This window comes from Enterobacter wuhouensis (assembly GCF_035835995.1).
Lineage (GTDB): Bacteria > Pseudomonadota > Gammaproteobacteria > Enterobacterales > Enterobacteriaceae > Enterobacter > Enterobacter wuhouensis.
In genome coordinates this window covers 2,518,986-2,633,355 of the sequence record NZ_CP142124.1, presented here as the reverse complement: position 1 = coordinate 2,633,355, position 114,370 = coordinate 2,518,986, and the positions used below count along the sequence as shown (strand labels likewise).

Here is a 114,370-nt window from a genome sequence, read left to right as displayed (position 1 = left end):
CTGCGCTTCATCATAAGCGTCGATGCGGGAAGCCAGCTGCTGCGAGGCCAGCGCCTTTTGCAGCACGGCGTCAAACTCACGATTGCACCAGTGGGCATAGTTCGTCTGGGAATTTATCGCCGCACAGCTCAGCAGCGGGCGGAAGAAGCTGTCGGGATCGTTACTGTCCGTGGCCCAGCCGGTCAGGGTTAAATCATGATTCATGTCCATCAGGCGCGCCTCCTGGAAACGTCCCTCGACCGGTACGATGATCACTTTAACGCCCACCTGCGCCATATCTGCCTGCAGCAGTTCGGCGGTTTTCAGCGGGCTTGGGTTCCATGCCTGAGAGCTTGTCGGAACCCAGAGCTGAAGCGTCAGGTTTTCAGCCCCCAGCGCTTTGAGCTGTTCGCGCGCCTTCGCGGGATTATATTCCGTAATTTTAGCCTCGCCGTCATACGCCCACGAGGCGCGCGGTAAAATAGAGGCCGCGGTTTCTGCCGTACCGTAATAGATCGACTGCATCAGACGCTGGTTGTTAATGGCCAGCGCCAGCGCATGGCGGACGGCTGGGTTATTCAGCGGCGGCTTGTCGGTGTTGAAGGCCAGGTAGGCGATGTTCATGCCCGGACGCAGCGTCAGGCGCAGGCGCGGATCGTCACGCAAAATCGTCAGCTGGCTCGCGGCAGGCCAGGCAAGCACGTCGCATTCACCGGTCAGCAGCTTTGACAGTCGGCCTGTACCGCCCGAACCCAGATCGACGACAACCTGCGGCATCAGAGGCTTGCCGCGCCAGAATTTCTCATGGCGCTGCAGGCGGATATATTGCCCGGCGCGGTATTCGGCCATCTGGAAGGGACCCGTACCGACCGGCTGGCGGTCAAGCAGCTCCTGACGATCCTGTTTGGTTAACTGCGCCGCATATTCGGCAGACATGACGGACGCGTAATGCGTTGCCAGATGCCAGAGGAAAGAAGCATCCGGCCGCTTCAGGCTGAACTCAACCGTCCGGTTATCCAGCTTACGGACGCTTTTAACGGTGTCGGCAAACTGCAGGCTGTCGAAATAGGGAAAGTTCCCCCCGTTTACGTTATGCCACGGGTGGTTACGGTTAAAGATGCGCTGGAAGGTAAAAACGACGTCATCCGCGTTCAGCCTGCGCGTAGGGGTGAACCACGGCGTGTGCTGGAAGGCAACGTCGTCACGCAGGCGAAAACGGTAGGTAGCGCCGTTATCCAGCACTTCCCAGCTCTCCGCAAGCTCGGGCACCAGGCGATAGGTATAGGGATCAACATCCAGCAGGCGATCGTAAAGCTGGGCGGCGAGGGTATCAACAATCAGGCCGCTGCCTGCTTTTTGAGGGTTAAAGGTATCAACCTGGCCGCTAACGCAATAGACGAAGCCGCTGTCGCGAATATCCGGGAGCGCAGCACGCTCGGGCGCAGCAGAGGCCATGCCGCTGAACAGACCGAGAGCAAAAAGGGACGATAAAACCAGACGCATAATTTTTAAGGTTTTTAGGTTCGATCTGCAAAGTGTATCGCACTTACGCCTGCTTCGTAAAAATGTCTGCGGGTAAGTGCTGATAATGTCAGCGCATTTGATGCTTTTTGAGCAATGCCCTTAATTGATGGTAGGTCAGACCCAGCAGTTCGGCCGCCTGCTTCTGGTTATATTTCGCCTGCTTCAGGCTCTGTTCCAGCAGCCGGTGCTCCTGATCGTGCTGGAACTGACGTAAATCGAGAGGAAGTGCAGGGGCATCTGCAGAGGCAGGCGGCAGGGCTCCCGGCTGCGTCTCGCGCTGGAAGGGGTCGATAATGATGTTGTCCAGCTCGGTTTCACTGCTGCCGTGCCGGTACACGGAACGCTCGACGACGTTTTTCAGTTCGCGAATATTTCCGGGCCACGGATAAGCCAGCAGCGTTTGCTGCGCATAGTCGCTGAAACCGGGAAACAGCGGCAGGCCCAGCTCCCGACACATCTGAATAGCAAACTGTTCCGCCAGCAGCATGATGTCGCTGCGGCGCTCGCGAAGCGGGGGAAGATTCACCACGTCGAAAGCCAGACGGTCCAGCAGGTCAGCACGGAATTTATCCTGCGCCACCATTTCCGGCAGGTTGGCATTGGTAGCGCAAACCAGACGCACGTTAACCTGCAGAGGCTGGCTTCCACCGACGCGCTCCAGCTCGCCATATTCGATCACGCGGAGCAATTTTTCCTGTACCAGCATGGGGGCTGTCGCCAGTTCATCGAGGAAAAGCGTACCGCCGTCGGCACGCTCGAAACGGCCGGGATGACGTTTTTGCGCGCCGGTAAAGGCCCCGGCTTCATGGCCAAAGAGTTCGGTATCGAGCAGGTTTTCATTTAACGCCGCGCAGTTTAGGGAGATGAAGGGGCCGTCCCAGCGGCCGGATAAATAGTGCAGGCGGTTGGCAATCAGCTCTTTGCCTGTACCGCGCTCGCCGATGATCAGCACCGGTTTATTCAGCGGCGCAAGGCGCGAAACCTGCTCGAGCACTTCCAGAAAGCTGTTTGCTTCACCTAATAAGTTATCTTTGTATCCAGCCATGATGAAATTAACCACTCCTTAGTGATATTCACCAGGTGAGAATAGTCTCAAGATGCACATTAATCAATCTCATCCAGTAAAATCAACGACATAAAAACTTGGCATGGGATTTGTATTATCGATACAGCAGGGCATCGCCCGATAACAGAAATGTGAGGATTGAATTATGGGTATTTTTTCTCGTTTTGCCGACATCGTGAACGCCAACATTAACTCGCTGCTTGAGAAAGCGGAAGATCCGCAGAAGCTGGTGCGTTTGATGATTCAGGAAATGGAAGATACGCTGGTTGAAGTTCGTTCCACCTCTGCACGCGCGCTGGCTGAGAAAAAGCAGTTAACGCGCCGAATTGAGCAGGCGACAGGCCAGCTCAACGAGTGGCAGGAAAAGGCGGAGCTGGCGCTGCGTAAAGATAAAGAAGATCTGGCGCGCGCCGCGCTGATTGAAAAGCAGAAGCTTGCCGATATGGTCACCGCGCTGGAACACGAAGTGACGCTGGTGGACGATACGCTTACGCGCATGAAGAAAGAGATTGGCGAGCTGGAAAACAAACTCAGTGAGACCCGCGCGCGCCAGCAGGCGCTGACGCTGCGTCACCAGGCCGCAAGCTCTTCTCGCGATGTTCGCCGTCAGCTCGACAGCGGCAAGCTGGATGAAGCAATGGCGCGTTTCGAATCGTTTGAACGCCGCATCGATCAGATGGAAGCGGAAGCGGAAAGCCACAGCATTGGAAAACAGAAATCGCTCGATCAGCAGTTTGCCGATCTGAAAGCTGACGACGACATCAGCGAGCAGCTGGCGGCGCTGAAAGCCAAAATGAAGCAAGACAACCAATAATAATTAGCGCGGCACCTTGGCGTGCCGCTATACAAGGAGTACACATGAGCGCGCTTTTTCTGGCTATTCCTCTGACCATTTTCGTGCTGTTCGTTCTGCCGATTTGGTTATGGCTGCATTACAGCAACCGCTCCTCGCGCGGCGATCTGTCCCAGAGTGAGCAACAACGTCTGGTGCAGCTGTCCGATCAGGCGAACAAAATGCGCGACCGTATTCAGGCGCTGGAAGCTATCCTGGATGCGGAACACCCGAACTGGAGGGACCGTTAATGTCTGGACTGAACCTGAACAAAAAATTGTGGCGCATTCCGCAGCAGGGCATGGTTCGTGGCGTTTGTGCGGGGCTTGCACACTACCTGGACGTACCGGTAAAGCTGGTGCGGGTGGTGACCGTGTTATCCCTGTTCTTCGGCCTCGCGTTTATTACCCTCGTGGCCTATATCATTCTGTCGTTTGTGCTTGATCCCATGCCGGATGGTGAACTGGCAGCGGAAGGCGCGCCAACCAGTCACGATATCCTCAATCGCGTGGATGATGAACTGGCAGCGGGCGAGAAGCGGCTGCGGGAAATGGAACGTTATGTCACGTCTGATACCTTTACGCTGAGAAGTCGTTTTCGTCAGCTTTAAGAGAGATTATTCATGAATCGAAACTGGCAACAGGCCGGTCAGAAGGTAAAACCCGGCCTGAAAATCGCAGGTAAACTGGTCCTGCTGACGGCGTTACGTTATGGCCCGGCGGGTGTCGCCGGCTGGGCGGTAAAAGCTGTTGCCCGCAAACCGGTGCGAATGCTGCTGGCCGTGGCGCTGGAGCCCCTTTTACAAAAACTGGCCAAACGGCTTTCTCGCCGCTACCTGCCCTGATCATTCCGCATTGCGCGCGCCCTGTCTCAAACGAGAGCAGGGCGCGCGGCATTTTTGACTATTTTCCTTTCTTTTCATCCTTTCTTTGCAGCAGCTCACATTAATGCCTTTCCCTCATTTCAGATCGTGATTTTCTCCTTCCTGGTGCGTTGACAGATATTTTTCATGGGAGTAGATTGCTTTCCGTGGGACCGCTACCATGGAAAATAATGTGAACGCAAAAATTAAGAATTTAATCGATCTTGTTTACGGGGATTCGTTTACCGAAGGCCATCTAAAGATGCTTTCGGAAAAAATGGAAAGTGCTCGTGAGGTTATTACCGATAAACGTAAGCAGAATTGGGATGAAAAAGATGTGGTTCTGATTACCTACGCCGATCAGTTTACTGCGCAAGGGGAGGATGCCCTGCCGGTGTTTACCCGGTTTTATAATAAGTGGCTTCGCCGTTCCTTTTCTCATGTCCATTTATTGCCGTTTTATCCCTGGTCCTCAGATGACGGTTTTTCGGTTAAAGATTATCACCAGGTTTCACCGGGAACGGGAACCTGGCAGGACGTTAAGGCATTAAATAAGTCTGCCTACCTGATGTTCGACTTTGTTTGCAACCATATGTCGGCAAAGAGTCAGTGGTTTGCTAATTACCTCGCTCAAAAACCGGGCTATGACGATTTCTTTATTTCTGTCGATCCCAATACCGACCTGTCCGCTGTTACGCGTCCGAGAGCATTGCCGCTTTTAACGCCGTTCAGGCTACCGGATGGACGCCTTCGTCACCTGTGGACAACCTTTAGTGAAGATCAGGTCGACCTCAATTTTGCCTCACCTCAGGTCCTCATCGCGATGGTGGAGGTGCTGCTTCATTATCTGGCCGAAGGGGCAAGTTACATCCGTCTGGATGCCGTGGGCTTTATGTGGAAGACACCCGGCACAAACTGTATTCATCTTGAAAATACGCATCGGCTCATTCAGCTTTTCCGCGCGATTACGGACGCAGTTGCACCGGGTACGGTCATCATCACTGAGACGAATGTTCCCCATAATGACAACATTTCTTACTTCGGCAATGGCGAAAATGAAGCGCACATGGTCTATCAGTTCTCCTTGCCTCCGCTGGTGCTGTATGCCGTGCATCATCAGAACGTACAGGCACTTTGTCAGTGGGCGGCATCGTTAACGCTGCCATCCACGAAAACCACCTGGTTTAACTTTTTAGCCTCGCACGACGGCATTGGTTTAAATCCACTGCGCGGTATTCTACCTGAGTCTGAGATCCTCTCCCTGGTGGAAAAACTTCAGCAGGAAGGGGCGCTGGTTAACTGGAAAAATAACCCTGATGGAACGCGTAGCCCTTACGAGATTAACGTAACGTATCTTGATGCCTTAAGCTCGCGGGACAGCGACGATAATAGCCGTATTGCCCGATTTATTCTGGCGCACGCGGTGTTATTGAGCTTTCCTGGCGTACCTGCCGTCTATATCCAAAGTATCCTGGGTTCACGTAATGATTATGACGGCGTAGAACGTTTGGGATATAACCGTGCGATAAACAGGCGAAAATACCTTGCCGGAGAAATCGACCGAGATTTCGACGATAATAAGAGTCTTCGCCATAACATTTATCATGCATTGAGCAAATTAATTGACGTGCGTCGCGGAGAGAAAGCATTTCACCCTGACAGTCAGGCTATTTTTTCTACGTCAGGCAAGCATGTGTTTAAAATAGTTCGCACAGCAGAGTGCGGTGAGCAAATTACCGGTTTGTTTAATTTCAGTAATCATATTCAGAATATTGATTCGGATATTCACTCAGGCAGGGAATTGATTGCCGGAGATGATATTAGCGGTACGACTCTGACCCTAAATCCATGGCAGGTTATGTGGATTAAAGAAAACTAAAAAAGGACCTTAAAAATGAAAGTGCCAAGAATTGTGCTGTTATCAGCACTGGTTTCGTGCGCCCTGATATCAGGCTGTAAGGACGACAAGCAATCTGCTGTCACCATCGAGTTTATGCACTCATCGGTTGAGCAGGAGCGTCAGGCCGTTATCACGCAGCTGATTGAAAAGTTTGAGAAAGAAAACCCCACTATTACGGTGAAACAGGTGCCCGTGGAAGAGGACGCCTATAACACCAAAGTGATTACGCTGGCCAGAACCGGTGCGCTGCCGGAAGTGATTGAAGTCAGCCACGATTACGCAAAAGTCATGGATAAAGAGCAGCTGCTGGATCGCGCTGCGATCGCTGCAGCTATCAGCGCCGTGGGCGAAAAGACCTTCTACGACGGCATCCTGCGCGTTGTGCGTACGGAAGATGGCGAAGCCTGGACCGGCGTGCCGATCAGCGCCTGGCTTTCCGGCGTCTGGTATCACAAAGACGTGCTTGCGGCGGCAGGAATTGCCGAACCCAAGAACTGGGAACAGCTGCTGAAAGCCAGCCAGACGCTGAATGACCCGGCCAAAAAACATTACGGTATTGCGCTGCCAACTGCCGAGAGCGTTATGACCGAACAGGCTTTCTCCCAGTTTGCGCTTTCCGGCGGCGCGAACGTCTTTGATGCCAATGGCAACGTAGAAATCGATACGCCAGAAATGTCGAAAGCGCTGGCGTTCTATAAAGGGCTCGCGGCAACTACCATGCCGGGGTCAAACGATGTCATGGAGATTAAAGACGCCTTTATGAACGGCTCGGCACCGATGGCCGTTTATTCCACCTACATCCTTCCGGCGGTCTACAAGGACGGCAATCCTGCCAATCTGGGCTTTGTGGTTCCGACTGAAAAATCCTCCGCCGTCTACGGCATGGTGACATCCCTGACGATCACCACGGGTCAAACGGAAGAGGAAACGCAGGCGGCGGAGAAATTTGTCACCTGGATGGAGCAGGCTCAAAACGCAACGGACTGGGTCATGATGTCGCCTGGCGCAGCGCTGCCCGTGAATAAGCTCGTGGTTGATACCGCAACATGGAAAGAGAACGACGTCATCAAAGCCTTCGGCCAGCTGCCTTATGAGTTGATTGCCCAGTTCCCAAATGTGCAGGTGTTTGGTGCGGTGGGCGACAAAAACTTTACCCGCATGGGTGATGTCACCGGCTCGGGCATTATCAGTTCCATGGTGCATAACGTCACGGTGGGTCAACAGGATCTCAGTGCAACGCTAAGCAACAGCCAGAAGCGACTGACCGACTTGATTTCACAACGATAGGAGCGCACTGCGAAGGGAATTATGAAGACGTTGTTTTCTGGTCGTTCAGATATGCCTTTCGCCATGCTGCTGTTGGCCCCCAGCCTGCTTTTGCTGGGGGGCCTCGTGGCCTGGCCAATGATTTCCAACATTGAAATCAGTTTCTTACGCTTGCCGCTTAACCCGCGCATAGACGCTGTTTTTGTCGGACTTGATAACTACATTCGTATTCTGAGTGATGCCGCGTTCTGGCATTCACTGTGGATGACATTCTGGTACACGGCGCTGGTGGTTATCGGCAGTACCGGGCTCGGGCTGGCGGTTGCCATCTTCTTTAACCGGGAGTTCCGTCTGCGGAAAACGGCGCGTTCGCTGGTCATTCTCTCTTACGTCACGCCCTCTATTTCGCTGGTATTTGCCTGGAAATACATGTTCAACAACGGCTACGGCATCGTGAACTATCTGGGCGTCGACCTGCTGCACCTGTACGACCAGGCCCCGCTGTGGTTCGACAATCCCGGCAGCAGCTTTGTGCTGGTGGTGCTGTTCGCCATCTGGCGCTACTTCCCCTACGCGTTTATCTCGTTTCTCGCGATTTTGCAGACGATCGATAAATCGCTGTACGAAGCGGCAGAAATGGATGGCGCCAATGCCTGGCAGCGTTTTCGCATCGTGACGCTACCCGCAATTATGCCGGTACTGGCCACGGTCATTACGCTGCGCACCATCTGGATGTTCTACATGTTTGCGGATGTTTATCTGCTGACGACGAAGGTCGATATTTTGGGCGTTTACCTCTACAAAACTGCGTTTGCGTTCAACGACCTGGGCAAAGCTGCGGCTATCTCCGTGGTGCTGTTTGTCATCATCTTTGCCGTCATTCTGCTGACCAGAAAAAGGGTGAACCTCAATGGCAACAAATAAACGCGTAATGGGCCGTATCGGTTTTTATGTGGGGCTGGCGGTATTTCTGATCGTCACGCTGTTCCCGTTCTTCGTGATGCTGATGACCTCGTTCAAGAGTGCGAAAGAGGCGATATCTCTGCATCCGACCATTCTGCCGCAGGCATGGACGTTGCAGCACTACATCGACATTTTTAACCCGCTGATCTTCCCGTTCGTGGACTATTTCAGGAACAGCATGGTGGTGTCGTTGACCTCCTCGGTGATCGCCGTGTTCCTCGGTACGCTGGGGGCTTACGCCTTGTCCAAGCTGCGCTTTAAGGGGCGAGCGACGATCAACGCAAGCTTTTACACCGTCTACATGTTCTCCGGGATTTTGCTGGTCGTACCGCTCTTCAAAATCATTACCGCGCTTGGGATCTATGACACCGAGCTGGCACTGATCGTCACCATGGTGACGCAGACGCTGCCGACGGCGGTATTCATGCTGCGCAGCTATTTCGACACCATCCCGGATGAAATTGAAGAGGCAGCGATGATGGACGGGCTTAACCGCCTGCAAATCATCTTCCGTATTACCGTGCCGCTGGCTATCTCAGGGCTCGTATCGGTCTTTGTCTACTGCTTCATGGTGGCATGGAACGACTACCTGTTCGCCTCTATTTTCCTGTCCAGCGCCAGCAATTTCACCTTGCCGGTGGGGCTGAATACGCTCTTTAGCACGCCAGACTACATCTGGGGTCGCATGATGGCGGCATCGCTGGTGACCGCGCTTCCGGTTGTCATCATGTACGCGCTGTCAGAACGTTTTATTAAAAGTGGTTTGACCGCCGGCGGCGTTAAGGGCTGAGGCGGCCAATTTTACAAGGAGTGAGTCATGAAAAAGTTAGTTGCGACAGCGCCTCGCGTAGCGGCGCTGGTGGAATATGAAGATCGTCCTGTTGCCGGGCATGAAGTAAAGATCCGCGCGCGTTTTGGTGCGCCGAAACACGGCACCGAAGTGGTCGACTTCAGAGCCGCGAGCCCGTTTATTGATGAGGAATTTAATGCGGAGTGGCAGCTGTTCACCCCGCGGGAAGAGGGGGCGGCGCGCGGTATTGAGTTCGGTAAATTCCAGTTGGGCAACATGATCGTCGGCGACATTATTGAATGCGGTGCCGACGTGACGGAATACCAGACGGGCGATCGCGTGTGCTGCTACGGCCCGCTGCAGGAAACCGTCATTGTCAATGCCGTTAATAACTACAAGCTGCGCAAAATGCCGCAGGGTGCCTCCTGGAAAAACGCGGTCTGCTATGACCCGGCGCAGTTCGCGATGAGCGGCGTGCGTGATGCCAACGTTCGGGTAGGGGATTTTGTGGTGGTTGTCGGGCTGGGGGCAATTGGGCAGATTGCGATTCAGCTGGCGAAAAAGGCCGGAGCGTCCGTTGTGATTGGCGTAGATCCTATCGAACACCGCTGTGAAATTGCCCGTCGTCATGGTGCGGACGCCTGCCTTAATCCGATCGGTACGGATGTTGGCCTGGAAATTAAAAAGCTGACCGGCAAGCAGGGCGCGGACGTGATTATTGAAACCAGCGGCTTTGCCGACGCGCTGCAGTCCGCGCTGCGCGGGCTCGCGTACGGCGGCACCATCTCCTACGTTGCCTTCGCTAAACCTTTTGCGGAGGGCTTCAACCTCGGGCGGGAAGCACATTTCAATAACGCGAAGATAGTCTTTTCCCGCGCCTGCAGTGAGCCAAACCCGGATTACCCGCGCTGGAGCCGCAAGCGTATCGAAGAAACCTGTTGGGAATTGCTGATGAACGGCTATCTCAACTGCGAGGATCTTATCGATCCGGTGGTTACCTTTACCACCAGCGCGGAGAGCTACATGAAGTATGTCGACCAGCACCCGGAACTGAGTATCAAAATGGGCGTCACTTTTTAAGCTAAGGAGAGCAACAATGAAAATCGCAACGCAAAACCAGGCCTTTTTCCCCGCCCCAATTCTGGAAAAATTCGAGTACATCAAAGCGATGGGGTTCGACGGCTATGAGATTGACGGCAAACTGCTGGTGGAGAATCTCGACGAGGTAAAAGCCGCCATCAAAGCAACGGGCCTGCCGGTTACCACCGCCTGCGGTGGCTACGACGGCTGGATTGGCGACTTCATCGAAGAGCGTCGCCTGAACGGATTGCAGCAGATTGAACGCATTCTTGAAGCGCTTGCTGAGGTGGGGGGAAAAGGGATTATCGTCCCCGCGGCATGGGGCATGTTCACCTTCCGCCTGCCGCCGATGACCTCGCCGCGCAGCCTGGACGGCGATCGCAAAGCGGTGAGCGCATCATTGCGCTGGCTGGATGAGGTTGCGGCACGCACTGGTACTACCGTTTATCTGGAGCCACTAAATCGCTATCAGGATCACATGATCAACACTTTGGCGGACGCGCGGCGTTACATCGAAGAAAACGCGCTCAGGCACGTGCAGATCATCGGCGACTTTTACCACATGAACATCGAAGAAGATTCGCTGACGGACGCGCTGCACAACAACCGCGATCTGCTTGGACACGTCCATATTGCCGACAATCATCGCTACCAGCCGGGCAGCGGCTGCCTTGATTTCGCCGCTTTGTTCGACCAGTTGCGTGCAGACAATTACCAGGGCTACGTGGTCTATGAATGTCGTGTGCGCGCAGGCGATCCGGCTCAGGCTTATCAGGATTCACTTACCTATTTGCGTGAATGCTAAGGATGACCTGCGTGATGAGTGCTTCAACATCTTTGCCTCTGCGCGTCGCCATTATTGGCGCCGGGCAGGTCGCAGACAAAGTGCATGCCTCGTATTACGCCACACGCAGTGATGTTCAAATGGTGGCCGTCATGGACAGCCGCCTTGAACAGGCTCAGACGTTTGCCGAACGCCATGCTATTCGCTCTGCATGGCACGACATACACGAGATGCTGCGGGTGGTTAAGCCGGATGTGGTGAGCGTCTGTTCACCAAACCGGTTCCATTTTGAACATGTCATGGCGGCACTGGAAGCCGGGTGTCATGTGATGTGTGAAAAGCCGCCAGCCATGACGCCACAGCAGGCTGATGAAATGCGGGTAGCGGCCCGCAGGGCGGGGAAAGTGCTGGCGTATGATTTTCATCATCGCTTTGCCCTCGACACGCAGCTGCTGCGTGAGGCCGTGCAGAACGGCACGCTGGGCGAAATCTACGTGACGACGGCGCAAGCCCTGCGTCGCTGCGGTGTGCCGGGCTGGGGCGTCTTTACCAATAAGTCGTTACAGGGTGGTGGGCCGCTGATTGATATCGGTATTCATATGCTGGATGCCGCGATGTACGTCTTAGGATTCCCGGCGGTGAAACGCGTGACGGCACACAGCTTCCAGAAGATCGGTAATCATAAAAACAACGGTCAGTTCGGCGAGTGGGACCCCGCTCAGTTTACCGTTGAAGATGCGCTCTTTGGCACGATTGAATTCTGTAACGGCGGCATTCTGCGTCTGGATACGTCGTTTGCGCTTAATATCCGCGAGCAGTCCATCATGAATGTTTCATTCTGCGGTGAGAAAGCGGGGGCCACGCTGTTCCCGATGCATGTCTACACGGATGAGGCAGGGGTTTTGCAGACCCTTATGCAGCGTGAAGAGGCGGATGACCAGCGCCATTTACGCAGCATGGAGGCTTTTGTTCGTCACGTTATGGGAGAGCCGGTGATGATCGCCGACGCAGAGCAAGGGCTGGTGATCCAGCAGCTGGTCGCCGCCTTGTATGAGGCGGCGGAAACAGGGGAAAGCGTAACGTTATGCTGAACCTGTCTTCTTTAACCGATCCGGGTTTTTGCCCGCATAGCCTGAATAAATATGCCTCCATTATGGCCTGCGGCAACGGCTACATGGGCATCCGCGCGACCCATGAGGAAGCCTATACCCAGCAAACGCGCGGGATGTACCTCGCGGGCCTTTATCATCAGGCTGGGCGCAACGAGACTAACGAACTGGTCAACCTTCCCGATGTCATTGGAACTGAAATCGAACTGGATGGGGTGAATTTTACTCTCTTGTCCGGTGAGACGGTGACCTGGCAGCGAGAACTGAATTTCGCCAATGGCGAGCTGCGCCGCAGCGTTCTGTGGTGTTCGCCGGAAGGGAAGCACTACCGTCTGGAGAGCCGACGATTTGTATCGCTGGATCAGCTGCCGCTAATGGCGATGCAGCTGTCGATCACACCGCTCGATGCGCCTGCGCAGGTTGTGTTGAAGACCGGTATTGACGCGACGCAGACGAACAGCGGCAGACAGCACCTGGACGAAGCTTCCGTAAGAGTCTTCGACCAGCACGTTATGCAGGGCGTGTATGAAACGCAGGATCGCGCAGCTGACGTGGCGATCTCCGCATTTTGTCGTCTCTCGGCTGACAGCGATAGCTGCTTCACCGCAAAGAATCGACGCGTATCGGTGCATCACTCCCTGACCGTACCGCAGGGTGACACTGTCACGCTTGAAAAACTGGTTTGGATCGTTCATCGCAGCGACAAAGCGCTTTCACAGGAAACGTTCGCGCGCGGTGCGCTGGCCGACCTCAAGGCTTGCGCGGCAAGAGGCTATGCGGCTTTGCTCGACAGCACCGCACGCGCCTGGGAAACCGTCTGGCAAGACTGCCGGGTATGGATTGACTCCCCGCATGCGCAGGATCAGTTGGCGCTGGACTATGCTGTCTGGCATCTGACGGCCATGACGCCCGCCCATGATGAGCGAAGCAGCATTGCGGCGAAGGGGTTGACCGGGGAAGGCTACAAGGGTCACGTATTCTGGGATACCGAAATCTTTATGCTGCCTTTCCACCTGTTCACGCGTCCGCAGGTCGCCCGCAACCTGCTGCGCTATCGCTGGCATAACCTGCCTGGCGCGCGTGAAAAAGCCCGCCGCAACGGCTGGCCGGGGGCGTTATTCCCGTGGGAAAGTGCCGCCAGCGGTCAGGAAGAGACGCCGGAATTTGCGGCGATCAATATCCGGACGGGCTTGCGCCAGAAGGTGGCCTCGGCGCTCGCTGAACACCACATTGTGGCGGACATCGCCTGGGCCGTCGTCGCCTACTGGCAGGCGACGCATGACGATGAATTTATGCGCAATGAAGGGCTGTCGTTACTCATGGAAACCGCATCGTTCTGGATGGGGCGGGCGACGGAAGTGAATGGGCGGCTGGAAATTCATGATGCGATCGGGCCGGATGAATACACGGAGCACGTTAATAACAACGCCTACACCAACTATATGGCCTGGGAAAACGTGGCCAGCGCATGCCAGTTCATGTCGCGGTTTGAGCGCAATGACGCGCGCTTTACGGAAAATGCTAACCGCTTCCTGACGCGTTTATGGCTCCCCGAAGCTAATGCAGATGGCGTAGTGCCGCAGGATGACAGCTTCATGGCTAAACCGGCCATCGATTTGAGTCGCTATAAAGCGCAAGCCGGGAAACAGACCATTTTGCTGGACTACTCGCGTGCGGAGGTCAATGAGATGCAGATCCTCAAGCAGGCTGATGTCGTGATGCTCAACTACCTGCTGCCGGAGCGTTTTACGCCAGAGCAATGTGCCGCCAGCCTCGCGTTCTACGAGCCGCGAACCATTCACGATTCTTCCCTGAGCAAAGCCATCCATGGGATTGTCTCCGCTCGTTGCGGAGAGATTGAAAGCGCATATGCCTTCTGGCGGGAGGGTATCGCGATCGATTTGGGCGACGATCCGCACAGCAGCGATGACGGCATTCACGCTGCCGCGACGGGGGCGATTTGGTCCGGCGTGATACAGGGATTTGCCGGTTTACAGATAATCGACGGGGCGTTACATCTTGCTCCTGCGATGCCGCTGCACTGGAAAAAATTCGCATTCCCCCTGCGCTGGCGGGATGCGCGCATGCTATTTACCTTTGAAAACAAGGCGCTAACGATCGAAACCACGTCGCCCGTCAGCTTAACGCTGTGGGGAAAAGCGGTAATGACATCGGGGCGGCAGGTCTGGTCAATGAAGGATTTTCTTACGCCTGTTAATGGGACCGCTACCACGGAGGTGAGTGACGATGCTTAAAGCGGTTATTTTCGATCTGGATGGCGTCATCACCGATACCGCGCACCTGCATTTTTTGGCATGGCGTTCTGTGGCGCAGGAGATGGGTATCACCTTTGATGAGGCCTTTAACGAGCAGCTCAAGGGGATAAGCCGTATGGACTCTCTGCTGCGCATCCTTCGTCACGGCGGGAAAGAGGGCATGTTCAGCGATAAGCAGTGTCTGGCTCTCGCCAGTAAAAAGAACGAACGCTATGTCCAGTCGCTGGCTTCGCTAACCCAGCAATCCGTTCTTCCTGGCATCGGCAAGGTGCTGGCGGAGATTAGGGCGGCGAACGTCAAGATTGGGCTGGCGTCTGTTTCTCTGAACGCCCCTAAGATTTTGCACGCGCTGGGTATCCATCAGGCTTTTGATTATTGCGTCGATGCATCGCGCATTGTCTGCTCAAAACCGGATCCAGAAATATTTCTGACTGCCTGCGCTGGTTTGCATGTTCATCCCGAGCAGGCCATCGGTATTGAAGATGCCGTAGCGGGCGTTGAGGCTATCAACGCGGCAGGGATGTTGTCGGTGGGAATTGGGGCGGACCTGAAGCACGCGGGACTACAACTTCATTCAACGCGGGAACTGACCTGGAAATGCCTGACGGATTTTTGGGCGTCTCGATCAGAACTGAAAAGGAACTAACAATGGCTCAACTCTCCCTGAAGCACATTCAGAAAATCTACGATAACCAGGTCCACGTGGTTAAGGATTTCAATCTCGAGATTGAGGATAAGGAATTCATTGTTTTCGTGGGGCCATCAGGCTGCGGCAAATCGACAACGTTGCGCATGATCGCCGGGCTGGAGGAGATCAGCGGCGGCGAGCTGATCATTGACGGCGTCTGCATGAACGACGTGCCCGCAAAGTCACGCGACATCGCTATGGTTTTCCAGAACTACGCGCTCTATCCGCACATGACGGTCTACGACAACATGGCGTTTGGCCTCAGGATGCAAAAAATAGCGCCGGCAATTATTGAAGAGCGCGTGAGCTGGGCGGCACAGATCCTCGGTCTGCGCGAGTACCTCAAGCGCAAGCCTGGCGCCCTGTCCGGCGGCCAGCGCCAGCGCGTGGCTTTAGGGAGGGCGATCGTCCGTGAAGCCGGTGTGTTCCTGATGGATGAACCGCTCTCCAACCTTGACGCCAAACTGCGCGTACAGATGCGGGCAGAAATCAGCAAGCTTCATCACAAGCTTAATACCACGATGATTTACGTCACCCACGATCAGACGGAGGCCATGACGATGGCAACCCGCATCGTGATCCTCAAAGATGGCTTCATTCAGCAGGTTGGGGCGCCTAAGCAGGTTTATAACGAGCCCGCAAACATGTTTGTGGCAGGTTTTATCGGCTCGCCGTCCATGAACTTTATCCGTGGGGCAATCGACGATCGCTTCTTCGTGACGGAAACGCTGCGTCTGGAGATCCCCGAGGGTATGCTCGCTGTGCTGAACGCCAGAGGATACCAGCGTAAAGCCGTAGTGTTCGGGGTCCGTCCGGAGGATATTTTAACCCCACAAGCTGAAGGCGAGAATATTGCGGCAAAAGTCAGCGTCGCGGAGCTGACGGGGGCCGAATTTATGCTCTATGCCACCGTTGGAGGACATGAAGTGGTCGTACGCGCCGGGGCAGCGAATGACTATGCGGCAGGCGATACTATTACGATCCAGTTCGATATGAATAAGTGCCATTTCTTCGACGCGGAAACTGAAGCGGCTATTAGATAAGAAAGGTGTTCGCCGGAAATATCTATTTCCGGTTTTTTTGTTTGTTAATTATAAAGGGAATATTTTAATGAGTACTCTACTAAAAAGTGCTGCGCTCGTGCTGTGCGCAGGGGTTAGCTGCGCGCAAGCATCAGAAACAGCAAAACACTGGGACTTTAATATTGGTGCCATGTATGAAATTGAAAACGTCGAAGGTCAGGGCGACGATAAAGATGGATTATATGAACCTTCCGTCTGGTTCAATGCGACATGGGATGCCTGGACAATCTCAATGGCTATGTATCAGGAGGGGCCGGTTGACTACAGCAGTATGACCCGAGGGACCTATTTTGATCGCCCTGAATTAGAATTACGCTATCGCTTTATTGGCACCGACGACTTTACGTTTGGGCTGACCGGAGGCTTCCGCAACTATGGTTATCATTTTAAAGATGAGCAGGGTGCCAAAGACGGAAGTGCAAATATGCAGCGCTACAAAGTACAGCCTGACTGGGATATTAAATTAACCGACGACTGGCGTTTTGGCGGCTGGTTTGCGATGTATCAGTTTGCAAACGATCTGGAAAAAACCGGCTATTCCGACAGCCGCGTCGAAACGGAAACCGGCTTTACGTGGACCATTAACGAAACCTTCGCGGCTAAAGTGAATTACTATTTAGAGCGTGGATTCAATATGGACAGTTCCCGTAATAACGGTGAGTTTTCCACGCAGGAAATTCGCGCATACCTGCCTGTGTCATTAGGCCAGACGACGCTTACGCCTTATACCCGCCTTGGGCTTGACCGCTGGTCAAACTGGGACTGGCAGGACGATCCGGAGCGTGAAGGCCACGACTTCAACCGCCTTGGGCTTCTTTATGCGTATGATTTCAACAATGGTTTATCCATGACGCTGGAATACGCCTACGAGTGGGAAAACCACGATGAAGGCGACAACGACCGCTTCCACTATGCGGGCGTTGGCGTGAACTACGCGTTCTGATAAGCAGTTAGCCGGGGGCGAGGGCCCCCGGGTTTAGCGAAGAGCGTCGGCAAACGTAAAATGGGTCTCAACCAGCACCTTATGCTGAGCGGGTTTACCCGCAATGCGCTTGAAGAGCAGGTCACAACTCTCTTCGCCCAACCTGCGCGTTGGGATATCAAACCCACCCGGCGCGGGCGTCAGGATGAGAGACAGCATCGGATCGCTGTACCCTGCAATAGCAACGTGTTCAGGGATCATCAGATTTAGCTCGTCCGCAGCACGATAGAGGCTGAGTAACTTCATACTGTCGGTGGCAAAGACCGCATCGGGCGGTGTCGCCGAGGAGAGCAGCTGAATCGCCGCCGTCAGCGCGCTCTCGTGGGTATATCCACCGTCAATGATCCAGTCGTCGTTAATGGCAATATTGTGCTTTTGCAGGCTGTATTTATAGCCCGCCAGGCGGTCAATAGAAACGTGGTAATCCAGCGGGGCATGCATGCAGGCAATTTTGCAGCGTCCGTTGGCAATGAAGTTATCGGTCAGCGTGGCGCTGTCATGGAAATTATCGGTATCTACCGAGTAAATATTCTGAAATTCGCCTTCAACTTTACCGATGACAACGACCGGTACGCCGTAAGCGTCGAGTCGCGAGAAAAAGGATTCATTCGCCGGTGAGCTCAGCATGATGATCCCTTTGATCATTTTCTGTTTTATTTTACTTTCACACTTCAGTAAATCGTCTTCACTGCTTTTCGACGTTTGTAAAATAACGTCAAAACCTTCCTCTTCTGCTTTTGCCGTAATGGCATGAAGCACGTCAGAGAAAAAAGGATTACCTGCCGTGGTTTTCGTGGAGCGGGTCGAAATAACCATAATGGCATCGAAGCCAGAAGAGGTCAGGGCGCGGGCCAGCTTATTTGGTTGATAATTTAATTCTTCAATCGCCTTCAACACTTTTTCACGCGCTTCAGGGGAAATATTGGTTTGCTTATTCAGAACGCGTGACACGGTTGATTTTGAAACGCCAGCAACACGTGCAATATCATAGATGGTGGGTGACATACACCTTACTCACTCCAGACGGACAGCAATGGCGTTCATCTTACTGGAGAGAAAACGGCAATAGCAATAATTAAGAATTGATAATCAACGATCTGCCCCAATTTACTGTATTCTGAAGCGAGTCATTCCAGGCTTCGAGACAATGAAGGACGGCGATGAAGCGACTTAAAAACGAACTTAATTCTCTGGTGAACCGTGGCGTCGATCGTCATCTGCGTCTGGCGGTAACGGGACTGAGCCGCAGCGGTAAGACGGCGTTTATCACGGCAATGGTCAACCAGCTGCTCAATCTGCATTCCGGGGCGCGTTTGCCGCTGTTGAGCGCAGTGCGGGAAGAGCGCCTTCTGGGCGTTAAGCGCGTGCCGCAACGCGACTTTGGTATTCCGCGCTTTACCTACGATGAAGGTCTGGCACAGCTTTACGGCGATCCGCCCGCCTGGCCGACGCCTACCCGTGGCGTAAGCGAAATTCGCCTCGCGCTGCGCTTCCGCTCAAATGAATCCCTGGTGCGCCACTTCAAAGATACCTCCACGCTTTATCTTGAAATTGTGGATTATCCCGGAGAGTGGCTGCTTGATTTGCCTATGCTGGCGCAGGACTATCTTACCTGGTCACGGCAGATGACCGGCCTGTTGCAGGGGCAACGTGCAGAGTGGTCGATGAAATGGCGGCAGCTTTGTGAAGGCCTGGATCCGCTTGCGCCTGCGGATGAAAACCGGCTGGCGGCCATTGCGGAGGCATGGACGGCGTATCTTCACCAATGTAAACAGGAAGGGCTGCATTTCATCCAGCCGGGGCGGTTTGTCCTGCCAGGGGATCTGGCGGGTGCGCCAGCGCTGCAGTTTTTCCCGTGGCCGGATGTCGACGGTATCGGCGAGTCAAAGCTGGCGCAGGCAGATAAACATACCAACGCGGGAATGCTGCGCGAGCGCTATCACTATTACTGCGAAAAAGTGGTGAAGGGCTTCTACAAAAACCACTTCTTACGCTTTGACCGACAGATTGTTCTGGTGGATTGCCTGCAGCCGCTCAACAGCGGGCCGCAGGCATTCAACGACATGCGCCTCGCGCTCACGCAGCTGATGCAGAGCTTTCACTACGGGCAGCGCACCTTATTCCGTCGGCTTTTCTCACCGGTGATAGACAAGCTGCTGTTCGCTGCCACCAAGGCCGACCACGTGACGGTCGATCAGCATGCCAATATGGTATCGCTGCTCCAGCAGCTGGTGCAGGACGCCTGGCAGAATGCCGCGTTTGAAGGCATCAGTATGGATTGCCTTGGGCTGGCATCCGTGCAGGCAACGCAGAGCGGCCTGATTGACGTTAACGGCGAGAAAATCCCGGCACTGCGCGGCCATCGTCTCAGCGACGGTGAGCCGCTGACGGTCTATCCGGGAGAAGTGCCGGCGCGCCTGCCGGGGCAGGCGTTCTGGCAGAATCAGGGCTTCCAGTTTGAAGCCTTCCGCCCGCAAACGATGAATGTGGATCAGCCTTTACCGCATATTCGTCTGGATGCGGCGCTGGAGTTTTTAATAGGAGATAAACTGCGATGACGGAACCGTTAAAACCGCGCATTGACTTTACCGGGACGCTTGAGAAAGAGCGGCAGGAGGCGTTTAAAACGGCTCAGACCTTCAGCGGCCCGCAGGCGGAAAACTTCTCTCCCGCAGTGGCCGACGAGCTGATTGTTGAGGATGGCCCGGCAGAAGCGGTTGTCGACGCCGCCCTGCGTCCGAAGCGCAGCCTGTGGCGCAAAATGGTCAGCGCCGGGCTGGTGCTGTTTGGCGTCAGCGTGGTGGGACAGGGCGTGCAGTGGGCGGTCAATGCCTGGCAAACGCAGGATTGGGTTGCCATGGGCGGTTGTGCTGCAGGTGCGCTGATCGTTGGGGCTGGCGTAGGGTCGGTAGCAACAGAGTGGCGGCGCCTGTGGCGGCTTCGACAGCGCGCGCATGAGCGTGACGAAGCGCGGGATCTGTTACACAGCCACGCCACCGGCAAGGGGCGGGCATTTTGTGAAAAGCTTGCCGCTCAGGCAGGGCTGGACCAGTCGCATCCTGCGCTTCAGCGCTGGTATGCCGCTATTCATGAAACGCAGAATGACCGGGAAGTGGTGACGCTCTATTCTCATATCGTCCAGCCGGTACTGGATACGCAGGCGCGTCGGGAAATCAGCCGCTCCGCCGCTGAATCCACGTTAATGATTGCCATCAGCCCGCTGGCGCTGGTGGACATGGCCTTTATCGCCTGGCGCAACCTGCGCCTGATCAATCGTATCGCAAACCTGTATGGCATTGAGCTTGGCTACTACAGCCGCCTGCGCCTGTTCAAGCTGGTTTTGCTGAATATCGCGTTTGCCGGGGCCAGCGAGCTGGTGCGTGAAGTCGGCATGGACTGGATGTCGCAGGATATCGCTGCGCGTCTGTCCGCTCGCGCGGCCCAGGGGATTGGTGCCGGATTACTCACCGCGCGGTTGGGCATCAAGGCGATGGAGGTGTGCCGTCCTCTGCCGTGGATTGACGGCGATAAGCCACGGCTGGGCGATTTCCGCCGCGAGTTAATCGGCCAGCTCAAAGAGACGCTCAATAAAAAACCGACTCAGTAAACGATTTGTTTACTATTCGTGCTGGCTGTCAATATTTGTTGACAGCCACCTTCCCGAACACCGTGATCTGACATATCATTTTAGCGTTAATGGCTTAAACGGTGAATTTCCCATGCGTCTGGAAGTCTTTTGTGAAGACCGTCTCGGTCTGACCCGCGAGTTACTCGATCTTCTTGTTTTACGTAGCATTGATTTACGTGGCATCGAGATTGACCCTGTCGGGCGAATTTACCTCAATTTTGCCGAAATTGAATTTAATACCTTCAGCAGCCTGATGGCGGAAATCCGCCGTATCGCTGGCGTTACGGATGTACGCACCATTCCCTGGATGCCGTCCGAGCGCGAGCACCTGGCGCTAAGCGCACTGCTGGAAGCCATGCCGGAGCCTTTCCTGTCTCTGGATCTGAAAAGCAAAGTCGAGCGCGTTAACCAGGCGAGCTGCCAGCTTTTTGCGCAAAGCCAGGAAAAGCTCAGTCATCACCACGCGACGCAGCTCATCCCCGGCTTTAACTTCCAGCGCTGGCTGGACAGCAATCCGCAGAATACCCTTAGCGAACATGTCGTGATTAACGGGCAAAATTTCCTGATGGAAATTACGCCGGTGTACCTGAAAGGCGAGAATGACGCCCGGGTGCTGACCGGGGCCGTGATCATGCTGCGCTCGACCGTACGCATGGGTCGTCAGCTGCAGAATCTCTCCAGCCAGGACGTTGGGGCATTCAGCCAGATTATTGCCGTCAGCCCGAAAATGCGCCACGTGGTCGATCAGGCCCGCAAGCTTGCCAACTTAACCGCGCCGCTGCTGATCACCGGCGATACGGGCACGGGCAAAGATCTGCTGGCTCACGCGGTGCACCTGGCAAGCCCGCGTGCCGCAAAACCGTATCTGGCATTGAACTGCGCCTCCATCCCTGAAGATGCCGTTGAAAGCGAACTCTTTGGCCATGCGCCGGAAGGTAAGAAGGGCTTCTTCGAACAGGCGACGGGCGGGTCTGTACTGCTTGACGAGATCGGTGAGATGTCGCCGCGTATGCAGGCCAAGCTGCTGCGTTTCCTCAACGACGGTACCTTCCGTCGGGTTGGCGAGGATCATGAAGTCCACGTTGATGTACGCGTCATCTGCGCCACCCAGAAAAACCTGGTCGAGCTGGTGCAGAAAGGCGAATTCCGCGAGGATCTTTATTACCGCCTGAACGTGTTGACGCTTAACATTCCGCCGCTGCGCGATTGCCCTCAGGACATCATGCCGCTGACGGAGCTGTTTGTGGCGCGTTTCGCCGATGAACAGGGCGTGCCGCGTCCGAAACTCTCCGCCGATCTCGGTACGGTGCTCACGCGCTACGGCTGGCCGGGGAATATCCGTCAGCTCAAGAATGCCGTGTACCGTGCGTTGACGCAGCTGGAAGGGTACGAACTGCGACCGCAGGATATTCTGCTGCCGGACTACGATGCCGGAACGGTGTCGGTGGGTGAGGAAGCGATGGAAGGGTCGCTGGATGATATCACCAGCCGTTTTGAGCGCTCCGTGCTGACTCAGCTTTATCGTAGCTATCCCAGCACCCGCAAGCTGGCTAAACGCCTTGGCGTATCGCACACCGCGATTGCGAATAAGCTGCGCGAATATGGGCTGAACCAGAAGAAGGGTGAAGACTAAATAAAAAAAGCCTCTTTGCAGAGGCTTTTTTTATGCGATTACGCTTTCAGCGCATCCAGCGCGGCGGTGTAATCCGGCTCGGTGGTGATTTCGTTCACCAGCTCGCTGAACACCACGCTGTCGTTTTCGTCGATAACCAGAACGGCACGCGCGGCCAGGCCCTTCAGGGCCCCTTCAGAAATGCCAACGCCGTACTTCTCCAGGAAATCAGCGTTGCGCAGGGTAGACAGGGTGATGACGTTGCTCAGGCCTTCGGCACCGCAGAAGCGAGACTGGGCAAACGGCAGGTCAGCAGAAATGCACAGCACCACGGTGTTGTCCATTTCAGTTGCCAGCTGGTTGAATTTACGCACGGAAGCGGCGCAGACGCCGGTGTCGATGCTTGGGAAAATGTTCAGGACTTTGCGTTTGCCAGCAAACTGGCCCAATGTGACGTCAGACAGATCTTTAGCCACCAGAGTAAAAGCCTGTGCCTTGCTACCAGCCTGAGGAATGGAACCTGCAACAGCAACCGGGTTGCCCTGGAAATGAACGAGTTGTGACATAGATATCTTCCTGTTTACATATAGTTAACGTCGGGGCTAGTGTATGCCATCCGCAGTTAGCACGGCAAACCAATTTTTATGCCTTACCGGGCCGCAAGGAGTCAGTGATGAGAAGCGTTAAGGTCTATGAAGAAGCCTGGCCATTACATACCCCGTTCGTCATCTCGCGCGGCAGCCGGAGCGAGGCAGGCGTGGTCGTGGTGGAAATCGAAGAAGACGGCGTAAAAGGCGTGGGGGAATGTACGCCGTATCCCCGTTACGGTGAAAGTCTGGCTTCCGTAATGGCCCAAATCATGACTCTGGTTCCAGCCCTGCAAACGGGGCTTTCACGCGAGGCGCTGCAGCAGCGCTTACCGGCAGGAGCGGCTCGTAACGCAATTGACTCTGCGCTCTGGAGCCTGGAGGCGGCCGCGCGGCAAACATCCTTACCTGTGGTGGTCGGCGTAACCTTGCCCGCCTCGGTAGTCACTGCGCAAACGGTGGTGATCGGTGAGCCAGAGCAGATGGCAGCCAGTGCCAAAGCCCTGTATGAAGCAGGTGCCAGGTTGTTGAAGGTTAAGCTCGACGACCACTTAATCACTGAACGTATGGTTGCCATTCGCTCGGCCGTTCCCGCGGCCACGCTGATTGTGGATGCAAACGAGTCGTGGCATCCCGAAGGGCTGGCGGCGCGTTGCCAGCTTTTAGCGGATCTGGGCGTGGCCATGCTGGAGCAACCGTTACCCGCAGACGATGATGCGGCGCTGAAAAACTTTATCCATCCGCTGCCGATATGCGCAGATGAAAGCTGCCATACCCGCGAGAGCCTGGCTGGTTTAGCAGGCAGCTACGATATGGTTAATATCAAGCTCGACAAAACCGGCGGCCTGACGGAGGCGCTGGCCCTGGCGGAAGACGCGCGGGCGCAGGGGTTTTCACTGATGCTGGGATGCATGCTCTGTACATCCCGGGCGATCAATGCGGCATTGCCGCTGGTTAATCAGGTGAGTTTTGCCGATCTGGACGGCCCGACCTGGCTGGCCGTGGATGTTTCACCCGCGCTGAACTTTACCAGCGGTACGCTTCATCTCTGAGGCTGCCAGCGCAGCAGTTCCACCATCGCCTCGAGGTATTTTTCGCTCGCCTCATCGGAGGAAATAGGGGGGAATTCTGCCGTGATGCAGTGCAGATCCAGATCGGCGCACCAGCTTCCAAACGAACCGGGGGTCTCATACCCGACGCTGGTCACGAGCGGCAGGGCGAAAGCATCCGCCAGCCACTGTCCCAGCGCGGTGCGGCGCGGATCTTCAATACAGGCCAGCGGATCGTGGAAGGAGACAACCCAGGCGGGATGGATCTTATGGATAAGCTGGCAAAGCGCCTGCGTTTCTGGCTCTGAGCCTGGCTTTTCTCCGGTCAGCAGGACGACGTCTCGTTCTTCAGCCGAGCTGTTCCAGCGATACACGGTTTCCCCCGCGCGCCAGTTTGCCGCCGGAAAATTACGGTTTAAGTCGATCCCCCTCGCATTTGCCCGCAGCCCAAGCTGACAGCCGTCCGGGTTTACGGTCAAAATCACATGATGTCGACGCAGTGCCGGGGCGAGCGTTCGCAGCGCGCAGGAGAGGGTGACAACGGATGAATTTTCATCGCCGTGGGTGCCGGCAATAATCAGGCCGCTGTCTCTGTCGGCGTCAGGGGCCGGAAACCAAATCAGGGGCGCGCCCAAAAATGACTTTCCGTAGTGTTCGGTGCCTGGCGGAAATGCGCCACGTTCCGTTCTTGGTCGGGTGAGAGCCATAGGAAATCCTGATAAAGAAGTGTCTACTGGCAGTGTTGTGCAAAACTCGCGGTTAATCAAATAGTTTCATTAAGGGCGGAGAGTTGTCAGATATCAACTTTACGGACTAAGGTATTTGCATTTCGCCTTTTCAAAACAAATAATTACGCATCTGCGTTTTACCGACTTCTTAAGGGGATCTCATGAAGCATCCTGTTTCGCTACTTTTCTCTGCGCTCTGCCTGTGCGGGCTATCTTCCCTCTCTTTTGCTGCTGATGTTCCACAAGGCACCGTGCTGGCGCAAAAGCAGGAGCTGGTCAGGCACATTAAAGATGAACCGGCTACGCTCGATCCGGCAAAAGCCGTGGGGCTTCCGGAGATTCAGGTGATCCGCGATCTCTTTGAAGGGCTGGTTAATCAGAACGAGAAAGGGGAAATCGTGCCGGGCGTGGCGACGCGCTGGCAGAGTAACGATAACCGTGCCTGGACCTTCACGCTGCGCGACAACGCGAAATGGTCCGACGGTACGCCCGTCACCGCACTAGATTTTGTCTACAGCTGGCAGCGTCTGGTTGACCCTAAAACGACGTCTCCCTTTGCCTGGTTTGCGGCGCTAGCGGGTATCAGCAACGCGCAGGCGATTATTGACGGGAAAGCGACGCCCGAGACGCTGGGCGTTACGGCGGTTGATGCCAAAACCTTGCGCGTTCAGCTGGATAAACCGCTGCCGTGGTTTAGTAACCTGACGGCCAACTTTGCGTTTTATCCGGTGCAGAAAGCTAACGTTGAGAGCGGCAAAGAGTGGACTCGCCCGGGGGCGCTGGTTGGAAATGGCGCTTACGTACTCAAGGATCGCGTGGTGAATGAAAAGCTGGTCGTAGAGCCGAACGCTCACTACTGGGACAACGCAAAAACCGTTCTGAAAAAAGTGACGTTTATACCGATCAACCAGGAATCTTCAGCAACCAAACGCTACCTGGCGGGTGATATTGATATCACCGAATCGTTCCCGAAAAATATGTATCAAAAATTACTCAAAGATATTCCAGGCCAGGTCTATACGCCGCCGCAGCTGGGAACCTACTACTATGCCTTTAACACGCAAAAAGGCCCAACGGCAGATGCGCGAGTCCGTCTGGCGCTGAGTATGACCATCGATCGCCGTATTATGGCGGATAAAGTGTTAGGTACTGGGGAGAAGCCTGCATGGCACTTTACCCCTGACGTGACGGCAGGCTTTACCCCAGAGCCGTCACCGTTTGAGCAAATGTCGCAGCAGGAGCTGAACGCGCAGGCGAAAACCTTGCTGCTGGCGGCGGGCTACGGTCCCCAGCGTCCGCTTAAGCTGACGTTGCTGTATAACACATCGGAAAACCATCAGAAGATCGCAATCGCCGTTGCATCGATGTGGAAGAAGAACCTGGGTGTCGACGTCAAGCTGCAGAATCAGGAGTGGAAAACCTACATCGATAGCCGTAACACCGGTAATTTTGATGTGATTCGCGCCTCATGGGTTGGCGATTACAATGAGCCGTCGACGTTCCTGTCGTTGCTGACCTCAACCCACAGCGGCAACATCTCCCGCTTCAACGATCCCGCCTACGACAAGATTATTCACCAGGCGACGCTCGAAACGACGGAAAAAGCGCGCAATACAGATTACAACATGGCCGAGAAGATCCTCGCCGAAAAAGCGCCAATCGCGCCAATCTATCAGTACACCAATGGCCGACTGATTAAACCCTGGGTAAAAGGGTATCCAATTAATAACCCGGAAGACGTGGCGTACAGCCGCACGATGTATATCGAAAGGCACTAAATACTCTGGCTGGCGCGATCCCGCGCCAGCTTCTTCCCCTCGTTATCAAATATCACCGTCCAATATAGGACGGTGACAAGCCAGATTTACTATCTATAATTTCTATAGCACTCCCTTAGCCTGACTCTTATTTATTCATATCTACTTCCACTCTCCGGCCGACGCTGTCAATACCAGGGCTGACGGTGTTGTTTAAATTTTGTCGTTTATTACTTGCTAACTTTTTGTTGCCTAAGGGAAAGGCCTGCCTTATTTCATTGCTTTTTTGACGAGGGGTTTATGTATTTTATCAATCGAATATTAAAATATAGTCCGATGTGTTTGTCGGTCGTGGCTGCTCACGCCTGGGCAGCTAATTGCTCGGGGGCGGATAATATTATCTGCACTGAGAAAGATTATGAGTCAGCAGCCAGTTACTATAAATATAATTATGATGGCGATCTTTCGCTGTCGTTTACTGACAGCGCGATAAGCGCACCGGGCGTTGCCATAAACGAAGGGGCAAGTACGTCCGGTGAAGCATCGCTGCAGGCGGATAATCTGACGACCTCTGCCGGTGGAATAGCGATAAGCGGCGGGGGCGTGGACGTCCAGCTCAATAACAGCACTATTGGCGGCGGCGCGGCGTCAGGTACGGCGCTCTCTGTCTCGCAGACGGCGCTGAATATGAACACGACCATCGCTATCACTGACTCAGCGTTAAATGGCGCCACCTTTGTGAATGAAGCTGACGGTAATGTGGTATTTTCCGCAGAGGATAGTGTTTTTTACGGAGAAATTCATATTCATGAAACCAACACCGCCTCGGGAGCTGACAATGATAAAACGACAAACGTGTCCCTGACTAACAGTACAATAGACACCTCCGGCGTTATTTCATCCTCGGAAAATTACCCTGTGTATGTCGAATCCGAAAAAGGCACGGTGAACGTGTTAATGGAGGAGGATACTATCATCCAGACGGGATCGCATAATGATGTGACGATTACGTCCGGAGCAGGAAATAATTCAGGAAGCGCCGTCAATGCCGAGATTGATAATTCGTCCCTAACCAATGGAATTAGCGCCAGCACCAGCAACCCCTACAGCAGTAGCACCGTGACGGTCAGGAACAGCTCTATTGCACAAAATACGCCTTCATGGGGAACCGCTATTGTGGCCTCCGCAGGCGAGACGGACAGTAAGTATTCCGGTAGCGGCAATGCCACCATTAATATTGAAAATAGCCAGATTAATGGCAATGTGGCCGCCGAAACGTTCGGCGGCGGAAGTTCTACGGTGTCGCTTAGCGATAATGCCGCCGTGAACGGTGACGTGTTGGCTATCGGGACGGAAAATAGCGTCAATATTGACGGCGCGATATTGAATGGCGATATCCAGTTTAGCACCAGCCATGACGATTCCTCCGCTACTACCAGCAGTACCGTCAACCTGGCGAATGCGCGTTATGACGGCAATATCGCCACCAATGACGGGAGCGCGGAAGATAATCTGACAATCAATATTAACAGCAACGCGGTCATTGGCGGAGACAGCGTCAATGACGCCATGCAAATCACCGGATTTGACACCGTTGGCGTCAATATTAACTATCTGGCCCCCTCGCTGGTGAACAGCGATGAGGCGAAATACTTCTATTTCAACAGCGGCGAAACGGTTGCCGTTCAGAATGGAACCTCCGGGACGCTTTCCCCGGTGCGCAGCGGATCTTACATTTACGACAACGTTAAATACGTTGCCACAGATGAAAGTGCTTCCCAGGCGGCAGGGCTGGACGGTTCAACATGGGCGGTGTCGTTTATTGACGATACGCCGGTGCCGGATGACAAGAGCAACGTCGTGAGTGATATTCAGGCAGCGCAGGCCGGGCTGGTCGCCAGCGACGATATGATCCATCGGGTGGCAGACGATATTACCGGCCATCTGGATATGCGCACCGGAGGAAGCAACGTCTGGCTGTCCGGACTGTACGCTGGCAGTAACCGCGAGGCGGGACAGACGAAGTATCAGAACGACATCAGCGGCGCTCAGTTCGGCGGGTATTTGAGCGTCGATTTAGCGAGCGGCGACTCTCTGACCGTCGGGGTGGCTAACGCCTGGCTGCATAACGCCCTGGATTTACAGAACAAGGACGGCCATAACAGTATCAACGGCACCTACTATAGCCTGTATGGCCGCTGGGAGCAGCCGAAAACCCGCGATATCCGCTGGTTCTCTGACGCCGTTGTCGCATGGGGAAATATGTCCTATAGCGCCTCAGGAAATGACGACTGGATCCGGGGACACGGAGACTATGATGGCAACACCTGGCTGTTGCAGGGGCGAGTGGGGGCAACGTTCGTTGCGAATCGTATTGAATTCCAGCCCTATACCACCCTGGGTTATGTAAACGTTAAGACAGACGGCTATAGCGACGGATACAGCGATATTGGCGACGGGAAGCAGACGAACTATTTTGCGGGCGGTGGCGTACGCATGATGACCCACGTAGCCGTGCCCGCTGTGCAGGACGTGAAGCCCTATCTGACGCTGGGGTACAACGCGCAGTTCGGCGGTTCTACCGAACTGAATACGGATGACTACTCATTCAGCGGAGAGGATCTCAACGGAGGAACCGCAGCGGCGGGCGTGATGGTGGACTTTACGCCGCGCTGGGCCGGAAAGGTGCAGGTCGCCACTGAATTTGGTCATGCGATTGACGCCGCTGTCGCGGGGGACGTGATGTTAAGCTATCGCTTCTAAGACTGAATATATGAAAAGCAGCCCGGTAATATTACCGGGCTTTTTTTATGTTTGCAGCCTAATTATATTGCGCTGAATATTTTGATGATTTTTTAAAATTAGCTATCCAATCCTGGATAGCTAATGTAGTGGCGTAAAGAACTGTAAGTGCTCATACTTAATTGCGGCGGTAGTTAAAGGTGATATTCCACCTGGTTTAATTCAGATGAATGCGAATTTATTCATCGCGGGCTCGTGCGTCTGAATTTTATGAAGCGAATAAAATGGAACTGAAATATTAACTTGAGGTATTTATGAAAAAGCAATTAGCAATAATGGTAGCAACGATGTTCACCGTTGGGATGGGGGCAGCACATGCGGTAGACGGTACGATTAATTTTACCGGTACGGTGACCGCGGATACCTGCACGATTGATATTAACGATCAGACTAATCCAACCCTGAATCTGGGTACGGTCAATACGGTCGATCTGGCAAAATCTGGCGATACGGGGCCTGCGACGAACTTCACGCTGAACCTGACGTCTTGCCCGACTACGGTCACGGCGGCCAGCGTCACCTTTAGCGGTAACCAGGATTCTACGATGAACACCGCGTTCACTAACGAAGCCATCGAGGGCGCGGCAACCAACGTTGGCGTACAGCTCTATGATGGGGCGAATACCGAGGTTTCACCGGATGAGGTTATCGACGTCACGTCAGCACTGACGCCAAACTCCGATGCCACCGCTTCCGAAGCGCATATTCCTTTTACCGCCCGCATGATCGCCGTGGGTGATGCGGCTTCGGCGGGTTCGCTGGTTTCTCACGCAGACTACACCATCAGCTATCAGTAATAAATCTGCTCAGGGAATACGTAAGAGCATGGATGCTCTGCTTTGGTGTCTGGAATAACAAGGGAAAACCCGATCCATGAGAAAGTCAGTTATTCATTGCCTGTTGGCGACATGCCTGGGTGTCGCGACATCTGCGCACGCCGGCGTCATTATTAGCGGTACGCGTCTTATTTACCATGGCGATAGCAATGAAGCCTCAATTCAGGTTAAAAGCGAAAATGAGGATAAATATCCCTATCTGATCCAGAGTTTTGTTGATGATAACGGGCCAAAAGGCGACCAGCCCAGCACAACGGGGAAATTACCTTTTACCGTTACGCCACCTTTATTTCGTCTGGAGCCCGGCACTGAAAATGGTATTCGCGTCATTAAGACCAGCGGCAATTTCCCGGCCGATCGCGAATCTGTTTATTGGCTGGATGTTAAAGCCATTCCGGCAAATAATCCTGCGGATAAAGGGAAGAATGTCCTGCGATTTTCGTTAAAGAACCGCATTAAGATTTTCTATCGTCCGGCAGGGCTCGGCGACCCAACGCAAAAAGAGTTCCAAAAAATCACGTTCAGGCGTAACGGCAATACGATCGCGGTCACCAACCCGACGCCCTGGTATTTGACCTTTTTCAACATGAGCGTGGGGGGAGTCAAGGTGAATACGGCCTTTACCATGGTTGCGCCGCATGGAAGTAAGGAATACTCCCTCCCGGCGGGCGCAATGGGCAAAGTCACCTGGCAGTATATCAATGATTATGGCTCTGCATCGCCAGTGATGGACGGGGGGGTGTAAATGCGTGAACCCTCAGCAAGCCCGCCGGGCAATAAAAGGAGGAGAGCATTTCGCCTGACGCCTCTCGCATGTGCATTACTGTTTATGCTGCAGGGGGTTGATAGGGTTCGGGCCGAAGACGAGTTCGATATGGCAGCCCTTGAAACCAGCGGGCCAAAACTCAACGTCGACCTCAGCAAATTTGCCAACACCGGGTCCGAACTGCCGGGCCGCTACCTTGTTGAGGTGTACATTAACCATCAGCTGATCGACTCGCGGGTGCTGGAGTTCGTACAGAACAAAAAGGGCCAGCTTACGCCGCTGCTTTCCGCCACGCTGCTGGAACAGTGGGGGGTAAAGGTCAGCGACATTCCCGGCCTGGCGGGAAAAACCAAAATAGATAACCTTGTCGACTATATTCCGGAAAGTCAGGTTACGCTGGATTTCAGCCAGATGCGGCTCAACCTGACGATTCCGCAGGCGAATGTTGATAGCGCCGCGCAGGGCTCCGTTAGCCCCTCGCTGTGGGACGAAGGCGTCCCGGCCCTGATCGTTGGCTACGATTTTAACGGCTCTAATACCTGGCGGGATGACGACGACAGCGGCGGCCATGAGGACAGCTATTTCTTAAATTTACACAGTGGTCTGAATCTGGGGGCATGGCGACTGCGAAACTACAGTACCTGGACCTACAGCAAAGCGCCGTCCGGAGACACCGGCGACGACCCGCAGAGCGCCGGCGATCGCGGGGACAGCAGTGAGAATCACTGGAACTCTATTAACACCTTTTTGCAGCGCGATATTCAGCGGCTGGACGGGGCGCTTACGATGGGGGACGCCACCACGCCCTCGGATGTCTACGATGGCTTTACGTTTCGCGGTATTCAGCTGGCCTCCGATGACAACATGCTGCCGGACAGCTTGCGCAATTTTGCCCCTACGGTCCGCGGTATTGCATCAAGCAATTCCACCGTCACCATTCGCCAGAATAACAGCGTGATCTACCAGAAGCAGGTGCCCCCCGGACCGTTTGAGATAAACGATCTTTATCCGAACTCAACCAACGGCGATCTGGTGGTTACGATAAAGGAGTCTGACGGGCGCGAGCGTACGTTCGTGCAGCCCTTTTCCAGCGTGGCGATTATGCAGCGCGAAGGGCATCTGAAATACGATGTCACCGGTGGAAAATACCGTAGCAACAGCGACGGTGAAGAACCCAAATTCGCCCAGATGACGATGATATACGGCCTGCCGCACGACCTCACGGCCTATGGCGGCTCGCAGCTGTCGGATGATTATCAGAATTGCCTGGCGGGGATGGGTTTTACCCTCGGGGAGCTGGGGTCAATCTCGCTGGATATGTCCTTGTCCTCGGCGGATCTCAGCACGGGTGAGCATAAGGACGGCCAGTCCTATCGCGCCCAGTATTCCAAAAGCATGTTGAGCACAGGCTCGACGCTCACGCTGGCGGCCTATCGTTACTCAACGAAAGGCTATTACAGCTTTCAGGATGCCGCCGATCTGCACGTCGATGATGACAACGACGACGGCGAAAACGATCGGGACGAGTTCGATCTCAGCCATAACAAACGTTCACGCTGGCAGGTGTCGTTGAGTCAGTCACTGAGTGAAGGCTGGGGCTCGGTCTATGTGAACGGCTATCAACAGGATTATTGGGATGATGAAGGGTACGAACGAAGCCTCTCCGTAGGCTACAACACCTCGATTCTGGGGATCACCTACAGCATTAACTATAACTTCACCAGCACGCCGGGCAGCGAGAACGATCATCAGGCGGCGATGAACGTCAGCATCCCGCTGGATAAATGGCTGCATAACGCCTACGCCGGCTATAACGTCAACACCAACAGGCATGGCGACACGACGCAGCAGGTCAGCCTGTACGGCACGGCGCTGGCACACGATAACCTGAGCTACAGCGTGATGGAAGGCTACAGCAACCACGATGACGCCGGCAGTAACGGAACGATGACCCTCGACTATACCGGCAGCCAGGGAGAAGTCAGCGCTGGCTACAACTACGATCCGGACAGTCGTCAGGTGAACTACGGCCTTCAGGGCGGGATCGTGGTGCATCCCCATGGGGTGACCTTCTCTCAGGCGTTAAATCAGGACATTCAGTCCATTGCGATTGTGCGGTCCCCAGGCGTTAGCGATGCCATTGTGGAAAACGGCACCGGGGTGGCGACCGACTGGCGCGGCTACGCGGTGGTTCCCTATCTGACGCCTTACCGACAAACCACCGTGCGGCTGGATACGAAATCCCTGGCGGGTGATGCAGAGGTAGAGACGAACTCGAAGGATGTAGTACCGACCGAGGGCGCGGTGGTGATGGCAGGCTTTAAGACCCACATAGGTGCCCGGCTGCTCGTCCATCTACAGCACCCGGGGACGGGCATTCCTTTCGGCACGACGGCGAGCCTGGTCGACGCTGACGACATTACCGGGATCGTGGATGACAAGAGTGACGTCTATCTGAGCGGGATGCCGCAGCAGGGAGAGATACTTGCGCTGTGGGGCAAAAAGGCCAGCGAGCAGTGTCATGCCCACTATCAACTTGATGATGACGATGCGCAAAAGAGCAGCGGCGTAAAAACGCTGGATTTGGTGTGCCGGTAATGGCTCTCCGCCGGGTATCCCATTGAGCAACGACTGAACGTAGGGTTAGAAACAACATGCAAACATACAACAAAAAACGAGCGGGAATAATACGGTGGGCTTATAGCCGGGTCCTGATGTTCACGCTTATTGCCGCTGCCAGCGTCATTTCCCACGCGGTACTTGCCGCGGATTGTAAAACCACTGTCGGCTCGACGATGGTCAATATTTCCCCTGTCAACGTCTCATCCGATATCGCGGTAGGGCAATCAATCACGGGCGACCAATCTTACGACAAGGTGGCGTTTGCCACCTGCGAATCGTCGTTTACCTGGAGCAAAACGTTTTATGGGGGAATTACCGCCCAGCTCGGCTATGTCGGCAATTATAACGGGCGCCAGACCTTTAGCACCAATATACCCGGCATTGGCGTGCAGTTTGGGGCAGACATGCCCATCACCTCCAATAAAGGGCACAGCTCCAGCCACAGCGGTTGGATTACGGCGAACTCTAGCGCGCAACTCTTTTCAATGAGCGATATCGGCTGGGGGGAGGTGTTTACCATTTCGATTACGCCAAAACTGAATCTGATTAAAACGGCCACCTCCGTTGGCAGCGGCGCGCTGTCCGGAAGCGTGGGCTACGGTAGCGCCTCGGGGAATGAAGGCAACGCAAAAATCACGGTGAACTTCAGTGGAACAATTTCCGCCAGCGGGTGCACGATCGCCAATAACCAGGATATGACGATTACGCTGGCAGACGCGCACAAGGCCGATTTACCGTCGGTGGGAAGTACCTGGGGGCAAAGCGGCGAAAAAGATATTTCGCTGAGTTGTAATGCCGGAACCAACGTTTACGCCACGTTTTCCGGTACCCAGGCATCCGGAACAAGCGATACGTCTGTGTTGCAAAATAACGGTACGGCGCAGGGGATCGGCGTTCAGCTGATCGATCTGCATGATGGAAATAATAACCCCATAAACATGAACTATCGATTTAGCCCCGTCACCAATGCAGGGGCGACCGCGACGATCCCCATTGCGGCACGCTATATTCGTACCGGCGACCTGAGCGCCGGATCGGTTGATGCCAGTGCAACCTATACGCTTGATTATGACTAATAAGGGCAGGGAGGCATTATGAAAGGGCATCGGTTATTTACTCTTGTATTAACGGTTGCTGCCTGGCACGCGTCGGCGGCAAGCAATGGTTCCGTACATGTCACTGGAAACCTTTTAACATCAAGCTGCTCGGTCACCAGCGGGACCAATTTAACCTATGATTTATCGACGGCAATGACCGACGATCTGCCTTCGGTAGACTCCACCACGGGGCGGCAGGAGCAAAATATAGTGCTAAGCTGCGATACCGGCGTTGTGGTTTATATGACCATTAACGGCGACCACAGCGCTAATGATAATACCATCCTCAATAATTCCGGCACGGCGCAGGGGGTCGGCATCCAGCTATTAAATGTGAATGACAATTATACCCCCATCGTAATGGGCGATCGTTGGGTATTAATTAACAGCACGGCGACAGCAAATACCGTACCTATCGCTGCGCAGTATATTCGCACCGGAACCCTTGCCACCGGCACGGTGGAAAGTAGTGCTACCTACACCCTGGACTATGAATAATCCTGACAGTCAGCAAAGTGAATGAGAGAACATGATGAATTTCTCGCGACTATTATTTACCTTTTTCATCGTTTTAAATGAACTCGTTTTTTCCTTAGCCCAGGCCGAAACCGGAACGATTACCGTCCATGGCGCGGTGGCGAGCAGCGGGTGTTCTGTTTCTGGCGCTACGGATGTCGATATTGGGCTGGGTGATGTACACGATACCGACCTCCCCAGCGTAGGCAGTACCTGGGGACAAAGCGCCGAATACGACATTACGTTAAGCTGCTCCGCCGGCGCCAGGGTGACAATCTCGTTCGCCGGAGACAACGATCCCGACTACGGAGATAACACGGTATTGGAGAATACCGGCACGGCGTCGGGCGTGAGTACGCAGCTCATTGATTTACACGGCGGGGCGAATAGCCCCATAGCGATGGGGTCCAGTTGGACAGTCACCAGCAGCTCGGGGGCATCAGAAACGATTCCGCTGGCGGCGCGCTATATCAGAACAGGCACGGTTGGAGTGGGTACCGTGCTTTCCAGTGCGACCTATACGATGAACTATGAATAAGACGGTGCAAGGAGGGGATATGTTGCGATACTTTTGCGCAATGCTGCTTATGGGGATCAACCTTCCGCCCGTGCTGGCGGACGGGGGCCATGTCAATATTGCCGGTAATGTGACTAATGGAGGGTGTACTATTCATGACGGTACTTATTTAACCTTCAATCTGGAGCCGGTAAAAACGACCGATCTACCCAGCGTAGATTCTGTCGCTGGGCGGCAGGAAAAAAACATTTCAGTTATTTGCCCTAAGGGGATATTTCCCTATTTCCAGTTTATTTATACCCCGGCCAGCGGTGGTCAGACGGTGTTAAAAAATAAGGGAACGGCAACAGGCATAGGCGTTGAACTGCTGAATGCCAGCTATGATGATTCGCCAATACATACGCTGGCCTACAGCGTTATGCGGCCAACCTCTGCGGGCAAGTACACCCTTGCCATTCACTATATAAGAACCAGCCAGGATATGACGCCAGGCACCGTTGAATCCGATGCGGAATATGATTTGGTTTATGATTGATTGGGGGCAGGATGAACGGTACATATAAAATAAAGACGGTCGGCCTGCTGGCGCTATTGCTGATGCTCGTGCCAGGACCAAACGTTTATGCAGAAGGGTATATCGCAATCAATGGTGAACTGCAGGCCGTTGGCTGTACCGTAAACGGGGATGGAAATATTGATGTTCCTCTGGATGGCGTTAAGCTCAATACGCTTAATCAAAAGGGTGCAGTAGCGGGAAAAACGCTGTTCACCATAGGCCTGAACTGCTACAGCAATACTCAGGTTAATATCAGCTTAAGCAGCAGCCACCAGGACAGCTATGGCACGGGCGTGTTATCAAACACCACCGGCGACGGCCAGTCATCGGGCATTGGTATTCAGGTGCTCGATCAGAATAGTGCGCCAGTCACGCTTGGGAAGTCATTTACGGTAATTAATAGCGCCGCTGACGGTAGCAATAGTATTCAGCTTTATGCGCAATATATCCGGACGGGCGATTCCGCCAGCGCCGGGAGTATCAAAACGGATGCGGATTACACGCTTTCGTATAATTAGCCAAACTGCGCTGGCGCGAAATACGCGCCAGCGTTTCAGCTTATCGGCAGATGTTTAATCTCTACCAGCCGACCGTCATTCAATACGATAGCTTCGTCATTTTTCAGGGTGGAAAGGATCTTCATCACCCCGCTGCGCGATAAATGCGTCTTCTCCCTGATATAGCGCTCGGCCGTGATGCTGGTGCGAAACGCCTCAGGTTCACTCATGAGTTCATGCAGCTGGTGGCAAATCATCTCATAGGCCGTCGGTGCGCTGAGGCGCTTGCTGTAGGCAAACAGCTTCGAGTTAATCACCTGAAGATGCATAGCCAGCGTCGACCAGAGATCTTTCTCGGCGATAAGGGAATGCGCCCGATCGAGAGATAGCGTGGCCAGGCGACACGGTTGCGCAGTGACGACGTAAACATCCCGCACGCTCAAACCAATCATGGACGGAGCGTTAATCGTCGTGACGATTAAATCATCATCAAGGCGATGTACCTCCAGCGCGCCCTTTAACAACAGAATGCACTGCTGTTCATTCTGCTCCTTCAGGTATATTCGAACGCGAACAGGATATTCTTTCGTTTTTGCGTAAGGGGATAACTGCTCCACCAAAATAGTTTCGTAAGGTGAAGGCTGATTGGTCGGTAACAGTGCTTGTTTCTTAATCATTATTCAGTGTATAGGCAAAGTGTTAAAAGTAATCGACCCTGACTGCCTTTTAGATGAGGTAAGCACCCGCATTAAAATTTTTCAGGTAATCGGTGTATGGCGTTCAGCAATCCTTTTTCCATCTCAATAAACCCGCCCTCACGCAGCGTAGAAAGGATACTTAATATCCCGCTGCGGGAAATAATGCTGCGGTCAGAGATGTAATTAACCACGCTTGTTGCACGTCGGAGACTTTCAGGTTCATTGAGCAGTTCTGATAGCAATATCTTAACCACATTGTATGAGTTTTGCTGGGATACGCGCTTGCAGTGACATAAAATCCGGTGAACAACATACTGCAATAAAAACGATAATTCCTTCCATAACTTTTCTTTACGAATTATGTCTAATGCGACAGTTTTCGGGACCTCACTCACAACGGCATCTTCTGGAACAATCATCTTCACGCCAAGTCGGCCCATGGAGGGCGCACTTAAGCCAAATATAAAAGGGGCTGTTTCAGCGTTTAATGCCACGTTATCGCTTTCACGAATAACAATGACATGCCCATGGTGTAATAAATAACAGTGGTCGGAACTTTCTGTTGAGTACTTCAGGGTGATATTATTTTTGGGGATTCGCGTTGATTCTTTCGTTAGGGATTCTATAAGTCTTTCAATATCGTGCACAGGTTTGGTGTGGGTAGTCATGTGTTGGTGTGGGCTATAGCTGTGAATGAGTAAAAATTATATATCACAATAATTATGTGGGCAATCGGTGCGCGCTGTGAAGATATTCGCGATCCAAAACTAGACTCAGGGTAAATTACCCGGCAAAGGCGCCATATTGAAAATATAACGGTCTAAGAGTAGACCCCAATCCTTTTGTCAGAAAAAAATGCCCTCGCTAGTATTACATTCGAAATGACGCGCTGCAGCGAACTGCTGCTGTGAGGGTCATTTCAGAAATCTTTATCAATTAAATAATAAGGACCAAAGAATGAAACATAATATTATTGCTTGTGCATTAGCCTGCGCGACCGTTTTTTCTTCCGCCTGGGCTGCTGATGGCACGGTAAACTTTACGGGTGAAATCCTCGACGAAGCTTGCAAAGTGTATATTGGTGCAAACAACACGATGGCTGTTGACCTGGGTAAAGTGTCCAAGGGCGCTTTCAGCGGTAAAGATAGTGAAGCGTCCGTCACTAAGTTCACCATCAAGCTGAAGGATTGCCCGGCGGCGGTTACGTCTGCGAAGGTGAAGTTTGACGGTAAACCAGACGCAGTCGACACCTCTCTGCTGGCAATCGCGCCGGTGACCGGTGCGGCGACGGGCGTGGCGATCAAGCTGATGACCGCCGATAAAGCGGCGCTGGGTCTGCATCAGGTTAACGACTATGCCTATACCCTCAAAAGCCGTGAAGAAAATAAACTGGATTTCTACGCGGGCTATAAAGCAACAGCGGCTACCGTTACTGCCGGTCCGGCTAACTCCGTAGCTAACTTTACCGTTAACTACAACTAATTCTGTTGTTGTATTAAATCGAAGGGCCAGGATCTCGGCCCTTTTTATACCGAGGTATCACATGCTCTCACTGAGTAAATCCCTTATTGCCTGCCTGCTTTTTACTGCGGGTATTTCTGCTGCCAATGCAGGCGTGATCATCGGCGGGACGCGCATTATTTTTGACGGCAATAAAAGGGAATCCTCTATTAGCGTCAGTAACCCCGATACGACGCCATATTTAATTCAGTCGTGGATAGAAACACAGGCGGGCGGCAGTGAGAAAGCCCCGTTCATTATCACGCCGCCATTATATCGACTGGATAAAGATCAGAAAAACGTCGAGCGAATTATTTTAACCGGTTCGGTTCCGCAGGATAAAGAATCACTCTTCTGGCTAAATATTAAAGCTATTCCGTCAGGAGAGCGTAAAGACAACACCCTGCAAATTGCGGTGAAAACCAGAATTAAGCTTATCTATCGCCCGGCAGCGCTGAGCGGCGTCATTCCAGGAGAGCTTGCCGACAGGTTAACCTGGCAGTTCAGCGGGCGTCAGATTCAGGTGACCAACCCAACGAACGTGGTGATGAACTTCAATGAAATAAACGTCAACGGTAACAGGCTGGACGATGTTTCGTATGTATTACCTGGATCAACGGCGCGTTTTGATTTACCGAAAGGTATCACCGCGGGGACGGTGACCTTCAAAATAATTAACGACTACGGCGGCACCGGAAACGTACATAACGCCAGAATGTAATCCGCTCCAGGGTAAATGACGCCTGTTTCGTACGGATGGAGTAACGTTTTTATGATAAAAAATAAGCAGGTAATGTTTAAACCTGCACGCCTCGCTTTTTTGATTGCATTAGCGGCAGGAGCACTTTCACCTATCGCCCATGCGCGTGATTATTTTAACCCTGAACTGATTGAACTGGATAACCCGGCGATGAAGGGCGTGGATCTGTCGGCGTTTGAATCCGGCTCGCAGCTGCCAGGCAGCTATCGTGTAGACGTCATTATTGACGATCTCATTGTGGATACCCGTGAAATTGAATTTGACGCAGCAAAAGGCGCTGACGGTGAAGAGTCGCTACAGCCCTGTTTGAGCGTGTCGCAGCTGAAGCGCTGGGGGGTAAAAACCGAGCAATTCCCGGCGTTAGGCACGGACGATGGATGTGCGAAGCTGTCGGCAATCCCAAAGGCTTCTGCCGAGTTTTTGTTTACTACCCAGCGGCTGCTCCTCAGCATTCCGCAGGCCGCACTCTCGCCGCAGGTGCGCGGCTACGTGCCGCCGGAAATGTGGGATGAAGGAATAACCGCAGCCATGCTCAACTATAGTCTGAGCGGTTCAAACACCCGCGTGCAGAACGGGCGTGACAGCAATACGCAGTACGCCAACCTGCGCCCGGGGATTAACGTGGGGCCGTGGCGATTGCGCAATTACACCACCTGGAGTCGGGACGGAAACGGTAGCGACGCGTGGGATACGGTGTACACCTATGCCCAGCGGGCGATCGTCCCGCTTAAGGCGCAGCTCACCGCCGGGGACAGCTCCTCTCCGGCAGACGTGTTCGACAGCATGCCCTTTCGCGGTATGCAGCTGGCCTCTGATGACGACATGATGCCGGATTCGCTAAAAGGCTATGCGCCCGTGGTGCGCGGCATCGCCCGGAGCAACGCGCAGGTGATCATCCGCCAGAATGGCTATCAGATTTATCAACGCTACGTGGCTCCGGGCGCGTTTGAAATTACGGATCTGTTTCCTACCGGCGGAGCGGGGGATCTGGCCGTTACCGTCAAGGAGAGCGACGGCAGCGAGCAGCATTTCACCGTGGCCTTTGCGTCCCTACCGGTACTGCAGCGTGAAGGGCAGATTAAATACGCGGCGACGGGAGGCCAGTACCGCGCCTATAACAGTGAGGTAGAGAAAACCCCTTTCGGGCAGCTGACGGGAATTTACGGCCTGCCTCATGGACTGACGCTGTATGGCGGGGTACAGGGTTCCAGCAAGTATCAATCGCTGGCGCTGGGCGTAGGGAAAAATATGGGCGACCTGGGCGCATTCTCTACCGACGTTATACAGGCATGGTCAACGCCACAGAAGATGCCGAAAAGCCGCGGCCAGTCCTGGCGCATACGCTACAGCAAAAACTTTGTGGAGACGGGTACAAACTTTGCCATCGCCGGTTATCGCTATTCTACCAGCGGGTTTTACGGCATGCAGGAGGTGCTCGACTCTTACGGCGACAGCAATGCGTTACAGGATCGCCGTCGCAATCGTGCGGAGCTGACCATGAGTCAACATCTTGGCGAAAGCTACGGCACGGTGATGTTAAGCGCGATTCGTGAGAACTACTGGAATTCCGCTAAGACCCTGGCGTCTGTTAGCCTGGGATATAACAACGCCTGGAACAGCGTGAGCTACGGGATCGCTTACACCTACAGCAAAAACGGCAGTACCGACAGCAACGGCATGGTGATCCGCTATGATACCGATCGTCAGATTGCGTTAAACATCAGCGTACCGCTTGACGCCTTCTTGCCCCGCACCTGGGCCAGCTACGGCATGAACTCCAGCAGGAATGCCAGCACGACACATAGCCTGGGGCTGAATGGTACCGCGCTGGAAAACAATGCTCTGAGCTGGAGCGTACAGCAAAGCTACGGCACGGATGGCGTCGGTTATACGGGCAGCGTCAACGGCGATTACAAAGGAACCTATGGTGAGGCTTCGTTAGGGTATGGTTACGACAAGGAGAGCAACCGCCTGAACTACGGCCTTCAGGGAGCGGTTATGGCGCATGCCGACGGGGTAACACTTTCTCAGCCGCTGGGGGAAACCAACGTACTGGTAAATGCTCCCGGCGCGAAAGGGGTGAGCATTCAAAACCAGAGCGGGGCGAAAACGGACTGGCGCGGCTATACAACGGTCAGAGATCTTACGCCGTATCGGAAAAATAACGTGGCGCTGGCAACCGAAACGCTGCCGGAAGATGTTGAGCTGGAATTAACGGACAGGACCGTTATTCCCACCCGAGGCGCAATCGTGAAAGCGGATTATGTGGCGGATGTAGGGATGCGCGCATTATTAACGCTTACGCAGATGAATGGGCAGTCCGTGCCTTTCGGTGCCATTGTGACAGTAGAAAAGGGCGAAAAATCAAAAAGCTTTATTGTAGGCGATAGCGGCCAGGTGTTCATGTCAGGGTTAGAGCCGCAGGGGGCGTTATATGCGAAATGGGGCGACGAGCGTGCGCAGTCGTGTCGGGCAACGTTCACGCTTAATAAAGAAAATCTGCTGAATGGAATAGCATTATCAAAAATGGCGTGCGTATAACTTACTGGATTTGATATCCCTTTTAGCGCCTTTAAAATTCTCATTTCTTTACGGATGTTATTTTGATGATCAATAAATTTAAACTGAATAGGCTGTTAGGCTTATCGCTGATGCTGGTCGGGATTTATTCTTCAGCCTGTTTCGCAGGTTGCAGAATGTACTCATCAGTGAGGGGGGACGTTAATTTTGGAAATGTGTACGTGCAAAGGGACGTTGCGATAGGCAGCACGATAGCCTCGACAACCGTCAGGGCAACCGGATCGCGATTAGCGCACTGCGATCCTGGAGCGCAATATCTCAATATGGTGTATTTGGGCGGCGTGAAAACAGGGCTGCGGGATGTCTTTGCCACCAATATTACCGGGGTTGGTATCCGGGGCAAGGTATGGGGAAACTATCCGCTGTCCGTGCCCGCCTCAGCGCAGTACTCTGACGGTTCCACGAGCTTTTACGACAACTACACGCACCACTATGAGCTGGTAAAGGTGGGGGATATACGCTCCGGACAGTTATCTGGCGGCGAAATACTGCGAGTGACCTATGACGGCGGCGGCGTTGGCCTTGTCCATACGGTTACGCCCGCAACAGTAACGCAGCTTAGCTGCAGTATTTCAGGAAATAATATCAATTTTCCGATAGGGAATGTTCCGTTAGCGAATTTTAAAAATAGAATCGGCAGTAATCCGGAGGGATCTACAGTAATAAAAAATTTGCAGCTCAGCTGTGACCCGCAGGCCAATATCCATATCACCATGCGGGGCGCGCAAAATCCCGATGTTTACGACAGCAGCGTATTAGCGTTAACGGGACAGGGTAATAATGATGTTGCAAGTGGCGTTGGTGTGCAATTGCTCTATCACAATATACCGCTGACGTTTAATGAGCGCATTCATCTAAAACGATCCGGGGGCGGGCAGGAGATGTTACCTATTACCGCTCGTTATTATCAAACAAGAGAGTCGGTTTCTGCAGGGAAAGCTAATGCATCAGCGACCCTGGACCTGACCTACCAATAACCATAAGGAAATAAAAATGGCGAAATTATCCATTATCGCTTTGGCGACGCTCGGCTTAATGATGGCAAACAGCAAGATAGTTGCGGCTGATACGGTCAATCTGAATATTACCGGAAACGTGGTTTCCGCGCCGTGCATCGTGAACGGTGGATCGGGGAATATTAATGTCAATCTGGGCGATATTCAGGCGAGCACGCTGGCAGAGGCTTATTCTGCTTCTACGGTGGTTCCATTTGATATCAGATTATCAAATTGCCCGAATGGAATATCAAGAGTAGAAGCAACCTTTACAGGCACCAGCGATCCGGTGGCCGGAACCAGTTTTTACAAGAGCACCGGTACGGCCGGTAACGTGGCGGTAGCATTACTCACGGCGAGCACCGGCACGCTTAAGGGCAACGGAACGACAAGTATTATGCATGTACAAACCGACCGTACTGCCTCATTACCCATGCACGCCAAGGCATACTCACGCATGGGTGGGGCCAGTGCGGGCACCATCAGATCCGTGGTGACGCTGGGCTTTACCTATCAGTAAGCATTGTTCAAGGCGAGTAGGTTGATTCAAATAAAAAAAGCCCGTCAGAGAACGGGCGAAATAAGCAAATGATTTATTGATTCGTTACCTGCCATCAAGGAAGCTAACGACGCGTATTCTATGCGTCTGGCATAATTGCGGATAGCTGACAAATTCGGTAGGTGAAACAAGGCATTAAACGTGCGTTACGGGGCATCAATGGTCGGGTAAATACTGTTTTCCAGATAGGCGACCAGATACCAAATCTCACCGCTGAAGATAAACCAGAAGCCGAATATAATAAGGCTTGAAATGATTATGATGAGTATAATTTCTGTTTTTCCCATCGCAGATATTACCCACCCTGATTCTGTTTATCCAAGGTGGGCATTGTAGCGAGGGTTTTTAAGACACACCAGTTTTATGCTGCCAGCACTTTATTGCGTCCGTCATTCTTGGCGCGATACAGCGCATCATCCACCCGCTTGAACAGCTCATCGATGCTTTCCCCCTGATTGTGCCGCGCCACGCCGATACTAACCGTGAATCTGGGTAAGCCTGGAATGGTGATATGGGCGACGGCGGCGCGAAGGGTTTCGGCAATCTGCATGGCGGTTTCGAGCGAGGTTCGCGGCAACAGGATCACAAACTCTTCGCCGCCCCAGCGAAAGACAACATCGTCTTTACGACTGCAGGCTTCGAGCATACGCGCCAGAGAGATGAGCACTTCATCCCCCTTCAGATGGCCAAAGGCGTCGTTTATGTTTTTGAAGCGATCGGTATCCACCAGCAGCAGGCTAAACTGCTGCTGCGCAGGAAGGTGAGACGGGTTGGTCTGCTCCGTGATGGTATAGAACTGACGGCGGTTGAGCAGACCCGTCATCGAATCCCGCTGCGCGGCGTATTCCAGCTCTTGCTCCAGGCGCTTTTGCTCGGTGATATCGTGAATGATGCACAGCATCAGTTTGTCACCGTAAATTTCGATGGGCCCCGCATAGGTCTGCACGTGACGGGTTGAGCCATCAGCCAGGCGGTGAATGAAATTAAGAGGTTTATGCCCGCCCGGCAGCGCGGCGATTTCGGTCATCACCGGCAAAATATCCCGGCCGAGAGCGTTTATCTCCCAGGTATGCCTGGCGCACATGTCATCGTGGGAATAGCCGTAAAAGTTAAGTGCCGCCACGTTTGCATCGACAATTTGGCCGTCCCGCGCCGGGTCGATTAAGAGCATCGGCGCGCTATTGGTCAGGAAAAATCGAGCATAAAATCCCTGTTTTTTGCGCTGATAGGTTGCGGACCGGCTGGCTTTGAGACCGGACAGGGCGGGTTGAGGAAGCCCTTCAAAAACGATGACCTCGCCAAACGGTTCGTAGTGGGCCAGGGACAGGCGGCAACTCAGGGTCGAGTGCTGCTGATTGCGCCAGACGGTCCAGATCTCGATAATTTCCTGATCGGTTTTTAGCTCTGAAACATACATTGACAGCTGCTGTTGCGCGTTCGCGGAATAGATGCCTTTGCGCATCTCATCAAGCGATTTATCCTGCATAATCTCAGCGGCAGCCGCGTTGGCAAAAATAATATGTTCAGAAGCAGCTGAAATCAGCCACACGGGAGTTTTAATAAAGTTAAGCGCATCAAAACTGTATTGCGACATAGGGAATTCCTGTACATCGGCACAGCGTGCCTGACGATCGCGGTGGAACTGACTCGCGTAGACTCCTCTGAAACATACTCCACTCAATGACATCAGGCATGATTTTTTTGTGAAACAAAGGGGGTATCCGTATTTATTTTCCCGATGGGGATAATTTGTTTATCCGAATTCTTCTGCAGCAGCAGCCACGGAACCTGCTCGGCAGGCAACGGGCGAGAGAACAGAAATCCCTGCAGATAATCGCAGCCAAGGTCGGTGAGTACGGCCTGCTGCTCTTCTGTCTCGATCCCCTCGGCAACGATACTCATCTCCATCGTTCTTGCGATATGAATGATGGTTTCAACCAGCTTGCGGCTTTTTTCATTTTCCAGCATTGAGCTGACAAAGCTTTTGTCGATCTTCAGCTCTTTCGCCGGTAGCACGCTGAGCATCAGCAGGTTGGAATAGCCCGTACCAAAATCATCAATAGAAACCGTTATCCCGGCCTGATTGAACGCATTCAAAAGCTCAATGCTGCGGTCGAGGTTTTTAAGCGCAGTGCTCTCGGTGACTTCGAGGATAAGGCGGGAGGGGGAGAGATCATATTTTTGCAGCATTGACGAGACGATAGTAAAGATATCCGGCTGTTCAAACTGAATCGGGGATAGGTTAAAGGACAGCGTCCACTGGCTGAATCCTTGTTCAGTCCAGAAGTGAAGCTGCCGACAGGCTGCCTCAATCGCCCAGTTTCCAACGGGAATAATCAGCCCCGTTTGCTCCAGCGACGGAATGAACAGGTTGGGGAGTAAAACGCCTTGCTCAGGGTGCCGCCAGCGCAGAAGCGCTTCAAAGCCGTGGATAGTCTTTTGCCCGGCGTACCAGGTAGGCTGATACCACAGCTCAAACTGATCGCGCTCAAGCGCCTGAGACAGCTCCTGCAGGAAACCGGGTTTTGCCGGGACGGCGGTCGACATCTCAGGACGGTAAATCGCCCAGCCGTTGCGTCCTTCCTCTTTAACATGGTGCATGGCCGCGTCGGCCTTCAGCTTCAGCTCATGCAGCGTTTCGCCATGCTGAGGGTAGAGGCTTACCCCGGCGCTGATCGTGCTGTTTAGCGCATGCCCGCAGAGTGAAAGCGGGCGGCGCATATCTTCAAGCAATGCTGAAAGAAGGGCATTTAGCCTCTCGTCATCGCACTCGGGCACCAGCAGGATGAAGGCGTCGGCCCCCAGCCTTGCCAGCGTCATTTCGCGGGTTAATCTGGCGGTGATCCGCTGGGCAAGCGTGATTAACAGCTCGTCGCCGACGTGGTGGCCCCAGGTATCATTGACGCGTTTGAAGTGGTCGACATCGAGAAAAATGACGGCAAACTGCTTTTTGCTGAGGAGCGCGCTGTGCAGGCAGTCCTGCATGCGGATATCCATCTGGTGGCGATTGGCAAGGCCTGTAAGCGCATCGAAACGCGCCTGCAGTTCCAGCTGGCCGTTGAGCTGACGAAGATTTTCGGTTAACCGATTGGTGCGCCAATGTGAATCAACGAGTGAGATAATGAGCATAATGCCGAGCAGGCACAGCGTTGTTACCGATACCCATAAAGACAATCCAGATTCGCTGACGCCGCCGGACATTGTGTGTTCCATTTCCCCAAACTGCGCGGCGCTCATCCCCGTGTAATGCATTGCGCAAATGGCCGCGCCCATGACCAGAGACGCAATGATGCGGTTTACAAAGATGCCCTTGCGCTTATCCCGCAGATGAAATGCCAGCCACAGCGCCGCGCCGGACGCGATCGCCGCGATCGCGATAGACAACGCAACGATGCGGCGATCCCAGACGATGCTGCCATTAAGCAGTAATGCGGTCATCCCCACGTAGTGCATGGACACGACGCCGGCGCTGAGGATCAGCGTGGCAAAGAGCAGTCGAAAACGAGAAAGGGATTTACCCGATACGGCGATGTTGATGGCGAGGGTAGAGGCCAAAACGGAGATACCCAGCGAGGCGAGGGTGAGCCACAGGTCATAGCTCATCATCACAGGCATCTTCATCGACAGCATACCAATGAAATGCATCGACCAAATCCCTATCCCCAGCGTACATCCCCCGGCAATACGCCAGAATATTGCCGCTTTACGGCTGGAAAGGGGAATTTTCCCAGCGCTGTCTAATGCCACAAACGAAGCAATAAAGGCCACCAGATAGGAGAGGGCTATTAACACAGGGTCCCACGACACGTTGAGCATTATGCAATCCCACGCCAAAAAAAGGTTACGCATTTCGCCTGCCGGGCATCTCTTTCATCTGGCAAAGGACATGCACGTTCAAACAATATTAGTTATTTATCGTGAAAAACGACCAGTCATATTAAAATTTTAGCGTTAATAAAGAATATAAAATATATCATCGTTATTAACGTATTAAGTATTGCTAAACAACGGCGAAGAATTGCAGCAACACTCCTTAAATATGCGGGCGAACGGTCTTTCTCACCTGAGGCGATGGTATCGCTTAAGTCGGGGTGAGGCCAGTATCGCAGCAGTCCAGGGCTAACTTTCTTACCAATACGCGCGTTTGCTCTGACCTAAGCTAAATTGCAGATATCTAACGGCGAAACTAAAAACCAGCGCGGTTCGTGAGGACAAATAATCTGGCTGGTGCTATAAACGTTAATGCCGACTATAATATAAAGTTGTGGGAATAATCATGCTAAGAAATATTAGTGTCAGGACATTCATTATCTATTTCCTTTTATGTGTTTTTTTGGTAAATGCAGGTGTGGTGGCGTTATTATCAACCCAATCTACGCTCTTTATTTCAGTTAATATCATCAATATCATTGCCTTATTTTTGTTATGGACCTACATGACAAAATATCTTGTGACGCCGATCAATACTGTGAAAAAAAGTATTGAAGAAGTGACATCCGGCAATCTTGCGGTATCGATCCCCGAGTTTGGCAATAACTGCGCGGGGCGATTGATTCCCGGCATTAATAGCTTGTCCAGCAGCATTGCCACGCTGGTTCGGGAGATCAGAGCTTCGTCGCAGAATGCCATGACCCTGTCAGAGCAGCTTTCGGCGCGCAGCGCACAGCTCTCGGTGAAAACAGAGCAGCAATCCGCGTCGCTGATTGAAACCGCGGCCAGCATGGAACAGATGGCGGCAAGCACAAAAAATACCGCCGATAACTCGCGCCTGGCCAGCGAGCAGGCCAACGTGGCAACGCTTCAGGCGAGAAAAGGCGGGGAGCTAATGGGTCAGGTTGCGACCAATATGGAGTCAATTACTGAATGTGCTCAGCAAATGACGGAAATTATCTCGCTGATTGACGGAATTGCCTTCCAGACCAATATTCTCGCGCTGAATGCGGCCGTTGAGGCAGCCAGAGCGGGCGATCACGGCAAAGGGTTCTCGGTGGTGGCAGAAGAGGTGAGAAATCTCGCACACCGGAGTGCCGAAGCCGCAAAGAATATTAAAACATTAATTGAAGTGACCAGCAGCAACGTCACCCAGGGCGTGACCGTAGTGTCTGAAGCTGAAAAAAACATGCGTGAAATTGTGGCCGGCTCCGGCAACGTCAGCCGACTGATGGATGACATTTCCGCATCGACCTCCGAGCAGGAAAAAGGGATTTCGCAAATCACGCTGGCACTGTCCGAGCTGGAACGCGTCACTCAGAGCAACGTGGCGATGGCAGAGGAGCTGAACGGGTCCTCTGACGTTTTGCGCAATCAGGTCATTGAACTTCAGGCCCGGACGCGGAATTTCAGGCTTGAGCAAGGTTACTCATCACTGGCGGAGGAGCGTTCCTTGCCGGTCCGCCAGCGGCACGAGCACCTGGTGTGATAAGAATATTAAGCCTGGTACGCCAGGCTTTTTTATACCTCGATCCAGCGATTGCGCCCTTGCTGTTTTGCCGAGTACAGCGCTTTGTCGGCCTGGGCGATGACGGCCTGCGCGGTTTGACCAGGCTGCCAGACCGTTAACCCCTGGCTCACCGTGACGGTATCGCTCACCGGGGAAAGGGCGTGTTCAAGGGCTTTCGCCCGCAGCGCACGAGAGATGCTTTCGGCGGTGGTTTGCAGCAGATGGGCATCAGCATCAGGGAGTAATACGACAAACTCCTCGCCGCCGACACGGCCCACGGTGCCGCGGTGATCCTGAGTGGCGGATTCAAGAATTCTGGCGATCGTGACCAGACAGCTGTCACCATTCTGATGGCCGTAGCGGTCGTTATAAAGTTTAAAGTGATCGACATCCAGCATGATCAATCCAAAACCTTTGCCATCGCGCTCATGGCGGGCGATCTCCTGATCCAACCGCGCCTTGATGGTTCGGCGGTTCGCTATACCGGTTAAGGGATCTTTGCTCGCAAGCATGCTTAACTGGTTAATCAGATCGGCGTTTTCCTGCTCGCGACGTAGCGCCAAAATAAACCAGCTGTTAAGAATACGCCTGCCGGATTCGATTAATCCCGCCAGCAAAACCCACTGTAATGCGCTCAGAACGGTGAGCTGGGCCGGATGGAACAACGTTGCAACCAGAATGGTTAACCACACCGGAAGTATAAAACTCAATAGCACCTTCGGATCGAAGTAGAGAGAGATCAGCGCGGTAAACAGCAGGAGAGCGGCAAAGGGGAAAACGATGCGGATATCTTCGCTGTTGATCAGAATATAAAAGCAGGTTGCCCAGCAAAAACTCAAGCCAACGACGATGCCTTTTGCCAGCCTCCCCAGCCAGGAGGCGTTTTGTAAGGGGGCCATGCGCAGTATAAAAAGCACTGCGGCAGAGAGCATCAAAACGATAACCATCATGGTTTCCATCAGCCCTGCGGGATGAAGTGGATTGGTTAAGGTTTCGTGCGTAGCGAAAAAACGGCGGCCCAGTATGAACAGCGAAAAGAGGATGTTCACCCACAGGAACCAGCCCATGCTGGTTTTTATCGCAATGGCTCGCATTTCAGCCAGGCGTACATCGAATGCTGCACAGCTCTTTGTTAGCGTCACTCACTTACCTCAGTAAACATTTAGATCACATCGACAGCATTTCATTAACTCTATCCGATCGCCTGCGGCTGTCTACTGGAACCTGTGTGAAAACGTCTAATTCATGAGCTATTTCAGCGCGATGCGGGACAAATTTGTTGCTTAACCCAGGACGAAAGCTAGACTGACAACGAAAGAGATGAAAAGGTGGAGGCCTTGTGGAGAGCATTAAAGGATCGGAACTCAACGTTCCTGACGCTGTGTTTGCGACGGTGTTCGATGGCCGCGGCGGCGCACGGCCGCTGGAAAACAGCGATGAGATTGATAACGAGCATCCATGCTGGCTACACCTCAACTATACCCATGCGGATAGCGCTGACTGGCTGGCGTCGACGCCGCTCCTGCCGAACAACGTTCGCGACGCGCTGGCGGGGGAAAGCCTGCGCCCGCGCGTGAGCAGAATGGGCGACGGCACGCTGATCACGCTGCGCTGTATTAATGGCAGCACGGACGAGCGCCCGGATCAGCTGGTGGCGATGCGCGTGTACATGGATGAACGGCTGATTGTGTCTACGCGCCAGCGTAAGGTGCTGGCGCTGGATGACGTGGTAAACGATCTGAAAGAGGGCACCGGGCCGACCGACTGCGGAAGCTGGCTGGTGGATGTCTGTGATGCACTCACCGATCATGCGAGCGAGTTTATCGAAGAGCTGCACGATAAAATTATCGATCTTGAGGATAACCTGCTCGATCAGCAAATCCCACCGCGCGGTTTTCTCGCCTTGCTGCGCAAGCAGCTGATAGTGATGCGTCGCTATATGACGCCGCAGCGCGACGTCTACGCCCGCCTTGCCAGCGAACGTCTTAGCTGGATGAATGACGATCAGCGCCGCAGAATGCAGGATATTGCCGACCGGCTGGGACGCGGCCTGGATGAGATTGATTCCTGTATCGCCAGAACGGCGGTGATGGCAGATGAAATTGCCCAGGTGATGCAGGAGTCGCTGGCGAGACGAACCTACACGATGTCGCTAATGGCAATGGTGTTCTTACCCAGCACCTTCCTGACAGGGCTCTTTGGCGTCAACCTCGGCGGTATACCCGGCGGAGCCTATCACTACGGCTTTACCGCTTTTTGCGTAATGTTAGTTGTTTTGATTGGCGGTGTTGCGTGGTGGTTGCATCGCAGTAAATGGCTGTAAATTTACACTTTTTCGTGGTTTTACGGGGTTCAAAACGCTCTTTTAATTGAGCGAAGTCAATAAACATCTACCCCGTAAGGTGCAATATTACTCCCGCAGGTGAATGCAACGTCAAGCGATGGGCGTTGCGCTCCATATTGTCTTACTTCCTTTTTTTGAATTACTGCATAGCACAATTGATTCGTACGACGCCGACTTTATAGTCGGCTTTTTTTTGCCTCCTGTTCGTCAGCGACTACCCTAAAAGGGAGAGCGCCTAAACCTGGAGGCAAAGATGAGCATTCCACTCACTCTTCGACAGCGAAATTCAATTCCCGTTGGCCCAGAACCCAACGATCCCGTCCCGATGCCGGACCCTATCCCGCGTCCCCAGCCGATGCCCGACCCGCCGCCGGATGAAGAACCGATTAAAATGTCGCATCAAACCTCGAGATCTGCGAGGATACGCGCCATCTGACCGCAAAGATGACCACGAGAGACGATTGTGACCGCTTTTTCTACCCTGAATGTTCTGCCCGCTGCCCAGCTCGATAACCTCAACGAGTTGGGATACCTCACTATGACCCCTGTGCAGGCGGCCGCGCTGCCGGCCATCCTTGAAGGCCGGGATGTACGGGTACAGGCAAAAACGGGCAGTGGGAAAACTGCGGCATTCGGCCTCGGGCTGCTGCAGCATATTGATGCTGCGCTGTTCCAGACCCAGTCTCTGATCCTCTGTCCAACCCGCGAGCTGGCGGACCAGGTCGCAGGCGAGCTGCGTCGTCTGGCGCGTTTCCTGCCGAACACCAAAATTCTTACGCTTTGCGGTGGACAACCGTTCGGCGCACAGCGTGATTCCCTGCAGCATGCTCCGCACATTATTGTGGCAACGCCGGGCCGCCTGCTGGATCACCTGCAAAAGGGCACCGTATCGCTTGATGCCCTGCAAACGCTGGTCATGGATGAAGCAGACCGTATGCTGGATATGGGCTTTAGCGATGCGATTGATGAAGTCATTCGTTTCGCGCCTGCCGATCGCCAGACGCTGCTGTTCTCTGCGACCTGGCCAGAAGCCATCGCGGCAATCAGCGGTCGGGTGCAAAAAAATCCGCTCACCATTGAAATCGATACCGTTGACGCGCTGCCCGCCATCGAACAGCAGTTCTTTGAAACTTCGCAGCAGGGAAAAATTACGCTTCTGCAGAAGCTGCTCAGCCAGCATCAGCCGGCCTCGTGCGTGGTGTTCTGCAATACCAAAAAAGATTGTCAGGCGGTATGCGATGCGCTGAACGATGCCGGGCAGAGCGCGTTGTCTTTGCACGGCGATCTGGAACAGCGCGACCGCGATCAGACCCTGGTGCGCTTTGCCAACGGCAGCGCCCGCGTGCTGGTGGCAACCGACGTTGCCGCGCGTGGCCTGGATATCAAATCCCTGGAGCTGGTGGTGAACTACGAGCTGGCATGGGACCCGGAAGTACACGTCCACCGTATAGGCCGTACCGCGCGTGCGGGCAACAGCGGTCTTGCGATTAGCTTCTGCGCGCCGGAAGAGGCACAGCGTGCCAATATTCTGTCTGAAATGCTGCAGATAAAGCTGAACTGGATGAATGCCCCTGGCAATGTGAGCATCGTTCCGCTGGACGCCGAAATGGCGACGCTGTGCATCGACGGCGGTAAAAAGGCCAAGATGCGTCCGGGTGATGTCTTAGGTGCGCTGACCGGGGATATTGGTCTGGACGGGGCGGATATCGGCAAGATTGCGGTGCATCCTGCGCATGTCTATGTGGCGGTACGCCAGTCGGTGGCGCACAAAGCATGGAAGCAGCTGCAAAGCGGCAAGATTAAGGGTAAAACCTGCCGCGTTCGCCTGCTGAAATAATAAAAATTGCGTCTCAGAAGCCGCTTCTGAGACGCTGCTTTATCACTTCACTTCCACCACGTTCAGACGCAGTTCTTCTAGCTGATTCTCATCTTCTTCCGGCTGCCAGCCCGCCGGCTGCATCGGGATCTCTTCACGATCGAATGCCAGATCGCCGCCGTTCACCACTTCTGAATCGTGGTTAATGCCTTTGAAATCGAAAAGCTCAATGTCCGCCAGGTGGGAAGGCACCACGTTTTGCATGGCGCTGAACATGGTTTCGATGCGGCCCGGATAGCGTTTATCCCAGTCACGCAGCATATCGCCAATCACCTGACGCTGCAGGTTTGGCTGCGAACCGCACAGGTTGCATGGAATGATCGGGAACTCTTTAGCCTGGGAAAAACGTTCGATATCTTTCTCACGGCAGTAGGCGAGCGGGCGGATCACAATGTGTTTGCCGTCGTCGCTCATCAGCTTCGGAGGCATACCCTTCATTTTGCCGCCGTAGAACATGTTCAGGAACAGCGTTTGCAGAATATCGTCACGGTGGTGTCCGAGCGCAATTTTGGTCGCGCCCAGCTCCGTCGCGGTACGGTAGAGGATGCCGCGGCGCAGACGCGAGCAGAGAGAGCAGGTGGTTTTCCCCTCTGGGATCTTCTCTTTCACAATACCGTACGTATTTTCTTCGACGATCTTGTACTCTACGCCAAGCTTTTCCAGGTACTCTGGAAGAATGTGCTCCGGGAAACCCGGCTGTTTCTGGTCAAGGTTAACCGCCACCAGAGAAAAATTCACCGGTGCGCTTTGCTGAAGATTACGCAGGATCTCCAGCATGGTGTAGCTGTCCTTACCCCCTGAGAGGCAGACCATAATGCGATCGCCTTCTTCAATCATGTTGAAGTCCGCAATGGCTTCGCCGACGTTACGGCGCAGGCGCTTTTGCAGCTTGTTCAGGTTGTACTGTTCTTTTTTGTTAATCTCTTGATTTTGCGACATTTATAATTTACTCAAATCTCAAAGGGGGCACCGGTGGGGCAAAAATGGCCATCAGGGCACCAGCATCGCATTATGGTACGGATTGCGGCGGCGAATACCAGCACGTTTTACAATACTGCTGCTAATCTTTTCAGTGGCACAAGGGAGCTATGAAATGAAGAACAAAGACGAACAAACAGGGTTGGTTGGGCTGGCGATCGGTGCTGCGGTCATTGGTCTGGTTTCATCGCAGGAAACCATTAACCGCGAAAGCATTGTCGCTGAACTAAGACGGCTTGGCAGGCAGAAGGGGGATGGGGTGGAGGATGAGGTTTTTGTTAAGGCCGCTGAACTGGTAAGTAAAGGGGTGTAACCATGGCAGAGATCCGTAACGCGCAATGTCATTGCGGGGCAGTAGCCTTTACGGTTGAGCTAACCGACGGGCTCAATACGGCGCGGCGCTGCAGCTGTTCTTTTTGTCGGATGCGGGGGGCAGTGGTGGTTTCCGCGCCGTTAACGGGCATCACCGTGACCAAAGGCCAGGACAAACTGACCGAGTACCGTTTTAACACGGGAACGGCGCGGCACTTCTTCTGTTCGGTCTGCGGGATTTACACGTTCCACCAGAGGCGCTCTAACCCTGATCAGTACGGGGTTAACGTCGCCTGCTTCGAAAATGTCACTCCGTTCGATTTCCCGGAGGTGGCGGTGATGGACGGCGTTAACCACCCTGCGGATGGCGACAGCGGCGTATTTGGCTATCTGTCGTTTCGACGGAAAGACGACGATTAGTCGGCATCCAGCGCGTTTAAGAGAACGCCCAGATGATGAACAATACCGCCAAAATCAAAGATTAGTGCAATCCAGATGCAGCCTAAAAGGGCAAGCAGAGTCAGTGAAACGCGGGTAAACACGCAAATATCCTTATATGCATTCAACGTTGTATTTCACTGTACCCTGATTTCCTTAAACTTGCCCTTAACAACCCCGTCGTAGAAGCGGCCTTTTGAGACAACGCTCAAAAAATCAGTAAAAATGCGGGGCGGAACGGACTGATACCGCAGCGTGGTGCGGTTGCGAAAGCGAACTTCAAGCGTGGCGCTGGGTTCATCGTAGGCAACAGAGGCAATGCGCGATGATATGACAGGGTGATGAACCATGGTGTTAGGCCTCGTATCGCGTATAACAAGAGCCTTATCATCTATCATGACGGTTGCGGTATGCAAGCTGAAAGTAATATATGCTTTACCGTTAAATATAAAAGAGTTAGCCCGCAAAATTTTGCGGGCTATTGCGATTAGAACTGGTAAACCAGGCCTAAGGCTACGATATCATCAGTGCCGATACCGTTATTTTTGTAGAAGCTGTCATCTTCGTCCAGCAGGTTGATTTTATAATCAACATAGGTGGACATGTTTTTGTTGAAATAGTAGGTTGCGCCAACGTCAGCGTATTTAACCAGATCCTTATCACCTTCGCCGTTACCCAGATCTTTGCCTTTTGACTGCAGGTAAGAAATAGCCGGGCGCAGACCGAAGTCGAACTGGTACTGTGCGGTTACTTCGAAGTTCTGGGTTTTATTGGCAACGGCGTATTTCTTGTCACCGTATGGCGTCATGTTGCGGGTTTCGGAATACATGGTCGCCAGATAAACGTTGTTAGCATCGTATTTCAGACCTGCGGTCCACGCATCCGCTTTATCACCGCCAGCAGTGGTACGCGTCACCTGGTCGTTGGTACGGTCAGAAGAGGCGTAAGCCGCACCTGCGCTGAAGCCCATGCCAATGTCGTAAGTGGTGGAGATACCGAAGCCGTCGCCGTTTTCATGACGGGTATCGCGACCGTTGTTGGTGCCTTCCTGGTTATTGTTGCCGGACTCGTTATTGCCCTGATACTGCAGCGCAAAGTTCAGACCCTGCACCAGACCGTAGAAGTCGGTATTACGGTAGGTTGCCACGCCGTTAGCACGGCCGGTCATAAAGTTATCGGCATAGGTATAGGAGTCGCCGCCGAACTCCGGCAGCATATCGGTCCAGCCTTCTACGTCGTACAGCACGCCGTAGTTTCGACCATAGTCGAATGAACCGTAATCGCCCACTTTCACCCCTGCGAACGCCAGACGAGTCCAGGACTGGTTGTCAGAACCTTCGGTGTTGTTCGCCTGAATGTTGTATTCCCACTGCGCGTAGCCGGTCATCATGTCATTAATCTGGGTTTCGCCTTTGAAGCCCAAACGCATATAGGTCTGATCGCCATCTTTAGAGGAATCATCAGAGAAGTAATGCAGGCCATCTACTTTTCCGTACAGATCCAGTTTATTACCGTCTTTGTTATAAATTTCTGCAGCGTGTGCAGCGCCAGCCATTAAGATAGCCGGAATCATGAGAGCCAGTACTTTTCTTTGCATTATGATATTCCTTTGCGGTTGTTTTTATTTAATTACGTATTGAACTTTCCGAATGGGAAAGATGTCTCATGCTAAATCACTACCGTAAGGAGTAATAAAGTATAATTGTTACTAACTAAGTAAATTCTAAACCGAATAATGCAAAGGAAATGATGATTAGTTTGATGAATGAATTAACAGGAAATATACAAAATAAAAATTATTAATTTCTCCCTAAAGACGGTACGCTTTGCGCCGTTATATGCCTTTAAGATTTCTTCATCCATAATTCGTGTGAATATAATTCGCGTTATTAACGCTATATTCATTGATGGTTTGGATTAGCCCGATGTCAATTCATCGGGCTTTTTTTATGCAAAAAAATGCCCGGACAGGCCGGGCATGAAAATTACTCGCTGGTCGATTTTTCAGCTTTCCCGGCCATCTGGGCGAGGAAGTCATAGCGCTTTTGCAGATCCGCAGCGGCATCTTTCCACAGCTGCTCGGCCACTTCAGGCTGCTGGGCATTGAGGCGGCGGAAGCGCTGCTCCTGCATTAACGTCTCGGCAAGGGCATCTGACGGCGGGCGCGAATCAAGCGCCAGCGGTAATTTACCTTCATAGGCACGACGCGGGTCGAAGCGGTACAGCGGCCAGAAGCCGGTAGCCGTCAACTGGCGCATCTGATCGTGGCTCAGCGCGAGATCGTAACCGTGCTCTTCGCAAGGGCTGTAGGCGATGATCAGCGAAGGCCCCGGATAGGCCTCGGCCTCCTGGATCGCTTTCACCGTCTGGTTAAGCTGTGCGCCCAGCGAAATTTGTGCAACGTAAACGTGACCGTACATCATCATGCTCACGCCGAGGTCCTTACGTGCCTTGCGCTTGCCGTGTTCGCCAAACTTCGTGACGGCGCCCAGCGGCGTGGCTTTCGACGCCTGACCACCGGTATTGGAATAGCACTGGGTATCAAGCACCAGGATGTTAACGTTCTCGGTCAGGCTTAATACGTGATCCAGCCCGCCAAATCCGATGTCGTAGGCCCATCCGTCGCCACCAATCAGCCAGATCGATTTCTCGACCAGGGCATCGGCGTCGGTCAGCAGCTGTTCAGCGCCTTCCACGCCGTGCAGGGCAGCACGCAGCTCGGCGACCTGTTCGCGACGCACCTCAGGCGTGGCTTCAGCGTGCAGCGCGTCGTTCAGCGCCGCTGGGATTTTATCGGCAAACTGTTCCAGCAGGCGCATCACGCGCGCGCGGTGCTGGTCGACGGTAAGACGGAAGCCCAGACCAAACTCGGCGTTATCCTCAAACAGTGAGTTAGCCCATGCCGGACCGCGTCCGTTTGCATCCGTGGTGTACGGCGTGGACGGCAGGTTGCCCCCGTAGATTGAAGAGCAGCCGGTCGCGTTAGCAATCAGCATGCGGTCGCCGTAAAGCTGCGTCAGCAGCTTGATATACGGCGTTTCACCGCACCCAGAGCAGGCGCCAGAGTACTCAAACAGCGGCGTAATCAGCTGCGAGGTACGGATATCAATTCGCTCCAGCTTACTGCGGTCGATCTCCGGTAAGCCGAGGAAGAAGTCATAGTTCACTTTTTCTTCTTCAACGTGCTCAAGGCGAGACATCATGTTGATGGCTTTGATTTCCGGGTTCTGACGATCTTTCGCCGGGCATACCTCTACGCACAGATTACAGCCGGTGCAATCCTCAGGGGCGACCTGGAGAACGTATTTTTGCCCGCGCATATCGCGGGATTTTACGTCCAGCGAGTGCAGGCTGGCCGGTGCGGTTTCCATCTCTTCTGGCGACACCACTTTTGCACGAATGGCCGAGTGAGGACAGGCCGCCACGCAATGGTTGCACTGGGTGCACAGCTCCTCTTTCCAGATAGGGATCTCTTCGGCGATGTTGCGCTTTTCCCAGCGCGTGGTGCCCACCGGCCAGGTGCCGTCCGGCGGCAGCGCAGAGACGGGCAGGGCGTCACCCAGTCCGGCGAGCATGGCTGCCGTAACGGTCTTAACAAAATCAGGTGCAGCATCCGATACCACCGGCGGGCGGTTCGGGCTGGCGGCATTCACCTGCTGCAGCGGCACCTCGAATACTGACTCGCGCGCCAGGGCCAGCGCCTGCCAGTTACGCTCAACCAGCTCCTTACCTTTGCTGCTGTAGCTTTTGGCTATCGCACCCTGCAGTTCCATCAGCGCGCTGTCGCCGGGCAGAATATGGGTCAGGTGGAAGAAGGCCATCTGCATAACGGTATTGATACGGGCGGCAAGGCCGCATTCGCGGGCGATTTTCGCCGCGTTAATCACAAACAGACGGGCTTTTTTCTGGTTTAGCACCGCCTGCACGTCCTGCGGCAGGCGCCCCCAGACCTCGTCCGCGCCGTACGGCGTATTGATCAGGAAAATACCGCCGGGCTTCAGCCGCTCGGCCATCTGGTATTTGTCGATAAACTGCAGCTGGTGACAACCAACAAAATCGGCCTGCGAAATCAGATACGCCGAGCGAATGGGGTGTTCGCTGACGCGCAGGTGCGAGACGGTCAGGCCGCCTGCTTTTTTGGAGTCGTAGACGAAGTATCCCTGGGCATACCACGGCGTTGAATTACCGATAATCTTGATGTTGTTCTTGGTTGCCGAAACGCTGCCGTCGCTGCCCAGACCATAGAACAGCGCTTCGAGTTTGGCCGTCGACGGCAGGGTGTTCTCCGGTAGTGGCAGGGAGAGGTTGGTGACGTCATCGTAAATACCCACCGTAAAGCGCGGTTTTGGCTTCGCTGCGCTCAGCTCACTAAACACCGCCAGCACGCAGTCCGGGCCAAACTCTTTTGATGACAGGCCATAACGCCCGCCAATGACGCGCGGCAGGGTTTCGCGTTCGCCGCTGTTGAAGGCTTCTGCCAGGGCGGTCATGACGTCCAGATACAGGGGCTCCGCGTGGGCGCCCGGCTCTTTGGTGCGATCGAGCACCGCGACGGCGCGCGCGCTTTCCGGCAGTACCGAGAGCAGATGTCCGGCAGAAAACGGGCGATAAAGACGCACTTTCAGCACGCCGACTTTTTCACCGCGCATCAGCAGCTCGTCCACGACCTCTTCACAGGTGCCAATGGCCGAACCCATCAGCACAATGACGCGTTCTGCCTGCGGGTGTCCGTAGTATTCAAAGGGCTTGTACTCGCGCCCGGTCGCCGCGCCGAAATCATTCATCGCCTGCTCGACATGGTCGTAAACGGCGTTGTACCAGGGATTCGTCGCTTCGCGGGACTGGAAGTACGTATCCGGGTTGGCGGATGTTCCACGGATAACCGGATGCTCAGGGTTCAGGGCGCGCGCACGATGTGCGTCAATGTCCGCCTGCGGCAGCAGATTAAGGATCGTGTCGTCTGCCAGCGGGACGATTTTATTGATTTCGTGAGAGGTGCGGAAACCATCGAAGAAGTGAATGAACGGAACCCGGCTTTTCAGCGTCGCGATATGCGAAATAAGCGCAAAGTCCTGGGCTTCCTGAACGCTGCTGGCGCAGAGCATGGCGCAGCCTGTCTGACGGACGGCCATCACATCCGAATGATCGCCAAAAATAGAGAGGGCGTGGGTGGCAACGGTTCGGGCCGCAACGTGCAGCACGAACGGCGTGAGCTGCCCCGCCAGCTTGTACAGCGTCGGGATCATCAGCAGCAATCCCTGCGACGAGGTGAACGACGTGGAGAGGGCACCGGTCTGCAGCGCACCGTGTACTGCCGCGATCGCGCCCGCTTCGGACTGCATTTCAACCACGCGTGGGACATCACCCCAGACGTTTTTTAAGCCATTCCCGGCCCAGGCGTCCGCCTGCTCGGCCATCGTAGAACTTGGCGTAATTGGGTAGATGGCGATAACTTCGCTGGTGCGGAACGCGACTGAGGCGACTGCACCATTACCGTCAATAGTTTGCATAGGACGACACCCTTACATTGCGCAAAAAAGAGGGGGCTGAAATAGCTCAACAGACCCTGAATATTATTTCTCTATTTTAGCAAAGCTGGGGTTTAACGATTTTCGCTTTTGTGTCCTTGATATTCTCGCTATCAATGAGTAGATCAAACTATTGGCGGAAAAATTGCGAGAAATTGTTTCTGGAGCGCATAAATACGCACTTCCGCTCTCGACGGCTCGGGACATGATGCCTATTATGCATAGGTTTCGCTTTATTTATGGGGAAGAGAGTATGCGTTCAGCGTTTTGGGTAGGGTGTGCCGCGTTATTATTATCGGCATGTAGCAACGAGCCTGTTCAGCAGGCAACGGCGGCGCACGTCACGCCGGGTATGAAGGCGGCGATGTCCAATTCGGGACAGGCTAACTGCGCGATGATCGGTGGTTCACTGTCCGTTGCCCGCCAGCTTGACGGCTCCGCCATCGGCATGTGCGCCTTGCCAAACGGCAAACGCTGCAGCGAACAGTCGCTTGCCGTTGGAAGCTGCGGTAACTACTGATTACTCTGCGCGTTTAAACGTCAGCGTTTTGTCTGCCGTCGCCAGCGTCAGCTGATCTTCAGTCAGGTCGACCTGCGCGCCTTTGCGCAGCATGTCGCCGATATTGCGATCCAGCTCGTTAAGCTTTGCGTCGGTACAGAGTTTACGGGTCATCGCCAGCGTTTTGACTTTGAGCTCCCCTTCGGACAATTTCCCCTGTCCGTTGAAGCTATTACACATCGCGCCTGAAACCGTAATGTTGTTTACCAGGCTAATGTCCGGCAGGGCACTAAAGCCGATCTCGGGTTGCGCTGCCGCGCCCTTCACCGTTTTGCCATCCACGCTTTCCAGCACAAACCGGTGGTTCTGAAGCTGCTCCGGTTGTACAGACGCTTTGCCTGGATTGACGCAGCCGCTGAGGACAAAACTCATAACAGTTAACGCAACACGCTTTTTCATTTTTCTTCTCAGACTATAAATACTGTGAATCTGTTGTAAGTGTAACGATACTCTGCGATGAATTAATGGGGTTTATCTGAAAGTGCGGGGTCCTCATCCGGGCAACGTCGTCGCTGCCCGGACGCGGGCCTAGTGGGATTTAAACCCTGCCGCCGCCATGAGCATCCGAAAGAGCATACTCACGCACGCCAGCGCCAGCACGCTGCCGCCCCAGATAATGACCAGCCACATCAGGCGTTTCCAGACAGGTTGTTGCATCAGTGATAACCCTCCCCATGCTGAACTTTTCCGCGAAAAACGTAATAACTCCAGAAGGTATAGACCAGAATTACCGGAATGATTAATAACGCGCCCACCAGCATAAAGCCCTGGCTTTGCGTCGGCGCTGCAGCCTGCCACAGTGTGATTGACGGCGGGATGATATGCGGCCAGATGCTGATCCCCAGCCCGCCAAACCCGAGGAATATCAGCCCCAGCGAAAGAACGAAGGGGAGAGTGTGGCTCTCGGGATTGTTCAGGCTTCGCCACTGGCACAGGCTCAGCAACACCACCAGGACAGGAACGGGCAGCAGATAAAAGAGATTTGGCAGCGTGAACCAGCGCTCGGCGATTGCCGGTTGCGCCAGCGGCGTCCACAGGCTAATTGCCGCGATAAACAGCAGCAGGACGATCAGCAGGGTTTTCGATACCTGGCGCATCCGCACCTGCAGGCTATTTTCACTTTTCATTACCAGCCACGTGGCACCCAGGAGTGCATATGCCACAACAAGCCCCGCGCCGCAGAAAAGGTTAAATACGGTTAACCAGTCAAACGGGCCGCCGCTGTACGCGCGGCCCGTGACGGCGAAACCGTTAATCACAGCCCCCACCGTGATGCCCTGCGTGAAGGTAGCTAGGATCGACCCGCCAATGAAGGCTTTATCCCAGAAGGGACGGTGGGCCGGCGTGGCTTTAAAGCGAAACTCAAACGCTACTCCGCGGAAGATAAGCCCGATCAGCATTAACGTCAGCGGGATGGTCAGCGCGTCGACGATCACCGCGTAGGCCAGCGGAAAGGCGCCGAAGAGCGCCGCGCCGCCCAGCACCAGCCAGGTTTCATTTCCGTCCCAGACGGGGGCGACGCTGTTGACCATCACGTTGCGATCGTCGGCGTTCTGCGTTGCCGGGAACAGAATGCCAATCCCCAGATCAAAGCCGTCCATCACGATATACATCAGCGTGGCGAAGACGATAATGACAAACCAGATAATGGAAAGATCGATACCCATTATGGCTGCTCCTTATGTTCAGTTGTGACGGCAGAAAGCGGGCGCGCGGGACGTCCGTCGGACTCGGTGGCGAATGATTCATGCGGCTGCGGGCCTTTTCGGATGAGGCGAACCATATAGCTGTAGCCCACGCCGAATACCGAGGTATAGACGACGAAGAAGGCCAGTAAACTCACGCTCATGTGCAAATCGCCATGGGCGGAAACGGCATCCCTGGATCTCTGAAGCCCGTAGACGACCCAGGGCTGACGGCCTACCTCGGTGGTGATCCATCCGGCCAGGATGGCAATTAATCCGGACGGCCCCATCAGGAGGGCAAACCACAGGAACGGTCGCGAGGTATACATTCGCTTTCTGTAGCGCAGCCAGAGCGCCGCAACGCCCAGAAGCAGCATCAGCATGCCTAAGCCCGCCATGATACGGAACGACCAGAAGACGATGGTAGAGTTGGGACGATCCTCCTTCGGGAATTCCGTCAGTGCCGGGACCTGCTTATCGAGACTGTGCGTCAGGATCAGGCTACCCAGCGCCGGGATCGCCAGGCCAAAACGGGTGCGTTCCTGTTCCATATCCGGCCAGCCAAACAGCAGCAGCGGCGTAGGTTCACCCGGCGGGTTTTCCCAATGGCCTTCTATGGCGGCAATTTTTGCGGGCTGGTGCTTTAAGGTGTTCAACCCGTGCATATCGCCAACTATGGCCTGGATGGGGGCGACAATCAGGGTCATCCACAGCGCCATTGAGAACATGGCGCGAACGGCTGGCGTCGTATTGCCCCGCAGCAGATGCCAGGCGGCGGAAGCGCCGACAAACAGGGCGCTGCTCAGGAACGCCGCAATCGACATGTGCAGCAGGCGATAAGGGAAGGAAGGGTTAAAGACCACGGCAAACCAGTCCACCGGCACCACCTGACCGTTGACGATCTCATAGCCTTGCGGGGTCTGCATCCAGCTATTTGAGGAGAGGATCCAGAAGGTGGAGATGATTGTCCCCAGCGCCACCATGCAGGTCGCAAAGAAGTGCAGCCCGGGTCCGACCTTATTCCAGCCAAACAGCATGACCCCGAGGAAACCCGCCTCAAGGAAGAACGCGGTAAGCACTTCATAGGTCAACAGCGGCCCGGTGATACTGCCCGCAAACTGCGAAAATCCGCTCCAGTTGGTGCCAAACTGGTAGGCCATCACCAGGCCGGACACCACGCCCATGCCGAAGTTAACGGCGAAAATCTTCGACCAGAAATGGTACAGCGAGCGCCAGACCGGATTTTTTGTTTTCAGCCACAGACCTTCCAGCACGGCGAGATAGCTCGCCAGCCCGATGGTGATCGCGGGGAAAATAATGTGAAAGGATACGGTAAAGGCAAACTGTATCCGCGCGAGATGAAAAGCATCTAAACCAAACATGCACAGCCTCAATGTCAAACGGTGTACTGTTATGGTATAGGGCCGGAAAGGGGACTATCAGACGCAGAAAAGGATTTTTTATGTATAACAGTTATCTAAAATCCGGTTTTTCCGTCATCTGATATGCCTGCGGTGAATGCATAAAAAAGTTATTTTTATGATTTTTACGCATTAAACCTCTTGCTTTGTCGTCAGCGAAGTGCGTTAATGGTTTTCTGGTTTTAAGTCCAAATAAATATCTGACGTAGTTTTATAAAGCAGTTCTCATCACGTTGTGCCTCTCCGCAGCCTCTCTTGGGTCTTTATCTACTTTCCGATTCGTTTTTGTTTAAAACCATTATTGCCCTATCGGCCCATTAGTAATTTACGTTTTTACGTTTACAGGAGAATCTTATGACTTCTTATATCCATTTCCGCTGCCCATGCTGCCATGGCTCGCAGTACCGTACCTCCGCCTTTGACGTGTCTGAGGCAAATCCGTTCGGCGCCAAATGCATTTTTTGCAAATCGCCGATGATTACGCTCGACCACCTGGCCGCTGCGCGTTCCGCACAGAGTCACGTTACCGAGTTCCGTAAATAATAACCGCGTTTTCATAACAGTTAGCAAAATCTTCTCTTTTTCTCCTGCTGATATACACTGTCGGCAATAAGGAGAATCTGATGAAAAAATACCAGCGTCTGGCGCAACAAATAATCTCGCAGATTGAGCTTGGCGTATGGCTGCCGGGCGACAAGTTGCCTTCTCTGCGAGAGCAGGTGGCGAGCAGCGGGATGAGTTTTATGACCGTCGGCCACGCGTATCAGATGCTGGAAAGTCAGGGGCGCATCGTCGCCAGACCGCAGTCGGGCTATTACGTTGCCTCGCGCCCGACCGCGCAACAGCCTGCTCCCCCCGCGCAGGTCATGCGTGACGAAGTGGTGGACATCAACACCTATATCTTCGACGTACTGCAGGCCAGCCGCGACCCTTCCGTTGTACCCTTTGCCTCCGCGTTTCCCGATCCCCGGCTTTTCCCGCTCCAGCAGCTAAATCGCTCCCTTGCTAACGTCAGCAAAACCGCCACGGCGATGAGCGTGATTGAAAACCTGCCGCCGGGAAACGTCGACCTGCGTCACGCCATTGCCCGTCGTTATGCACAGCAGGGGATGAACATCTCTCCGGAAGAGATTGTTATCACCGCCGGTGCGCTCGAAGCATTGAACCTCAGCCTGCAGGCCGTCACGGAACCGGGCGACTGGGTGATCGTTGAAAATCCCTGCTTTTACGGCGCGCTGCAGGCGCTGGAACGCCTGAAGCTGAAAGCTTTATCTATCGCGACGGATGTTCGCGAGGGGATCGACCTGAATGCCCTTGAACAGGCCCTCAACGATTACCCGGTAAAAGCCTGCTGGCTAATGACCAACAGCCAAAATCCGCTTGGCTTTACGCTGAGCGCAGAGAAAAAAGCCCGTCTGGTTGCGCTGTTAACCCGTCATAACGTCATCCTGATAGAAGATGATGTCTACAGCGAGCTCTATTTTGGGCGCGAAAAGCCGCTCCCGGCCAAAGCCTGGGACCAGCAGGACATGACGCTGCACTGTTCGTCATTCTCTAAATGTCTGGTGGCGGGCTTTCGTATCGGCTGGGTAGCGGCGGGAAAACATGCGCGGCGCATTCAGCACCTGCAGCTGATGAGCACGTTATCCACCAGCTCTCCGATGCAGCTGGCGCTGGTGGATTACCTGGCGACCAAACGCTACGACGCGCACCTTCGCCGCCTGAGGCGCACGCTGGCCGAGCGCAAGCAGCAGGCATGGCAGGCGCTTTTACGCCATATGCCGGCGGGCGTTAAAATCCATCATAACGACAGCGGCTACTTTTTATGGCTGGAACTTCCCGCCGGGCTGGATGCAGGGCTGCTGAGCGAAAAAGCGTTGCCTCATCACATCAGCATTGCGCCCGGAAAGATGTTTTCAACATCCGATGTCTGGACGCCGTTCTTCCGGTTTAATACGTCCTGGGCGTGGGGGGAGCGTGAAGAACAGGCCGTGAACCAGCTAGGAAAATTAATTCGCGAGATGCTGGATTAATATTTCTCCCCCTCCCATGCCAATAATCATTCCTTATCTTTCAGATGGCCCCGCGACTATCCATCGGGGGGGCATCATAGGAAATCTGCATACTCCCCCTTACGGCTAACCCCTTGTCTATAATCCAGTTAACGGGGAATGCGCCCTCTGTCACACCTTGATGAAATTTCCTGAAGCCGCGCGGTGCGGCGCATTTGCGCGGTCTACGTTTAACTAGGGAGATATTTTTACGGCACGGCTGCCGCTAAATTTCATTGCGACAGGAGTAAACCTAATGAGCAAAAAATTTGCATGCAGCAGCCTGTGCGCGCTCGGCATGACGATCGTGACGGCCCAAGCCGCCGAGCCGCCAAAGGCAATCGGCAACGGAGAGGGGCGTCTTGATATCATCGCCTGGCCGGGGTATATCGAACGCGGCCAGACCGATAAAAATTACGACTGGGTCACCCAGTTTGAGAAAGAGACGGGCTGTGCGGTCAATGTGAAAACCGCCGCGACCTCGGATGAGATGGTCAGCCTGATGGCGAAGGGCGGTTACGATTTGGTTACCGCATCGGGTGATGCATCGCTGCGCCTCATTGCCGGTAAACGCGTTCAGCCGATTAACCCCGACCTGATCCCCAACTGGAAGACAATCGATCCGCGCATTGTGAAGGGGGCCTGGTTCAACGTGGGCGGTAAAGTCTACGGCACGCCGTACCAGTGGGGCCCCAATCTGCTGATGTACAACACCAAAACCTTCCCGACGCCTCCCGACAGCTGGAGCGTGGTTTTCGTTAAGCAGGATCTTCCGGACGGTAAAACCAATCAGGGCCGCGTGCAGGCGTATGACGGCCCTATCTATATCGCCGATGCGGCGCTGTTCGTTAAATCAACCCAGCCGCAGCTGGGCATCACCGATCCGTACCAGCTCACCGAACAACAGTATGCCGCGGTGCTGAAGGTGCTGCGCGACCAGCACGCGCTGATCCACCGCTACTGGCACGACACGACCGTTCAGATGAGCGATTTCAAAAATGAAGGCGTGGTCGCGTCCAGCGCCTGGCCGTATCAGGCCAACGCCCTGAAAGCAGAAAATCAGCCCGTCGCCACCGTGTTTCCGAAAGAGGGGGTAACGGGCTGGGCGGATACCACCATGCTTCACGCCGAGGCTAAACACCCGATGTGCGCCTACAGGTGGATGAACTGGTCACTTACCCCAAAATTACAGGGCGATCTGGCCGCCTGGTTTGGCTCACTGCCGGTGGTGGCGGAGGGATGCAAGGCCAGCACGCTGCTGGGTGACAAAGGGTGCGAAACCAACGGCTATAACGCTTTCGACAAAATCATGTTCTGGAAAACCCCGATCGCAGACGGCGGAAAGTATGTTTCGTACAGCCGCTGGACACAGGATTACATCGCCATCATGGGTGGTCGTTAATCACCCGGGAGCAGAGCATGACGTACGCGGTAGAATTTAACGACGTTTCCCGTCTGTACGGTGACGTGCGGGCGGTGGATGGCGTCACCATTGGCATTCGCGACGGGGAGTTTTTCTCTATGCTGGGGCCTTCGGGCTCCGGCAAAACCACCTGCCTGCGCCTGATTGCCGGTTTTGAACAGCTCTCCGGCGGCGCGATAAAGATTTTCGGCAAAGAGGCGAGCGAGCTTCCTCCCTGGGAGCGGGATGTGAATACCGTTTTCCAGGATTATGCGCTGTTCCCCCATATGTCCATTTTGGATAACGTCGCCTACGGGCTGATGGTGAAAGGCGTCGACAGGAAAAAGCGGCACACGCAGGCGCGCGAGGCGCTGGATAAGGTGGGGTTAAGCTTCGCCGTTGCGCGTAAGCCTTCCCAGCTTTCGGGCGGACAGCGCCAGCGTGTCGCCATCGCGCGAGCGCTGGTTAATGAACCGCGCGTGCTGCTGCTGGATGAGCCCTTAGGCGCACTGGATCTCAAGCTGCGCGAGCAGATGCAGTTTGAGCTGAAAAAACTGCAGCAGGAGCTGGGGATCACCTTTATTTTCGTCACCCACGATCAGGGCGAAGCGCTGTCGATGTCTGACCGGGTGGCGGTATTCAACAATGGCCGTATCGAGCAGGTTGATACTCCGCGCGAGCTTTACATGCGCCCGCGTACGCCCTTTGTGGCGGGTTTTGTCGGCACCTCTAACGTGTTTGACGCCAGCTTTGCCGGGAAAGTGTGTGGAATGTCCGGTATGTATTCGCTTCGACCGGAACATATTCGCCTTAACGAAGGCGGGGAGGTTCAGGTTCAGGGCACCGTGCAGGCCGTGCAATACCAGGGCGCGGCGACGCGCCTTGAGCTAAAGCTGGCGGACGGCGAAAAGCTGCTGGTGAGTCAGGCCAACCTCAGCGATGCCGCAATGCTAAACGGCGTTGAGCCGGGCCAGCAGGTGCTGGCGTCATGGTCGCGCGAGGCCATGGTACTGCTTCACGAGGAGAGGTGAAATGGACAGGAGCATTTCACGTTCGCCTTCATCGCGAAGCGCCTTAAGCCGCTTTACCGCGCAAGTGTGGCGTAAACCGTCGCTTGGCCTGTTCTTGCTGCTGATTGCGCCGCTGATGTGGTTCGGCATCGTCTATTTAGGCTCGCTCCTGACGCTGCTGTGGCAGGGATTTTATACCTTCGACGACTTTACCATGTCGGTCACGCCGGACCTGACCTTTGCCAACCTCAAGGCGCTCTTTAACCCGGCGAACTACGACATCATCGTGCGTACCCTGGTGATGGCTATCGCGGTGACTCTGGCCAGCGCGATCCTGGCGTTTCCGATGGCCTGGTATATGGCGCGCTACACCCGAGGAAAGTGGAAAGCGTTCTTCTATATCGCCGTTATGCTCCCGATGTGGGCGAGCTATATCGTCAAAGCCTATGCCTGGACGCTGCTTCTGGCAAAAGACGGGGTAGCCCAATGGTTTCTCGGACACATGGGGCTGGAGCCGATCCTGACGTCCATTCTCACGCTGCCTGCTGTTGGGGGTAATACGCTCTCGACCTCGGGGCTTGGGCGCTTTCTGGTTTTCGTCTATATCTGGCTGCCGTTTATGATCCTGCCCGTGCAGGCGGCGCTGGAACGACTGCCAGCCTCTTTGCTGCAGGCCTCGGCCGACCTGGGCGCAAGGCCTCGTCAGACGTTTCGTTACGTCGTCCTGCCGCTGGCCATTCCGGGTATTGCGGCCGGCTCGATATTTACGTTCTCGCTGACGCTCGGGGATTTTATCGTGCCTCAGCTGGTGGGGCCCCCGGGCTACTTTATTGGCAATATGGTTTATTCCCAGCAGGGGGCTATCGGCAATATGCCCATGGCCGCCGCCTTCACGCTGGTGCCGATTGTGCTTATCTCACTCTATCTGGCGTTCGTTAAACGTCTGGGAGCATTCGATGCACTCTGAGCGCGCGCCGTTGTTCCTGAAGATTGCAGCGTGGGGCGGCGTTATCTTTCTTCACTTCCCGCTGCTGATTATTGCGGCCTATGCTTTTAATACCGAGGACGCCGCCTTTAGCTTCCCGCCGAAAGGCCTGACGCTGAAGTGGTTTAGCGTGGCGGCAGGGCGTGGCGACATCATTGATTCAGTGACGTTGTCACTTCAAATCGCTGCGCTCGCTACCGCCATTGCGCTGGTGCTTGGCACGCTTGCTGCAGCGGCGCTGTGGCGAAGCGAGTTTTTTGGCAAGAATGCCGTCTCACTTTTGCTGCTGTTGCCGATTGCCCTACCGGGGATCATAACCGGGCTGGGGCTGCTGACCGCCTTCAAAACCATCAATCTTGAGCCCGGTTTCTTTACCATCGTGGTGGGGCACGCCACCTTCTGCGTGGTGGTGGTGTTTAACAACGTCATTGCCCGATTCCGGCGCACCTCCTGGAGTCTGGTAGAAGCCTCAATGGATTTAGGGGCAGACGGCTGGCAAACCTTCCGCTACGTGGTGCTCCCCAATCTGGGATCGGCGCTGCTGGCGGGGGGCATGCTGGCGTTTGCGCTCTCTTTTGACGAAATTATCGTCACAACCTTTACCGCGGGACACGAGCGCACGTTACCGCTGTGGTTGCTTAACCAGCTCGGACGTCCGCGCGACGTGCCGGTCACCAACGTGGTTGCGCTGCTGGTGATGCTGGTGACAACCGTCCCCATTCTGGGAGCCTGGTGGCTAACCCGCGACGGTGAGAACGTCGCCGAAAGCGGGAAATAACGTTGAATTCAACAGGAAAATGCTATGCAAAATCTACTGCTGATTAATGGTGAACTGACTGCCGGTGAAGGGGAAAAACAGCCGGTTTATAATCCCGCCACCGGCGACGTGCTGCTGGAGATCGCGGAAGCCTCGGCAGAGCAGGTCGATGCCGCAGTGCGTGCCGCCGATCGCGCTTTTGCGCAGTGGGGGCAAACCACGCCAAAAGCCCGCTCCGAGTGTTTACTGAAGCTGGCTGACGTCATCGAGGCGCATGGCGAAGAGTTTGCCCGGCTTGAATCCCTCAACTGCGGGAAGCCGCTGCACTGTGCGCTGGGCGATGAAATACCGGCCGTGGTGGATGTTTTTCGCTTCTTTGCCGGAGCCGCGCGCACGCTGAACGGGCTGGCCGCCGGGGAGTATCTTGAGGGGCACACCTCGATGATTCGCCGTGACCCGGTGGGCGTGGTAGCGTCGATTGCCCCCTGGAACTATCCGCTGATGATGGCCGCCTGGAAGCTTGCCCCCGCGCTGGCAGCGGGGAACTGTGTGGTGATCAAACCGTCGGAAATTACCCCGCTCACGGCTTTAAAGCTCGGCGAACTGGCGAAAGATATCTTCCCTGCAGGCGTGCTGAGCGTGCTGTTTGGCCGCGGTAAGACGGTGGGCGATCCGCTTACCGGGCACGAAAAAGTGCGCATGGTTTCTCTGACCGGTTCGATTGCGACCGGAGAACATATCATCGGGCATACCGCGTCCTCCATTAAGCGCACCCACATGGAGCTGGGCGGCAAAGCGCCCGTTATCGTCTTTAACGATGCGGATCTTGATGCGGTGGTCGACGGCGTGCGGACCTTTGGGTTCTATAATGCCGGGCAGGACTGCACGGCGGCCTGCCGGATTTATGCTCAGAAGGGCATTTATGCCGCGCTGGTTGAAAAGCTCGGGGCGGCGGTGGCCGGCCTGAAGATGGGCGCGCCGGAAGATGAATCAACCGAGCTGGGGCCGCTCAGCTCCGCCGCACATCTCGCGCGCGTCTGTCAGGCTGTCGACGAAGCGAAAGCGCTGGACCATATCCAGGTAATCACCGGCGGGAGCAAAAGAGAGGGCGCAGGATACTACTTCCAGCCAACCCTGCTGGCGGGGGCAAAGCAGGACGATGCGATTGTACAGCGAGAAGTGTTTGGCCCGGTCGTCAGCGTGACGCAGTTTGACGATGAAGCGCAGGTGCTGGCGTGGGCTAACGATTCGCAATACGGTCTGGCGTCATCGGTCTGGACCAAAGATGTTGGCCGTGCCCATCGCCTGAGCGCGCGCCTGCAGTACGGCTGCACCTGGGTTAACACCCATTTCATGCTGGTGAGCGAAATGCCGCACGGCGGCATGAAGTTATCAGGCTACGGGAAAGACATGTCGGTGTACGGGCTTGAGGATTATACGGTCATTCGGCATGTGATGATAAAACACTAGGCAGTCCTGCCCGGCAGGTTATTCCGCCGGGCATTCTCTTTACCAGCCGCATACCTCGTGCTCATTTTCCGTGTCGTAGGCGCGTACCGTGTTGATTAAATCCTTCACCACGTCCGCCGCGATGTCAGGAATTAACAGCTCCATTGGGGCTTCTGTTTCGTAATCCACCGAGACACCGTTGCTGTTGTTGGTGACGGTCACGGTGTAGGTTGCCTTGCCCATGGGTTACTCCTTATGTGTGTTAACCACTTTACCGATACCAGCCCCCGTCAACGTAACGTCCGGGTCGGCAAAAAAGTCGATATTGAAATAGGTATCGTCGGTTAACAGCTCAATGCGGTGCCATTTTTGCGGCGGGGAAATACCAAATGAACCTGCTTCGATAACCAGCTCCAGATCCGGCTCGGTCGCGTCACCGTCAGCAAAGCCAAAGTAACGAACCGCACCCTGCATGACCGACAGGCGGCCATAGACGCCCGCTTTCGTATTGTGATGGGTAAATAGCGCTGCAGGCGCCGTCTCTTTGTTCCAGAAGGGGGTCGAACGGGTATGAACAAAATTCTCAGGAATACGTAGCATAATGGTTTCCTTCTTAGCGTCTGGCGCTTACAGAGATTTCAACACCTCGGGTTCGACAAAGAAGTCGATATTGAACAGGGTGTCATCGGTCATGGCCTCAATGTGGTGCCATCTCTCCGGCGGGAAAACACCGAAACGGCCCGCCTCGATAATCAATTCGCTGTCAGGCTCGGGGGTAAATTCATCAGCATAGCCCAAATAACGTACTGCACCCTGCACAACGGAGAGGCGAGGGTAAACGCCAGGGCGTGTGCCTTTGTCCAGGTGACGCTGAAAAATCCCCGCGGGGGCCGTCTCTTTATTCCAGAACGGGGTGGAGCGGGTATGAATACAACTTTGCGGAATGCGTAGCATATTTCCTCCCTTAAAAGCCTGCCTTTATTAAACCGCGTTCTGCATGTCAAAATTTATCAAAAAGTGCATTTAATATGCATGTTATAAGAAATGATTAGTCCTGCTCCTCAAGGGATGTTAAGGGAAGTACTCAGTTGTTATTATCCTTAATATTTAAGTGGTTATGGTGTAACGAAAAAACTTGATCTGTATCAACATATGACGCATATTGCGTGCGGTTATTTTTTCGGCTCAGGTAAACAGAATGACGTTGTATCAAAAGATGTTGGTTTTCTACGCAATCATGGCGTCCATCTGTGCCCTCATTACCTGGTTCCTCTCGAAAGATCGCAAGCGCATTCGTCTGCTGAGCGCTTTTCTGGTGGGGTCCACCTGGCCAATGAGTTTTCCCGTGGCGCTGCTGATCTCGCTTTTCTGAATCACGCTTCCAGTTTTAAAAGAAGAACATAGCATTCCAGGTATGATGACTGTATAAATAAACAGTGCATCAAAAATGGAGTGCTTATGAACAGTTTTTACTCGCAACACGCTGGCTGCACCGTTCGCTGGCAAGACCTTCCCGGTTCCGGCGTACCCGTCGTGTTTATTCACGGATTAGGGTGCGCATCATCCTACGAATATCCCCGTATTGTCTGCGATGCCCAATTTGACGGACGCAGGGCCATTCTTATCGACCTTCCCGGCAGCGGTTACAGCGACAGGCCTGTGCGTTACGGCTATCGCACCAGCGAGCAGGCGCGCGTTGTTGCTGAACTGGTCGATCATCTTCAGCTCGATGCTCTCTGGCTCTACGGACACAGCATGGGCGGCAGCATCGCTATAGAAACCGCCGTTATCATGGCAGGCCGGGTAAAAGGGCTCATGGTGTCAGAACCCAATTTTCACGCCGGCGGCGGCATGTTCAGCCGATCGATTGCGGCACAATCAGAAGAGCATTTTTGCGAACAGGGGTACGACGCGTTGCTCAATGCCGAAACCTCAGCGTGGAAGGGCTGCCTGCGAAGCAATGCCCCTTATGCCGTATGGCGCGGCGCAAAAAGTCTCGTCGAAGGTGTGAAGCCCGAATGGGAGTCACTGTTCCTGTCGCTAACCTGTCCTGTGACGCTGATTTTCGGCGCGTTGTCTTTACCTGATGAAGATTTCAGTGCGCTCCAGCAGAAAGGCGTTGAGATGAAGATTATCCCGGATGCCGGGCATTCGATGTCCTGGGAAAATCCCCCTGCGCTGGCAAAAACGCTAGCGGAGTGTATGGCAGGTGGATAACGGCCCGCTCGGGTGCGGGCCGGGATTTTGCTAGCGCAATAGCGCCTGCAACACCTTGCGGGCAGCGGGCTGGACGTCGTGCGGGTGCTGATAGTCAATGTTCTCAATGGCCCGACTATAAAGCGCAACCAGCCAGTCGTATACGTAAGCGGTAGCCGCATGCACGGGTTGCTCGCCCAGGCGCGTCAGACGCGGCGTGTCACTGCTTACCACCGGCGTGACAAATATCGCCTGACCTTTATGGATTCGGCTTGCGGGGCGTTGTGCAACGGGCGTCTGGTCGTAACCCAGCCAGCCGATGAAATTGCCCATCACGGCGTGCAGCTGTGCCGCGCTGCTTTTATCCATGTCGACAATTTTTTGCAGCTGATGAGGCAGGTTTAGCCGGTAGCTGGTCACCACAAGCACATCGGCAATTTGCTGTAAAACTGCGGGCTCCAGCCCCAGGCGGGCGGCGGCTGCATCGTTGCGGCTCCACTGGCGCAGGTGGTTAATCCAGACTTTATGCGCCAGGCGCGCTTTGTCCTTTGTCTGGAAAAGGCTGGCATTGTCCTGAGTGCTTTCGGCAAAGAGGTCGATGTTATCCGTGAAAAGCCCGTTTACCTGCTCCTCGCGCGGCTGCTGGACGGCCAGCAGCGTCTCAAAGGCTTTTAGCGGCGGCATTAGGCCTTCTAGCAGCTCGCCGTGGCGGGCCGCGGCGCTTTGCAGCATTCGCACCATGTTTTCTGCCTGCGCGCGTCTGATCCCCGGCTCCTCAACCAGCGGCGACAGATAGCTTTGCATGAGTGCTGAAAGCGCCTGCTTTTGCATGGACTGCAGGGTATGAAGCCGCTTCTGGCGCTGTGCGGGCAAGGTGGCCTGGGACAGCCACTCGATCACGCGCTGCATGCTGTGGCTATCCAGCGCCTGTAAAGTGCCCCAGTGCAGGCCCGGTTTGCCAAGCAGATGCTGTACGGCCTCGTCGAGATTCTGTCGGGAGGTAAAGCGCGCATCCTGAGGGGTTATCGCCCATACCAGGCCCGGCAGGGCGGACTCTTCCGCCGGCTGCGTCTCTTTGACCCACTGAATGAGGGCCTTCGCCTTTTTTGCCGTTTGTTCGTGCTGGGCGGTAGCATTGCAGATGACCAGCACATCGGGCTGGAGCTGCTGACGGTAATGCTCCAGCAGCCACTGGTATTTAGCCTGGCTTAACGGATCGCCGTTATCGTCTGATAAGACGGGAATATCAATGATATCAACATTATCCAGCGCGCAGCTTTCAACGGGCAATACCAGTTCTCGCGTCAGGAAGGCAAGGGTATCGACGGGAATGCTGATCGCACTCAGCGCTTCACCCTTGTTTAGCGGGTGCAGCAGCGTCTCCTGTGCCTCGGTACCGCTAAACGTGCCGTGAGTAATAAACCCTTCGCCGGGCAGGCCAAAGTTGTCGACCAGCAGGCTGAGCGGCGCGGCAAGCTCGCTGGCGTGGCTGGTCTGGTGCAGCACGTGTGCAAACTGCAGCCACTGTTGGGTTAGCTCCTGCTGCTCACCCCACAGCAACGACCAGACGCTGGCGCGCGTGCTGAGATCGAGGGATGGAACCAGCAGCGCAAACTGATGCCAAAGCGCATCATCAATTTGCTGTTTAGCGCCCGGCACCGTGCTCTGCCAGAAACGGGCGATGGCACCCACGTCCTGCGCGGTAATCCCCGGCACGCCCTGCGGCTGGCGCAGCCCGCGCCATTTTTCCAGCCGTGCCTCGATTACCGCTTTATCCACCGAACGGATCTGCGGGTGCAGGGTAGTGCGGGCAATAAACAGCTGAACCAGCTCGGCCTCCGTTACCAGGCTCAGACGGAGTGGGAACGCTTCATCGGCGATCTCTGCGCTTTCTCTGGTGAACCGGACCGCCATATTGGTCAGGGCATGTCCCGGATTGATATGCGAGAAATAATCAAACGTCCGTTGGCCCGGCGTGACGTTAAGGCGGCCATTGCCGCTCCCGCACAGGGACAACAGCAGGTGCGCTTTCGCGTTCTGGGAATGGCCGTACAGCCCAATACTGGTCTGGCGGGTAAGTGCGCGTTCAATGGCCTGCTCGCGAGCCTGCACCGCGTTGATGCGGGCGAGCAGCGCGTCGGCATCGTTATCCAGCATGGCGGCGTGGAGGCGCGTCTCGTTGATCCACCTGATTAAGGCCTGAGTGGTAGTCGTCGCAGTCATTTCAGGTATACGCTCCCGCTGTCGATCCAGTAATGGCTTCCGCTATGACGGCGATCGGCCAGGGTATTCAGTTTGAAGGTTAATGCATCCGCAGGAACCGGCGTTCCATCCTGTAGCCACGCGTCGCTAAGCTCGAAGGATTCTGGTCCTTCATGCTTGCTTCCTCCGCGCAGCTTCAGGCGCACGTTCAGCACGCCGTCTCCCGCAATGGCTTTTGCCAGCTCGGCCGAGTTGATGCTCAGGGTATAAAGCGGGGTTGCCGGCCAGCGGGCGTTTGCCAGCTGGCGGAAGCCGAGCGTCACGTTACCGCGCAGCGGGAAATGCAGACGGGCATCCAGCTTCGCGCCCGGCTTATCGAGATCGATATCCTGATACCAGACGTTTTCCTCACGCAGCGTATTTACCGTGTTATCCAGCACGCCCAAATAACGCACCGTTGAATACGCGCCAATATCGGCCGCCTTGAAGTTAAAGCGCGGCAGGCGCAGGTCAAGCGCCAGGCTGCACAGCATCGCGCCGACGGCGGCGGTTGATTTCGGGTTACCAATACGCCCCTGCTGGCTGAACGGATACCATTCGTGAACCTGGTACTTGTCCAGCCAGACGATGCGGTTAACCGGCACGGGCTGCAGGTGGCGAATCAACGCCTGAACGCCCGGCAGGCAGCCGGGACGCCCCGTAATTAACAGGATGTCGCAGCCGTAATGGGATATTGCTTCGCACACGGCATGAAGCGGTGAGGCCAGCGTAAACTGACCGGCCAGCATTGCGTCCTGCATTTCGCGGAAATTCACGTGCAGCGGGACGGCATACAGATCGAAGGCTTCAGATCCCGCAGGCAGGGCGTGATCAATCGCCTGCTGGAGATAGTTCATCACGTTGCGGGTTGGCTTCTGCGGCAGCAGGTCGCCAAAGGTGGCGTGCAGGCCTGCCAGCGGATCGTCAATATCGCTGGATTCCCAGGCGGCCAGAATTGCGTGACCGATCGGCATAAAGAGCTGGAGCGCCGTTTGCTGGCGCAGTACCGCCTGGGTATCAATGCGCCCGGAGTCGCCAAACAGCGAGGCCATGAGCATGGAGGCATCCGCCATGCCGGATTTCTGCAGCTGAGTTTGCAGGGCTGGCAACACGTAGCGCTGGATGACGTCCAGCAGCGTGTCATCGCCCGCAACCTTAAATCCTTCGCGGAACAGGAGCTGCGGGGTAATTTTGACGTTATTCCCGGAACCATCGTCGAGCTGATAGTGGGTAATCGCCATATCCGTAGTGCCGCCGCCGATATCGATAGAGGCCACGCGCAGCGCGCGTCCAGGCTGAACGCCCGGCTCGGGTTCGCGATCCGGGCGGGCGAGGGAGGCGAAGAAGGCCTCCGTCTGGCCGCCAAAATGTGAAATCGCTTCGTTGTACAGCCACACCAGCTGGCCGCAGCTGGCCTCGTCCCATTCCATCTGGATCTCAGGAACCGGCACCACGCTTTTTTCCTGCTGTTTGCGGCTGGCGAAATCCTCGTCCTGCGGGTGCCAGCCCATCGCCTTCCAGACGATGGCGATGGCTTCGAACATGCGGCGACGGAAGATCTCGCGCTCCTGCTTTGGCATGGCCGACGGGAGGGTGAGAATTAACGTGCGCAGCTGGCGCGGCGAGGCCGGAAAGCCCAGACGCAATCGCGTGGCGACGCTGTTAATCTGCCCCAGCGCCTGCGCCAGCAGCTCGCACAGCATGTGCGTCATGAGCGTGCTGCGGCTGTACTGCGGGGAGAACACCGGCAGACGCTCGTCCTGCGGCAGGGTAAAGAGCGGCTCGCCGTCGTCGTTCATCAGGTTCATCAGCGGGAATGCGGTAGCTAAGGGTTCTCGCTGCGTTTTGCTGTTCATCTGGCTGAAGCGCCAGTCCTGCACCACCGGCGTTTCATCCCACAGGTAGCGGCGCGGGCTGGAAATGCCGCTGTTGCCTTCGGTACCCAGACGCTGCATGGCCAGTTTGCGCGCCTCATCGCCCACGCGGACGATAGACGGCCAGACAAAGGCATCTTCCCGGCCGCTTTCAACCGAGAAGTGCTGCTTGCCGAAGCGCGCCTCAGAGAACTCCAGCCGGCTGGTAAACAAGGGCTCATTGAGGAACTGCGGTTCGCTTAGCGAACGCACCTGAAGCTCGGCGGTCTGTCGAAGGCCATCGTTCGCATCCCCGTGGTCTTCAATAATAACGCCGCAGGTATGGGTGTTGCCCACGTCGAGGATCAGGTCGACGGGGATGGCGGGCGTGCTGAGCGTATGGGTAACAAACTTCACTTCAGGTACGGTGAGCTGTTCTCCGAGCATGGACAGCAGGTTAAGCCAGTGCGCCTGATACTCAAACCCGCGCATCGCCTGATGCAGCTCGCGTTCAGAGCGGTTTTCAACGCCGTCCGCATACTGGGTAAACGCTTCCCGCAGCCAGCCGTCGATCCAGGTCTGGTCGAGGAAACTGTCTACTTCATCATCACGCCAGGCCAGGGCGAAGCGGGTCCCGTTCAGAATATCGTTTTCGACAGGCGACAGGGTTGACGTGGCATGTTCGGCAATCTGGCTGTCGAGGGCGAGGGTGACGCGGTGGGTATTGCCCGCCGTATCGGGTGCATCCAGCTTGCGTATCTGGACGCGGGCCCAGTTATCCGGCCCGTCAACGAAGGTGCGCGGTGGGTTGAAGCGCAGGAACGGAACGGGGAGCCAGACGCCGTCCAGCACCGTCAGGGACTGGTGTAGCGGGATCGTCGTTTCTGGCTTAACAACCTCGGGCTGACCGCCGCCCGAAGCCGGCAGCGTGTACCGGCCATTAACCAGGTCGAAGTCGAGACGCAAAAGCGGGCCGTTTGCCGTTTTACGCACGAAACGCCCGTTGCTGGCGGTGTCCTGCGGCGTCAGGCCAAAATCAAGAAATTGCACGCCGCTGTTGGCAATAAGCGTGACGCTCTGTTTGTAGTCGCAAAGATTTACCAGCATAGGGTCAGGCACCTGCTTTCTTAAACGTCAGTGGAACGACGGTTTTTGCATCATAACGCGCGTTACATTCAGCGATATCGCTGGTGCCTGCCTTGCAGGCAATTTCAGGCATCGGATAGCGGGAGCCGTCCGTGCAGCGGGCATTACCGCGGCTTTTAATCATCAGCTCGCCGTTGCTGTGCAGCCCGGAGAAAACCTCCACGCGGCAGACAACGTTATCGCCATGAACGACACGCGCCAGGCCTTTATTATTCTGAATCTGATAGCGCATTGACGGCGGTTTACCCGTGATCGGGTCCTTAACGTCCAGGATTGCGCGCCAGGTCCCATTCAGGAAACGCGTTGAGCCTGCCTTGACCTGGCCTGCCTCCATCACCATGGCGTCTTTCGGGATCGCTGCAATCACCACGGGCGCAGGCTCTGGGGCGGGTTCTTTCGCCTTCGTTTCCACAACCTCGGCCTGATGCAGGGGTAACGTCATTGCCAGCGGCTCAACCGACTTAATCGGTTTTGGCGCAATTGCGACAGCCTCAGGGGCCGGGGTTTGCACCGGCTCTGCGGAGGGCGCCTGATTGGGCCAAAGTAACGGCACGGAAACCGCGGCGACAATCACGGCTGCGACCGGCAGCGACCAGAGCGGGAGGCGGCGTTTTTTTGCGACAATCTCCGGCGCGCGCGCGGGTTCTTCAGCCGGAGGTAAAACTGCCCTGGCAGGTTCTGGCTCATACAGCGCGTCAGGCGTAATGCGGACCACGGTTGCAGGGGCGACCAGCGGCTCATCCGCCTGTTCAAAGGTAATGACGGGGGTCGGCTCAGGCTCAGGTTCTGGAACCTCAATGGCGACCGCTTCGGGCTCCGGGATCAAGGATTCGCGCAGGCAGTCGAGGACATCGTCGCGCGCGTTTTCATTCAGGTTTACAAAGCCCCAGAAGCAAATAACCGGCTTACCCTCAACCAGAAACAGGAAGTTTTCGCCGGGAAACTGGAAAGCCTTAGACAGCAGGGAGCCGAAAAGCTGTTGCGCGGTTTTAGGCGACTGGAGGCATTTCTTGCTCAGCGAGTCGACGCTGGCAAGGGTGTTTTCCAGATAGCGCAGGGCGCGAAAACGGTCATCCTCGTCAGCCGCCTTCCAGCTGCTTACGTTACCTTCAACCGGGGAGTACCAGTCCACGCGATCGCCGCCATCGTTGACCTGCGGAATGGCAAGACAATCGACAATAGCCTGCTGCTTGCGCAGGCGCAGCGCTTCACGGATTTGCAACGCTGATTCAAAAACGGCCTGTCCGCCGCCGCCAACGGCCTGAAAATCATCCAGATTACCGCTGCGTAAAAGAGTTTTTGCCACGATTTGATCCCATATACTTCTTCACACCGTTACTTTAACGAAACGAGAAAGCAAACAAACGGAGGAAGAGACGCTAAAAGCGCCGATTTCTTGCGGCATAGATCGGAGCGGTTGTGCTTGACGGATAATGGCACTTAAGGCAAATCAATCCTTGAAGGCTGGCTGTAAAACCAGCGAAAAACGCTGATTTAGAATATCCTGATAGTGTTTCGTTATTTGCCAGGTGATAACGGCTGTGCTGTTATTACTGTCCAATATAATAAAACCGATAGGGTTATAACCATGTCTACAGGGAAAACGCTGCTCGCGCTTGCGCTGAGCACTCTTTTACCGGCAAGTGCCGCATGGGCGGCCAACAATGACACCATCATCTATTGCTCTGAGGCCTCCCCGGAGTCGTTTAACCCGCAGATTGCCAGTTCCGGCCCTTCGTTTGTCGCCAGTTCTCAGGTGCTGTACAACCGCCTGATCAACTTCGATCCGGTAAAAAATACCCCCGTTCCGTCCCTGGCGGAGTCATGGACGATTTCACCGGACGGTAAAACCTACACCTTCACGCTGCGTAAAGGGGTGAAGTTCAACAGTAATAATTACTTTAAGCCGACGCGCGACTTTAACGCCGATGACGTTATTTTCTCGGTGATGCGTCAGAAAGACCCTAAGCACCCGTATCACAACGTATCCCAGGGTAATTACGAATACTTCAACGACGTTGGCCTGGATAAGCTGATTCAGGACGTTAAAAAGGTCGACGATTATCACGTTCAGTTCACCCTGAGCGAGCCTAACGCGGCCTTCCTGGCGGACTGGGGGATGGATTTTGCCTCTATTCTTTCCGCTGAATATGCCGATGCGATGCTGAAAAAGGGCACGCCAGAGAACGTCGATACCTGGCCTATCGGCACCGGCCCGTACGTGCTTCAGCAGTACAAAGTCGACTCGCTGATCCGCTATGTCGCCAACCCGAACTACTGGAACGGCGCCGTTCCGACGAAGCATCTGATCTTCTCCATCACGCCGAACGTGGAAACGCGCCTCGCGAAGCTGCAAACCAACGAATGCCAGATCGTGCCTGCACCGTCGCCGGTACAGTTTGATGTGATTAAGAAAAACAAGGATCTGACGCTGCACTCGGTGGATGCCCTGAACGTAGGCTATCTGGCCTTTAATACCGAGAAAAAACCGTTCGATAACGTGCTGGTACGCCAGGCGCTCAACTATGCGACCGACAAAAAGGCCATCGTTAACGCCGTCTTTATGGGGTCCGGCACGGTGGCAAAATCACCGATTCCGCCAAATATGCTGGGCTTTAACAAAGACCTGAAGGATTACGGTTACGATCCTGAAAAAGCGAAAGCGCTGCTAAAGCAGGCGGGGCTGGAGAAGGGCGCAGAAGTGACGCTGTGGTCAATGCCCGTGCAGCGTCCGTACAACCCAAATTCTCGCCGTATCGCAGAGATGATTCAGGCCGACTGGGCGAAGGTGGGCGTGAAGGCCAAAATCGTCTCCTACGAGTGGGGCGAATATCTGTCCGGCATGCGTAAAGGCGAGCATGACGCCGCGCTGTTTGGCTGGATGTCGGATAACGGCGACCCGGATAACTTTGCGGACGTGCTGCTGGGCTGTAACAGCATCAAAACCGGATCGAACGCCGCGCGCTGGTGCGATAAGGGGTATGATGCTCTGGTTCAGAAAGCCAAACTGACCAGCAGCCCGGCCGATCGCGCGGCGCTCTACGGCCAGGCGCAGGAAATTTTCTACCAGCAGGCGCCGTGGATTGCGCTGGCAAACGGCAAGACCTTCTACGCTACCCGCAGCAACGTCACGGGCTACAGCGTTAGCCTGATGGGCAGCGATTTCTCAAAAGCGAAGCTGAACTGATTGTGTTGCCCGGTGGCGCTGCGCTTACCGGACCTGGGGTTCCCCCTGTAGGCCGGGTAAGGCGTAGCCGCCACCCGGCAATTCACAAGGAGTGACAATGTCACATTTAAACGAAGTTACCGCCCGTGTGGATGCTGCCATCGAAGAGAGCGTGATTACCCACATGAATGAACTGCTGATCGAATTAAGCGATGACGCTGAGCTGAGCCGTGAAGATCGCTACGCGCAGCAGCAGCGTCTGCGCACCGCGATCTCACAACACGGTAAGCAGCATAAAGACGAGATGGACGCGCGTCAGGAGCATCTGACGAAGGGTGGCACCATCCTTTAAAACTGCCGTCTGGCCACCAGCCATGCCCCCACCACCAGCATCGCTGCGCCGCACACCGGGCCGACCAGCGCGCGCAGTGGAATGCCGTTGCTTCTCAACACGTCCATTACCAGACCACCAATCAGCTGGCTTGCCACCAGCACGGCGATAGTCGTCGCCGCGCCGACATTCTGGTATCCGCTGATGCTGGCAAAAACAAAAAACGACCCCAGCAGCCCCGGGATTAACGTCCACCAGCGAACCGTAGAGGCCAGCTCGCTGAAACCGGCCCCCCCCTGTTTGAACCACAGGATGCTGACAAACAGCACAATGCCCACCAGCGAATTCAGCAGCATCGCGATAAGAATGGTGGAGGAGGTCTGGGTGATACGCACCATCAGGGTGTTTTGCACCACCAGGCCAATGCCCGCCGCCACCAGAAACGCCAAGGTCAAAGACTGATTCATTAAATCGCATCCGGATCGCTGCGCTCATCAAGCTGCAGCTGCATAAAGGTTAAGTCCAGCCAGCGTCCAAACTTCGTACCCACCTGCGGCATTTGCCCCGTGGTCACAAAGCCCAGCGTGTCGTGAAGATGAATGGAGGCATGATTTTGTGATTCGATCCCGGCTACCATCACGTGTTTACCTATCCTGCGCGCTTCGATAATCAGCGCATTCATCAACGTACGCCCAATCCCCTTGCCCTGGTGGTCCGGGTGGACATAAACCGAGTGCTCAACCGTGTGGCGAAATCCGTCAAAAGCGCGCCAGTCGCCGAAGGAGGCGTAACCGGTGACGATGCCGTCTTCGTCACTCACCAGTACCGGATAGCCTGCGAGCGCCCGCGCCTCAAACCATGCGATACGGTTATCGGTATCCACCGTCTTGTCGTTCCAGATAGCGGCAGTATGCACCACCGCGTGGTTGTAGATCTCACCGATAGCGGCGCAATCTTCTTTGCAGGCATGACGGACGATCATGATTTACCCTCTGAGTGTGTTGTTCACTATAGTATTACGCGATAACTAAGATAGTACACAACCGTGATACCAAACCGCTACGGCATAAGCCATATCTTTTTGTTATGAAAACACCGTTGAATTGCCATCCATACACTATAGTATGACGTTATGAACACTATGACAGACACGATGAATCAACGGATTAGCGCCCGAATTCGCATTGAACGCGAGTCGCGAGGATGGTCCTTGAGCGAGCTTGCCGACCGGGCCGGCGTCTCGCGGGCAATGATCCACAAGATTGAACGCGGGGACAGCAGCCCTACGGCCACGCTGCTTGCCCGCCTGTCGGGTGCGTTTGGGATCAGCATGTCGACCCTTATTGCCAGAGCAGAGATGCAGGAAGGGAAGCTGCTGCGTCTCGCCAATCAGCCCGTCTGGCGCGATCCGCAGACCCACTATCTTCGCCGCCACGTTTCACCGCGCACCGATCTGCCGATAGATCTTGTTCAGATTGAGTTACCCGGCGGCAGCGATGTTCCCATGCCGGCATCATCCTATGCCCTGGCACGCCAGCTGATCTGGCTCCAGTCCGGCCGGCTTGTGTTTCTGGAAGGGGATACGCGGCACGAGATGGCGGCGGGAGATTGTCTCGAACTGGGGCCGCCAAATGACTGCCGATTTATCAATGAAACCGATCAATCCTGCGTTTATCTGGTCGTGCGGCTTAATCAGTCTGGCTCGTAATGGTAATGCACGATGCGGAATAATAAACCAGGCTTTAATGACATTTGCACAAGAAGGCGTTCCTTATGAATCAATCTGTTTCGCAAAATCGTCGCTGGGTACTGGCTTCACGTCCGCAGGGTGCACCGGTTACGGATAACTTCCGCCTGGAAGAGCAGCCCATCCCCGTTCCCGCGTCGGGGCAGGTTCTGCTGCGTACGATATGGCTTTCGCTGGACCCCTACATGCGCGGGCGAATGAGCGATGCGCCATCCTATTCCCCGCCGGTGGAGATCGGCGCGGTCATGGTCGGGGGCACGGTCAGTCGCGTTGAGCAGTCAAACCATCCCGATTTCAGGCCCGGTGAATGGGTATTGAGCTACAGCGGCTGGCAGGAGTACGACCTCTCTGACGGCAGCGGGCTGGTGAAGCTTGGTGAAAACACCACTCATCCATCGTGGGCGCTGGGCATATTGGGCATGCCGGGCTTTACGGCCTATATGGGGCTGTTGGATATCGGGCAGCCGAAAGCGGGCGAAACGCTGGTCGTTGCTGCTGCAACAGGGCCAGTCGGCGCAACGGTCGGGCAAATCGGTAAGATCAAAGGTTGCCGGGTCATTGGGGTTGCCGGTGGGGCAGACAAGTGCCGCCATGCCGTCGAGGTTCTGGGATTTGACCAGTGCATCGACCATAAGGCAGATGATTTTGCCGAGCAGCTGGCGAAAGCCTGCCCGAATGGCATTGATGTCTACTACGAAAACGTGGGCGGGAAGGTCTTTGATGCCGTACTGCCCCTGTTGAATACCTCGGCACGCGTTCCGGTCTGCGGGCTGGTGAGCGGCTATAACGCAACGGCGCTGCCTGACGGGCCCGATCGCCTGCCGCTGCTGATGGGCACGATCCTGAAAAAACGTATTCGTATGCAGGGATTTATCATCGGTCAGGATTACGGTCACCGCATCCAGGAGTTCCAGGAAGAGATGGGACGCTGGGTAACCGAGGGCAAAATCCACTATCGCGAACAGGTGACGGACGGTCTGGAAAACGCGCCGCAGGCGCTGATTGGCCTTCTGGAAGGGAAAAACTTCGGTAAAGTCGTGATTCGCGTCGCGGACGATAAAAAATAAAATCAACTATGGCGGGTATTCCCGCCATATTTATTTGAGAAAGTACGATATATTGTCTTTAATTAAATCGGCTTACACATAAACGCATCATCACAGATGAGCGATCCAGACAGAAAAGATTGTCGACGTTTCTTATTTTTTTTTGCGCATTCCCAATACCAGGCATGAAGATACAGGATATATCTAACCGGCATCGATGTTTTGCATCGACGCTGATAATAACGTTTTGTTTGGTTACAGGAATTGAACATGCTTGATTTGGATCATTTAGAGAAAGCGCAAAGAATCAGTCTCACCATGCAAGTTGAGTTAAGCCTGAAAGGAGCATTAATTACCGGCTCCCTGAAGCCGGGGGCGAGACTCATCACCAAAGAAATTGCCGATAAATTAGGCACCAGCATTACGCCGGTGCGAGAAGCGCTGCTGCGGCTGGTTTCCGCCGGGGCGTTACATGCCACGCCGGCGCAGGCTTTTCTGGTGCCCGAGGTCACGCTGGATCGCTATAAAGAAATTAACGCCATCAGAAAGCAGCTTGAGCCGATGGCCGTTGCAGCCGCGTGCGCGCAGATGTCCGAAAGCAGGCTGGACGCGCTGCGCGAGCTGTCGGACAAATTCCACGAAGCGATGCAAAAAGGGAATGTTCAGCAGGCGCTTCACGCCAATCGTATTTTTCGTTTTACCCTCTATCAGTATGCAGAAATGCCTACCCTGAGCGCATTAATTGAGCAGCTGTGGGTTCGCATCGGCCCCTGCATCAACTATCTGCATGAAGAGCTGAAGGATGTCCCGGTGAAAACGTATCACTATGCTGAGTTGCTTTCCGCCCTTGAGCGAAAAGATGCTGAAGCGAGCCAGAAGGCGATTGACCGCCTGATTGATGAAGCGGATATTCTTTTACAGCGGCAATATTTTAGCTAAGAAATTATTTAACAGCGCGGCTAATGTGTAGTGATATTTATTTTGTGAATATTTCCTGATGGCATTACGCCATCAGGAACGTTATTTCATTTTTTTACGATGGAAAAGAACAGCCGCCGGTTAATAATTACTCAAAGCGATAAGACACTGACATCCCCACGCCATAGTTGCGGCCAGGGGCGGGTTCGTAATAACGCCCGTTGGACTCGTTCACGATCACCGAGCCAACATACTCCTTGTCAAACAGGTTATCGACGCGGCCAAAGACGTCCATTCCCCAGTTTCCGTAGCTGAATTTATACCCGGTATTCAGGCCCACCACCGTGTAAGACGGTGCTTTCGCCGTGTTTTCGTCGTCCGCCATGATATCGCTCATGTAGCGCACGTCGGTGCCAGCATACCAGCCTTCTTCCGGCTGCCAGCCAAACGATGCGTAGCCCATGTTGCGGGCAATGCCCGGCATACGGTTGCCGTTACAGTCTCCATCGCTGCACACGTTGGTACGATAGGTTGCATCCAGGTAGGTCCAGGCCATCTTCAGCTTCCAGCTTTCAGCGAACTGCTGATCGAGGGAAAGCTCAACGCCCTGACGGCGCGTTTTGCCGGCGTTTTTATAGCTGGTACGCCCGCCGGAACTGGCGTCTGTTACGATCTCATCGTCGGTGTCGGTGCGGAACAGCGCCGCGGTGAACAGGCCATTGCCGACGCGCGTTTTGCTGCCGACTTCATAGGTATTGTTGGTGGACGGCTTAAGACCGATGTTTAGCCCGCCCTGATTGTCCGAACGGTAGGAGAGTTCATTGATGGTCGGCGTTTCAAACCCGCGTCCGGCCGCTGCGTACAGATTCCACGCGTCGGTCACCGCATATTTCACAGAACCCGCCGGGAGCCATTTGTGATAGCTCGCCTCGCCGCTGTCGTCGCCGTTGCCCGGCGTTACGTAATGGTCGTTGGAATCAAACCACACGGAGCTGTAGCGCACCCCCGCGTCGACGGAGAGTTTTTCCGTCAGCTGCCAGCTGGTTTGCAGATACGGGTCAACGTTCCACATCAAATTACGTTCGTTGCGACGTTTGTCACCTTTTACGCCGTATTCAGGCACGCCGTTGTTCATCACGAAGTTTTCATACCCGCGACGATCTTCGCTCAGGTTTTCGTAGTTCAGGCCGGTGGTGAAGGTCACCGGCACCAGCAGCTCGCCGCGATGCGTCCAGCGGGTATCAATGCCCTGATAGTGGCGCTGCATGTCAATCACGCCGCCGGAGTGGGTTGGCTTCAGCTGCGGCTGATATGGAATTGACTGGTACTGCGTCATTTCGCGCTCGCCGGCGTACATCATCACGCTGAGATCGTCCTGCTCGCTGAGCTGGCGGTCATAGCGCAGTCCCGCCTGAGTCTGCTTGATGGTCTTACGGGTGTTGTACTGGTCGCCGCGCGGAGACTGGCGCGGGTTATTCCGCCACTCCTGATAGTCCAGACCGCCCGGATCGTTGGCCTTCATATCCACGCTGTTAAAAATCAGCGTCAGCTTGCTGACGTCATCGATGCGCACGCCGAGCTTGGCGTTAGCAAGGTTTTTACGCGCGCCGCTGTGGTCGCGGTAGCCCTTTGTGGTGAAGCGGGTAGTAGAGACCGTGTAATCCACGTCGCCCGCGTGCGTGCCGTCGCCCATCGCGCCGGTGGCTTTCATCCCGTAGCGCCAGGTGCCGTAGCTGCCGTAATAGCTGCTGGCTTCAATGGTCGGCGGCTGTTGCCCGGTCTGAGTGTTGATATTAATCACGCCGCCTGAGGCATTGCCGTAAAGGGCAGAGAAGGGCCCGCGCAGCACTTCAACGCTATCCACGCTGGTGAGATCGATGTTGGAGGTCTGGCCTTGACCGTCCGGCATGGTTGCCGGAATACCGTCCACGTACATGCGAATGCCGCGCACGCCAAAGGTTGAACGCGCACCGAAACCGCGCATGGAAAGCTGCAGATCCTGCGCATAGTTCTGACGATTCTGAATCTGCAGGCCCGGCACGCTGCCGAGGGATTCCGACAGGTTAATGCGCGGGGCGGCCTGACGCATATCGTCGCCGTTCACGACGCTGACCGCCGCAGGCGTATCCAGCTCGGAGACGGTCTGCGGCGAGGCGCTGACGATCATGGTCTGTTCTTCGGCACCCAGTGCAGCCAGAGGCGCTACGATAACGGGAACCAGCAGCAGCGGGAGAGTTGCCTTACGGGCATAAATGATTTTCATGAATAAACCGGTTGTGGAATGAAAACGAACCAAATGGAACATGTGCGTGTATGTTAAAACTTTTGTAAATGTTTTGAAAACTATAACCGCACATTGCGTTAAGTAAAAACGCGCAGGGAAAGAAAAACTCCACATTCATCAGATTAATGATTACTATTCTCATTAAAACAGCGGCGACGCCATGACGTTGCCTGCCGGAAGCGATGTCAGCAGTACACCCCCTCTTGTAAAAAGGAATTGTTATGTCTTTACGTCATCTGTACTCGCCGCGCCTGCGTGGTTCTCTGCTCTTAGGCTCTTTACTCATTGCCGGTTCGTTCCAGGTTCATGCCGCCGAAGAGATGCTGCGCAAAGCGGTAGGAAAAGGCGCGTATGAAATGGCCGTGAGTCAGCAGGAGAACGCGCTGTGGGTCGCGACGTCGCAAAGCCGCAAAACGGATAAGGGCGGCATTGTCTATCGCCTCGATCCGGTTACGCTGGAAGTGACGCAGGCTATTCATAACGATCTTAAGCCGTTTGGCGCCACGATTGATCAAGCCACCCAGACCCTGTGGTTTGGGAACACCACCAACAGCGCGGTAACCGCTATCGATGCTAAAACCGGTGAGGTCAAAGGACGCCTGGTGCTGGATGAGCGCAAGCGTAGCGAAACGGTCAAGCCGCTGCAGCCGCGACAGCTGGTGGCGGATGACGCCACCAACACGGTGTACATCACCGGTATCGGCAAAGAGAGCGTGATCTGGGTGATTGATGGCGCAACGCTGAAGCTGAAAGACACGATCGCCAATACGGGCACATATGGCACCGGTCTGGCGCTGGACGCCCAGGCAAAACGTCTGTACACCACCAATGCCGACGGCGAACTGGTGACGATTGATACGGCAACCAACAAAATCCTGAGCCGCAAAAAACTGCAGGACGACGGGAAAGAACACTTCTACCTGAACCTGAGCCTGGATACCGCCGGTCAGCGTGCGTTTGTGACGGATTCAAAACAGCCTGAAGTGCTGGTGGTGAGCCTGAAGGATGGCAGCGTAATGGAGAAAATCGCTGCGCCTGAATCGCTGGCGGTGCTGTTTAACCCGGCGCGCAATGAGGCCTACGTGACGCATCGTGAAGCAGGGAAGGTGAGCGTGATTGATGCGAAAACCTACAAAGTGACGAAAACCTACGATACGCCGGTTTATCCGAACAGCCTGGCGCTGTCTGCCGACGGTAAAACCCTGTACGTGACGGTGAAACAGAAGTCGACTCGCCAGCAGGAAGCCACTCAGCCTGACGACGTCATTCGTATCGCGCTGTAAGGCTTGAATTGCCCGGCGGCGCTGCGCTTGCCGGGCCTGGAAAACCATGAGATGTAGGCCGGGTAAGGCGAAGCCGCCACCCGGCTTTATTATTAACGCGAGGTTTCTTCAACCAGCGGGCCGTCATCGCGTTCATCGTCATGATGAACCGGCGCGGTGCTGTGAATTTCGTTAACGCGTTTACGCACGCCAAACCAGCCTGCAATGAGCAGCACGGCCAGCAGCGGAATGGTGGCAATGGTGTACGTGCCGTTCGGATAATCGAATGCCATCAGCACCAGCACGCTAAAGAGGAACAGCAGGGTTAGCCACGAGGTCACCGGCGCGCCCGGCAACTTGAATTTAACGTCAGCCGCTTTACCTTCTTTAATCGCCTTGCGCAGGCGCATCTGGCAAACCACGATAAAGGCCCAGGAGGCAATAATGCCCAGCGCGGCAACGTTCAGCACGATCTCAAATACCTGCGACGGAACAAGGTAGTTCAGGAACACGCCAAACACGTAGACCACCAGCGTCGCGAGGATACCCGCGTAAGGCACCTGCTGCTTGCTCATCTTCGACATGAACTTCGGCGCAGATCCACCCATCGACATCGAGCGCAGAATACGGCCAGTCGAATACAGGCCCGAGTTCAGGCTGGAGAGGGCCGCCGTCAGCACCACTATGTTCATGATGCTGCCTACGTAAGGCACGCCCAGCTTAGAGAAGAAGGTCACAAACGGGCTTTGACCCGCCTGATAGGCGTTCCACGGCAGAAGCAGAACCAGCAGCACCACGGAACCCACATAGAACAGGCCGATACGCCAGATCACGCTGTTGATGGCTTTTGGCACCATCGTCTGCGGATCTTTACACTCGCCTGCAGCCGTACCCACCAGTTCGATAGAGGCAAAGGCAAACACCACTCCCTGAACCAGCACCAGCGCAGGCAGCAGCCCGTGCGGGAAGAAGCCGCCGTTATCGGTTATAAGGTGGAAGCCCGTGGCATTACCGTCCAGCGGCTTGCCGCTGCCGAGGAACACCGTCCCCACCACGAGGAAAATCACGATGGCCAGCACTTTTACCAGCGCAAACCAGAACTCCATTTCGGCGAACCACTTCACGCCGATCATGTTCATGGTGCCAACGATCGCCAGCGCGCCGAGGGCAAATACCCACTGCGGCACATCGCCAAACGCGCCCCAGTAGTGCATGTACAGCGCAACGGCGGTGATGTCGACGATACCGGTCATCGCCCAGTTAACGAAGTACATCCAGCCCGCCACGTAGGCGGCTTTTTCACCGAGGAATTCACGGGCATAGGAGACAAAGCTGCCGCTGGAAGGGCGATGCAGTACCAGCTCGCCTAACGCACGCAGAATAAAGAAAGAGAAAATCCCACACACCAGATAGACCAGTGCGAGCGCGGGGCCCGCCATCTGAAGACGTGCGCCAGCGCCTAAAAACAGACCTGTACCAATCGCGCCGCCGATGGCGATCATTTGAACCTGACGGTTGCCCATCGCCTTGTGGTAGCCCTCTTCGTGAGAGTTCAACCAGCGACGTTTCGCAGCATGATGATCGGCTGCGCTTTTATTGCTTGTTTTCATTGAGTTACCTGTTTGCCTGTCTGAACCATTAACGTGATAGTCCTGCCTGGCAGCGAGCGAACCAAACGATTGCTTCTGCCCCGGCACATGCCGCCTTTCCAGTCATTCTGTGTATGGATAAGGTGAAACATGGCGTGGCATCCTACCCGCAATTCATAAGTGACGCAAAATATAACCGTGACGAAAGTGATGCTCGTCGAAGGAAATCGTGTGGTCAGAGCAGACGGGGATCGCAACGCGCTGAATCGTGGTGATATTTTAGACAAAACTGTCAATGAGATGCTGCTTTAATCATCAGGTTCGCTTAACAATTGCAGGCTGTAATTGATGAATTGAATTCATAACGACAAGCGGAACTACACTGTAGTGCTCATAAAAAATTATGCCTAAAGTAAAGGCATCATAAACAGAGGCATGAGGTGAATGATGCAGAAGCGACAACTAGGGCAGCAGGGTTTAACGGTATCCGCGCTGGGATTCGGATGCATGGGGCTAAGTTTTGGCTATGGCCCGGCAACCGAAAGGCAGCAGGCTATCGCGCTTATCCGTGCCGCCGTCGAACAGGGTGTGACGCTTTTTGATACCGCTGAAATCTATGGCCCGTATCTGAATGAGGACGTTGTGGGCGAGGCGCTCGCGCCGTTTCGCGATAAGGTGGTGATTGCCACCAAGTTTGGCTTCGATTGCGACAGGCCGGGTCAGGTGCTCAACAGTCGTCCGGAACATATTCGTTCATCCGTCGAAGGTTCGTTAAAACGGCTGAAAACCGACTGTATCGACCTCTATTATCAGCACCGTGTCGACCCGGATGTTCCCGTGGAGGATGTTGCGGGTACCATCGCCGATCTTATTACCGAAGGTAAAGTGAAGCATTTTGGCCTCTCAGAAGCGGGGCCTGAAACTATCCGTCGCGCGCATGCCGTCTGCCCCGTGGCAGCCTTGCAGAGTGAATATTCGTTATGGTGGCGACAGCCTGAACAGGAGATCCTGCCTTTGCTGGCTGAGCTGAATATCGGGTTTGTACCTTTCAGCCCGCTGGGCAAGGGCTTTTTGACCGGCGCCATTGATGCCAGTACGACCTTCGACAGCAGTGATTTTCGCAACATTGTGCCGCGCTTTAGCGAAGAATCACGGATGGCGAATCAGCATCTGGTTGACGTGGTGAAAGAACTGGCCGCCGGGCAGGGCGTCACGCCCGCACAAATTGCGCTGGCCTGGCTATTGTCCAAAGCGCCGTGGATTGTGCCTATCCCGGGAACCACTAAACTGCATCGGCTGGAGGAGAATCTGGGCGCAGCAAACGTGACGTTGTCACCCGAAGCGATCGGCAACATCAACCGCGCGTTGACGCAAATTGATGTCGTTGGCGACCGCTATCCGCAGCATCTTCAGGCGCGTGTCGGAAAATAGACTACCCATTACGCAGCGCCTCAACCAGTAGGGCAAAGGCCGTGGTGTGCTGGCGGCGGCTTGGGTAGTACAGGTGATAGCCGTCAAACGCCGGGCACCACGCCTCCAGCACCCGGATTAAACGTCCCTGCGCGATAGCCTCCACGACGGTGTCTTCCGGCACATAGGCCAGCCCCAGCCCGTTCTCGGCGGCGTCAATGCGCTGCGGCAAACTGTTAAGCGTGAGCTGCCCCTCAACCCGCACGCGGATCTCGCGCCCGTCGCGTTCAAACTCCCAGGCGTACAGCCCCCCGCGCGTGGGCAGGCGCATATTGATGCAGCGGTGCGCGGCCAGCTGCTCGGGTGTTTCCGGCACGCCGTGATGCTCAAGATAGTTAGCCGAACCCACAACGGCCATGCGCATATCCGGTGCGATCCGCACGGCTATCATATCCTTCGCCACCTGTTCCCCCAGGCGAACCCCCGCGTCGAATCGACCATCCACGATATCCGTCAGGCCATTATCTACCGTTACCTCAACGTGAATGTCGGGATACTTCATCATAAAGGGTTTCAGTACCGGCCACAGGACGGCGCTCATCGCATGTTCCCCGGCGGTGATGCGGATATTCCCGGCGGGTTTGTCGCGGGTGTCGCGCAGCGCGGCCAGCTCCTGCTCAATCTCCACCAGATGCGGGCTTAAGCGCATGAAGAGCCGTTCCCCGGCCTCGGTAGGGGCAACGCTGCGGGTGGTGCGGGTCAGCAGGCGAACGTCCAGACGCGCTTCAAGGTTTCGCATCGCGTGGCTTAACGCCGATTGCGAAACGCCCAGCTGCGCTGCCGCGCGGGTGAAGCTGCGCTCGCGGGCGACAACCATAAAAGAGAGTAAATCGTTGAAATTGTCTTTTAGCATCGCGGTTTACCTCATTTATGAATTGTGCTCATGGTTCCTTTCTGATTATGCAGTCTAATGCTCACGGCACCTTTGCGCTACTGTTAGCGCAACAGCCAACGAGGAGAAAAGTATGAAAATTATTCGTAGCGGTTCTTTACCTTCCGTCCAGGGGCCAGAAGCCTGGTTCACCGGCACCGTGCGCATTGATGCGCCGTTCCAGGCGACGGAGCCGGCAAAAGTAGGCGGGGCCACGGTGACCTTCGAGCCGGGCGCGCGTACCGCCTGGCACACCCATCCGCTTGGTCAAACGCTGATCGTCACCCAGGGGCGCGGCTGGCTGCAGGAGTGGGGCAAAGAGGCGGAGCCGCTGAACCAGGGCGACATCGCGTGGATCCCGCCGGGCGTCAAGCACTGGCACGGCGCGTGTGCGCAAACGGCGATGACCCATATTGCCATCGCCGAAGCGGTAAACGGCAGTCCGGTTGAGTGGCTGGAGAAAGTCACCGACGCGCAGTATCAAAACGAATAGCCGTTTAGCGTTTCGATAACAAAACGAAAACGCTATGATGCGATCCGTTTTCTTCAGCATGTCCAGGCGGAACGGTGAAAATCAATATTATCGGTACCAGCGGGAGCGGAAAAAGCACGCTTGCCCGACGCATCGCGGCGGAGCTGGCGCTTCCCTACATTGAAATGGACCGGCTGTACTGGCGGCCCGACTGGCAGGGAACGCCCGATGAGGAACTGCTTGTAACGCTGGCGAATACGCTGGACGCCACGCCCGGCTGGGTGCTCGACGGCAACTACAACCGCACGCGCCTCGTGAAGTGGCGCGATGTGGATCGCGTGATATGGGTGGACTGCGGGTTTGCCCGTACGCTCTGGCAGGCGGTCACGCGTGCGTTCAAACGTGCATGGCGCCATCAGGAGCTGTGGCCCGGCACGGGAAATCGCGAAAGCTTTCGTCGATCCTTTTTCAGCCGGGAATCAATCATTATCTGGACGATCAAAACCTGGCGCAGTAATCGCGAGCGTTATGAAGCCGATATGCAAAACCCGCAGTATGCCCACATTCATTTTGTCCGCATTACCTCCCGGCAGCAGGCCGACGCGCTGATTTCATCGCTAAAATCACACCGTTAGCAGGGTTATGCATTTCTGATTTCCGGGAAACCAAATGTAAATTAATTGTTTCTCAGTGGTGAAATTCGCCTTTAATAATGACGACATGTTAAGTCAAACGAGAACGCAACATGTCCTGGCGAATCAGCATTCTTGATAAAAGCCCTGTCGCAGAAAATGAAACGGCCGCCGATGCGCTGGCGCGCACCCTGAGCCTGGCGCAGCAGGCGGAAACACTGGGCTATCATCGCTTCTGGATTGCCGAACACCACAACACCCCGCAGCTTGCCAGCCCCTCACCGGAACTGCTGATTGCCTGGATACTCGGGCAGACGAAGCGCATCCGCGTAGGATCGGGCGGCGTCATGCTGCAGCATTACAGCCCTTATAAAGTTGCTGAAAACTTCAACGTGCTGGCCGCACTGGCGCCGGGCCGCGTGGATCTGGGCGTCGGAAAAGCCCCTGGCGGCCTGCCGCTCTCAACCCGTGCGCTGCAGCACGGCCTGAACCCGCAGGAAAAGGGCAGCTTTGCCGAGCAGCTCACGCAGCTGGACGGCTGGATCCGACCTGAAAATCAAACCGCTGAAGAGGCCGTGCGCGCCACGCCGCTGCCGCCGGTACCGGCGCAGGGATTCCTGCTGGGTGCCAGCACGGAAAGCGCGCTGCTCGCGGCGTCGCTGGACTGGAACTTCGTTTTTGCGGCACACCTGAACGGCGATCCTGAGCTTCTGCGCGAGGTGGTCACCACCTGGCGTCAGAACAGCGTTCGCGATGTGATCGTGGCGGTGCAGGCGATTATCGCGCCGACGCAGGCCGAGGCTGATGCCCTGGCGCAAAAGGTCGAGGTGTGGGGCGTGGAGCTGGCAAACGGCCAGCGCGTCACCGTCGCCAGCGAAGAGCAGGCCTATGCTTTTGCGCGTCAGGCGGGCAGCGAACCGATTCGCATCGCGCGCCGCGCGCAGTCCCTGCTGGCGGGCACCGCGGCGTCGGTGCTTGAGCAGCTCAACGCGCTCCATCAGCAGTGGGGTATAGACGAATTTATCATCGACACGCCGGTTGCGGAGGGGGCAACGCGCGTCGCGTCGCTGCGCCTGCTCGCCGAGGCGCGTCTTAACAGGGAGGTCACCGCATGAGCTTTGGCGAACAGCTGATTGCCTGGCGGCGCGAGCTGCATCAGAACCCCGAGCTGTCGGGTCAGGAAGTCGAAACCACCGCGCGCCTGCGTCAGTGGCTGACGAATGCCGGCATCACGCCACAACATTACGACCTGTCGACCGGACTGGTGGCGGAAATTGGGACCGGCAGCAGGCTGATTGCGCTGCGCGCGGATATCGATGCCCTGCCGATTGAGGAGCGCAGCGGCGTGCCGTTTAGCTCACAGCGGCAGGGCGTAATGCACGCCTGCGGGCACGATATCCACACCAGCGTGATCCTCGGCGCGGCGCTCAAGCTAAAAGAGCGTGAGGCCTCGCTGAACGGACGGGTACGCATTCTGTTTCAGCCAGCCGAAGAGAACTTTGGCGGTGCGAAAAGCATGGTGCGGGCCGGCGCGCTACGCGACGTTAGCGCCATATTCGGCATGCATAACGAGCCGGGGCTGCCCGTGGGCGAGTTCGCCACGCGCGGTGGCCCGTTCTACGCCAACGTTGACCGATTCGTGATCCGCATTACCGGCAAGGGCGCCCACGCCGCGCGTCCACACGAAGGCAACGACGCGATCGTGCTGGCCAGCCAGCTGGTCACGGCGCTGCAGAGCGTTGCCAGCCGCAACGTCAACACGCTGGATTCGGTGGTGCTGAGCGTGACGCGCATTGCAGGCGGCAACACCTGGAACGTGCTGCCGGAAAGCGTCGAGCTGGAAGGCACGCTGCGCACCCATCGCACGGAGGTGCAGCAGAACGTGAAGGCCCGCGTCGGTGAAATCGCCGCCGGATTTGCCAGCGCCTTTAGCGCGCAGATCGACATCACCTGGTACGCCGGACCGACCGCGCTGGTCAACGACGAACGCTGGGCCGACTTCGCCAGCTCCGTCGCCAGAGAAGCCGGGTACGAAACCCGGCACGCCGAGCTGCACATGGGCGGGGAAGATTTCGCCGTTTATCTGCAGCAGATCCCCGGGGCGTTTGTCAGCATCGGCAGCGCCAGCCCGTATGGTTTACATCATCCGGCATTTAATCCAGATGAAGCACTGATTGAGCCCGCTGCCCGCTATTTTGCACAGCTTGCGGAAAAAGCCCTGCAACACGTTTAATTCATAAGAGGTGAATATGTCTGCAACCCGACAGCTGCGGCTGGGGACCATTTTGCATGGTGCATCCGGAAATATGTCCGCCTGGCGTCATCCAGCGGCGACCGCGGATGCCAGTATTAATTTTACTTTCGTCAAAGAGACGGCGCTAAAAGCGGAAGAGGGCAAGCTCGATTTTTTATTCGTTGCCGACGGTCTCTATATCAACGCGAAATCGATCCCCCATTTTTTAAACCGTTTCGAACCCTTAACGGTGCTATCCGCGCTTGCGAGTATTACCTCGCGCCTGGGGCTGGTCGGCACGCTATCGACCTCCTACAGCGAGCCGTTCACCACGGCGCGCCAGTTCGCCAGCCTCGATCACCTGAGCAACGGACGCGCGGGCTGGAACGTGGTGACCTCTCCGCTGGAGGGGTCGGCGAAGAACTTTTCTCGTGAAAAGCACCCGGAGCACGCGCTGCGCTACCGGATTGCCGACGAGTATCTTGACGTGGTGAAGGGGCTTTGGGACTCCTGGGAAGGCGATGCCTTTGTGCGCAATAAGGAGAGCGGGCAATTCTTTGACCCGGCGAAACTGCATACCCTGGATCATCACGGTGATTTCTTTCAGGTCGCCGGACCGCTGAATATTGGCCGCACGCCGCAGGGTCGTCCGATTGTCTTTCAGGCGGGCGCGTCGGATGACGGGAAAAAGCTGGCGGCGAAACACGCGGATGCCATCTTTACCCATCACGAAACCTTCGATGAAGCCAGAGCGTTTTATCAGGATGTAAAACAGCAGCTGGAAGCAAACGGCCGCCGCGCGTCAGACTTACATATTTTCCAGGGCGTCAGCGTCATCGTCGGTAACGATGCCGACGATGTGGAAAACCAGTACCAAACCACCGCGGCGCTGGTGTCGATTAAGGATGCCCTGAACTACCTCGGGCGTTACTTCGAGCATCATGACTTCAGCCAGTACCCGCTCGACGAGCCGTTCCCGGATATCGGCGACTTAGGTAAAAACAGCTTCCGCAGCACCACCGATGAAATCAAGCGCAATGCCGCCGAGCGAGGCTTAACCCTGCGTCAGGTGGCGCTGGAAGCCGCATCGCCGCGCCCGCGCTTTTCCGGCACGCCGGAGGAGGTGGCTGACGGGCTGCAGGCCTGGTTTGAAGGCTTCGCGGCGGACGGCTTCATCATACAGGGCGGCACGCCGGACACCTTCCCGCGCTTTGTTGAGCAGGTGGTGCCCGTTCTCCAGGCCCGCGGCCTGTTCCGCACCGAGTATCCTGGGACTACTCTGCGCGAGAGCCTGGGCCTGGACGAACCCAGAAACCAGTACACACAACAATAAAAGAGAACACCGCTATGCAGAAAACATCGCTTATTCTGGCGCTCGCGCTGGCCTTTACCCCTGCCGTCTGGGCAGAGAATGTGAATATTAACGGTACCGGCGTGAGCATCGAGGCCAATAAAACGCCGGTCAACACCGCCAAAAACAGTGACGCGGTGGCGCAGCTGCCGAAAGACTATCGTTTTGCCGTGCCGGGGAAATTTACCGTGGCGGTGGCGGGGCTGAACCAGCCGCCGCTGACGGTGTTTTCCGATGACAACAAAACGCTGCTGGGAAGTGAAGTTGACGTTGCCCGCCTGGTGGCGGACAGCCTCGGGCTTGAATTGAACGTGGTGCCAACATCGTGGGAAGACTGGCCGCTGGGCGTGGCGTCCGGGAAGTACGATGCGGCCATCAGCAACATCACCGTCACCAAAGAGCGTAAAGAGAAGTTCGACTTCGCGACCTATCGCAAGGATTCCCTTGGCTTCTACGTGAAGTCGACCAGCCCGATCAAGAAGCTTGAGAAAGCGGAAGACATCGCCGGGCTGCGCATTATCGTGGGCTCCGGGACCAATCAGGAAGCCATCCTGCTGGCGTGGAATGCGGAAAACCTGAAGAAGGGGCTGAAACCCTTTACGCCGGTCTACACCAAAGACGACGCGGCCCAAACGCTGGCGCTCCAGTCCGGACGCGCGGACGCCTACTTCGGCCCGAACGTGATTGGGGCATGGAAAGCGGCGCTGAACGGGAAAACCAAACTGGTCGGCAGCGTCGACGGCGGCTGGCCGAAGGCGGCGCACATTGCGGTGACGCTGAAAAAAGGCAGCGGGCTGGTTGAGCCGGTGCAAACCGCGCTGAACGGCGTGATTAAAAACGGTGACTACGACAAAGTGCTCAACCGCTGGGGGGAAGGCGTCGAGCGCATCCCGAATTCAGAAGTAAACCCGGCAGGCCTGGGCGACTAAGGAGGCGCTATGCGCGAACAATTTCGTGACGTTTCGCCGGAAGATGCCGAACTTCAGCCCATTATCGACGGGCTGTTCGGTGAGTACGCCGCGCGCTACGGGGACTACTTTTCCAAAGATGCGGAAGTAGAGCTCACCGAATGGTATCTGGCGCCGCAGGGGCTGTTTATCGTCCTGGAGCGCGACGGAAAAATTATCGCCACCGGCGCGTACAAACCCTTCGACGATCGCACCGCGGAAATCAAACGCATCTGGACGGACAAAACGCTGCGCCAGCAGGGGCTCGCGGGCCGTGTGGTGCAGGAGCTGGAGCGCAGGGCGGTGCTGGCGGGCTACAGCCAGATCTACCTCACCACGGGGTTCCGACAGCCGGAAGCGGTGCGGCTCTATCTCAGCCAGGGGTATCAGGCGCAGTTCGATCTCAACCGCGATCCGGAAGAGTACAGCCAGCCGCCCTTTGACGGTCGGCTGCGCTTCACAAAAACGCTGGTGCGCGAAGCGTACAGTAAAACCGCATGAGGAACGACGATGAGCAACGTTGAAACCATTAAGGTGGTCCCGGCACGCTACCCGCTTCGCGCCGCCGGGGCCGTGGCTGCCCTGTTTGTGCTGGCGGTCGTGATCCAGTCCGTCGCGTTTAACCCGCGATGGGAGTGGGCGGTGTTTGCCCGCTGGTTCTTTGACCCGGTGATCCTGGAGGGCGTAGGGCAAACCCTGCTGCTGACGCTGATCGGTACCGCGCTGAGCGTGGTGATTGGCGGGTTGCTGGCGCTGGCGAGGCTCTCCTCGTCCTGGCTGCTGAGCAGCCTGGCGTGGGGCTACATCTGGCTGTTTCGCTCGCTGCCGCTGATCGTGGTGCTGATCATCCTCTACAACTTCTCGTACCTGTACGACACGCTCTCCCTGGGCGTGCCGTTTACCGGCATCACCTGGGGCAGCTTCGACACCATCAACGTGCTGGGGCAGTTCTCTACCGCCGTGGTGGGGCTGACGCTGGTGCAGAGCGCCTATACCGCCGAGATCATCCGCGGGGGCTTCCTCGGGGTGGATCACGGCCAGTATGAAGCGGCCGCCGCGCTGGGCCTGCCGGCCTGGCGCCGCACGCTGCGCATCATTCTGCCTCAGGCGCTGCGCACGATTTTGCCATCCGGCTTCAATGAGATCATCAGCCTCGCGAAGGGGACGGCGATGGTGTACGTCCTGGCGATGCCGGAGCTGTTCTACACCATCCAGATGATCTACAACCGCACCCAGGAGGTGATCCCGCTGCTGATGGTCGGCGCCGTCTGGTATCTGGTGATTACTACCGTGTTGTCCGCGATTCAGCACGTTGTAGAGCGCGGACTCGCCCGCAGCGAACGCCGATCTGCCGTTAACCAGAGCCGGGCCACCAGCCGCGCCCGCTCCGTGACCACCACGCAAACGCAGGAGCCCGTCCATGCAAGCCTCTCCTGAAGGACATATTTCCATTACCGGCGTCAGCAAGTTTTTTGGCCGCCACAAGGCGCTCGATAACGTCTCGCTGGAAATACCGCCCGGCTCCGTGACGGTGATCCTCGGCCCGTCCGGTTCCGGCAAATCAACCCTGCTGCGCACCATTAACCACCTGGAGCGCGTCGACGAAGGGTTTATTCAGATCGACGGGGACTACATTGGCTATCGACGCCAGGGCGACAGGCTCTACGAGTTAAAAGAGAAGGAGATCCTCAGGCAGCGCGTCAACGTGGGCTACGTGTTCCAGAACTTCAATCTCTTCCCGCACCTGACGGTGCTGGAAAACCTGATTGAGGCACCCATTGCGCACAAGAAGTTCAGTAAAAAAGAGGCGGTTGAAAACGCCTACGGCCTGCTGGACGTGGTCGGGCTGCGGGATAAAGCCGATGCCTGGTCACGGCATCTTTCCGGCGGCCAGCAGCAGCGGATCGCCATTGCCCGCGCGCTGGCGCTGCGCCCCCGCGTGATGCTGTTTGATGAACCCACCTCGGCGCTCGACCCTGAGCTGGTCGGCGAAGTGCTGGACGTGATCAAAAAGCTCGCCCGTTCCGGCACCACGCTGGTGGTGGTCACCCATGAGATCGGCTTTGCCCGCGAGGTGGCGGATCAGGTGGTGTTTATGGTCGACGGAAAAATCGTTGAGCAGGGGAGCAGCGACGAGGTGTTGAACCGCCCGTCGCACCCGCGAACGCGACAGTTCCTCTCTAAAGTGCTGTAAGGAGCGCAGATGAAATATGGACTTCTGGCAGGGCTAATCTTCACCACCGCAAGCCACGCCGGCATTGATGTGAAGGCCAACGAACAGCCGCTGCCGGTCACGCGCGATCCTCAGGCGGTGGCGAAGATCCCGGCGAACTATAAATTTGTTGAGCCTGGAACGCTGACGGTCGCTGTTTCGGCCCTCAACTCTCCGCCGCTGGCGCTGCTGGCCAGCGATAACCGCACGCGCATCGGCAGCGATCCGGATATCGCGCGCCTGCTGGCGGGCAGCCTGGGGCTGAAGCTGAAGCTGGTGCCGACGGCATGGGAGGACTGGCCGCTGGGGATTGCCTCCGGCCGCTATGACGTGGCGCTGGTGAACATTGCGGTGACCGAACAGCGCAAAGAGAAGTTTGATTTTGCCACCTACCGCGTCGATTCCCTGGCCTTCTCGGTGAAATCCACTAGCGACGTTCAGTCGATCAAAAGCGCGGAGGATCTGGCGGGTAAAAAGGTGATTGTTGGCTCCGGCACCAATCAGGAACGTATTCTGCTGGGCTGGAACGAGGAGAACAAAAAGGCGGGGCGTGAACCCGCGCTGCCGGTCTATCTGACCGACGACGCCTCGGGCAACCTCTATATTCAGTCCGGCAGGGCGGACGTGTTCTTTGGGCCGCAGTCGGTGTCGGCCTATAAGGCGGCGCTGACCGGCAAAACGCGCGTGGTGGGGCTAGGCCCGAAAAAAGCCTATGTCGCAACGACCACCAAAAAAGGCAACGACCTGGTTTATGCCCTGCAGGCCGCGCTGAACGGTGCGATTACGCGCGGGGAGTATCAGAAGGTGCTGGCGCGCTGGGGCGAGCAGGGCGAAGCGGTGGCGCAGTCGGAGGTTAACCCGCCTGGGATAACCTATTAATGCTGCTCTACACTTAGGGTTTTCATCCTGGAGGGGGCTTCATGATTAAACTCTATGGCGTACCCGGCTGGGGATCGGCAATCAGTGAGGTGATGCTGACCCTGGCAGACATTCCTTATCAATTTATCGACGTGGACGGGTTCGACCAGCCCGGCCCGCAGCGCGAGCTGCTGCAAAAGCTCAATCCGCTGTGTCAGGTGCCGACGCTGGCACTGGAAAATGGCGCGATCGTCACCGAAACGGCGGCGATTGCCCTGATGGTGTTGGACAGATGTCCCGACCTCGCTCCACCCGTCGGCCAGGCCGAACGTCAGCAGTTTCAGCGTTTGCTCATCTGGTTTGTCGCAAACGTCTATCCCACCTTTACCTATGCCGACTATCCGGAACGCTGGGTGCCGGATGCGCCAGAACAGCTAAAGAAAAACTGCATCGAGTACCGTAAATCACTCTACCTGTGGTTTGACAGCCAGCTGAAAGCCTCACCCTTTGCGTTTGGTGAACGGCTAACCCTGCTGGATGTGTATATTGCGGTCGCACGTACCTGGGGACCACGACACGAGTGGTTCGCTGCAAACACGCCCAATATCACGTCGATCGCAGATTCGGTCTGCGCGCTGCCGGAACTGCACAAGGTGTTAAAGGCAAACGAGATTATCTGATAACGTGGAACGCTCACTCACAACAGGAAGCCTGCACATGCCACACGTTGATATCAAATGTTTTCCCCGCGATCTGAATGACGAACAAAAAACCGCCCTGGCGGCGGATATCGCCGAGGTGATTACGCGCCATCTGAACAGCAAGGACCGCTCTATCTCCGTTGCGCTGAATGAAGTTCAGGAAGCCGACTGGAAAGCGCAGGTATGGGACACCGAGATCGGCCCTAAGCTGGATGAGCTGATCAAGAAGCCGGGTTATTCGATGTAATATTTGCCGGGTAGGGCAAAGCCGTCTGTCGGAGCAGGCGGCGTTTTGGTATCTCTGTGAATTATCTCACTATCTGGAAAAGTGAGCGCAATGCTAGAATCTTTACATCCACAGCGACGGGATGTAAACATGGCCGGAAGAGTTGATTATCATATTGAAAAATATCTCCTGACGGAATCCGCGGAGCCCGAGCGCCTCACGCGCCAGTGGGCTGAAGTGCTGGAAGAATGTCGTGAGCAAGGGTCCGGTGCAGAAGATCGCCTGCGCCTCGCGTTGCTGAATGTGGACTACGTGACCAGCTTTGAACTTCCCTTCAGGCTGCTGCTCACCCGCGCACCTCAGCTTATTGACGGCGTCAGGAACGAGCTGCAGCTCAGCCAGAAAAATGTTCTGTTTAACGGCAAAAGGTTCGGCTGCGTTTACAGCCTGAAAATGAATCTTGAGGGGATCCCCGACGAATTTAGCTATCACCTTAAGACGCGCATTCATCGAAGCGAAGCGAATGGCGGGAGTGAAGCCCCGTATCGTGACATCGCCCGGCAGGTGAAAGCCCCCAGGGAACGTCTCAGGCTGGCACTCGAAAACGGACTTACCGTGACGGCGCTCGACGGGCTTTTCTGGTTTGGCATTCAGCGCATCGCGGCCGATGTGCAGAGGTTAAGAAAAGCAGGCGTGAGGATTGTGACCTCAGAAACCGAGGTGTTCGATACGCTTACGGGAACAAACCGGCGGGTCCCCGCGTATAGCCTGGCTCAGCCGGAATGAGTATCGCTCGCAGAGCCGTAGGCCGCCTCAGAGACGGTGAAAAATGGCGGCGAGCTTTTTGACTGCGTCTTCTATTTCCTTTTCCGTGTAGGCGGCAAACCCCATTAAAAACCCTGTTGCATCCGGGCTTCCCGTATATAAATCGGTAAGCCCCAATATATCAACCCCCGCGCGGCGGGCAGCGGCGGCAATCGCTTTTTCAGATATTCCGCGCTTCAGGTGACAGGGCATTTGCATTCCCCCCGCTGGCGATTCACAGGTGACGTAATCAGAAAGATATGCCTCCATCATGCCTGCCAGCATGTCACGACGAGCAACATAAATTCCCCGCATCTTACGAACATAGGCGCTGAAATGGCCTCCTTCCAAAAATTTAGCCAGCGTCAATTGGGCTATCGAAGCGGTGTGCCCATCCAGTAATGTTCTTGCCAGGGTAAAGGGCTCTGCAAGTTCGGAGGGAACGATCGCATAGGCAATACGCAGCCCGGGAAACAGGGACTTGGTGAACGTGCCGATATAGATTGTCCGGCCGTAGGCGTCCAGCCCCTGAAGGCTGGCCATGGGCTTCCCGTCGTAGTGAAATTCACTGTCATAGTCATCCTCAATGATCCAGGCCGCGTGACGGTTCGCCCATTCAACAACAGCCAGCCTCCGGTCAAGAGAGAGCGTTACGCCGGTAGGATACTGGTGAGAAGGGGTCAGGTAGATAGCCCTGGCGGGCTCTGTCAGCGAATTGAGGCCGTCAATGGAAATACCGTTGTCATCAAGCGGAACCGGGATACAGCGCAGACCGGCAGCGCGAAACGCCTTGTGCGCACCTTGATAGGAAGGATCTTCAATGACAATGCCGTCCCCGCCGTCCATCAGCACCTGGGAACAGAGCGCAAGCGCCTGTTGAGAACTTGTCAGAACGATAACCTGTTCGGGCCGCGCTCGGGTCCCGCGTTCAAGATTGACGTATTCCGCAATTGCCTGCCGCAAATGCGGAATACCCTGCGGCGGGCTTTGTTCTAACGCCTGATGCTTAAACTCCTTCATGACCTGTCGCTGGAGACGCTCCCAGAGCGGGATGGGAAACAGGCGGGTCTCAGGAATGCCGGGCGCAAGGGGGCGAGGGGAGGAAAACTCGCGGACCCCGCCGCTTTCATAAACGACCTTTCCCCGAGCGCTGAGCTTTGCTTTTCGTATCTCAGCGGTGGGCTGCCGCCGTCGGGAATGGGGTTTTAAAAACCGTGCGCTTGAAGAGACGAAGCTTCCTCTGCCCGTTTGTCTCTCAATAAAACCTTCGGCATGCAGGCTGGAGTAGGCCGCTTCAACGGTATCCCGGGAAACGCAGAGAGACGCCGCCAGGGCACGTGATGCAGGCAGGGCCTTACCGTGAGATAAGATCCCTTCCAGTATCAATGTCCGTATTGCTCTCTGGATCCTTTCATGTAGCGGTAGCGATCCGTTAGCGGGGTCGATGATCCATGCCTTAACCGTTTCAAGCTGCGCGTGCTTAAACATCAATTTTTCCACTCTTGCTCTGACCGTCTTCATTCTAAAGCAATACCGCGTTCAGGAGCATGAGAATTGGTCTGCTTAATTCACGAAAATTGGTGGGGAAAAACCTGCCATTTAGCGAATACACTTTTGCACAAGCGAATAATGGATGAACAAAGAGGCAATATGAATAATACGAGCGTGACGATTGAGGCAGTTCAAGAAAGTGATTTTGAAAGCTGGATGCCGCTGTGGAGAAAATATCAGGAATTTTATAACGTCGATCTCTCCGCGGAGATCACAACACGAACCTGGCAACGGTTTTTTAGCACGGTTGAGCCGCTATTCTGCGTAGTGGCACGATCGCAGGGGGAGATCGTTGGTTTTGCGCATTATCTGTTTCACCTTTCCACGTGGGCGGAGAACAATTACTGCTATCTCGAAGATTTATACGTCAGCGAGGCCGTCAGGGGCAAACACATCGGCAAGCAGCTTATTGAGCATGTTCAGAAAGAAGCAAGAAAACATCATGCCGCCCATCTTTACTGGCATACGCACGAAGCCAACTACCGCGGTCAAAGATTGTACGACTGGGTGGCGAAAAAAAGCGGAATGATTGAGTATCGAATGCAGGTGAGATAACGCTTGTCGACTGACAATACGCCCCTTAGATACGCGGGGCGTTTTTCAACAGCGTGCATCGCTATTCAGCAAATGCCCGTAATGCTTCACCATCCAGGCGATAGCGTACCCATTCTGACTGCGGCAATGCACCGATGCTCAGGTAGAAATCAATGGCGGGCTGGTTCCAGTCAAGCACGCTCCATTCCAGTCGGCCACAGTGGCGTTCTACTGCGCACTGCGCGACCTTTTTCAACAGCGCCTTGCCTGCGCCCTTGCTGCGGTATTCCGGGGAAACGTACAAATCCTCCATATAGATGCCGTTGCGACCAAGCCAGGTGGAATAGCTGGTAAAGAACACGGCATAGCCGACAACGTTCCCGGCAAACTCGGCGATCAGCGCTTCGGTCTTACTTTCTGCGCCAAACAGCGTGTTTCGGATCTCCTCCGGCGTGGTGATCACCTCTTCTGGCGCTTTTTCATACACCGCAAGCTCATAAATCATGTCGTAAATTGCCGCTGCATCTTCCGGTCTTGCCTGACGAATCGTGATGCTCATCCGTTTCCCTTTATCTCTGTTTGATGTTGATGGGGCACAGCATAAAGGGTAATGTCAGAAGAATTAAGTGCAATGAAATCAACAAATGATGAATATTATGCATCCGGCATTACGGCGCCTGGATTTAAACCTCCTGCCGGTTTTCGACGCGATTTACCGTCATCGTTCGGTTCGACTGGCGGCGGATGAGCTGGCGATGAGCACCTCGGCGCTCAGCCATGCCCTGTCCAGGCTACGCATTTCTCTTAACGATCCCTTATTCTACCGGGAGGGGCACCGAATGTGTCCCAGCGTCTATGCCACTCAGCTTGCGCCTGTTATTGCATCGGCACTGAAGGTTCTCAACCAGGAGCTGTCTCCGCAGCGGCAGTTCGACGCCGCCGTGAGTACGGAATGTTTGCAGATTGCGATAACCGACTTTACCGCGTTCTGCATCTTCCCCGCGCTGATGAATACGCTTCAACACGCGGCACCGGGCCTGCGCCTGGAGCTGCGTTACCTGCCGCACAGCCCGGCATTGACCGAGTTGCTGGCAGGAGAGGTGGATCTGGCTCTCGGATTCAGCACCGCAGAGGATATTCGGTATCCCGAGCTGGAAGAGATTAGCTGGTTTCAGGATGAGTATGTCGTGATTAGCAACGCCAGCCGGAGCGCGTTAACGCTGGAGGATTATCTCGCCGCCCGGCATCTGGTGGTGACGCCGTGGAACGAGAAGCAGGGGGTACTGGACCTGCAGCTTGAACGCATGGGCTACACCCGACAAATTGCAATCAAAACCCCGTCCATGCTCAGCGCGCCGTTCATCGTCGCAGAAAGCGACCTGCTGATGGCGCTGCCTCGCTTCGCCGCCGAAAGGTTAATGCCGGCGGCAAATATCAAGCTCTTCGCATTGCCATTCGACATTAGCCCATTTGAGGTAAAGATTTATTCGCATAAACGCAGCGGCAAGCGCGACGCCACGAACTGGGTAAAGACCACGCTGCGCACCCTGGCCGAAGGGCTACCGTCAGTACGCTTATGATTTTGCCTGTAGCAGGATCGCCATCAGCCCTGGAAAGCGGGCGTCCAGATCCTCTCTTCGCAATGAGATCATGTTCTCCCGCCCCTGGGGGCGCTGCCAGATCACGCCGCTGTCGCGCAGCACGCGCCAGTGGTGGGTCATGGTTGATTTCACCACGTCCTCCGGGCGCAGCGCGTTGCAGCTCAGTTCACTGCCGTCGGCCAGCCTGCGGATAATCGAGAGCCGGAGCGGGTTGCCGAGGGCAAACAGCACATTTTCCAGCAGTATTTGTTCAGGTTCCGGGTGGTTAGGGATCATCGTTTTCCTGCGCCTCACGTCAGATTGAGCTATATCAACAATAGGTCAACCGTTAAAAAATAGTTCGATAATACTCGTACAATGGGACTATTATAGCAAATGAACGAATGCGCGACCATCCCGGTCGTCACTGACAAGTCACAGGACTTAAGGAAATATCATGCCCCGACCCATCCCCCTCGAACGTTATCGCAACATCGGTATCTCCGCGCATATCGATGCCGGTAAAACTACCACCACCGAGCGCATCCTGTTTTATACCGGGATGAGCCACAAGCTGGGTGAAGTACACGATGGCGCGGCAACCACCGACTGGATGGCGCAGGAGCAAGAGCGCGGGATCACCATTACTTCCGCCGCCGTAAGCTGCTTCTGGCCGGGTATGGACGGAGGCTTTGAGCCGCACCGGATCAACATCATCGACACCCCGGGGCACGTGGATTTCACCATTGAGGTGGAGCGATCCATGCGCGTGCTTGACGGCGCCGTAATGGTGTATGACTCAGTTGGAGGCGTGCAGCCCCAGTCCGAAACGGTCTGGCGTCAGGCGAATAAGTACCACGTCCCGCGCCTCGCGTTCGTCAACAAAATGGACCGCCCGGGTGCGGATTTCTTCCGCGTAGTGCGGATGATGCAGGAGCGCCTGAAGGCCAATCCGGTGCCGATTGTGATCCCCGTGGGCGCCGAGGAACATTTCACCGGCGTAGTGGATCTCATCAAGATGCGCACCATCCTCTGGGACGATGCGACCCAGGGCATGACGTTCAGCTATGCGCCGGTGCCTGACGATTTGCTCGCTAGCGCGCAGGAGTGGCGGGAAAAAATGGTCTCTGCGGCGGCAGAAGCCAGCGATGCGCTGATGGATAAGTACCTTGAGACCGGCGATCTCGATGAAGCCGAGATTATTCAGGGGCTGCGTATTCGTACCATTTCCGGCGAGATCCAGCCGATGCTGTGCGGCAGCGCGTTTAAAAATAAAGGCGTGCAGCGCATGCTTGACGCGGTTATCGAGCTGATGCCGTCCCCGCTGGACGTGCCGGCCATTGACGGCGTGGATGAAAAGGGCGAGCACGCGGAGCGTCACCCAAGCGATGACGAACCCTTCTCGGCGCTGGCCTTTAAGCTGATGAGCGATCCGTACGTCGGGCAGCTCACCTTCATCCGCGTGTACTCAGGCGTGCTGCGTAAGGGCGACGCGGTGTATAACCCGGTAAAAGGGAAGAAAGAGCGCATCGGGCGAATCGTGCTGATGCACGCCAACGATCGCCATGAGGTGGATGAACTGCGTGCGGGCGATATCGCGGCCTGCGTTGGGCTGAAGGATGTCACGACAGGCGACACCCTGACTGACCCGAACGCGGTGATTACGCTCGAACGGATGGAGTTCCCGGACCCGGTGATCTCTCTCGCCATCGAGCCGAAAACCAAGGCGGATCAGGAGAAAATGGGCCTCGCGCTGCAGCGTCTGGCGGCGGAAGATCCGTCGTTCCGCCTGCATACTGACGAAGAGTCCGGCCAGACGATCATCTCCGGAATGGGCGAGCTGCACCTGGAAATCATCGTCGACCGCATGAAGCGCGAGTTTGGCGTCGAGGCGAACATCGGTCGTCCGCAGGTCACCTACCGCGAAACGCTGCGTAAGGCGGTGAAGGATATCGAAGGCAAATTTGTGCGTCAGTCCGGAGGTAAAGGGCAGTACGGCCACGTGGTACTGAGCCTGGAGCCGACGGAGCCCGGAAGTGGCTTCACGTTTGAAGACGCCACCAAGGGCGGGGTGGTGCCGCGCGAGTATATTCCATCCGTGGAAAAAGGCCTGCGCGAAGCCATGAACAGCGGCGTGCTGGCGGGCTATCCGGTGGTCGACGTGAAAGCGACGCTGACGTTTGGTTCGTATCACGACGTCGACTCCTCGGAGATGGCCTTCCGCATGGCGGCGATCCTCGGGTTTAAAGAGGGTGCGCGCAGAGCGGATCCGGCGATACTGGAGCCGGTAATGCACGTGGAGGTGGAAACGCCGGAAGAGTACGCCGGGAACATTATGGGCGATCTCTCTTCCCGCCGCGGCATGGTGCAGGGAATGGCCGAACAGTACGGCAGCCAGATCATTCGTGCTGACGTGCCGCTGGCGGAGATGTTTGGCTATGCCACCACGCTGCGCTCGATGTCGCAGGGGCGCGCAACGTACACGATGGAGTTCCATCATTTTGCGGAAGCCCCGCGAAATGTGGCGGATGATATTATTGCACGGCGTGCGAAGTAGTTAATTCCACACGGCAGCTTTAGGGCTGCCGTGTGGTTTGTGTTATTTCAGATTTTCGTTACGCAGTATTTCTTGTCGCGAAACGGACTGAACCTTCCAGATCCCTTTTTCTTTGACCATACAGTCGATGACCGTGTACTCCTGGTTTTTACCAAACGACACGTAAATATTCGTGCAAACCGGATCGTACTCGGATGAAACCACCGTCACATTCTCTGCCCAATCTTCCTCAATATCCTGCGCCTTAAGGAAGAAATCAGCATCATAAAACTCGTCGTCAGCGAAACGAGGGTCCTGCGCATGCCTTAATTTCTTCATGGTATCTGCAGTGACGTACTCTTCTATTTTCGCATTGTCCATAATGGGGAAATTATTAGCAGCATATTGACTGATGTACCATTTATTAAACCTTAATGCGGTTTTAGCTGCGTTATCAATCTCTTCGGCATGTGCAGCGCTGGTTAATAACAGAATAAAAATTAAGGCGGCTTTCATATTAATAGTGCCTGTAAAGCTGAAACGCTGGATGAGCTTTTCTGTATGCGGATCCAGGATACAGAGTGCGCTGAGCGAAATCGCTTAGCCATTGATGACCATCATAAATACAAACATGACCATCGGGATGATTTTCTATGGACTGTATAACAACCACGTCGCCTAACTGTGGGGCACCAGTGATTTTTTGAAACCCAACCTGAGACAATGTCAGCCCCATGTTCTTTGCTGACCCGGTTCCATGTATAGGTAGGCCGCCAGCAATGATGGCATTTTTCACAAAGAGCTCACATTTTCGATGGCTTTCGTGATAGACATGATTTTTTGCATACTCGACTGCAGCATATTTATTCCATGACATAGATATTTCCTTATCGATAGGTACAACTTCAATCGCATCAGAAATATCCTCCGTTTTACATCGCCATGGTAAACATTAAATGCCATAGGAAGTTTATATATATCAGCAATATATAATCATTAAAATCAATCCGGCGCCTTCACCATCTTCCCGCTCGTCACAAATGTTCCGGCCCCCAGATGATGCAGCGTATTCAGTTTATCCCCGTCAAACTGCCAGCGCCCGGCCACAAACGCGCGTTCATCGGCAGCCGCTGAAACCACTTCACCGAACAGCGTGTCATATTTTTCTGCCGCTGCGGTAACGGGTAATAAGCGGCACTCCATCCACGCCAGGCATTTCTCTTCTATCACCGGCAGGCCCAGTTCCGGTCCGTTTACAACCGGTATCCCGTAGCAGTTGAACTTATCTTCATCGCGCCCGCTGACGCTGCCCACGGCGTACGTCCAGTTGGCCGCCGCGACGCCCGGAATGACGATGCCAAACGTGCCGCTGCGCTCAATCAGCTCCCGCGACCAGGCGCTTTTGTCCACCACAATCGCAATGCGCGGCGGCTCAAACTCGACGGGCATCGACCACGCGGCGGCCATCACGTTACGCCTGCCGATGTTCTCATCGCGGCTGGTAATAAGCACCGTAGGGCCATGATTCAGTAAACGGCTGGCATGTTTTAATTCAACAGGGCGAAACGCGCTCATCGTTTTTCCTTTCAATAATTTTTTTGCAGTAAACGCCTCAAGGATAGCCGAAATCAAGCCGCAACATTAACGTCATGGTTTCGTCACACTCGCTCCCTACAGTGGCGGACAGTAAATCCCAAAGAGGATAACATTATGCTGACCTCCATAACGCTCAAAAGCGTCTCGTATGCTTTTGGCGCGAACACCGTTTTGAATCAAATCGATCTGCACATTGATGCAGGCAGCGTGGTAGCGCTGCTGGGGCCATCAGGCTGCGGGAAAAGTACGCTGTTACGGCTGCTGGCAGGGCTAACGCAGCCGGCCGGGGGCGAAATCCACTTTGGTGAACGCCAGGTCGCGAAGCCGGGCTGGTCGCTGCCGCCAGAGGCACGCGACATCGGCATGGTCTTTCAGGACTATGCGCTCTGGCCGCATATGACGGTGGCGCAGAACGTGGCCTTCCCGCTCAGAATGCGCAATATCCCACGCCAGCAACGCGATGTTCGCGTGGCTCAGGCGCTCTCCCGCGTCGGGCTAGGCGCGTTTGCCGATCGTAAACCGGCGGGGCTGTCCGGCGGACAACAGCAGCGCGTGGCGTTGGCCAGGGCGATCGTTGCCGAACCTCGCGTGCTGCTCTTCGACGAACCGCTCTCCAACCTCGACAGCGAACTGCGTGAATCACTTTGCCTGGAGATGGCCACACTGCTGCGCCAGCTCGGCACGACCGCCGTGTATGTTACCCACGACCGCCGGGAGGCTGAAATCCTGGCCGACCGCATCGTGCATTTATCTGCCGGCAGCGTCGCTGCCGATCGTTTGATTTCATCCTCAGGGGAGTTTGCATGAAAGCCACCATGTCCGTGAAAAAAGGAGTTCTGCTCGCAATGGCGTTATCTTCCGTCATGATGTCCAGCGCCCATGCGCTCACTGTCTACACTGCCGGGCCGGGTTCGCTGGCAAAAAATCTGGCTAGCGGATTTGAAAAGAAAACGGGCGTGAAGGTCGATATCTTCCAGGCAACAACCGGGAAGGTGATGGCGCGTCTGGAGGCGGAGCAGGCCAATCCCCAGGCTGATATTTTGATCTCAGCCTCCTGGGATACGGCTGAAGATCTCCATACCCGCGGCTGGCTGCTGCCGTACCAGAGCGCCAACGCCGAAAAAGTACCTGCCGATCTGAAATCCGCAGATTACGTGGCGCAGGGCGTCTCGGCGCTGGGTATCGTCTGGAACACCAAAAGCGGCACGCCGGAACCAAAAGAGTGGCAGGATCTGACCACTGACGCGTTCAGGGATAAAGTGACCACGCCAGACCCTGCGCTTTCGGGCGCATCGCTGGATTTGCTGATCGGGTTACAAAACGGCATGGGCGATAACGCCTGGGCGCTGTTTGACGCGCTAAAAAAGAACGGCATGGTGGTCAGCGGCCCGAACGCGCAGGCGGTTACGCCGGTCATGCAGGGCGCCAAGGCCGCGGTATTTGGCGCGGTGGACTATGTCTCCTTTGGCAACATCAGCCAGGGTGAATCCCTGAAGGTGATCTTCCCGGCCAGCGGCACGGTGATTGCGCCGCGTCCGATGATGATCCTCAAGTCGACGCAGCACGCCGACGACGCGAAGGCCTTCGTTGATTATGTTCTGTCGCCAGAAGGTCAGGCGATGGTGGCCGATGCGTGGCTGATGCCCGCGCGTAATGACGTCAAAGCGAAGCGCCCGCTGCTTAACGAATTGCACGTGCTGCCAACCAAAAGCGACGGCACCAGCACGCGCAGCGATATCCTCAAGCGCTTTAACGCGATTTTCTCTCTGTAATTCACCTGACGGGGGCAACCCCGTCTTCAGGATTGCCCGTGAATCAACGAATGTTATCGGTGATGACGCTGGCGCTGCTGGTTATGCTGGTGGCGTTACCGCTGTCGTTTATCGCGCTGCAGGCGGTGTTTCCGCAGTTTAGCGCAGGCGTTTTAACCGGCGCAT

111 protein-coding genes and 1 pseudogene (2 of these 112 only partly in view) are annotated in these 114,370 nt (G+C 55.3%); 75 read left to right on the top strand and 37 right to left on the bottom strand.

Annotated features, from left to right (window positions below; translation table 11 throughout):
• Together sapA and pspF are read right to left on the bottom strand one after the other, a co-directional pair.
• Positions 1–1,482 carry the 5' portion of an ABC transporter substrate-binding protein SapA gene (sapA, locus tag VPX56_RS12670; RefSeq protein ID WP_263609543.1) on the bottom strand. It extends 159 nt beyond the left edge of the window, so only the first 1,482 of its 1,641 coding nucleotides appear in the window; it begins with the start codon at positions 1,480–1,482; its stop codon lies off the left edge, out of view.
• Positions 1,483–1,570: 88 nt separating this feature from the next.
• Positions 1,571–2,548 carry a phage shock protein operon transcriptional activator gene (gene pspF / locus VPX56_RS12665; RefSeq protein ID WP_263609544.1) on the bottom strand — a complete coding sequence of 326 codons (978 nt, stop codon included), beginning with the start codon at positions 2,546–2,548 and terminating at the stop codon, positions 1,571–1,573.
• 166 nt (positions 2,549–2,714) lie between these two features.
• Here pspF and pspA point away from each other — a divergent pair, with 166 nt between their 5' ends.
• The 15 genes from pspA to VPX56_RS12590 all read left to right on the top strand — a co-directional run bounded on the left by pspA (position 2,715) and on the right by VPX56_RS12590 (position 17,144).
• Positions 2,715–3,383, top strand: a complete 669-nt coding sequence (gene pspA / locus VPX56_RS12660) for a phage shock protein PspA (RefSeq protein ID WP_131632443.1) — start codon at positions 2,715–2,717, stop codon at positions 3,381–3,383.
• Positions 3,384–3,427: 44 nt separating this feature from the next.
• Complete coding sequence (pspB, locus tag VPX56_RS12655) at positions 3,428–3,652, top strand: envelope stress response membrane protein PspB (RefSeq protein ID WP_131632444.1); 225 nt, start codon at positions 3,428–3,430, stop codon at positions 3,650–3,652.
• Complete coding sequence (pspC, locus tag VPX56_RS12650; RefSeq protein WP_131632445.1) at positions 3,652–4,011, top strand: envelope stress response membrane protein PspC; 360 nt, start codon at positions 3,652–3,654, stop codon at positions 4,009–4,011. Before pspB ends, pspC begins: the two co-directional genes overlap by 1 nt.
• Before the next feature lie 12 nt (positions 4,012–4,023).
• On the top strand, positions 4,024–4,245 hold the full coding sequence (pspD, locus tag VPX56_RS12645) for a phage shock protein PspD (protein ID WP_326466703.1): 222 nt from the start codon (positions 4,024–4,026) through the stop codon (positions 4,243–4,245).
• 199 nt (positions 4,246–4,444) lie between these two features.
• Positions 4,445–6,142 carry a sugar phosphorylase gene (locus tag VPX56_RS12640; protein WP_326466701.1) on the top strand — a complete coding sequence of 566 codons (1,698 nt, stop codon included), beginning with the start codon at positions 4,445–4,447 and terminating at the stop codon, positions 6,140–6,142.
• 15 nt (positions 6,143–6,157) lie between these two features.
• On the top strand, positions 6,158–7,450 hold the full coding sequence (locus tag VPX56_RS12635) for an ABC transporter substrate-binding protein (RefSeq protein WP_326466699.1): 1,293 nt from the start codon (positions 6,158–6,160) through the stop codon (positions 7,448–7,450).
• A 21-nt stretch (positions 7,451–7,471) separates the two neighbouring features.
• Positions 7,472–8,353: a carbohydrate ABC transporter permease gene (locus VPX56_RS12630; RefSeq protein WP_131632449.1), complete on the top strand. Its 882-nt coding sequence runs from the start codon at positions 7,472–7,474 to the stop codon at positions 8,351–8,353.
• Positions 8,340–9,182 (top strand): carbohydrate ABC transporter permease, encoded by an 843-nt coding sequence (locus VPX56_RS12625; protein WP_326466696.1) that lies wholly within the window; start codon positions 8,340–8,342, stop codon positions 9,180–9,182. The genes VPX56_RS12630 and VPX56_RS12625 overlap by 14 nt, the downstream gene beginning before the upstream one ends.
• A gap of 27 nt (positions 9,183–9,209) precedes the next feature.
• Positions 9,210–10,262, top strand: coding sequence for a D-guloside 3-dehydrogenase (locus VPX56_RS12620; protein ID WP_326466694.1), 1,053 nt, complete (start codon positions 9,210–9,212; stop codon positions 10,260–10,262).
• A 16-nt stretch (positions 10,263–10,278) separates the two neighbouring features.
• Positions 10,279–11,067, top strand: coding sequence for a 3-dehydro-D-guloside 4-epimerase (locus tag VPX56_RS12615; RefSeq protein ID WP_263609548.1), 789 nt, complete (start codon positions 10,279–10,281; stop codon positions 11,065–11,067).
• Between the two features lie 11 nt (positions 11,068–11,078).
• A complete protein-coding gene (locus VPX56_RS12610; RefSeq protein WP_326466691.1) occupies positions 11,079–12,137 on the top strand; it encodes a D-glucoside 3-dehydrogenase in 1,059 nt (352 codons plus the stop codon).
• On the top strand, positions 12,131–14,410 hold the full coding sequence (locus tag VPX56_RS12605; protein ID WP_326466689.1) for a glycoside hydrolase family 65 protein: 2,280 nt from the start codon (positions 12,131–12,133) through the stop codon (positions 14,408–14,410). The genes VPX56_RS12610 and VPX56_RS12605 overlap by 7 nt, the downstream gene beginning before the upstream one ends.
• Positions 14,403–15,077 (top strand): beta-phosphoglucomutase, encoded by a 675-nt coding sequence (gene pgmB, locus VPX56_RS12600; protein ID WP_326466687.1) that lies wholly within the window; start codon positions 14,403–14,405, stop codon positions 15,075–15,077. Before VPX56_RS12605 ends, pgmB begins: the two co-directional genes overlap by 8 nt.
• 2 nt (positions 15,078–15,079) lie before the next feature.
• Positions 15,080–16,162: an ABC transporter ATP-binding protein gene (locus tag VPX56_RS12595; protein WP_326466685.1), complete on the top strand. Its 1,083-nt coding sequence runs from the start codon at positions 15,080–15,082 to the stop codon at positions 16,160–16,162.
• A 67-nt stretch (positions 16,163–16,229) separates the two neighbouring features.
• The gene (locus VPX56_RS12590; RefSeq protein ID WP_131632457.1) at positions 16,230–17,144 is read left to right on the top strand and encodes an OmpG family monomeric porin; all 915 of its coding nucleotides are present in this window, start codon (positions 16,230–16,232) and stop codon (positions 17,142–17,144) included.
• Positions 17,145–17,177: 33 nt separating this feature from the next.
• On the opposite strand, the gene VPX56_RS12585 is transcribed toward VPX56_RS12590, so the two are convergent.
• The gene (locus VPX56_RS12585; protein WP_326466682.1) at positions 17,178–18,188 is read right to left on the bottom strand and encodes a LacI family DNA-binding transcriptional regulator; all 1,011 of its coding nucleotides are present in this window, start codon (positions 18,186–18,188) and stop codon (positions 17,178–17,180) included.
• Between the two features lie 155 nt (positions 18,189–18,343).
• Here VPX56_RS12585 and VPX56_RS12580 point away from each other — a divergent pair, with 155 nt between their 5' ends.
• The 3 genes from VPX56_RS12580 to tyrR all read left to right on the top strand — a co-directional run bounded on the left by VPX56_RS12580 (position 18,344) and on the right by tyrR (position 22,444).
• The gene (locus tag VPX56_RS12580) at positions 18,344–19,741 is read left to right on the top strand and encodes a YcjX family GTP-binding protein (RefSeq protein ID WP_131632459.1); all 1,398 of its coding nucleotides are present in this window, start codon (positions 18,344–18,346) and stop codon (positions 19,739–19,741) included.
• Positions 19,738–20,790 (top strand): YcjF family protein, encoded by a 1,053-nt coding sequence (locus tag VPX56_RS12575; protein ID WP_326466678.1) that lies wholly within the window; start codon positions 19,738–19,740, stop codon positions 20,788–20,790. The genes VPX56_RS12580 and VPX56_RS12575 overlap by 4 nt, the downstream gene beginning before the upstream one ends.
• A 112-nt stretch (positions 20,791–20,902) precedes the next feature.
• The gene (tyrR, locus tag VPX56_RS12570) at positions 20,903–22,444 is read left to right on the top strand and encodes a transcriptional regulator TyrR (RefSeq protein ID WP_131632461.1); all 1,542 of its coding nucleotides are present in this window, start codon (positions 20,903–20,905) and stop codon (positions 22,442–22,444) included.
• A gap of 38 nt (positions 22,445–22,482) precedes the next feature.
• On the opposite strand, the gene tpx is transcribed toward tyrR, so the two are convergent.
• On the bottom strand, positions 22,483–22,989 hold the full coding sequence (tpx, locus tag VPX56_RS12565) for a thiol peroxidase (RefSeq protein WP_131632462.1): 507 nt from the start codon (positions 22,987–22,989) through the stop codon (positions 22,483–22,485).
• A 107-nt stretch (positions 22,990–23,096) separates the two neighbouring features.
• Here tpx and ycjG point away from each other — a divergent pair, with 107 nt between their 5' ends.
• Complete coding sequence (gene ycjG, locus VPX56_RS12560; protein ID WP_131632463.1) at positions 23,097–24,062, top strand: L-Ala-D/L-Glu epimerase; 966 nt, start codon at positions 23,097–23,099, stop codon at positions 24,060–24,062.
• On the opposite strand, the gene mpaA is transcribed toward ycjG, so the two are convergent.
• Positions 24,053–24,766, bottom strand: coding sequence for a murein tripeptide amidase MpaA (gene mpaA / locus VPX56_RS12555; RefSeq protein WP_131632464.1), 714 nt, complete (start codon positions 24,764–24,766; stop codon positions 24,053–24,055). The two genes, ycjG and mpaA, sit on opposite strands and share 10 nt — an antisense overlap.
• A 182-nt stretch (positions 24,767–24,948) precedes the next feature.
• Between mpaA and VPX56_RS12550 the strand changes: the two genes are divergently transcribed.
• The 10 genes from VPX56_RS12550 to VPX56_RS12505 all read left to right on the top strand — a co-directional run bounded on the left by VPX56_RS12550 (position 24,949) and on the right by VPX56_RS12505 (position 36,774).
• Entirely contained in the window at positions 24,949–26,565 is a 1,617-nt protein-coding gene (locus tag VPX56_RS12550) for a peptide ABC transporter substrate-binding protein (RefSeq protein WP_326466670.1), read from the top strand.
• Between the two features lie 330 nt (positions 26,566–26,895).
• Positions 26,896–29,307, top strand: coding sequence for an autotransporter outer membrane beta-barrel domain-containing protein (locus VPX56_RS12545; protein WP_326466668.1), 2,412 nt, complete (start codon positions 26,896–26,898; stop codon positions 29,305–29,307).
• A gap of 293 nt (positions 29,308–29,600) precedes the next feature.
• Entirely contained in the window at positions 29,601–30,143 is a 543-nt protein-coding gene (locus tag VPX56_RS12540) for a fimbrial protein (protein WP_263609560.1), read from the top strand.
• Between the two features lie 76 nt (positions 30,144–30,219).
• Positions 30,220–30,927, top strand: coding sequence for a fimbrial biogenesis chaperone (locus tag VPX56_RS12535; protein WP_326466663.1), 708 nt, complete (start codon positions 30,220–30,222; stop codon positions 30,925–30,927).
• 129 nt (positions 30,928–31,056) lie between these two features.
• A complete protein-coding gene (locus VPX56_RS12530; protein ID WP_326466661.1) occupies positions 31,057–33,546 on the top strand; it encodes a fimbria/pilus outer membrane usher protein in 2,490 nt (829 codons plus the stop codon).
• A 116-nt stretch (positions 33,547–33,662) separates the two neighbouring features.
• A complete protein-coding gene (locus tag VPX56_RS12525) occupies positions 33,663–34,646 on the top strand; it encodes a fimbrial protein (protein ID WP_326466659.1) in 984 nt (327 codons plus the stop codon).
• An 18-nt stretch (positions 34,647–34,664) separates the two neighbouring features.
• Positions 34,665–35,165, top strand: coding sequence for a fimbrial protein (locus VPX56_RS12520; RefSeq protein ID WP_326466657.1), 501 nt, complete (start codon positions 34,665–34,667; stop codon positions 35,163–35,165).
• A 31-nt stretch (positions 35,166–35,196) separates the two neighbouring features.
• The gene (locus VPX56_RS12515; protein ID WP_131632472.1) at positions 35,197–35,721 is read left to right on the top strand and encodes a fimbrial protein; all 525 of its coding nucleotides are present in this window, start codon (positions 35,197–35,199) and stop codon (positions 35,719–35,721) included.
• Between the two features lie 19 nt (positions 35,722–35,740).
• Complete coding sequence (locus VPX56_RS12510; RefSeq protein WP_326466654.1) at positions 35,741–36,235, top strand: fimbrial protein; 495 nt, start codon at positions 35,741–35,743, stop codon at positions 36,233–36,235.
• Between the two features lie 11 nt (positions 36,236–36,246).
• Positions 36,247–36,774, top strand: a complete 528-nt coding sequence (locus VPX56_RS12505) for a fimbrial protein (protein ID WP_326466652.1) — start codon at positions 36,247–36,249, stop codon at positions 36,772–36,774.
• Positions 36,775–36,809: 35 nt separating this feature from the next.
• On the opposite strand, the gene VPX56_RS12500 is transcribed toward VPX56_RS12505, so the two are convergent.
• Positions 36,810–37,430 carry a helix-turn-helix domain-containing protein gene (locus VPX56_RS12500; protein WP_131632475.1) on the bottom strand — a complete coding sequence of 207 codons (621 nt, stop codon included), beginning with the start codon at positions 37,428–37,430 and terminating at the stop codon, positions 36,810–36,812.
• A 71-nt stretch (positions 37,431–37,501) separates the two neighbouring features.
• Positions 37,502–38,119, bottom strand: coding sequence for a helix-turn-helix domain-containing protein (locus VPX56_RS12495; RefSeq protein ID WP_326466649.1), 618 nt, complete (start codon positions 38,117–38,119; stop codon positions 37,502–37,504).
• Positions 38,120–38,408: 289 nt separating this feature from the next.
• On the opposite strand from VPX56_RS12495, the gene VPX56_RS12490 reads away from it, so the two are divergent.
• The 5 genes from VPX56_RS12490 to VPX56_RS12470 all read left to right on the top strand — a co-directional run bounded on the left by VPX56_RS12490 (position 38,409) and on the right by VPX56_RS12470 (position 43,806).
• Positions 38,409–38,933, top strand: a complete 525-nt coding sequence (locus tag VPX56_RS12490; RefSeq protein WP_326466647.1) for a fimbrial protein — start codon at positions 38,409–38,411, stop codon at positions 38,931–38,933.
• Positions 38,934–38,994: 61 nt separating this feature from the next.
• Positions 38,995–39,672: a fimbrial biogenesis chaperone gene (locus VPX56_RS12485; protein ID WP_326466645.1), complete on the top strand. Its 678-nt coding sequence runs from the start codon at positions 38,995–38,997 to the stop codon at positions 39,670–39,672.
• Positions 39,673–39,744: 72 nt separating this feature from the next.
• Entirely contained in the window at positions 39,745–42,252 is a 2,508-nt protein-coding gene (locus VPX56_RS12480) for a fimbria/pilus outer membrane usher protein (RefSeq protein WP_326466643.1), read from the top strand.
• A 65-nt stretch (positions 42,253–42,317) separates the two neighbouring features.
• Complete coding sequence (locus VPX56_RS12475) at positions 42,318–43,268, top strand: fimbrial protein (protein WP_326472049.1); 951 nt, start codon at positions 42,318–42,320, stop codon at positions 43,266–43,268.
• 16 nt (positions 43,269–43,284) lie between these two features.
• Positions 43,285–43,806, top strand: coding sequence for a fimbrial protein (locus tag VPX56_RS12470; RefSeq protein ID WP_326466641.1), 522 nt, complete (start codon positions 43,285–43,287; stop codon positions 43,804–43,806).
• Positions 43,807–43,991: 185 nt separating this feature from the next.
• Here VPX56_RS12470 and VPX56_RS12465 read toward each other — a convergent pair whose 3' ends face one another.
• From VPX56_RS12465 to VPX56_RS12455, 3 genes are all read right to left on the bottom strand, one after another.
• Complete coding sequence (locus VPX56_RS12465; RefSeq protein WP_263609572.1) at positions 43,992–44,132, bottom strand: Ecr family regulatory small membrane protein; 141 nt, start codon at positions 44,130–44,132, stop codon at positions 43,992–43,994.
• Positions 44,133–44,206: 74 nt separating this feature from the next.
• Complete coding sequence (locus VPX56_RS12460) at positions 44,207–45,439, bottom strand: sensor domain-containing diguanylate cyclase (RefSeq protein ID WP_326466638.1); 1,233 nt, start codon at positions 45,437–45,439, stop codon at positions 44,207–44,209.
• 92 nt (positions 45,440–45,531) lie between these two features.
• The gene (locus tag VPX56_RS12455; protein WP_326466636.1) at positions 45,532–47,661 is read right to left on the bottom strand and encodes a putative bifunctional diguanylate cyclase/phosphodiesterase; all 2,130 of its coding nucleotides are present in this window, start codon (positions 47,659–47,661) and stop codon (positions 45,532–45,534) included.
• Between the two features lie 460 nt (positions 47,662–48,121).
• Here VPX56_RS12455 and VPX56_RS12450 point away from each other — a divergent pair, with 460 nt between their 5' ends.
• A complete protein-coding gene (locus tag VPX56_RS12450) occupies positions 48,122–49,264 on the top strand; it encodes a methyl-accepting chemotaxis protein (RefSeq protein WP_326466634.1) in 1,143 nt (380 codons plus the stop codon).
• Positions 49,265–49,296: 32 nt separating this feature from the next.
• Here VPX56_RS12450 and VPX56_RS12445 read toward each other — a convergent pair whose 3' ends face one another.
• Positions 49,297–50,427: a GGDEF domain-containing protein gene (locus VPX56_RS12445; RefSeq protein ID WP_326466632.1), complete on the bottom strand. Its 1,131-nt coding sequence runs from the start codon at positions 50,425–50,427 to the stop codon at positions 49,297–49,299.
• Between the two features lie 197 nt (positions 50,428–50,624).
• On the opposite strand from VPX56_RS12445, the gene zntB reads away from it, so the two are divergent.
• The 3 genes from zntB (at position 50,625) to dbpA (ending at position 53,466) form a co-directional block, all read left to right on the top strand.
• Positions 50,625–51,608, top strand: coding sequence for a zinc transporter ZntB (gene zntB, locus VPX56_RS12440; RefSeq protein WP_131632486.1), 984 nt, complete (start codon positions 50,625–50,627; stop codon positions 51,606–51,608).
• 274 nt (positions 51,609–51,882) lie between these two features.
• Positions 51,883–52,065, top strand: coding sequence for a proline-rich small protein YnaL (gene ynaL / locus VPX56_RS12435; protein ID WP_131632487.1), 183 nt, complete (start codon positions 51,883–51,885; stop codon positions 52,063–52,065).
• A 27-nt stretch (positions 52,066–52,092) separates the two neighbouring features.
• Positions 52,093–53,466 carry an ATP-dependent RNA helicase DbpA gene (gene dbpA, locus VPX56_RS12430; RefSeq protein ID WP_326466628.1) on the top strand — a complete coding sequence of 458 codons (1,374 nt, stop codon included), beginning with the start codon at positions 52,093–52,095 and terminating at the stop codon, positions 53,464–53,466.
• Positions 53,467–53,508: 42 nt separating this feature from the next.
• On the opposite strand, the gene ttcA is transcribed toward dbpA, so the two are convergent.
• Positions 53,509–54,444, bottom strand: coding sequence for a tRNA 2-thiocytidine(32) synthetase TtcA (gene ttcA, locus VPX56_RS12425; protein ID WP_131632489.1), 936 nt, complete (start codon positions 54,442–54,444; stop codon positions 53,509–53,511).
• A gap of 154 nt (positions 54,445–54,598) precedes the next feature.
• On the opposite strand from ttcA, the gene VPX56_RS12420 reads away from it, so the two are divergent.
• Positions 54,599–54,796, top strand: a complete 198-nt coding sequence (locus VPX56_RS12420) for a hypothetical protein (RefSeq protein WP_131632490.1) — start codon at positions 54,599–54,601, stop codon at positions 54,794–54,796.
• 2 nt (positions 54,797–54,798) lie between these two features.
• The gene (locus VPX56_RS12415) at positions 54,799–55,215 is read left to right on the top strand and encodes a GFA family protein (protein ID WP_326466625.1); all 417 of its coding nucleotides are present in this window, start codon (positions 54,799–54,801) and stop codon (positions 55,213–55,215) included.
• On the opposite strand, the gene VPX56_RS12410 is transcribed toward VPX56_RS12415, so the two are convergent.
• The 4 genes from VPX56_RS12410 to nifJ form a co-directional block, all read right to left on the bottom strand.
• Complete coding sequence (locus VPX56_RS12410; protein WP_263609578.1) at positions 55,212–55,337, bottom strand: hypothetical protein; 126 nt, start codon at positions 55,335–55,337, stop codon at positions 55,212–55,214. The genes VPX56_RS12415 and VPX56_RS12410 overlap by 4 nt on opposite strands.
• Positions 55,338–55,370: 33 nt before the next feature.
• Complete coding sequence (locus VPX56_RS12405; RefSeq protein ID WP_131632492.1) at positions 55,371–55,583, bottom strand: KTSC domain-containing protein; 213 nt, start codon at positions 55,581–55,583, stop codon at positions 55,371–55,373.
• Positions 55,584–55,720: 137 nt separating this feature from the next.
• Positions 55,721–56,830, bottom strand: a complete 1,110-nt coding sequence (ompC, locus tag VPX56_RS12400; RefSeq protein WP_131632493.1) for a porin OmpC — start codon at positions 56,828–56,830, stop codon at positions 55,721–55,723.
• Between the two features lie 388 nt (positions 56,831–57,218).
• Complete coding sequence (gene nifJ / locus VPX56_RS12395) at positions 57,219–60,743, bottom strand: pyruvate:ferredoxin (flavodoxin) oxidoreductase (protein ID WP_326466621.1); 3,525 nt, start codon at positions 60,741–60,743, stop codon at positions 57,219–57,221.
• Positions 60,744–61,014: 271 nt separating this feature from the next.
• Here nifJ and VPX56_RS12390 point away from each other — a divergent pair, with 271 nt between their 5' ends.
• Entirely contained in the window at positions 61,015–61,281 is a 267-nt protein-coding gene (locus tag VPX56_RS12390; protein WP_131632495.1) for a putative hemolysin, read from the top strand.
• On the opposite strand, the gene hslJ is transcribed toward VPX56_RS12390, so the two are convergent.
• From hslJ to VPX56_RS12370, 4 genes are all read right to left on the bottom strand, one after another.
• Complete coding sequence (hslJ, locus tag VPX56_RS12385) at positions 61,282–61,719, bottom strand: heat shock protein HslJ (protein WP_326466616.1); 438 nt, start codon at positions 61,717–61,719, stop codon at positions 61,282–61,284.
• Positions 61,720–61,848: 129 nt separating this feature from the next.
• Complete coding sequence (locus VPX56_RS12380) at positions 61,849–61,977, bottom strand: DUF2474 domain-containing protein (protein ID WP_131632497.1); 129 nt, start codon at positions 61,975–61,977, stop codon at positions 61,849–61,851.
• A complete protein-coding gene (cydB, locus tag VPX56_RS12375) occupies positions 61,977–62,987 on the bottom strand; it encodes a cytochrome d ubiquinol oxidase subunit II (protein WP_326466613.1) in 1,011 nt (336 codons plus the stop codon). The genes VPX56_RS12380 and cydB overlap by 1 nt, the downstream gene beginning before the upstream one ends.
• Positions 62,987–64,387, bottom strand: a complete 1,401-nt coding sequence (locus tag VPX56_RS12370; protein ID WP_326466611.1) for a cytochrome ubiquinol oxidase subunit I — start codon at positions 64,385–64,387, stop codon at positions 62,987–62,989. Before VPX56_RS12370 ends, cydB begins: the two co-directional genes overlap by 1 nt.
• A gap of 393 nt (positions 64,388–64,780) precedes the next feature.
• On the opposite strand from VPX56_RS12370, the gene ymcF reads away from it, so the two are divergent.
• The 7 genes from ymcF to patD all read left to right on the top strand — a co-directional run bounded on the left by ymcF (position 64,781) and on the right by patD (position 72,101).
• Positions 64,781–64,969, top strand: a complete 189-nt coding sequence (gene ymcF, locus VPX56_RS12365) for a cold shock small protein YmcF (protein ID WP_131632500.1) — start codon at positions 64,781–64,783, stop codon at positions 64,967–64,969.
• Between the two features lie 80 nt (positions 64,970–65,049).
• Positions 65,050–66,459, top strand: a complete 1,410-nt coding sequence (locus VPX56_RS12360; protein ID WP_326466607.1) for an aminotransferase-like domain-containing protein — start codon at positions 65,050–65,052, stop codon at positions 66,457–66,459.
• A gap of 274 nt (positions 66,460–66,733) precedes the next feature.
• Complete coding sequence (gene ydcS, locus VPX56_RS12355; RefSeq protein ID WP_131632502.1) at positions 66,734–67,879, top strand: putative ABC transporter substrate-binding protein YdcS; 1,146 nt, start codon at positions 66,734–66,736, stop codon at positions 67,877–67,879.
• Between the two features lie 17 nt (positions 67,880–67,896).
• The gene (locus VPX56_RS12350) at positions 67,897–68,910 is read left to right on the top strand and encodes an ABC transporter ATP-binding protein (protein WP_131632503.1); all 1,014 of its coding nucleotides are present in this window, start codon (positions 67,897–67,899) and stop codon (positions 68,908–68,910) included.
• A 1-nt stretch (position 68,911) separates the two neighbouring features.
• Positions 68,912–69,856 (top strand): ABC transporter permease, encoded by a 945-nt coding sequence (locus tag VPX56_RS12345; RefSeq protein ID WP_326466602.1) that lies wholly within the window; start codon positions 68,912–68,914, stop codon positions 69,854–69,856.
• The gene (locus VPX56_RS12340) at positions 69,846–70,652 is read left to right on the top strand and encodes an ABC transporter permease (protein WP_326466600.1); all 807 of its coding nucleotides are present in this window, start codon (positions 69,846–69,848) and stop codon (positions 70,650–70,652) included. Before VPX56_RS12345 ends, VPX56_RS12340 begins: the two co-directional genes overlap by 11 nt.
• 24 nt (positions 70,653–70,676) lie before the next feature.
• Positions 70,677–72,101 carry an aminobutyraldehyde dehydrogenase gene (gene patD, locus VPX56_RS12335; protein ID WP_326466598.1) on the top strand — a complete coding sequence of 475 codons (1,425 nt, stop codon included), beginning with the start codon at positions 70,677–70,679 and terminating at the stop codon, positions 72,099–72,101.
• A gap of 39 nt (positions 72,102–72,140) precedes the next feature.
• On the opposite strand, the gene VPX56_RS12330 is transcribed toward patD, so the two are convergent.
• From VPX56_RS12330 to VPX56_RS12320, 3 genes are read right to left on the bottom strand one after another with little or no spacing between them, the layout of a single operon-like run.
• Positions 72,141–72,323 (bottom strand): DUF1869 domain-containing protein, encoded by a 183-nt coding sequence (locus VPX56_RS12330; RefSeq protein ID WP_131632507.1) that lies wholly within the window; start codon positions 72,321–72,323, stop codon positions 72,141–72,143.
• 3 nt (positions 72,324–72,326) lie between these two features.
• Positions 72,327–72,680, bottom strand: a complete 354-nt coding sequence (locus VPX56_RS12325; RefSeq protein WP_131632508.1) for a TehB family protein — start codon at positions 72,678–72,680, stop codon at positions 72,327–72,329.
• Between the two features lie 27 nt (positions 72,681–72,707).
• Positions 72,708–73,034 carry a TehB family protein gene (locus VPX56_RS12320; protein WP_326466593.1) on the bottom strand — a complete coding sequence of 109 codons (327 nt, stop codon included), beginning with the start codon at positions 73,032–73,034 and terminating at the stop codon, positions 72,708–72,710.
• A gap of 244 nt (positions 73,035–73,278) precedes the next feature.
• Between VPX56_RS12320 and VPX56_RS12315 the strand changes: the two genes are divergently transcribed.
• Together VPX56_RS12315 and VPX56_RS12310 are read left to right on the top strand one after the other, a co-directional pair.
• Positions 73,279–73,452, top strand: a complete 174-nt coding sequence (locus VPX56_RS12315; RefSeq protein ID WP_003856960.1) for a GhoT/OrtT family toxin — start codon at positions 73,279–73,281, stop codon at positions 73,450–73,452.
• A gap of 86 nt (positions 73,453–73,538) precedes the next feature.
• Positions 73,539–74,297, top strand: coding sequence for an alpha/beta fold hydrolase (locus VPX56_RS12310; protein WP_326466590.1), 759 nt, complete (start codon positions 73,539–73,541; stop codon positions 74,295–74,297).
• A 30-nt stretch (positions 74,298–74,327) separates the two neighbouring features.
• Here VPX56_RS12310 and VPX56_RS12305 read toward each other — a convergent pair whose 3' ends face one another.
• From VPX56_RS12305 to VPX56_RS12295, 3 genes are read right to left on the bottom strand one after another with little or no spacing between them, the layout of a single operon-like run.
• Positions 74,328–76,499 (bottom strand): virulence factor SrfC family protein, encoded by a 2,172-nt coding sequence (locus tag VPX56_RS12305; protein WP_326466588.1) that lies wholly within the window; start codon positions 76,497–76,499, stop codon positions 74,328–74,330.
• Complete coding sequence (locus VPX56_RS12300) at positions 76,496–79,477, bottom strand: virulence factor SrfB (RefSeq protein ID WP_131632512.1); 2,982 nt, start codon at positions 79,475–79,477, stop codon at positions 76,496–76,498. The genes VPX56_RS12305 and VPX56_RS12300 overlap by 4 nt, the downstream gene beginning before the upstream one ends.
• 4 nt (positions 79,478–79,481) lie before the next feature.
• A complete protein-coding gene (locus VPX56_RS12295; RefSeq protein WP_131632513.1) occupies positions 79,482–80,822 on the bottom strand; it encodes an SrfA family protein in 1,341 nt (446 codons plus the stop codon).
• A gap of 282 nt (positions 80,823–81,104) precedes the next feature.
• Here VPX56_RS12295 and VPX56_RS12290 point away from each other — a divergent pair, with 282 nt between their 5' ends.
• A complete protein-coding gene (locus tag VPX56_RS12290; protein ID WP_131632514.1) occupies positions 81,105–82,703 on the top strand; it encodes an ABC transporter substrate-binding protein in 1,599 nt (532 codons plus the stop codon).
• A gap of 97 nt (positions 82,704–82,800) precedes the next feature.
• A complete protein-coding gene (locus tag VPX56_RS12285; RefSeq protein WP_326466581.1) occupies positions 82,801–83,034 on the top strand; it encodes a YdcY family protein in 234 nt (77 codons plus the stop codon).
• Here VPX56_RS12285 and VPX56_RS12280 read toward each other — a convergent pair.
• Complete coding sequence (locus VPX56_RS12280) at positions 83,031–83,480, bottom strand: DMT family transporter (protein ID WP_131632516.1); 450 nt, start codon at positions 83,478–83,480, stop codon at positions 83,031–83,033. The two genes, VPX56_RS12285 and VPX56_RS12280, sit on opposite strands and share 4 nt — an antisense overlap.
• Positions 83,480–83,995, bottom strand: coding sequence for a GNAT family N-acetyltransferase (locus VPX56_RS12275; protein WP_131632517.1), 516 nt, complete (start codon positions 83,993–83,995; stop codon positions 83,480–83,482). The genes VPX56_RS12280 and VPX56_RS12275 overlap by 1 nt, the downstream gene beginning before the upstream one ends.
• A 150-nt stretch (positions 83,996–84,145) precedes the next feature.
• Between VPX56_RS12275 and VPX56_RS12270 the strand changes: the two genes are divergently transcribed.
• From VPX56_RS12270 to VPX56_RS12260, 3 genes are all read left to right on the top strand, one after another.
• Complete coding sequence (locus VPX56_RS12270) at positions 84,146–84,721, top strand: helix-turn-helix domain-containing protein (RefSeq protein ID WP_326466577.1); 576 nt, start codon at positions 84,146–84,148, stop codon at positions 84,719–84,721.
• Between the two features lie 65 nt (positions 84,722–84,786).
• Positions 84,787–85,827: an NADP-dependent oxidoreductase gene (locus VPX56_RS12265; RefSeq protein ID WP_326466575.1), complete on the top strand. Its 1,041-nt coding sequence runs from the start codon at positions 84,787–84,789 to the stop codon at positions 85,825–85,827.
• A gap of 249 nt (positions 85,828–86,076) precedes the next feature.
• Positions 86,077–86,745: a GntR family transcriptional regulator gene (locus VPX56_RS12260; RefSeq protein ID WP_263609595.1), complete on the top strand. Its 669-nt coding sequence runs from the start codon at positions 86,077–86,079 to the stop codon at positions 86,743–86,745.
• 127 nt (positions 86,746–86,872) lie between these two features.
• On the opposite strand, the gene pqqU is transcribed toward VPX56_RS12260, so the two are convergent.
• A complete protein-coding gene (gene pqqU, locus VPX56_RS12255; RefSeq protein ID WP_326466572.1) occupies positions 86,873–88,987 on the bottom strand; it encodes a TonB-dependent receptor PqqU in 2,115 nt (704 codons plus the stop codon).
• Positions 88,988–89,229: 242 nt separating this feature from the next.
• Between pqqU and yncE the strand changes: the two genes are divergently transcribed.
• On the top strand, positions 89,230–90,291 hold the full coding sequence (yncE, locus tag VPX56_RS12250) for a 7-bladed beta-propeller protein YncE (protein WP_131632522.1): 1,062 nt from the start codon (positions 89,230–89,232) through the stop codon (positions 90,289–90,291).
• Between the two features lie 92 nt (positions 90,292–90,383).
• On the opposite strand, the gene ansP is transcribed toward yncE, so the two are convergent.
• The gene (ansP, locus tag VPX56_RS12245) at positions 90,384–91,880 is read right to left on the bottom strand and encodes an L-asparagine permease (protein ID WP_263609598.1); all 1,497 of its coding nucleotides are present in this window, start codon (positions 91,878–91,880) and stop codon (positions 90,384–90,386) included.
• A gap of 426 nt (positions 91,881–92,306) precedes the next feature.
• Between ansP and VPX56_RS12240 the strand changes: the two genes are divergently transcribed.
• Complete coding sequence (locus tag VPX56_RS12240) at positions 92,307–93,290, top strand: aldo/keto reductase (protein ID WP_326466569.1); 984 nt, start codon at positions 92,307–92,309, stop codon at positions 93,288–93,290.
• Position 93,291: 1 nt separating this feature from the next.
• On the opposite strand, the gene VPX56_RS12235 is transcribed toward VPX56_RS12240, so the two are convergent.
• Positions 93,292–94,182: a LysR family transcriptional regulator gene (locus tag VPX56_RS12235; RefSeq protein WP_263609599.1), complete on the bottom strand. Its 891-nt coding sequence runs from the start codon at positions 94,180–94,182 to the stop codon at positions 93,292–93,294.
• A 112-nt stretch (positions 94,183–94,294) separates the two neighbouring features.
• On the opposite strand from VPX56_RS12235, the gene VPX56_RS12230 reads away from it, so the two are divergent.
• The 12 genes and pseudogenes from VPX56_RS12230 (at position 94,295) to VPX56_RS12175 (ending at position 104,618) form a co-directional block, all read left to right on the top strand.
• On the top strand, positions 94,295–94,693 hold the full coding sequence (locus VPX56_RS12230; RefSeq protein WP_131632526.1) for a (R)-mandelonitrile lyase: 399 nt from the start codon (positions 94,295–94,297) through the stop codon (positions 94,691–94,693).
• A 74-nt stretch (positions 94,694–94,767) separates the two neighbouring features.
• Positions 94,768–95,307, top strand: coding sequence for a P-loop NTPase family protein (locus tag VPX56_RS12225; protein ID WP_326466564.1), 540 nt, complete (start codon positions 94,768–94,770; stop codon positions 95,305–95,307).
• A 110-nt stretch (positions 95,308–95,417) separates the two neighbouring features.
• On the top strand, positions 95,418–96,419 hold the full coding sequence (locus VPX56_RS12220) for an LLM class flavin-dependent oxidoreductase (protein WP_263609602.1): 1,002 nt from the start codon (positions 95,418–95,420) through the stop codon (positions 96,417–96,419).
• Entirely contained in the window at positions 96,416–97,537 is a 1,122-nt protein-coding gene (locus VPX56_RS12215) for an amidohydrolase (protein ID WP_326466561.1), read from the top strand. Before VPX56_RS12220 ends, VPX56_RS12215 begins: the two co-directional genes overlap by 4 nt.
• 16 nt (positions 97,538–97,553) lie before the next feature.
• A pseudogene (locus VPX56_RS12210) lies at positions 97,554–99,817 on the top strand (NtaA/DmoA family FMN-dependent monooxygenase).
• 9 nt (positions 99,818–99,826) lie between these two features.
• Positions 99,827–100,336 carry a GNAT family N-acetyltransferase gene (locus tag VPX56_RS12205; RefSeq protein ID WP_131632532.1) on the top strand — a complete coding sequence of 170 codons (510 nt, stop codon included), beginning with the start codon at positions 99,827–99,829 and terminating at the stop codon, positions 100,334–100,336.
• A 9-nt stretch (positions 100,337–100,345) separates the two neighbouring features.
• Complete coding sequence (locus tag VPX56_RS12200; RefSeq protein ID WP_131632533.1) at positions 100,346–101,272, top strand: amino acid ABC transporter permease; 927 nt, start codon at positions 100,346–100,348, stop codon at positions 101,270–101,272.
• Positions 101,256–102,029 (top strand): amino acid ABC transporter ATP-binding protein, encoded by a 774-nt coding sequence (locus tag VPX56_RS12195; RefSeq protein WP_131632534.1) that lies wholly within the window; start codon positions 101,256–101,258, stop codon positions 102,027–102,029. The genes VPX56_RS12200 and VPX56_RS12195 overlap by 17 nt, the downstream gene beginning before the upstream one ends.
• Positions 102,030–102,038: 9 nt before the next feature.
• On the top strand, positions 102,039–102,926 hold the full coding sequence (locus VPX56_RS12190) for an ABC transporter substrate-binding protein (protein WP_326466556.1): 888 nt from the start codon (positions 102,039–102,041) through the stop codon (positions 102,924–102,926).
• A gap of 41 nt (positions 102,927–102,967) precedes the next feature.
• The gene (locus VPX56_RS12185) at positions 102,968–103,585 is read left to right on the top strand and encodes a glutathione S-transferase family protein (RefSeq protein WP_131632536.1); all 618 of its coding nucleotides are present in this window, start codon (positions 102,968–102,970) and stop codon (positions 103,583–103,585) included.
• 37 nt (positions 103,586–103,622) lie between these two features.
• Positions 103,623–103,853, top strand: coding sequence for a tautomerase PptA (gene pptA, locus VPX56_RS12180; protein WP_039028695.1), 231 nt, complete (start codon positions 103,623–103,625; stop codon positions 103,851–103,853).
• A 129-nt stretch (positions 103,854–103,982) separates the two neighbouring features.
• Complete coding sequence (locus VPX56_RS12175; RefSeq protein WP_131632537.1) at positions 103,983–104,618, top strand: ECs1377 family protein; 636 nt, start codon at positions 103,983–103,985, stop codon at positions 104,616–104,618.
• Between the two features lie 27 nt (positions 104,619–104,645).
• Here VPX56_RS12175 and pdxR read toward each other — a convergent pair whose 3' ends face one another.
• Entirely contained in the window at positions 104,646–106,124 is a 1,479-nt protein-coding gene (gene pdxR / locus VPX56_RS12170) for a MocR-like pyridoxine biosynthesis transcription factor PdxR (RefSeq protein WP_326472047.1), read from the bottom strand.
• A 141-nt stretch (positions 106,125–106,265) separates the two neighbouring features.
• Here pdxR and VPX56_RS12165 point away from each other — a divergent pair, with 141 nt between their 5' ends.
• Positions 106,266–106,742 carry a GNAT family N-acetyltransferase gene (locus VPX56_RS12165; protein ID WP_263609607.1) on the top strand — a complete coding sequence of 159 codons (477 nt, stop codon included), beginning with the start codon at positions 106,266–106,268 and terminating at the stop codon, positions 106,740–106,742.
• A 61-nt stretch (positions 106,743–106,803) separates the two neighbouring features.
• Here VPX56_RS12165 and VPX56_RS12160 read toward each other — a convergent pair whose 3' ends face one another.
• Entirely contained in the window at positions 106,804–107,280 is a 477-nt protein-coding gene (locus VPX56_RS12160; RefSeq protein WP_131632540.1) for a GNAT family N-acetyltransferase, read from the bottom strand.
• 85 nt (positions 107,281–107,365) lie between these two features.
• Here VPX56_RS12160 and VPX56_RS12155 point away from each other — a divergent pair, with 85 nt between their 5' ends.
• Complete coding sequence (locus VPX56_RS12155) at positions 107,366–108,301, top strand: LysR family transcriptional regulator (RefSeq protein WP_326466551.1); 936 nt, start codon at positions 107,366–107,368, stop codon at positions 108,299–108,301.
• On the opposite strand, the gene VPX56_RS12150 is transcribed toward VPX56_RS12155, so the two are convergent.
• On the bottom strand, positions 108,296–108,598 hold the full coding sequence (locus VPX56_RS12150; protein ID WP_326466549.1) for an ArsR/SmtB family transcription factor: 303 nt from the start codon (positions 108,596–108,598) through the stop codon (positions 108,296–108,298). The two genes, VPX56_RS12155 and VPX56_RS12150, sit on opposite strands and share 6 nt — an antisense overlap.
• Positions 108,599–108,758: 160 nt before the next feature.
• On the opposite strand from VPX56_RS12150, the gene fusA reads away from it, so the two are divergent.
• Positions 108,759–110,858, top strand: coding sequence for an elongation factor G (gene fusA, locus VPX56_RS12145; protein WP_326466547.1), 2,100 nt, complete (start codon positions 108,759–108,761; stop codon positions 110,856–110,858).
• Between the two features lie 42 nt (positions 110,859–110,900).
• Here the strand turns inward: fusA and VPX56_RS12140 are convergent, their stop codons facing one another.
• The 3 genes from VPX56_RS12140 to VPX56_RS12130 all read right to left on the bottom strand — a co-directional run bounded on the left by VPX56_RS12140 (position 110,901) and on the right by VPX56_RS12130 (position 112,412).
• Positions 110,901–111,353: a DUF3828 domain-containing protein gene (locus VPX56_RS12140; RefSeq protein WP_326466545.1), complete on the bottom strand. Its 453-nt coding sequence runs from the start codon at positions 111,351–111,353 to the stop codon at positions 110,901–110,903.
• A 1-nt stretch (position 111,354) separates the two neighbouring features.
• Positions 111,355–111,714: a CHAP domain-containing protein gene (locus VPX56_RS12135; RefSeq protein ID WP_326466543.1), complete on the bottom strand. Its 360-nt coding sequence runs from the start codon at positions 111,712–111,714 to the stop codon at positions 111,355–111,357.
• 125 nt (positions 111,715–111,839) lie between these two features.
• Positions 111,840–112,412, bottom strand: a complete 573-nt coding sequence (locus VPX56_RS12130; RefSeq protein ID WP_326466542.1) for a flavin reductase family protein — start codon at positions 112,410–112,412, stop codon at positions 111,840–111,842.
• Positions 112,413–112,547: 135 nt separating this feature from the next.
• Between VPX56_RS12130 and VPX56_RS12125 the strand changes: the two genes are divergently transcribed.
• The 3 genes in view from VPX56_RS12125 to VPX56_RS12115 are tightly spaced (at most 38 nt apart) and all read left to right on the top strand, a layout consistent with a single transcriptional unit that may run on beyond the window.
• Positions 112,548–113,240 (top strand): ABC transporter ATP-binding protein, encoded by a 693-nt coding sequence (locus VPX56_RS12125; protein WP_326466540.1) that lies wholly within the window; start codon positions 112,548–112,550, stop codon positions 113,238–113,240.
• The gene (locus VPX56_RS12120) at positions 113,237–114,205 is read left to right on the top strand and encodes an ABC transporter substrate-binding protein (protein WP_131632548.1); all 969 of its coding nucleotides are present in this window, start codon (positions 113,237–113,239) and stop codon (positions 114,203–114,205) included. Before VPX56_RS12125 ends, VPX56_RS12120 begins: the two co-directional genes overlap by 4 nt.
• A gap of 38 nt (positions 114,206–114,243) precedes the next feature.
• On the top strand, positions 114,244–114,370 hold the start of the coding sequence (locus VPX56_RS12115) for an ABC transporter permease (RefSeq protein ID WP_131632549.1). The gene runs 1,529 nt beyond the window's last position; the window shows 127 of its 1,656 coding nt (coding positions 1–127); it begins with the start codon at positions 114,244–114,246; the stop codon falls past the right edge of the window.

Excerpts from the sequence above, each read along its gene's own strand:
- pspF (WP_263609544.1), bottom strand. The coding sequence starts at position 2,548 with ATGGCTGGATACAAAGATAACTTATTAGGTGAAGCAAACAGCTTTCTG.
- pspA (WP_131632443.1), top strand. The coding sequence starts at position 2,715 with ATGGGTATTTTTTCTCGTTTTGCCGACATCGTGAACGCCAACATTAAC.
- pspB (WP_131632444.1), top strand. The coding sequence starts at position 3,428 with ATGAGCGCGCTTTTTCTGGCTATTCCTCTGACCATTTTCGTGCTGTTC.
- pspC (WP_131632445.1), top strand. The coding sequence starts at position 3,652 with ATGTCTGGACTGAACCTGAACAAAAAATTGTGGCGCATTCCGCAGCAG.
- pspD (WP_326466703.1), top strand. The coding sequence starts at position 4,024 with ATGAATCGAAACTGGCAACAGGCCGGTCAGAAGGTAAAACCCGGCCTG.
- VPX56_RS12640 (WP_326466701.1), top strand. The coding sequence starts at position 4,445 with ATGGAAAATAATGTGAACGCAAAAATTAAGAATTTAATCGATCTTGTT.
- VPX56_RS12635 (WP_326466699.1), top strand. The coding sequence starts at position 6,158 with ATGAAAGTGCCAAGAATTGTGCTGTTATCAGCACTGGTTTCGTGCGCC.
- VPX56_RS12630 (WP_131632449.1), top strand. The coding sequence starts at position 7,472 with ATGAAGACGTTGTTTTCTGGTCGTTCAGATATGCCTTTCGCCATGCTG.
- VPX56_RS12625 (WP_326466696.1), top strand. The coding sequence starts at position 8,340 with ATGGCAACAAATAAACGCGTAATGGGCCGTATCGGTTTTTATGTGGGG.
- VPX56_RS12620 (WP_326466694.1), top strand. The coding sequence starts at position 9,210 with ATGAAAAAGTTAGTTGCGACAGCGCCTCGCGTAGCGGCGCTGGTGGAA.
- VPX56_RS12615 (WP_263609548.1), top strand. The coding sequence starts at position 10,279 with ATGAAAATCGCAACGCAAAACCAGGCCTTTTTCCCCGCCCCAATTCTG.
- VPX56_RS12605 (WP_326466689.1), top strand. The coding sequence starts at position 12,131 with ATGCTGAACCTGTCTTCTTTAACCGATCCGGGTTTTTGCCCGCATAGC.
- pgmB (WP_326466687.1), top strand. The coding sequence starts at position 14,403 with ATGCTTAAAGCGGTTATTTTCGATCTGGATGGCGTCATCACCGATACC.
- VPX56_RS12595 (WP_326466685.1), top strand. The coding sequence starts at position 15,080 with ATGGCTCAACTCTCCCTGAAGCACATTCAGAAAATCTACGATAACCAG.
- VPX56_RS12590 (WP_131632457.1), top strand. The coding sequence starts at position 16,230 with ATGAGTACTCTACTAAAAAGTGCTGCGCTCGTGCTGTGCGCAGGGGTT.
- VPX56_RS12585 (WP_326466682.1), bottom strand. The coding sequence starts at position 18,188 with ATGTCACCCACCATCTATGATATTGCACGTGTTGCTGGCGTTTCAAAA.
- VPX56_RS12580 (WP_131632459.1), top strand. The coding sequence starts at position 18,344 with ATGAAGCGACTTAAAAACGAACTTAATTCTCTGGTGAACCGTGGCGTC.
- VPX56_RS12575 (WP_326466678.1), top strand. The coding sequence starts at position 19,738 with ATGACGGAACCGTTAAAACCGCGCATTGACTTTACCGGGACGCTTGAG.
- tyrR (WP_131632461.1), top strand. The coding sequence starts at position 20,903 with ATGCGTCTGGAAGTCTTTTGTGAAGACCGTCTCGGTCTGACCCGCGAG.
- tpx (WP_131632462.1), bottom strand. The coding sequence starts at position 22,989 with ATGTCACAACTCGTTCATTTCCAGGGCAACCCGGTTGCTGTTGCAGGT.
- ycjG (WP_131632463.1), top strand. The coding sequence starts at position 23,097 with ATGAGAAGCGTTAAGGTCTATGAAGAAGCCTGGCCATTACATACCCCG.
- mpaA (WP_131632464.1), bottom strand. The coding sequence starts at position 24,766 with ATGGCTCTCACCCGACCAAGAACGGAACGTGGCGCATTTCCGCCAGGC.
- VPX56_RS12550 (WP_326466670.1), top strand. The coding sequence starts at position 24,949 with ATGAAGCATCCTGTTTCGCTACTTTTCTCTGCGCTCTGCCTGTGCGGG.
- VPX56_RS12540 (WP_263609560.1), top strand. The coding sequence starts at position 29,601 with ATGAAAAAGCAATTAGCAATAATGGTAGCAACGATGTTCACCGTTGGG.
- VPX56_RS12535 (WP_326466663.1), top strand. The coding sequence starts at position 30,220 with ATGAGAAAGTCAGTTATTCATTGCCTGTTGGCGACATGCCTGGGTGTC.
- VPX56_RS12530 (WP_326466661.1), top strand. The coding sequence starts at position 31,057 with ATGGCAGCCCTTGAAACCAGCGGGCCAAAACTCAACGTCGACCTCAGC.
- VPX56_RS12525 (WP_326466659.1), top strand. The coding sequence starts at position 33,663 with ATGTTCACGCTTATTGCCGCTGCCAGCGTCATTTCCCACGCGGTACTT.
- VPX56_RS12520 (WP_326466657.1), top strand. The coding sequence starts at position 34,665 with ATGAAAGGGCATCGGTTATTTACTCTTGTATTAACGGTTGCTGCCTGG.
- VPX56_RS12515 (WP_131632472.1), top strand. The coding sequence starts at position 35,197 with ATGATGAATTTCTCGCGACTATTATTTACCTTTTTCATCGTTTTAAAT.
- VPX56_RS12510 (WP_326466654.1), top strand. The coding sequence starts at position 35,741 with ATGTTGCGATACTTTTGCGCAATGCTGCTTATGGGGATCAACCTTCCG.
- VPX56_RS12505 (WP_326466652.1), top strand. The coding sequence starts at position 36,247 with ATGAACGGTACATATAAAATAAAGACGGTCGGCCTGCTGGCGCTATTG.
- VPX56_RS12500 (WP_131632475.1), bottom strand. The coding sequence starts at position 37,430 with ATGATTAAGAAACAAGCACTGTTACCGACCAATCAGCCTTCACCTTAC.
- VPX56_RS12495 (WP_326466649.1), bottom strand. The coding sequence starts at position 38,119 with ATGACTACCCACACCAAACCTGTGCACGATATTGAAAGACTTATAGAA.
- VPX56_RS12490 (WP_326466647.1), top strand. The coding sequence starts at position 38,409 with ATGAAACATAATATTATTGCTTGTGCATTAGCCTGCGCGACCGTTTTT.
- VPX56_RS12485 (WP_326466645.1), top strand. The coding sequence starts at position 38,995 with ATGCTCTCACTGAGTAAATCCCTTATTGCCTGCCTGCTTTTTACTGCG.
- VPX56_RS12480 (WP_326466643.1), top strand. The coding sequence starts at position 39,745 with ATGTTTAAACCTGCACGCCTCGCTTTTTTGATTGCATTAGCGGCAGGA.
- VPX56_RS12475 (WP_326472049.1), top strand. The coding sequence starts at position 42,318 with ATGATCAATAAATTTAAACTGAATAGGCTGTTAGGCTTATCGCTGATG.
- VPX56_RS12470 (WP_326466641.1), top strand. The coding sequence starts at position 43,285 with ATGGCGAAATTATCCATTATCGCTTTGGCGACGCTCGGCTTAATGATG.
- VPX56_RS12465 (WP_263609572.1), bottom strand. The coding sequence starts at position 44,132 with ATGGGAAAAACAGAAATTATACTCATCATAATCATTTCAAGCCTTATT.
- VPX56_RS12460 (WP_326466638.1), bottom strand. The coding sequence starts at position 45,439 with ATGTCGCAATACAGTTTTGATGCGCTTAACTTTATTAAAACTCCCGTG.
- VPX56_RS12455 (WP_326466636.1), bottom strand. The coding sequence starts at position 47,661 with ATGCTCAACGTGTCGTGGGACCCTGTGTTAATAGCCCTCTCCTATCTG.
- VPX56_RS12450 (WP_326466634.1), top strand. The coding sequence starts at position 48,122 with ATGCTAAGAAATATTAGTGTCAGGACATTCATTATCTATTTCCTTTTA.
- ynaL (WP_131632487.1), top strand. The coding sequence starts at position 51,883 with ATGAGCATTCCACTCACTCTTCGACAGCGAAATTCAATTCCCGTTGGC.
- ttcA (WP_131632489.1), bottom strand. The coding sequence starts at position 54,444 with ATGTCGCAAAATCAAGAGATTAACAAAAAAGAACAGTACAACCTGAAC.
- VPX56_RS12420 (WP_131632490.1), top strand. The coding sequence starts at position 54,599 with ATGAAGAACAAAGACGAACAAACAGGGTTGGTTGGGCTGGCGATCGGT.
- VPX56_RS12415 (WP_326466625.1), top strand. The coding sequence starts at position 54,799 with ATGGCAGAGATCCGTAACGCGCAATGTCATTGCGGGGCAGTAGCCTTT.
- VPX56_RS12405 (WP_131632492.1), bottom strand. The coding sequence starts at position 55,583 with ATGGTTCATCACCCTGTCATATCATCGCGCATTGCCTCTGTTGCCTAC.
- ompC (WP_131632493.1), bottom strand. The coding sequence starts at position 56,830 with ATGCAAAGAAAAGTACTGGCTCTCATGATTCCGGCTATCTTAATGGCT.
- nifJ (WP_326466621.1), bottom strand. The coding sequence starts at position 60,743 with ATGCAAACTATTGACGGTAATGGTGCAGTCGCCTCAGTCGCGTTCCGC.
- VPX56_RS12390 (WP_131632495.1), top strand. The coding sequence starts at position 61,015 with ATGCGTTCAGCGTTTTGGGTAGGGTGTGCCGCGTTATTATTATCGGCA.
- hslJ (WP_326466616.1), bottom strand. The coding sequence starts at position 61,719 with ATGAAAAAGCGTGTTGCGTTAACTGTTATGAGTTTTGTCCTCAGCGGC.
- VPX56_RS12380 (WP_131632497.1), bottom strand. The coding sequence starts at position 61,977 with ATGCAACAACCTGTCTGGAAACGCCTGATGTGGCTGGTCATTATCTGG.
- cydB (WP_326466613.1), bottom strand. The coding sequence starts at position 62,987 with ATGGGTATCGATCTTTCCATTATCTGGTTTGTCATTATCGTCTTCGCC.
- VPX56_RS12370 (WP_326466611.1), bottom strand. The coding sequence starts at position 64,387 with ATGTTTGGTTTAGATGCTTTTCATCTCGCGCGGATACAGTTTGCCTTT.
- ymcF (WP_131632500.1), top strand. The coding sequence starts at position 64,781 with ATGACTTCTTATATCCATTTCCGCTGCCCATGCTGCCATGGCTCGCAG.
- VPX56_RS12360 (WP_326466607.1), top strand. The coding sequence starts at position 65,050 with ATGAAAAAATACCAGCGTCTGGCGCAACAAATAATCTCGCAGATTGAG.
- ydcS (WP_131632502.1), top strand. The coding sequence starts at position 66,734 with ATGAGCAAAAAATTTGCATGCAGCAGCCTGTGCGCGCTCGGCATGACG.
- VPX56_RS12350 (WP_131632503.1), top strand. The coding sequence starts at position 67,897 with ATGACGTACGCGGTAGAATTTAACGACGTTTCCCGTCTGTACGGTGAC.
- VPX56_RS12345 (WP_326466602.1), top strand. The coding sequence starts at position 68,912 with ATGGACAGGAGCATTTCACGTTCGCCTTCATCGCGAAGCGCCTTAAGC.
- VPX56_RS12340 (WP_326466600.1), top strand. The coding sequence starts at position 69,846 with ATGCACTCTGAGCGCGCGCCGTTGTTCCTGAAGATTGCAGCGTGGGGC.
- patD (WP_326466598.1), top strand. The coding sequence starts at position 70,677 with ATGCAAAATCTACTGCTGATTAATGGTGAACTGACTGCCGGTGAAGGG.
- VPX56_RS12330 (WP_131632507.1), bottom strand. The coding sequence starts at position 72,323 with ATGGGCAAGGCAACCTACACCGTGACCGTCACCAACAACAGCAACGGT.
- VPX56_RS12325 (WP_131632508.1), bottom strand. The coding sequence starts at position 72,680 with ATGCTACGTATTCCTGAGAATTTTGTTCATACCCGTTCGACCCCCTTC.
- VPX56_RS12320 (WP_326466593.1), bottom strand. The coding sequence starts at position 73,034 with ATGCTACGCATTCCGCAAAGTTGTATTCATACCCGCTCCACCCCGTTC.
- VPX56_RS12315 (WP_003856960.1), top strand. The coding sequence starts at position 73,279 with ATGACGTTGTATCAAAAGATGTTGGTTTTCTACGCAATCATGGCGTCC.
- VPX56_RS12310 (WP_326466590.1), top strand. The coding sequence starts at position 73,539 with ATGAACAGTTTTTACTCGCAACACGCTGGCTGCACCGTTCGCTGGCAA.
- VPX56_RS12305 (WP_326466588.1), bottom strand. The coding sequence starts at position 76,499 with ATGACTGCGACGACTACCACTCAGGCCTTAATCAGGTGGATCAACGAG.
- VPX56_RS12300 (WP_131632512.1), bottom strand. The coding sequence starts at position 79,477 with ATGCTGGTAAATCTTTGCGACTACAAACAGAGCGTCACGCTTATTGCC.
- VPX56_RS12290 (WP_131632514.1), top strand. The coding sequence starts at position 81,105 with ATGTCTACAGGGAAAACGCTGCTCGCGCTTGCGCTGAGCACTCTTTTA.
- VPX56_RS12285 (WP_326466581.1), top strand. The coding sequence starts at position 82,801 with ATGTCACATTTAAACGAAGTTACCGCCCGTGTGGATGCTGCCATCGAA.
- VPX56_RS12280 (WP_131632516.1), bottom strand. The coding sequence starts at position 83,480 with ATGAATCAGTCTTTGACCTTGGCGTTTCTGGTGGCGGCGGGCATTGGC.
- VPX56_RS12275 (WP_131632517.1), bottom strand. The coding sequence starts at position 83,995 with ATGATCGTCCGTCATGCCTGCAAAGAAGATTGCGCCGCTATCGGTGAG.
- VPX56_RS12270 (WP_326466577.1), top strand. The coding sequence starts at position 84,146 with ATGAACACTATGACAGACACGATGAATCAACGGATTAGCGCCCGAATT.
- VPX56_RS12265 (WP_326466575.1), top strand. The coding sequence starts at position 84,787 with ATGAATCAATCTGTTTCGCAAAATCGTCGCTGGGTACTGGCTTCACGT.
- VPX56_RS12260 (WP_263609595.1), top strand. The coding sequence starts at position 86,077 with ATGCTTGATTTGGATCATTTAGAGAAAGCGCAAAGAATCAGTCTCACC.
- pqqU (WP_326466572.1), bottom strand. The coding sequence starts at position 88,987 with ATGAAAATCATTTATGCCCGTAAGGCAACTCTCCCGCTGCTGCTGGTT.
- yncE (WP_131632522.1), top strand. The coding sequence starts at position 89,230 with ATGTCTTTACGTCATCTGTACTCGCCGCGCCTGCGTGGTTCTCTGCTC.
- ansP (WP_263609598.1), bottom strand. The coding sequence starts at position 91,880 with ATGAAAACAAGCAATAAAAGCGCAGCCGATCATCATGCTGCGAAACGT.
- VPX56_RS12240 (WP_326466569.1), top strand. The coding sequence starts at position 92,307 with ATGCAGAAGCGACAACTAGGGCAGCAGGGTTTAACGGTATCCGCGCTG.
- VPX56_RS12235 (WP_263609599.1), bottom strand. The coding sequence starts at position 94,182 with ATGCTAAAAGACAATTTCAACGATTTACTCTCTTTTATGGTTGTCGCC.
- VPX56_RS12230 (WP_131632526.1), top strand. The coding sequence starts at position 94,295 with ATGAAAATTATTCGTAGCGGTTCTTTACCTTCCGTCCAGGGGCCAGAA.
- VPX56_RS12220 (WP_263609602.1), top strand. The coding sequence starts at position 95,418 with ATGTCCTGGCGAATCAGCATTCTTGATAAAAGCCCTGTCGCAGAAAAT.
- VPX56_RS12215 (WP_326466561.1), top strand. The coding sequence starts at position 96,416 with ATGAGCTTTGGCGAACAGCTGATTGCCTGGCGGCGCGAGCTGCATCAG.
- VPX56_RS12205 (WP_131632532.1), top strand. The coding sequence starts at position 99,827 with ATGCGCGAACAATTTCGTGACGTTTCGCCGGAAGATGCCGAACTTCAG.
- VPX56_RS12200 (WP_131632533.1), top strand. The coding sequence starts at position 100,346 with ATGAGCAACGTTGAAACCATTAAGGTGGTCCCGGCACGCTACCCGCTT.
- VPX56_RS12195 (WP_131632534.1), top strand. The coding sequence starts at position 101,256 with ATGCAAGCCTCTCCTGAAGGACATATTTCCATTACCGGCGTCAGCAAG.
- VPX56_RS12190 (WP_326466556.1), top strand. The coding sequence starts at position 102,039 with ATGAAATATGGACTTCTGGCAGGGCTAATCTTCACCACCGCAAGCCAC.
- VPX56_RS12185 (WP_131632536.1), top strand. The coding sequence starts at position 102,968 with ATGATTAAACTCTATGGCGTACCCGGCTGGGGATCGGCAATCAGTGAG.
- pptA (WP_039028695.1), top strand. The coding sequence starts at position 103,623 with ATGCCACACGTTGATATCAAATGTTTTCCCCGCGATCTGAATGACGAA.
- VPX56_RS12175 (WP_131632537.1), top strand. The coding sequence starts at position 103,983 with ATGGCCGGAAGAGTTGATTATCATATTGAAAAATATCTCCTGACGGAA.
- pdxR (WP_326472047.1), bottom strand. The coding sequence starts at position 106,124 with ATGTTTAAGCACGCGCAGCTTGAAACGGTTAAGGCATGGATCATCGAC.
- VPX56_RS12165 (WP_263609607.1), top strand. The coding sequence starts at position 106,266 with ATGGATGAACAAAGAGGCAATATGAATAATACGAGCGTGACGATTGAG.
- VPX56_RS12160 (WP_131632540.1), bottom strand. The coding sequence starts at position 107,280 with ATGAGCATCACGATTCGTCAGGCAAGACCGGAAGATGCAGCGGCAATT.
- VPX56_RS12155 (WP_326466551.1), top strand. The coding sequence starts at position 107,366 with ATGATGAATATTATGCATCCGGCATTACGGCGCCTGGATTTAAACCTC.
- VPX56_RS12150 (WP_326466549.1), bottom strand. The coding sequence starts at position 108,598 with ATGATCCCTAACCACCCGGAACCTGAACAAATACTGCTGGAAAATGTG.
- fusA (WP_326466547.1), top strand. The coding sequence starts at position 108,759 with ATGCCCCGACCCATCCCCCTCGAACGTTATCGCAACATCGGTATCTCC.
- VPX56_RS12140 (WP_326466545.1), bottom strand. The coding sequence starts at position 111,353 with ATGAAAGCCGCCTTAATTTTTATTCTGTTATTAACCAGCGCTGCACAT.
- VPX56_RS12135 (WP_326466543.1), bottom strand. The coding sequence starts at position 111,714 with ATGTCATGGAATAAATATGCTGCAGTCGAGTATGCAAAAAATCATGTC.
- VPX56_RS12130 (WP_326466542.1), bottom strand. The coding sequence starts at position 112,412 with ATGAGCGCGTTTCGCCCTGTTGAATTAAAACATGCCAGCCGTTTACTG.
- VPX56_RS12125 (WP_326466540.1), top strand. The coding sequence starts at position 112,548 with ATGCTGACCTCCATAACGCTCAAAAGCGTCTCGTATGCTTTTGGCGCG.
- VPX56_RS12120 (WP_131632548.1), top strand. The coding sequence starts at position 113,237 with ATGAAAGCCACCATGTCCGTGAAAAAAGGAGTTCTGCTCGCAATGGCG.